This window comes from Phenylobacterium sp. (assembly GCF_035539035.1).
GTDB lineage: Bacteria > Pseudomonadota > Alphaproteobacteria > Caulobacterales > Caulobacteraceae > Phenylobacterium.
This window is the reverse complement of record NZ_DATLJI010000016.1, coordinates 335,647-446,951: the sequence shown is the minus strand read 5'-3', so window position 1 is coordinate 446,951 and position 111,305 is coordinate 335,647. Positions and strand designations below refer to the sequence as shown.

General features: G+C 71.1%; 102 protein-coding genes and 1 tRNA gene (2 of these 103 only partly in view). 67 read left to right on the top strand and 36 right to left on the bottom strand.

All coding sequences use genetic code 11. The features are described from left to right. On the top strand, positions 1-821 hold the 3' portion of the coding sequence (locus tag VM685_RS16100; RefSeq protein ID WP_325461193.1) for a hypothetical protein. It extends 43 nt beyond the left edge of the window; 821 of the gene's 864 nt are visible here — the last part of the coding sequence; its start codon lies off the left edge, out of view; the stop codon is at positions 819-821. A 74-nt stretch (positions 822-895) separates the two neighbouring features. Then, a complete protein-coding gene (locus tag VM685_RS16095; protein WP_325461192.1) occupies positions 896-1,345 on the top strand; it encodes a DUF6152 family protein in 450 nt (149 codons plus the stop codon). Between the two features lie 57 nt (positions 1,346-1,402). On the opposite strand, the gene VM685_RS16090 is transcribed toward VM685_RS16095, so the two are convergent. After that, positions 1,403-1,873 (bottom strand): hypothetical protein, encoded by a 471-nt coding sequence (locus VM685_RS16090; RefSeq protein WP_325461191.1) that lies wholly within the window; start codon positions 1,871-1,873, stop codon positions 1,403-1,405. 80 nt (positions 1,874-1,953) lie between these two features. Continuing rightward, positions 1,954-2,199 carry a flagellar basal body rod C-terminal domain-containing protein gene (locus VM685_RS16085; RefSeq protein WP_325461190.1) on the bottom strand — a complete coding sequence of 82 codons (246 nt, stop codon included), beginning with the start codon at positions 2,197-2,199 and terminating at the stop codon, positions 1,954-1,956. A gap of 92 nt (positions 2,200-2,291) precedes the next feature. Between VM685_RS16085 and VM685_RS16080 the strand changes: the two genes are divergently transcribed. Next, entirely contained in the window at positions 2,292-2,651 is a 360-nt protein-coding gene (locus tag VM685_RS16080) for a hypothetical protein (RefSeq protein WP_325461189.1), read from the top strand. Between the two features lie 7 nt (positions 2,652-2,658). Here VM685_RS16080 and VM685_RS16075 read toward each other — a convergent pair whose 3' ends face one another. Continuing rightward, positions 2,659-3,903 carry a serine hydrolase domain-containing protein gene (locus VM685_RS16075; protein WP_325461188.1) on the bottom strand — a complete coding sequence of 415 codons (1,245 nt, stop codon included), beginning with the start codon at positions 3,901-3,903 and terminating at the stop codon, positions 2,659-2,661. Between the two features lie 86 nt (positions 3,904-3,989). Beyond that, a complete protein-coding gene (locus tag VM685_RS16070) occupies positions 3,990-4,541 on the bottom strand; it encodes a YbhB/YbcL family Raf kinase inhibitor-like protein (RefSeq protein WP_325461187.1) in 552 nt (183 codons plus the stop codon). Between the two features lie 325 nt (positions 4,542-4,866). Here VM685_RS16070 and panD point away from each other — a divergent pair, with 325 nt between their 5' ends. Together panD and VM685_RS16060 are read left to right on the top strand one after the other, a co-directional pair. Then, the gene (gene panD / locus VM685_RS16065) at positions 4,867-5,223 is read left to right on the top strand and encodes an aspartate 1-decarboxylase (protein WP_325461186.1); all 357 of its coding nucleotides are present in this window, start codon (positions 4,867-4,869) and stop codon (positions 5,221-5,223) included. Next, positions 5,195-5,701, top strand: a complete 507-nt coding sequence (locus tag VM685_RS16060) for a hypothetical protein (protein WP_325461185.1) — start codon at positions 5,195-5,197, stop codon at positions 5,699-5,701. Before panD ends, VM685_RS16060 begins: the two co-directional genes overlap by 29 nt. Here VM685_RS16060 and VM685_RS16055 read toward each other — a convergent pair. Beyond that, entirely contained in the window at positions 5,698-6,438 is a 741-nt protein-coding gene (locus VM685_RS16055; protein ID WP_325461184.1) for an SIMPL domain-containing protein, read from the bottom strand. The genes VM685_RS16060 and VM685_RS16055 overlap by 4 nt on opposite strands. A gap of 105 nt (positions 6,439-6,543) precedes the next feature. Between VM685_RS16055 and VM685_RS16050 the strand changes: the two genes are divergently transcribed. Continuing rightward, a tRNA-Ile gene (locus tag VM685_RS16050) sits at positions 6,544-6,619 on the top strand. A gap of 478 nt (positions 6,620-7,097) precedes the next feature. On the opposite strand, the gene VM685_RS16045 is transcribed toward VM685_RS16050, so the two are convergent. Then, entirely contained in the window at positions 7,098-8,090 is a 993-nt protein-coding gene (locus VM685_RS16045) for a hypothetical protein (protein WP_325461183.1), read from the bottom strand. 483 nt (positions 8,091-8,573) lie between these two features. Between VM685_RS16045 and VM685_RS16040 the strand changes: the two genes are divergently transcribed. Beyond that, entirely contained in the window at positions 8,574-11,060 is a 2,487-nt protein-coding gene (locus VM685_RS16040; RefSeq protein ID WP_325461182.1) for a TonB-dependent receptor, read from the top strand. A 48-nt stretch (positions 11,061-11,108) separates the two neighbouring features. On the opposite strand, the gene VM685_RS16035 is transcribed toward VM685_RS16040, so the two are convergent. Beyond that, the gene (locus VM685_RS16035) at positions 11,109-12,524 is read right to left on the bottom strand and encodes a sulfotransferase (protein ID WP_325461181.1); all 1,416 of its coding nucleotides are present in this window, start codon (positions 12,522-12,524) and stop codon (positions 11,109-11,111) included. A gap of 213 nt (positions 12,525-12,737) precedes the next feature. Here VM685_RS16035 and VM685_RS16030 point away from each other — a divergent pair, with 213 nt between their 5' ends. From VM685_RS16030 to VM685_RS15985, 11 genes are all read left to right on the top strand, one after another. Further along, on the top strand, positions 12,738-14,552 hold the full coding sequence (locus VM685_RS16030) for an NAD(P)/FAD-dependent oxidoreductase (protein ID WP_325461180.1): 1,815 nt from the start codon (positions 12,738-12,740) through the stop codon (positions 14,550-14,552). 15 nt (positions 14,553-14,567) lie between these two features. Then, positions 14,568-15,503, top strand: coding sequence for a phytanoyl-CoA dioxygenase family protein (locus VM685_RS16025; RefSeq protein WP_325461179.1), 936 nt, complete (start codon positions 14,568-14,570; stop codon positions 15,501-15,503). 4 nt (positions 15,504-15,507) lie between these two features. Then, positions 15,508-15,882: a hypothetical protein gene (locus tag VM685_RS21045; protein ID WP_414693384.1), complete on the top strand. Its 375-nt coding sequence runs from the start codon at positions 15,508-15,510 to the stop codon at positions 15,880-15,882. Between the two features lie 166 nt (positions 15,883-16,048). After that, the gene (locus VM685_RS16020) at positions 16,049-17,017 is read left to right on the top strand and encodes an aminotransferase class IV (protein WP_325461178.1); all 969 of its coding nucleotides are present in this window, start codon (positions 16,049-16,051) and stop codon (positions 17,015-17,017) included. Further along, positions 17,014-18,228 (top strand): MFS transporter, encoded by a 1,215-nt coding sequence (locus VM685_RS16015; protein ID WP_325461177.1) that lies wholly within the window; start codon positions 17,014-17,016, stop codon positions 18,226-18,228. Before VM685_RS16020 ends, VM685_RS16015 begins: the two co-directional genes overlap by 4 nt. Then, positions 18,218-18,667, top strand: a complete 450-nt coding sequence (locus VM685_RS16010; RefSeq protein ID WP_325461176.1) for a PaaI family thioesterase — start codon at positions 18,218-18,220, stop codon at positions 18,665-18,667. Before VM685_RS16015 ends, VM685_RS16010 begins: the two co-directional genes overlap by 11 nt. A gap of 47 nt (positions 18,668-18,714) precedes the next feature. Further along, complete coding sequence (locus VM685_RS16005) at positions 18,715-19,452, top strand: TetR/AcrR family transcriptional regulator (protein WP_325461175.1); 738 nt, start codon at positions 18,715-18,717, stop codon at positions 19,450-19,452. A 170-nt stretch (positions 19,453-19,622) separates the two neighbouring features. Continuing rightward, positions 19,623-20,897, top strand: a complete 1,275-nt coding sequence (locus VM685_RS16000; protein WP_325461174.1) for an aminotransferase class III-fold pyridoxal phosphate-dependent enzyme — start codon at positions 19,623-19,625, stop codon at positions 20,895-20,897. 3 nt (positions 20,898-20,900) lie between these two features. Then, complete coding sequence (locus VM685_RS15995; protein WP_325461173.1) at positions 20,901-21,674, top strand: SDR family NAD(P)-dependent oxidoreductase; 774 nt, start codon at positions 20,901-20,903, stop codon at positions 21,672-21,674. A 29-nt stretch (positions 21,675-21,703) separates the two neighbouring features. Continuing rightward, complete coding sequence (locus VM685_RS15990) at positions 21,704-22,555, top strand: NAD(P)-dependent oxidoreductase (protein WP_325461172.1); 852 nt, start codon at positions 21,704-21,706, stop codon at positions 22,553-22,555. Between the two features lie 67 nt (positions 22,556-22,622). Beyond that, complete coding sequence (locus VM685_RS15985) at positions 22,623-22,871, top strand: hypothetical protein (protein ID WP_325461171.1); 249 nt, start codon at positions 22,623-22,625, stop codon at positions 22,869-22,871. Positions 22,872-22,955: 84 nt separating this feature from the next. On the opposite strand, the gene VM685_RS15980 is transcribed toward VM685_RS15985, so the two are convergent. After that, complete coding sequence (locus VM685_RS15980) at positions 22,956-23,942, bottom strand: phytanoyl-CoA dioxygenase family protein (RefSeq protein WP_325461170.1); 987 nt, start codon at positions 23,940-23,942, stop codon at positions 22,956-22,958. Between the two features lie 32 nt (positions 23,943-23,974). Further along, a complete protein-coding gene (locus VM685_RS15975) occupies positions 23,975-24,433 on the bottom strand; it encodes an Lrp/AsnC family transcriptional regulator (RefSeq protein ID WP_325461169.1) in 459 nt (152 codons plus the stop codon). Positions 24,434-24,553: 120 nt separating this feature from the next. On the opposite strand from VM685_RS15975, the gene alr reads away from it, so the two are divergent. Next, positions 24,554-25,678: an alanine racemase gene (alr, locus tag VM685_RS15970; RefSeq protein WP_325461168.1), complete on the top strand. Its 1,125-nt coding sequence runs from the start codon at positions 24,554-24,556 to the stop codon at positions 25,676-25,678. 11 nt (positions 25,679-25,689) lie between these two features. Then, the gene (locus tag VM685_RS15965) at positions 25,690-27,060 is read left to right on the top strand and encodes a D-amino acid dehydrogenase (RefSeq protein WP_414693383.1); all 1,371 of its coding nucleotides are present in this window, start codon (positions 25,690-25,692) and stop codon (positions 27,058-27,060) included. 273 nt (positions 27,061-27,333) lie between these two features. Here VM685_RS15965 and mnmH read toward each other — a convergent pair whose 3' ends face one another. Further along, entirely contained in the window at positions 27,334-28,395 is a 1,062-nt protein-coding gene (gene mnmH / locus VM685_RS15960) for a tRNA 2-selenouridine(34) synthase MnmH (protein WP_325461166.1), read from the bottom strand. 107 nt (positions 28,396-28,502) lie between these two features. Here mnmH and selD point away from each other — a divergent pair, with 107 nt between their 5' ends. The 4 genes from selD (at position 28,503) to VM685_RS15940 (ending at position 32,914) form a co-directional block, all read left to right on the top strand. Then, positions 28,503-29,561: a selenide, water dikinase SelD gene (gene selD, locus VM685_RS15955; protein WP_325461165.1), complete on the top strand. Its 1,059-nt coding sequence runs from the start codon at positions 28,503-28,505 to the stop codon at positions 29,559-29,561. Continuing rightward, positions 29,558-30,460, top strand: a complete 903-nt coding sequence (locus VM685_RS15950) for a class I SAM-dependent methyltransferase (protein WP_325461164.1) — start codon at positions 29,558-29,560, stop codon at positions 30,458-30,460. Before selD ends, VM685_RS15950 begins: the two co-directional genes overlap by 4 nt. After that, positions 30,457-31,185, top strand: coding sequence for a 16S rRNA pseudouridine(516) synthase (locus tag VM685_RS15945; RefSeq protein ID WP_325461163.1), 729 nt, complete (start codon positions 30,457-30,459; stop codon positions 31,183-31,185). The genes VM685_RS15950 and VM685_RS15945 overlap by 4 nt, the downstream gene beginning before the upstream one ends. Positions 31,186-31,285: 100 nt before the next feature. Then, positions 31,286-32,914: an ABC-F family ATP-binding cassette domain-containing protein gene (locus VM685_RS15940; RefSeq protein ID WP_325461162.1), complete on the top strand. Its 1,629-nt coding sequence runs from the start codon at positions 31,286-31,288 to the stop codon at positions 32,912-32,914. 25 nt (positions 32,915-32,939) lie between these two features. Here the strand turns inward: VM685_RS15940 and VM685_RS15935 are convergent, their stop codons facing one another. Further along, complete coding sequence (locus tag VM685_RS15935) at positions 32,940-33,356, bottom strand: hypothetical protein (RefSeq protein ID WP_325461161.1); 417 nt, start codon at positions 33,354-33,356, stop codon at positions 32,940-32,942. Further along, the gene (locus VM685_RS15930) at positions 33,353-34,450 is read right to left on the bottom strand and encodes a hypothetical protein (protein WP_325461160.1); all 1,098 of its coding nucleotides are present in this window, start codon (positions 34,448-34,450) and stop codon (positions 33,353-33,355) included. The genes VM685_RS15935 and VM685_RS15930 overlap by 4 nt, the downstream gene beginning before the upstream one ends. 261 nt (positions 34,451-34,711) lie before the next feature. Here VM685_RS15930 and VM685_RS15925 point away from each other — a divergent pair, with 261 nt between their 5' ends. From VM685_RS15925 to VM685_RS15880, 10 genes are all read left to right on the top strand, one after another. Next, positions 34,712-35,380 (top strand): ABC transporter ATP-binding protein, encoded by a 669-nt coding sequence (locus VM685_RS15925; RefSeq protein WP_325461159.1) that lies wholly within the window; start codon positions 34,712-34,714, stop codon positions 35,378-35,380. Beyond that, on the top strand, positions 35,367-37,925 hold the full coding sequence (locus VM685_RS15920; protein WP_325461158.1) for an ABC transporter permease: 2,559 nt from the start codon (positions 35,367-35,369) through the stop codon (positions 37,923-37,925). The genes VM685_RS15925 and VM685_RS15920 overlap by 14 nt, the downstream gene beginning before the upstream one ends. Next, on the top strand, positions 37,925-39,010 hold the full coding sequence (locus VM685_RS15915) for a carotenoid 1,2-hydratase (RefSeq protein WP_325461157.1): 1,086 nt from the start codon (positions 37,925-37,927) through the stop codon (positions 39,008-39,010). Before VM685_RS15920 ends, VM685_RS15915 begins: the two co-directional genes overlap by 1 nt. A 96-nt stretch (positions 39,011-39,106) precedes the next feature. Next, the gene (locus VM685_RS15910; protein ID WP_325461156.1) at positions 39,107-40,147 is read left to right on the top strand and encodes a LacI family DNA-binding transcriptional regulator; all 1,041 of its coding nucleotides are present in this window, start codon (positions 39,107-39,109) and stop codon (positions 40,145-40,147) included. 262 nt (positions 40,148-40,409) lie between these two features. Next, positions 40,410-42,908: an exo 1,3/1,4-beta-D-glucan glucohydrolase gene (locus VM685_RS15905; RefSeq protein WP_325461155.1), complete on the top strand. Its 2,499-nt coding sequence runs from the start codon at positions 40,410-40,412 to the stop codon at positions 42,906-42,908. A gap of 300 nt (positions 42,909-43,208) precedes the next feature. Beyond that, complete coding sequence (locus tag VM685_RS15900) at positions 43,209-46,322, top strand: TonB-dependent receptor (protein WP_325461154.1); 3,114 nt, start codon at positions 43,209-43,211, stop codon at positions 46,320-46,322. A 105-nt stretch (positions 46,323-46,427) separates the two neighbouring features. Continuing rightward, positions 46,428-47,144 (top strand): SapC family protein, encoded by a 717-nt coding sequence (locus tag VM685_RS15895; RefSeq protein ID WP_325461153.1) that lies wholly within the window; start codon positions 46,428-46,430, stop codon positions 47,142-47,144. Next, positions 47,144-48,187, top strand: a complete 1,044-nt coding sequence (locus VM685_RS15890) for a cupin-like domain-containing protein (RefSeq protein ID WP_325461152.1) — start codon at positions 47,144-47,146, stop codon at positions 48,185-48,187. The genes VM685_RS15895 and VM685_RS15890 overlap by 1 nt, the downstream gene beginning before the upstream one ends. Before the next feature lie 23 nt (positions 48,188-48,210). After that, the gene (locus VM685_RS15885; RefSeq protein WP_325461151.1) at positions 48,211-49,713 is read left to right on the top strand and encodes a tryptophan halogenase family protein; all 1,503 of its coding nucleotides are present in this window, start codon (positions 48,211-48,213) and stop codon (positions 49,711-49,713) included. A gap of 135 nt (positions 49,714-49,848) precedes the next feature. After that, on the top strand, positions 49,849-51,120 hold the full coding sequence (locus VM685_RS15880) for a PAS domain-containing protein (RefSeq protein ID WP_325461150.1): 1,272 nt from the start codon (positions 49,849-49,851) through the stop codon (positions 51,118-51,120). On the opposite strand, the gene VM685_RS15875 is transcribed toward VM685_RS15880, so the two are convergent. Continuing rightward, entirely contained in the window at positions 51,117-52,259 is a 1,143-nt protein-coding gene (locus VM685_RS15875) for an aldose epimerase family protein (protein ID WP_325461149.1), read from the bottom strand. The genes VM685_RS15880 and VM685_RS15875 overlap by 4 nt on opposite strands. Positions 52,260-52,447: 188 nt before the next feature. Between VM685_RS15875 and VM685_RS15870 the strand changes: the two genes are divergently transcribed. Together VM685_RS15870 and VM685_RS15865 are read left to right on the top strand one after the other, a co-directional pair. Further along, the gene (locus tag VM685_RS15870; protein ID WP_325461148.1) at positions 52,448-53,635 is read left to right on the top strand and encodes a YncE family protein; all 1,188 of its coding nucleotides are present in this window, start codon (positions 52,448-52,450) and stop codon (positions 53,633-53,635) included. Between the two features lie 10 nt (positions 53,636-53,645). Further along, complete coding sequence (locus VM685_RS15865; RefSeq protein ID WP_325461147.1) at positions 53,646-54,815, top strand: L-lactate dehydrogenase; 1,170 nt, start codon at positions 53,646-53,648, stop codon at positions 54,813-54,815. On the opposite strand, the gene VM685_RS15860 is transcribed toward VM685_RS15865, so the two are convergent. From VM685_RS15860 to VM685_RS15845, 4 genes are all read right to left on the bottom strand, one after another. Further along, positions 54,788-55,159 carry a c-type cytochrome gene (locus tag VM685_RS15860; RefSeq protein WP_325461146.1) on the bottom strand — a complete coding sequence of 124 codons (372 nt, stop codon included), beginning with the start codon at positions 55,157-55,159 and terminating at the stop codon, positions 54,788-54,790. The two genes, VM685_RS15865 and VM685_RS15860, sit on opposite strands and share 28 nt — an antisense overlap. A gap of 69 nt (positions 55,160-55,228) precedes the next feature. After that, positions 55,229-55,759 carry a hypothetical protein gene (locus VM685_RS15855; RefSeq protein ID WP_325461145.1) on the bottom strand — a complete coding sequence of 177 codons (531 nt, stop codon included), beginning with the start codon at positions 55,757-55,759 and terminating at the stop codon, positions 55,229-55,231. A gap of 73 nt (positions 55,760-55,832) precedes the next feature. Then, positions 55,833-56,384 carry an HPF/RaiA family ribosome-associated protein gene (locus tag VM685_RS15850; protein WP_325461144.1) on the bottom strand — a complete coding sequence of 184 codons (552 nt, stop codon included), beginning with the start codon at positions 56,382-56,384 and terminating at the stop codon, positions 55,833-55,835. Between the two features lie 428 nt (positions 56,385-56,812). Further along, positions 56,813-57,451 carry a universal stress protein gene (locus tag VM685_RS15845; RefSeq protein ID WP_325461143.1) on the bottom strand — a complete coding sequence of 213 codons (639 nt, stop codon included), beginning with the start codon at positions 57,449-57,451 and terminating at the stop codon, positions 56,813-56,815. Positions 57,452-57,603: 152 nt separating this feature from the next. On the opposite strand from VM685_RS15845, the gene VM685_RS15840 reads away from it, so the two are divergent. From VM685_RS15840 to VM685_RS15810, 7 genes are all read left to right on the top strand, one after another. After that, the gene (locus tag VM685_RS15840; RefSeq protein ID WP_325461142.1) at positions 57,604-58,323 is read left to right on the top strand and encodes an ABC transporter ATP-binding protein; all 720 of its coding nucleotides are present in this window, start codon (positions 57,604-57,606) and stop codon (positions 58,321-58,323) included. Next, positions 58,320-60,689, top strand: coding sequence for an ABC transporter permease (locus tag VM685_RS15835; protein ID WP_325461141.1), 2,370 nt, complete (start codon positions 58,320-58,322; stop codon positions 60,687-60,689). The genes VM685_RS15840 and VM685_RS15835 overlap by 4 nt, the downstream gene beginning before the upstream one ends. A 2-nt stretch (positions 60,690-60,691) precedes the next feature. Next, the gene (locus tag VM685_RS15830; RefSeq protein ID WP_325461140.1) at positions 60,692-61,897 is read left to right on the top strand and encodes an efflux RND transporter periplasmic adaptor subunit; all 1,206 of its coding nucleotides are present in this window, start codon (positions 60,692-60,694) and stop codon (positions 61,895-61,897) included. A gap of 71 nt (positions 61,898-61,968) precedes the next feature. Beyond that, on the top strand, positions 61,969-64,380 hold the full coding sequence (gene ppsA, locus VM685_RS15825; RefSeq protein WP_325461139.1) for a phosphoenolpyruvate synthase: 2,412 nt from the start codon (positions 61,969-61,971) through the stop codon (positions 64,378-64,380). A gap of 74 nt (positions 64,381-64,454) precedes the next feature. Next, the gene (locus tag VM685_RS15820) at positions 64,455-65,393 is read left to right on the top strand and encodes a Gfo/Idh/MocA family oxidoreductase (RefSeq protein ID WP_325461138.1); all 939 of its coding nucleotides are present in this window, start codon (positions 64,455-64,457) and stop codon (positions 65,391-65,393) included. Positions 65,394-65,486: 93 nt separating this feature from the next. Continuing rightward, positions 65,487-65,738 (top strand): hypothetical protein, encoded by a 252-nt coding sequence (locus tag VM685_RS15815; protein WP_325461137.1) that lies wholly within the window; start codon positions 65,487-65,489, stop codon positions 65,736-65,738. A gap of 18 nt (positions 65,739-65,756) precedes the next feature. Then, positions 65,757-67,337, top strand: a complete 1,581-nt coding sequence (locus tag VM685_RS15810; RefSeq protein ID WP_325461136.1) for a thymidine phosphorylase family protein — start codon at positions 65,757-65,759, stop codon at positions 67,335-67,337. Here VM685_RS15810 and VM685_RS15805 read toward each other — a convergent pair. Beyond that, positions 67,334-69,646 (bottom strand): glycosyltransferase family 9 protein, encoded by a 2,313-nt coding sequence (locus VM685_RS15805; RefSeq protein ID WP_325461135.1) that lies wholly within the window; start codon positions 69,644-69,646, stop codon positions 67,334-67,336. The genes VM685_RS15810 and VM685_RS15805 overlap by 4 nt on opposite strands. Before the next feature lie 127 nt (positions 69,647-69,773). Here VM685_RS15805 and VM685_RS15800 point away from each other — a divergent pair, with 127 nt between their 5' ends. Next, positions 69,774-70,241: an Hsp20/alpha crystallin family protein gene (locus VM685_RS15800; protein ID WP_325461134.1), complete on the top strand. Its 468-nt coding sequence runs from the start codon at positions 69,774-69,776 to the stop codon at positions 70,239-70,241. A 67-nt stretch (positions 70,242-70,308) separates the two neighbouring features. On the opposite strand, the gene VM685_RS15795 is transcribed toward VM685_RS15800, so the two are convergent. After that, a complete protein-coding gene (locus VM685_RS15795) occupies positions 70,309-72,981 on the bottom strand; it encodes a bifunctional acetate--CoA ligase family protein/GNAT family N-acetyltransferase (protein WP_325461133.1) in 2,673 nt (890 codons plus the stop codon). A 101-nt stretch (positions 72,982-73,082) separates the two neighbouring features. Between VM685_RS15795 and VM685_RS15790 the strand changes: the two genes are divergently transcribed. Further along, positions 73,083-74,078, top strand: coding sequence for a zinc-dependent alcohol dehydrogenase family protein (locus VM685_RS15790; protein WP_325462034.1), 996 nt, complete (start codon positions 73,083-73,085; stop codon positions 74,076-74,078). Here VM685_RS15790 and VM685_RS15785 read toward each other — a convergent pair. Together VM685_RS15785 and VM685_RS15780 are read right to left on the bottom strand one after the other, a co-directional pair. Beyond that, entirely contained in the window at positions 74,068-74,943 is an 876-nt protein-coding gene (locus VM685_RS15785) for a universal stress protein (protein WP_325461132.1), read from the bottom strand. The genes VM685_RS15790 and VM685_RS15785 overlap by 11 nt on opposite strands. Before the next feature lie 26 nt (positions 74,944-74,969). Next, a complete protein-coding gene (locus VM685_RS15780) occupies positions 74,970-75,623 on the bottom strand; it encodes a helix-turn-helix domain-containing protein (protein WP_325461131.1) in 654 nt (217 codons plus the stop codon). 161 nt (positions 75,624-75,784) lie between these two features. Here VM685_RS15780 and VM685_RS15775 point away from each other — a divergent pair, with 161 nt between their 5' ends. Both VM685_RS15775 and VM685_RS15770 read left to right on the top strand, forming a co-directional pair. Continuing rightward, on the top strand, positions 75,785-76,240 hold the full coding sequence (locus VM685_RS15775; protein WP_325461130.1) for a host attachment protein: 456 nt from the start codon (positions 75,785-75,787) through the stop codon (positions 76,238-76,240). Positions 76,241-76,246: 6 nt separating this feature from the next. Beyond that, positions 76,247-76,654 carry a c-type cytochrome gene (locus VM685_RS15770; protein ID WP_325461129.1) on the top strand — a complete coding sequence of 136 codons (408 nt, stop codon included), beginning with the start codon at positions 76,247-76,249 and terminating at the stop codon, positions 76,652-76,654. Between the two features lie 4 nt (positions 76,655-76,658). Here VM685_RS15770 and VM685_RS15765 read toward each other — a convergent pair whose 3' ends face one another. After that, on the bottom strand, positions 76,659-76,925 hold the full coding sequence (locus VM685_RS15765) for a hypothetical protein (protein ID WP_325461128.1): 267 nt from the start codon (positions 76,923-76,925) through the stop codon (positions 76,659-76,661). A gap of 310 nt (positions 76,926-77,235) precedes the next feature. Between VM685_RS15765 and ccoN the strand changes: the two genes are divergently transcribed. From ccoN to VM685_RS15715, 10 genes are all read left to right on the top strand, one after another. Continuing rightward, positions 77,236-78,729 (top strand): cytochrome-c oxidase, cbb3-type subunit I, encoded by a 1,494-nt coding sequence (ccoN, locus tag VM685_RS15760; RefSeq protein WP_325462033.1) that lies wholly within the window; start codon positions 77,236-77,238, stop codon positions 78,727-78,729. 11 nt (positions 78,730-78,740) lie between these two features. Then, positions 78,741-79,478 (top strand): cytochrome-c oxidase, cbb3-type subunit II, encoded by a 738-nt coding sequence (gene ccoO / locus VM685_RS15755; RefSeq protein WP_325461127.1) that lies wholly within the window; start codon positions 78,741-78,743, stop codon positions 79,476-79,478. Further along, positions 79,475-79,648, top strand: coding sequence for a cbb3-type cytochrome c oxidase subunit 3 (locus VM685_RS15750; RefSeq protein ID WP_325461126.1), 174 nt, complete (start codon positions 79,475-79,477; stop codon positions 79,646-79,648). The genes ccoO and VM685_RS15750 overlap by 4 nt, the downstream gene beginning before the upstream one ends. Further along, the gene (ccoP, locus tag VM685_RS15745; protein ID WP_325461125.1) at positions 79,641-80,573 is read left to right on the top strand and encodes a cytochrome-c oxidase, cbb3-type subunit III; all 933 of its coding nucleotides are present in this window, start codon (positions 79,641-79,643) and stop codon (positions 80,571-80,573) included. Before VM685_RS15750 ends, ccoP begins: the two co-directional genes overlap by 8 nt. Continuing rightward, positions 80,570-82,066 (top strand): cytochrome c oxidase accessory protein CcoG, encoded by a 1,497-nt coding sequence (gene ccoG / locus VM685_RS15740; protein WP_325461124.1) that lies wholly within the window; start codon positions 80,570-80,572, stop codon positions 82,064-82,066. The genes ccoP and ccoG overlap by 4 nt, the downstream gene beginning before the upstream one ends. After that, positions 82,063-82,554, top strand: a complete 492-nt coding sequence (locus VM685_RS15735; RefSeq protein ID WP_325461123.1) for a FixH family protein — start codon at positions 82,063-82,065, stop codon at positions 82,552-82,554. Before ccoG ends, VM685_RS15735 begins: the two co-directional genes overlap by 4 nt. After that, the gene (locus tag VM685_RS15730; RefSeq protein ID WP_414693400.1) at positions 82,551-84,719 is read left to right on the top strand and encodes a heavy metal translocating P-type ATPase; all 2,169 of its coding nucleotides are present in this window, start codon (positions 82,551-82,553) and stop codon (positions 84,717-84,719) included. Before VM685_RS15735 ends, VM685_RS15730 begins: the two co-directional genes overlap by 4 nt. Continuing rightward, positions 84,716-84,874 (top strand): cbb3-type cytochrome oxidase assembly protein CcoS, encoded by a 159-nt coding sequence (ccoS, locus tag VM685_RS15725; RefSeq protein ID WP_325461121.1) that lies wholly within the window; start codon positions 84,716-84,718, stop codon positions 84,872-84,874. Before VM685_RS15730 ends, ccoS begins: the two co-directional genes overlap by 4 nt. A 61-nt stretch (positions 84,875-84,935) precedes the next feature. Continuing rightward, complete coding sequence (locus VM685_RS15720) at positions 84,936-85,118, top strand: hypothetical protein (protein ID WP_325461120.1); 183 nt, start codon at positions 84,936-84,938, stop codon at positions 85,116-85,118. Between the two features lies 1 nt (position 85,119). Next, a complete protein-coding gene (locus VM685_RS15715; RefSeq protein WP_325461119.1) occupies positions 85,120-85,692 on the top strand; it encodes an NAD(P)H-dependent oxidoreductase in 573 nt (190 codons plus the stop codon). Here VM685_RS15715 and VM685_RS15710 read toward each other — a convergent pair. The 6 genes from VM685_RS15710 to VM685_RS15685 all read right to left on the bottom strand — a co-directional run bounded on the left by VM685_RS15710 (position 85,689) and on the right by VM685_RS15685 (position 90,797). Further along, entirely contained in the window at positions 85,689-86,075 is a 387-nt protein-coding gene (locus tag VM685_RS15710; RefSeq protein WP_325461118.1) for a response regulator, read from the bottom strand. The two genes, VM685_RS15715 and VM685_RS15710, sit on opposite strands and share 4 nt — an antisense overlap. Before the next feature lie 95 nt (positions 86,076-86,170). Beyond that, positions 86,171-86,779: a response regulator FixJ gene (gene fixJ / locus VM685_RS15705; RefSeq protein ID WP_325462032.1), complete on the bottom strand. Its 609-nt coding sequence runs from the start codon at positions 86,777-86,779 to the stop codon at positions 86,171-86,173. Then, a complete protein-coding gene (locus VM685_RS15700; protein WP_325461117.1) occupies positions 86,772-88,256 on the bottom strand; it encodes a PAS domain S-box protein in 1,485 nt (494 codons plus the stop codon). Before VM685_RS15700 ends, fixJ begins: the two co-directional genes overlap by 8 nt. 47 nt (positions 88,257-88,303) lie before the next feature. Next, positions 88,304-88,870 carry an HdeD family acid-resistance protein gene (locus VM685_RS15695; RefSeq protein WP_325461116.1) on the bottom strand — a complete coding sequence of 189 codons (567 nt, stop codon included), beginning with the start codon at positions 88,868-88,870 and terminating at the stop codon, positions 88,304-88,306. Then, positions 88,867-89,952: an AI-2E family transporter gene (locus VM685_RS15690; RefSeq protein WP_325461115.1), complete on the bottom strand. Its 1,086-nt coding sequence runs from the start codon at positions 89,950-89,952 to the stop codon at positions 88,867-88,869. The genes VM685_RS15695 and VM685_RS15690 overlap by 4 nt, the downstream gene beginning before the upstream one ends. Further along, positions 89,949-90,797 carry a universal stress protein gene (locus VM685_RS15685; protein ID WP_325461114.1) on the bottom strand — a complete coding sequence of 283 codons (849 nt, stop codon included), beginning with the start codon at positions 90,795-90,797 and terminating at the stop codon, positions 89,949-89,951. Before VM685_RS15685 ends, VM685_RS15690 begins: the two co-directional genes overlap by 4 nt. A 162-nt stretch (positions 90,798-90,959) precedes the next feature. Here VM685_RS15685 and VM685_RS15680 point away from each other — a divergent pair, with 162 nt between their 5' ends. Next, positions 90,960-91,295 (top strand): c-type cytochrome, encoded by a 336-nt coding sequence (locus VM685_RS15680; protein ID WP_325461113.1) that lies wholly within the window; start codon positions 90,960-90,962, stop codon positions 91,293-91,295. Positions 91,296-91,322: 27 nt separating this feature from the next. Here the strand turns inward: VM685_RS15680 and VM685_RS15675 are convergent, their stop codons facing one another. Both VM685_RS15675 and VM685_RS15670 read right to left on the bottom strand, forming a co-directional pair. Next, positions 91,323-91,976 (bottom strand): helix-turn-helix domain-containing protein, encoded by a 654-nt coding sequence (locus VM685_RS15675; protein ID WP_325461112.1) that lies wholly within the window; start codon positions 91,974-91,976, stop codon positions 91,323-91,325. Positions 91,977-92,054: 78 nt separating this feature from the next. Then, positions 92,055-92,663 (bottom strand): NAD(P)H-dependent oxidoreductase, encoded by a 609-nt coding sequence (locus VM685_RS15670; protein WP_325461111.1) that lies wholly within the window; start codon positions 92,661-92,663, stop codon positions 92,055-92,057. A gap of 93 nt (positions 92,664-92,756) precedes the next feature. Between VM685_RS15670 and VM685_RS15665 the strand changes: the two genes are divergently transcribed. The 3 genes from VM685_RS15665 (at position 92,757) to VM685_RS15655 (ending at position 96,678) form a co-directional block, all read left to right on the top strand. Beyond that, the gene (locus tag VM685_RS15665) at positions 92,757-94,337 is read left to right on the top strand and encodes an MBL fold metallo-hydrolase (protein WP_325461110.1); all 1,581 of its coding nucleotides are present in this window, start codon (positions 92,757-92,759) and stop codon (positions 94,335-94,337) included. A 63-nt stretch (positions 94,338-94,400) separates the two neighbouring features. Beyond that, a complete protein-coding gene (locus VM685_RS15660) occupies positions 94,401-94,709 on the top strand; it encodes a hypothetical protein (RefSeq protein ID WP_325461109.1) in 309 nt (102 codons plus the stop codon). A 166-nt stretch (positions 94,710-94,875) separates the two neighbouring features. Further along, the gene (locus tag VM685_RS15655) at positions 94,876-96,678 is read left to right on the top strand and encodes an ATP-binding protein (protein ID WP_325461108.1); all 1,803 of its coding nucleotides are present in this window, start codon (positions 94,876-94,878) and stop codon (positions 96,676-96,678) included. A 7-nt stretch (positions 96,679-96,685) separates the two neighbouring features. Here the strand turns inward: VM685_RS15655 and VM685_RS15650 are convergent, their stop codons facing one another. Beyond that, a complete protein-coding gene (locus tag VM685_RS15650) occupies positions 96,686-98,737 on the bottom strand; it encodes a S9 family peptidase (RefSeq protein WP_325461107.1) in 2,052 nt (683 codons plus the stop codon). A gap of 95 nt (positions 98,738-98,832) precedes the next feature. Here VM685_RS15650 and VM685_RS15645 point away from each other — a divergent pair, with 95 nt between their 5' ends. Together VM685_RS15645 and VM685_RS15640 are read left to right on the top strand one after the other, a co-directional pair. Beyond that, positions 98,833-99,756 carry a response regulator gene (locus VM685_RS15645; RefSeq protein ID WP_325461106.1) on the top strand — a complete coding sequence of 308 codons (924 nt, stop codon included), beginning with the start codon at positions 98,833-98,835 and terminating at the stop codon, positions 99,754-99,756. A gap of 33 nt (positions 99,757-99,789) precedes the next feature. Beyond that, positions 99,790-100,290 (top strand): GAF domain-containing protein, encoded by a 501-nt coding sequence (locus tag VM685_RS15640; protein WP_325461105.1) that lies wholly within the window; start codon positions 99,790-99,792, stop codon positions 100,288-100,290. On the opposite strand, the gene VM685_RS15635 is transcribed toward VM685_RS15640, so the two are convergent. Further along, positions 100,287-100,829: a DUF4199 domain-containing protein gene (locus tag VM685_RS15635; RefSeq protein ID WP_325461104.1), complete on the bottom strand. Its 543-nt coding sequence runs from the start codon at positions 100,827-100,829 to the stop codon at positions 100,287-100,289. The genes VM685_RS15640 and VM685_RS15635 overlap by 4 nt on opposite strands. A 109-nt stretch (positions 100,830-100,938) precedes the next feature. Then, positions 100,939-101,352: a response regulator transcription factor gene (locus VM685_RS15630; RefSeq protein WP_325461103.1), complete on the bottom strand. Its 414-nt coding sequence runs from the start codon at positions 101,350-101,352 to the stop codon at positions 100,939-100,941. 146 nt (positions 101,353-101,498) lie between these two features. Between VM685_RS15630 and VM685_RS15625 the strand changes: the two genes are divergently transcribed. The 3 genes from VM685_RS15625 to VM685_RS15615 all read left to right on the top strand — a co-directional run bounded on the left by VM685_RS15625 (position 101,499) and on the right by VM685_RS15615 (position 105,692). Beyond that, positions 101,499-102,671, top strand: a complete 1,173-nt coding sequence (locus VM685_RS15625; RefSeq protein ID WP_325461102.1) for an acetyl-CoA C-acetyltransferase — start codon at positions 101,499-101,501, stop codon at positions 102,669-102,671. An 86-nt stretch (positions 102,672-102,757) separates the two neighbouring features. Next, positions 102,758-103,492 (top strand): SDR family NAD(P)-dependent oxidoreductase, encoded by a 735-nt coding sequence (locus VM685_RS15620; RefSeq protein ID WP_325461101.1) that lies wholly within the window; start codon positions 102,758-102,760, stop codon positions 103,490-103,492. A gap of 124 nt (positions 103,493-103,616) precedes the next feature. Continuing rightward, a complete protein-coding gene (locus VM685_RS15615) occupies positions 103,617-105,692 on the top strand; it encodes a TonB-dependent receptor plug domain-containing protein (RefSeq protein ID WP_325461100.1) in 2,076 nt (691 codons plus the stop codon). Here VM685_RS15615 and VM685_RS15610 read toward each other — a convergent pair. Further along, a complete protein-coding gene (locus VM685_RS15610; protein ID WP_325461099.1) occupies positions 105,689-108,058 on the bottom strand; it encodes a penicillin acylase family protein in 2,370 nt (789 codons plus the stop codon). The genes VM685_RS15615 and VM685_RS15610 overlap by 4 nt on opposite strands. 145 nt (positions 108,059-108,203) lie before the next feature. On the opposite strand from VM685_RS15610, the gene VM685_RS15605 reads away from it, so the two are divergent. Then, positions 108,204-108,572 (top strand): VOC family protein, encoded by a 369-nt coding sequence (locus tag VM685_RS15605; protein ID WP_325461098.1) that lies wholly within the window; start codon positions 108,204-108,206, stop codon positions 108,570-108,572. Here VM685_RS15605 and VM685_RS15600 read toward each other — a convergent pair. Both VM685_RS15600 and VM685_RS15595 read right to left on the bottom strand, forming a co-directional pair. After that, positions 108,559-110,379 carry a PAS domain-containing protein gene (locus tag VM685_RS15600; RefSeq protein ID WP_325461097.1) on the bottom strand — a complete coding sequence of 607 codons (1,821 nt, stop codon included), beginning with the start codon at positions 110,377-110,379 and terminating at the stop codon, positions 108,559-108,561. The two genes, VM685_RS15605 and VM685_RS15600, sit on opposite strands and share 14 nt — an antisense overlap. Before the next feature lie 94 nt (positions 110,380-110,473). Beyond that, a protein-coding gene (locus tag VM685_RS15595; protein ID WP_325461096.1) for a sorbosone dehydrogenase family protein crosses the window boundary here: on the bottom strand, positions 110,474-111,305 show its 3' portion. 467 nt of this gene lie beyond the right edge of the window; the window shows 832 of its 1,299 coding nt (coding positions 468-1,299); its start codon lies beyond the right edge, outside the window; it ends in the stop codon at positions 110,474-110,476.

The following is a 111,305-nucleotide window of genomic DNA, read 5'->3' as shown; positions in this document are numbered from 1 at the left end:
TGGCTGGCCAGGCGGAAGCGCAGACGCGGCGTCCGGCCCCGGCGGCGGCGGCCTACAAGGCGCCGCGCGGACCCGACCGCGTCCATCCCGACCTGAACGGCGTGTGGCAGGTGATGAACACCGCCGGCTGGGACGTCGAGCCCCATGCGGCGCGCGCGGCCCTGCAGTTCCGCCCCGGTCCGGTGACGCCGGTGCCGGCCAAGGAGGTGGTGGCGCTGGGCGCGGTGGGCGCGGTGCCGGCCGGCCTCGGCGTCGTCGAGGGCGGCGAGATTCCCTACACGCCGGAAGCGAAGAAGATCCGCGACGAGAACCGCGCCGACTACCTGAAGCGCGACCCGGAGGTGAAGTGCTACCTGCCGGGCGTCCCGCGCGCCAACTACATGCACCTGCCGTTCCAGATCTTCCAGTCCGACAAGTCGATGCTGATCGCCTACGAATACGCGGGGGCGGTGCGCAACATCCTGTTCGACGACCCGGGCCCGCCGCCGGTGGACAGCTGGATGGGCCAGTCGGTGGCCAAGTGGGAGGGCGACACCCTGGTCGTCACCGTCACCGGCCAGATGGACCGCACCTGGTTCGACCGGGCCGGCAACCACCACTCGGCCGAGATGGTCGTCGTGGAGCGCTGGACGCCGACCAGCCCGACCACGATGCGCTACGAGGCGACGATCACCGATCCGTCGACCTTCACCCGGCCGTGGAAGATGAGCATGAACCTCTACAAGCGGGTCGGCGAGGACGCCCGGCTGCAGCAGTTCAAGTGCGTCGAGTTCGTCGAGGAGCTGATGTACGGCCACCTGCGGAAAGAGCCGCTGAAGTGATAGGATCGGCCCGGGATCAGACCCCTGGGCCTGCTTGAGCATTTGAAGTCATCATCCGGCGCTGGAGGCGCACCATGAATTTCCGTCGCTTTATTCTTCCCACCCTGATCGCCGGCGCCGTGGCCGGCGCGGGGATCGTCGGCGTCCAGCAGGCCCAGGCGCACCACGCCTTCGCCGCGGAGTTCGACGGCAAGGCCCCCGTGCTGCTGCGCGGCAAGGTGACGAAGGTGGAGTGGATCAACCCGCACGCCTGGGTCCACCTGGCCGACGCGGGCACCGGCAAGCAGTGGATGGTCGAGGGCGGCACGCCCAACACCCTGCTGCGCTCGGGCATCGACCGCAATTCGCTGAAGCCCGGCACCGAGATCGTGGTCCGCGGCTACCAGTCGAAGGACAAGGCCTGCACGCCGGTCTGCAAGGCCAACGGCCGCGACGTGACCTTCCCGGACGGCCGCAAGCTGTTCATGGGCTCCTCGGGCACCGGCGCGCCGAAGGACGGCTCGGACCCGAACGACAAGCGCTAGGCCCCGCCTGGACGAGACACGAGGCCCCGGAGTTCGCTCCGGGGCCTTTTTCGTGGGCTACTTCTTCGCCGGCTCGGCCGTGGGCTCGATGACGAACTTGGCGTGGCAGGCGACGCAGGTCTGGTAGAGGGCCGCGCCGGTCTCGAAGGCGGCGGCCTTGTCCATCCGCATGGCCGCGTCCTTGGCGGCCAGCGCCTTGACGGTCATGTCGCGGGCGTAGGCGTTCCACTCGGCCACGGGCTCGCGCGGACGGCCGGGCAGCATCAGGAGGTTGCCGGCCTCGGCGACGGTGGCCGCGCCGTCCTCCACCACCTTCCAGCCCTCCGGCGTGGTGGGCGACAGGTCGCGCTCGCCCTGCTCGGTGACCTCCGTGCCGGAGCCGCGCCAGAAAGCGAAGGCGGCCGGGTCGATCACGTGGATCATCAGCTCGGCCATGTCGGTCTGGGTGTTGTAGGCCGGCGCCTCCTCCTTCTTGGAGCAGGCGGCGAGGGCCAGCGCGCAGGCGGCGAGCGGCAGCAGTTGGCGCATGAGATCGGTTCCCCCCGAATACGGGCGCGTGGGCCGCGCTCCTGCGGGGATTTTGCGCCGGCCGGGGCCTGCGGTCCAGCCTAGCGGCGGTCGGAACGTACCTGAATTTCGAGAAGCGAACGCCACATCTCGTCGGCGAACTTCACCACCTGCACATTGGCGGTGAAGGCGTGCTTCGCCTCCACCATCTCCACGGTCTCGCGGACCATGTCGACGGAGGGGTCGGCACCCAGCCGCGCCACCCTGTGGGCCGAGGCGGCGAAGCGGTTCCCGGCGGTCAGCAGGCCCATGCGGGCGGTGGCGAGCACGTCCATGGCCGGCAGCATGGCCCCGACGCGGTTAAGGCATCGCGTGGAGAGATGGTGAACGCCGCCGGCCTGCATCCTGCGTTATGCTGGCGACCAGCAAGGAGGCTCTCATGAGACCCTGGATCATCGGCCTAGCGGCCGCGCTCGCCTGCGGCGCCGCCCAGGCCCAGCCGGCGGGACAGACCCCGCCGCGCACCACCATCCTGTGCCTGGAGCCCAGCGGGCGCAGCGTCCCGCCGATCTGCCACGTGCCGGGCAGCCGGCTCGATCCCTCCGAGTTCATCTGCCAGTGCTTCGGCGGCGGGATGCGCACCGTCACGCCGATCTGTCCGCAGGGCGTCGACCCGCCGCCCGAGAGCGCCGCGCTCGAGCGGGCGCGCCGGGACGCGGTGAAGAGCGGCAGCCTGGTGGGCGCGAGCTTCCAGGGCAGGCCGATCTGCGTCGCCTCGCGCAGTCCGCTGCGCCGCTAGGCGCGGCCTATTTCGCGAGTGCGCCGTAGACCAGCTGCTGGAACATCGGCAGGGCCATTCGGCCGGTGGGCCGGTCCTGGTTGGCCATCTGGGTGACGGCCTCGGGCCCGAGCGGCATGGAGTCCTGGATCAGGTAGATGGCGACGAGCTCGTTGGCGGGGTCGGCCTGCCACCAGGTGCCGAAGGCGCCGGGCCAGCCGAAGGAGCCCGCCGCGCCGGCGCCGAAGAAGCCGAGGTTGGCCGGGTCGAGGATCATCGAGACGCCGAGGCCGAAACCCTGCGCCGTCCAGAACGGCATGCCGAGGAACGGGATCTGCCGCTGGGCCTCGGTGAGCCGGTTCTGCGTCATCAGCTCGACGGTCTCGGGCTTCAGGAGGCGCACCCCGTCCACCTCGCCCCGGCCCAGCAGCATGCGGGCGAACTTCAGGTAGTCGTCTGCCTTGGAGATCAGGCCGCCGCCGCCGGCCTCGAAGGCCTCGGGCGTGTCGGAATGCGGGAAGGAGACGTCCTTCAGCCCGCCCGGATCGAGCCGGTAGAGGCGGGCCAGCCGGTCGCGCTTCTCCGGCGCCAGCCAGAAGCTGGTCTCCGTCATGCCGAGCGGGCCGAAGATACGCTCCTGCAGGACCTGGCCCAGCGGCTTGCCCTCGATGCGGGCCACCAGGAAGCCCAGAACCTCGGTGGCGTGGCTGTAGTGGAAGCGCTCGCCGGGCGGGTAGGAGAGGGGGAGCGAGCCCAGGGCGGCCAGCCAGCCGTCGGGCGTCAGCGGCGTGCCGAGCGGCGGTCCGAGGCGTTCCTCGTGGGCGTGGGCGATCGGCCCCTGGGAGGTGAAGGCGTAGGCCAGGCCCGCGCGGTGGGTGAACAGGTCTTCGACGGTGATGTCGCGCGGCGCGGGGTAGGTGTCCTCCACCGGGCCGGTGGCGTCCTTCAGCACCTGCATGTCCGAGAACTCGGGCATCCACTTGGTGATCGGGTCCTCGAGGCGGAGCTTGCCCTCCTCGATGAGCATGAGGGCCGCGACCGAGGTCACCGGCTTGGTCATGGAGGCGATGCGGAAGAGGGTGTCGCGCTCCATCGGCTTGCCGCCGGCGATGTCGCGCTGGCCCACCGTGTTGACCTGGGCGACCTCGCCCTTGCGCCACAGCAGGGTGACCGCGCCCGAGAGCGAGCCCTGGTCCACGAACCCCTGCAGGGCGGCGGGGATCTGCGCCAGTCCTTCCGGCTTGAATCCGCCCGGAGCCTCGTCGCCGTACATCCGCATCCTCCCTGATCGCTGTTCAGGCGAACATGCGCAGGGGTGACGCGGGGGCGTCAAGCGCCGCCGGGGCGCCTGTCGCGCCCCTACTGCTGGGTCGGCGCCTCGTAGGTGGCCATCATCTCGCCCTTGGCGATGGTCCGGCCCTTCAGCGCGTTGAGCAGCTCGTTCAGCGGGGTGTCGGGACCCATCTCGATGAGGTCGTTGAGGGCGAAGACCTGGAAGTAGTAGCGGTGCACGCCGTGGCCGAGCGGCGGGCGCGGTCCGAACCAGCCGTAGCCGCCCATGTCGTTGCGGCCCTGGATGGTGCCCTGGGGCGTGATCAGCCGCGGGTCGTTGCCCATGCCCTCGGGCACGCCGTTCAGCTCGCCCTGGATGTTCCAGGCCATCCAGTGGACGAACGGCAGCTCGCGCGGGGCGTCCGGGTCCTCCACCACGATCGCCCAGGCCTTCACGTCCGGCACGTGGGTCCACCGCAGGGGCGGGGAGATGTTGTCGTGGTAGGCGCTGTAGCGGTCGCCCAGGCTGCCGTCCGGCTGCTGGGCGGTGGAGGTGACGACGATCCCGGTGTCGAGGATCGGGTCGACCCGCATGATGGTGAGGGATTCACCGGAGTGCTCCGGATGGTGTTCGCTCATGGCCGATCTCCCTGCCGTTCCCGACCAGAACCGGCGTGGGCCCCTCCAGGTTGCCGGCGACGGGCGGGTCCCCCGTGCTGCGGCGCAGCGGGCGCGGGCGGCGGCGAACGCGTCGCAGGCGCAACGGCGGGGCTGCGGTTCGGGCGCAACGCCTTGTGAGCGCAGGGATAGCGTTATCAGGCGAGGATTTCGCTTCCGCAGCGTCAGTGCTGCTGCGTCGCGGCATTGAACCTTCGCCCCAGCATGCGTATATGCGCGGCGTCGGGGGAAGGCTGGGCGTCGCCGCAGCCCCGTCCCGGCAGCCAGAAGAGGACGCTTCGCGCCCATGCTGCTCACCCTGATGAAGGCCAAGCTGCACCGCGCCACGGTGACCCAGGCCGACCTGGACTACGAGGGCTCCATCGCCATCGACCGGGACCTGCTGGACGCCTCCGGCATCCTGCCGCACGAGCAGGTGGACGTGCTGAACATCACCACCGGCGCCCGGTTCACCACCTACGCCATCGAGGCCCCCCGCGGGTCGCGGGTGATCGGCGTGAACGGCGCGGCCGCGCGCCTGGTCCAGAAAGGCGACAAGGTCATCGTCGTGACCTATGGCATGCTGCCGGCCGAGGAGGCCCGCAACTATGCCCCAACTGTCGTGTTGCTGGACGATGGCAACGAGATCAAGAAGGCCGCCTGAGGCCGTCTCCGTCCCGGCCCGGGCCGCCGCCCTGGCGGCCCTCCTGCTCACCGCCGCCTGCGCGCCGGGCGCCCCCGAGGGGACCGACAAGGCCTCGCTGGACGAGGCCGTCTCCCGCGCCGTGGGCGATCCCAACACCTGCGTGATGATCGCCCAGCGCGACGGCGGCAAGCTGGTCTACCGCTACAACACCGCCACCACCTGCGCCCGCACCCTGCCGGCCTGCGACGGCCCGGGGACGCGCACGCTGAAGGACCTGCTGGAGCAGACCGTGGCGGACGGCCAGGCGCGCAACCTCTCCTGCAACACCGCCGCCGACGGCTCGCGCGGGGTCAGCTGGTCGGCGGGACCGATCCCCGGCCGGCCGCTGGTCTACGCCGCGGTCATGGAGGGCAACCGGGTGTTCCCCGGCCTGATGATGACCGACCGGCTCTCGCGCGCCTGGACGAAAGCCGGCCTGTCGCCTGAGACGCCCTAGCGGCCCAGTTCGTAGAGGCCGGTGACGTCCACCCGCACCTTCAGCTCGCCGGCCGAGACGGAGGTGTCGGCCGATTCCTTGCGGAACGAGGCCATGGCGGCGATCGGCATGGGCGGCGGGACCGGGTAGGAGCCCCCGCCTTCCGACAGGGTGACCAGCCGCACGACCCGATGGCCGGTGGCGCGCGCATAGAGATCGGCCTTGGCGGCCAGGGCGCGCACGGCCTTCTCGCGCGCGGCGTTCTCGGCGGCGGTGGGGTCGTCCAGGCCGAAGCTGATGCCGTGCACCTGGTTGGCGCCGGCGTTCACGGTGGCGTCCACCGCCTGGCCCAGCCGCTTCAGGTCGTGGACGGTGACGGTCACCTGGTTGGAGGCCTGGTAGCCGATCAGCTTCGGCGGCAGGTTCTCCACGTACTGGTAGCGCGGCGAGAGGTTGAGGTTCGAGGTCTGGATGTCGCGCTCGGCGATGCCGCCGCGCTTGAGGGCCGCCAGCACGGCGTTCATCCGCGTGGCGTTGGCCTGCATGGCCGCCTGGGCGGTGTCGCCCTCGGTCATGACGCCGAGGCTGATGGTGGCCATGTCGGGGACGACCTCGGTCTCGCCGTAGGCGGCGAGGTTGAGGGTGGTGGCGCGGAACATGCTCTCGGCGGCGGGGGGCGCGGCCTGGGCGAGCGCCGCGGGCGCGGCGGCCGTGGCGAAGAGGGTGGCGAGCGCCGCGGCGCGGATCAGGGTCTTCATCGAAGTCTCCGGCAATGGGACAGGCCCCAGGGTCGCAAGCTCAAGCTGAACGCAGCCTTTAAGCCCCGTGCAGCCCATGGTAACCGCCGGGACACTGCGCTGCAGGGGCCTGTAGCTCAATGGTTAGAGCCGACCGCTCATAACGGTCTGGTTGCAGGTTCGAGTCCTGCCGGGCCCACCATCGCATGTTTCCAAAAGCACCCCGAAAAAACGCATCCTATTCAGTGCGATAATCTGCGACGTTTTTCGAAGCCGGCGGCCAAGCCGCGGAAATATACGGACGGCGACGGGCTCTATCTGCACGTCATGCCTTCCGGCGCGAAGCTCTGGCGCTTCGCCTGCGCGCGGGAGTCCGCCGCCCGCGGTCCTGGCCCTCGGCTGGTCCGCTATCTGGAGACCGCACCGGCGCCTGGATGCCATCGCGGCCCGAGCACAGACACTAAGTCTACGTTCGGGGGCGCCGTCGAGGTTCACCGCTTGGGGGCCTACGAGACGATGGAGTGGGCCAGGCGCCCGGAGGGCTCAGGCGGCCCCTTGATGATAGTGACCCACCTGGGCCGTGGCGCGCCGGTATGAGCAGAACAGGGGCTAACCCGGTCAGTCGCGCTCGAGTTCCTGGCGCAGTGCGACGGCGTCGATGGAGCCAGTGACGATATCCTCTACAGGGCGGCAGCTGTCTCGATTGACACGCCGAACTCCTGGAGGCGCGCCACGGCAGCTTCTGCGTCAATGGCCGCCTCCGCATAGGACAAACCAGGTCTCGGAGGCGGCCGGCCATCGAGCCCGAGCAGGCGTTCCGAACCTAACACGATGCCCAGCGCCGTGAGGTGGGCCTGACCCTTCGGGTCGCTCATGACTGTGCGGGAGGCGTGCTCCTCTCCCGAGCCGAGCGAGCCCCGGAGGTCGATGTAGATCTCGTGTGATGCGGCGGCTCCGGCGAGCGTCCCGCGAGACTCGCCCGTCCCAAGATCAAATCTGACGTTCCGCGCGCCGGTTGCACCGGCGAGCCCCGGAACATCCAGAACAGTCATGGGCCTGGCGCCAAAGGATGGTCCATCTGGTGCACGTCCCACCATGCGGGCTTCCGCCTTGGGATCGACCCTGAGCCATTCGCCGTCGCGCCGGATGAGCGCGCCGTTGTCGAAAAAGCCCGTGGCGTCTTCCTTGGTCATTGGCCCCGATGGATCAGCGTAGTCGTACAGGGCGCCCAACTCGATGCTGTCCACGCGGGCGAACGAGTTGGCGGCCCAAATCGCGACTAGGGACATCACGCCGGCCTGCCAATGTCCCTGTGCCAGCGCCGGGCGGCCCGCCCGTTCGGCCACGACGGCAAGCGCGCTCGCCGTGTCGGCGTAACGGACGACGCTCGTGTAAGCGGCGCCGCGCTGCACTGCCGCCATGGCCAGCTTGTCACCGGGATCCTGGAGCGACGCGATCAGGAGGTCGATGGAGCCCTCCGCGGCGATTGCGGCGTCTGGGTCGCGCACGTCCAGGCGAATGGGCTTGGCGTCGACTTCGGCGGCGAGGGCGGCGCCTGCGTCCGGGTTTCGCCCGGCCAGGAGGAGTTCGACATCGGGGTGCGCCGACTTGAGCTCGCGGGCGATCCAGGAGCCTACGACGCCATAACCGCCGGCGATGAGGATGCGGGGCATTCCATGTCCTTGATGAGGCCGCCCGTCGCTAAGGTCAGGCTTGCCCTGTCCGTCAGCGGGCGCGTCGGTCCTGATCGGCAAGGTCGGATTTATCCCAGAAAAATATCGAGTACACGACATTCGGCAGCTGTCCACAGGAGAGACCGCCTAGGGGGTCGGTCGTACCTACCGCCCTTAGCGCTGTGCTGCATCGGGCGCTCAATCCAGTCTGCCCCCTAACGGAATCGGCTTCGCGCGCCTCACTCGCACTGCTTCCGTTTGTGTGGGTTCGCGACGCATTGGGGAGGCGGCGTCGTGCGCATTCCCAACAATTATCGAAGATGCTGCTTGACCGGCGCGTCGCGCCGCGTTGTGATCGCGCGATCGGGGGACGCTGGATCCGCGCCGTGGAAGAGCTGGCATGGCCGCCCCGAGGCGGCCGGAGCCGGCCGCCAGGCGATGCGTGTGCGACCCCTGCGACAGCACGAGGCAGGGAGGCCACGAATGGTGCAGCCGCTACAGGTGAGGAACGGCGGGACGCGAGTCGGGATGCTCGCGACGGCGAGCTGCGCAGCACTTCTTGCTGCGCTGGGGCCCGCCGCAGCCATCGCACAGACGAATGACGAGGCGTCGCCGGGAACAATTGGCGAGGTCGTCGTGACGGCCAGCCGCCGCTCCGAGAGTGTCGAGAAGCTGCCGTTCAACGTCACGGCCATGGGCAGCGAACAGCTGCAGCGCGCGAACGTCACGGATGTCGCGTCGCTGACCCGTCAGGTGCCGAACTTCACGATCCAGGACAGCGGGGCGCGGACGTCGGCCTCTTCGATCCCGATCATCCGCGGCCTCAATGCTTCGGTGGCCTCGGTGGGTGGCGCGCGGTACTTCCAGTCGCCGGTCGGCTTTTACCTCGGCAACGCGCCGATGACCGGCAGTCATCCTCTCTTCGACATCGAACGCGTGGAAGTGCTGCGCGGACCTCAGGGTACGCTCTATGGCGCAGGCGCGCTGAGCGGTACGCTCCGCGTCATCCCCGTCGCTCCCAAGCTGGAGGTCTCCCGGGGCTTTCTCACGGCCGCTGCCACCGAGGTGGCGCATTCGAGCGACTACGGCTACTCGGCTGGCGGCGCGGTCAACGTCCCGATCGGCTCCACGGCCGCGCTGCGGCTGGGCGTCGATTACCGGCGGGACGCCGGCTTTATCGATGTCCATGACGTCTTCGTCCGGCAGAACGACGACTATGTCCGCGGAGCTCCGATCCTGGCCAACCCAGGCGACGTCGCAAACAGCCGTGGCGTCTATTTCGACGACAAGGATTCGAACTACGCCAAGACGACGACCGGCCGCGCCGCGTTCCTGTGGAAGCCCACGGACGCGTTCTCGGCGACGCTCTCCTACAACTATACCTTCGCAGAAGGGGTCGGCGGCAACTTCGACAACAATACGTTCGGCGGGGGCGCATCGCCGATCGATCCCCGTGTCCAGCTGCGCCCGACCGGCGACTTCGAGCGCTCGTCTCCGACGCTGGAACCCTGGAGCCGCCGCTCCGATCTGGCGTCGCTGGACGCCTCTTACGACCTCGGCTTCGCCACGCTCGCGACCACGCTCACCTACGGGAAGACGAAGGGGAAGGTCGCGCAGGACAACACGGTCGTGCTGCTCGGCAGCGTGGTGGGCTACTACTACACCGGAGCGCCGGCCAACCCGCGCGCCGTGATCCCAACCCTGACGCCCGATACGACCACTTCCTACACACAGGAAGTGCGGCTGGTGTCTGCCTCCGGCGGAGCCTTCGACTATGTGGTCGGCGGCTTCATGCAGCAGGAGAAGCGCTACCTGGGCCTCTTCGTCTTCGATCCGGGCGCCGACACGCAGAGTCAGGCCGCCGGAGGCGGCTCGACGCTGCCGCTGGTGGCGGGCGGAACCTATATCCCGCTCAACCCGGACGGGACGTCCTACGCCCAAAACACGCGCCAGAAGTTCCGCGACTACTCGCTCTATGGCGACCTCACCTGGCATGTGAGCGACGCCTGGCAGGTGACGGCCGGGGCCCGCGTCTTCCACCAGACCTTCTCGCAGAAGATCGATGGGCTGAGCTCGTTCTTCTTCTTCGGCTTCGATGCGGCGAACAAGACGGAGAGCGACGACCAGATCTTCAAGCTCAACACCTCGTACCAGCTGGACTCCCGCAACCAGGTGTACGCGACGTGGTCTCAGGGCTTCCGCCGCGGCGGCGCCAACGCGTTCCAGACGGAAGGGCCGCTGCAGGAACCCGACGTGCTGCTGGCGTACGCGCCGGACAAGACGAGCAACTTCGAAGCCGGCGTGAAGGGGCGGATCGGCGGCATCTTCTATGCGGCGGACGCCTTCTACGTCTCTTGGGACAAGCCGCAGATCGACCTCTACACGCCCTATCTGCTGACGCCCGTGGTCATCAACGCGGAGGAAGCGTCATCGAAGGGCTTTGAGGTCGAAGCCTCCGGTCCGATCGGCGACACGGGCTTCTCCTTCTCGCTCGGGCTTGCCTACGCGAAGGCCCGGCTGACGGAGGACTTCAGCCTGCCAGCGGGTGACGGCCTGGGCGGTGAAGTGCCTGGCGCGCTGCATGGCTCCAAGGGCGACCGGCTGCCGGGCGCACCCGACTGGAGCGGCGCCGCCAACATCCGCTACGAGCAGGACCTGGGCGAAGTTGGCCAGCTCACCTACTCGCTGGGGATGGATTTCCGCAGCTCGACGGTCAATCAGCTGTCCAGCTTCAGCGCCAACGCACCCACCCGAAAAACAGACGGCTACGCCCTGTTCAATGGCAGCGTGTCCCTTGAGCACGGCGACTGGCGCGCGGAAATCTTCGGCACGAACCTGGCCAACGAACGCGTAGAGTACTCGTCCAACTTCCGGACGCTGACCTCGTACTCGCTGCTGGGCGACTGGGGGAATATCCTGCCTGTTGCGCGACCGCGTGAGATCGGCGTGCGGGTCACCCGCAGCTGGTGATCTGCGGTGCGGCCGGCGGCGGGACACACCGCCGGCCGGCTGTGCTCTTCAGGTCTCGTCCGGGTCTATCCCCGCGGCTTTGAGGTCCTCGATCAGTGGCGCCAGGTGCTTGGCGTAGTTGCGCCAGCGGCCGTCCGACTTGCGATAGATGGGTTGGCGAACCTGCGCCGCACTGGCCGTCGCCGTGGCGGTGGTGTTCTTCTCCACCTTCACCATGTCAGTGCGCCAGTCGATGCCGACGTGATCGGCGAGCGCCGCACCGAGGCCGGCCGGATCGGCGGTGAACGCCTCGTAGGAAACGGGGGCCACGAGATCGCCCGCGTGGGCCAGCCAGTATGCGTCGAGGGCCTTGTAGGCCGCGTAGTAGCGGGCGAGCTCACGGAGATCGTAGCTGAACGGGTAGCCGTCGCCGAACAGGGTCGAGAACATGGCGAAAAGGTTGTCGGCCGGACGCCGCTGTACGCGCACGATGCGCGCCCCCGGCAGCGCCAGCCGAATGGCGCCGACGTAGAGGTAGTTGAGCGGCAACTTCTCCAGGACCAGGCCATCTCCCACGGTTGGAGGGCCAGCCAGGGCGGCGTAGGCGGCGCCCACCTGCGCATGATCCGCGCGCGCGGCGCGTTCGAAGACATCTGCGCCATTCGGCGCCAGGGCGGACATCAGGGCCTGCAGGAAATTGTCGGTCTCGCCGTTGGATCGGACGCTCGGGTGTCCGGTCAGGACGCGCTCGATGAGAGTGGTCCCTGAGCGGGGCAAGCCGATGATGAAACCGTAGGGTACGGGTGACCTCGGCCTCGCGCTCGACAGTCGAGCTGGGTCGTAGACTGCCTTGATGCGCTCCAGCTTTCGCACGTCGAGCTCGACATCATAGGCGAGGCTTCGCCGACGCAGCGCCGCGCCGTCGGCGAAGTGGCGAAACGCATCATCAAAGGCGCCGATATCGTCCAACTCCTTGCCAAGGGCGTAGTTGAGGAAAATTTGCGCGGAGAGATCATGCCGCGCACGACCAAGGAGCGCCCTCAGTTCATCGAGGTGATTGGCCTCGGTGCTCTGCGTCTTGAGGTGAGACCGCAGAAGTGCGGCCTGGGCGTAGCTGGAATCCAGGCCGAGGCAGCGCGTGCAGGCGGCTTCGGACTCGCCAAGCCGGCCGATGTTCCGAAGGGTGGTGGCGACATTGTACCAGGCTGTCGCATCGCTCGGCGCTTGGTCGACCACAACGGCGTAGAACTGATGGGCGAGGGCGTGCTCGCCCAGGCCGAAGGCGGTGAAGCCGAGGGCCTCGGCGTCGGCGGCAGAGCCCGGGCGAAGTCCAGCGACACGGCGCAGTTCGTCCAGCGCCTGCTGACGACATCCAATCGAGTGCAGGCGGCGGATGACGTCGGCATGCCGCGCCGATGCGTAGCTATCCAGGCGAGCAGCGGCTTGAGCCTCCTGTAGAGCCTTCGCGGCGTCTGTGTGGGTCATGTCGGCCTGCCTAACACGCTTGGCTGGCGCCATCGACGGCGCATCGCCCGACGGACGTCTCTGTTCGTGTCATTTGTCGATCATTTTCTGCAAGAGGTTCGCCTGCGATTGCCGATTGCACATCATTGTACGATTTTTATCGACAAACCGCCGCTGATCGACAACTCTTCGATCACGCCCGCCAAGCGGGCCTGATCGTCCGGGTGAGTAGAAATGAGCGGCAGCGTGTCGAACCTCAACGAGTGGCTCGCGGAGTTCGCAACGGCACTCGAACGTGGCGAGGTGCAGGGCGTTGCTGAGCTCTTCGCTGAGGGCGGTTTCTGGCGCGACTTGGTGGCGTTCACCTGGAACATCCGCACGTTCGAAGGGCGCGCCGAGATCGCGGAGATGATCGCCGCGACGCCGGAAGTGTTCAGATCCTTCAACTGGAACGTCGAGATCCCCGAGCAGGGCGCGGCGCAGGAAGGGTTCATCCGCTTCGAGACGCCGCTTGGCCGCGGCTCCGGTTTCATTCGGCTGGCGGAAGGCAAGTGCTCCACCCTGCTGACGACGTTGCAGGAGCTCCGCGGCTACGAAGAACGCCGTGGGCGACGCCGGCCGGTCGGGTTCAAGCCGCACCCTGATCGTCCGCTCGAAAACTGGAAGGACGCCCGGGAGGCGGAGGTCGAGAGCTTTGCGCGCGGCGCCGAACCCTACGTCCTGATCGTCGGGGGCGGCCAAGGCGGATTGGCGCTGGCGGCCCGGCTGCGGCAGCTGGACGTGCCCCATCTGATCGTCGAGCGGAACGCCCGCCCCGGCGACCAGTGGCGCTCGCGCTACCATTCCCTGAGCCTGCACGACCCTGTCTGGTACGATCACCTGCCGTACCTGCCGTTCCCGGACACCTGGCCTGTCTATTCGCCGAAGGACAAGATCGCGGATTGGCTAGACGCCTACGCCTCGATCATGGAGCTGAATGTCTGGCCGTCGACCAATTGCGTCGCGGCGCAATACGACGAGGGGCGCGCCGCTTGGAGCGTCAACGTGGTGCGCGAAGGCCAGCAGATCACGCTGCGCCCCAGACACCTCGTGCTTGCGGTCGGCAACGCCGGGCGGCCGAACATGCCGAAGTTCCAAGGCGCCGAGACGTTCGCCGGCCCGCTCATCCATTCGAGCCAGCATGCTGGGGGCGAGGGCTATGGCGGCAAGAAGGTCGCCGTGATCGGCTCGAACAATTCCGCACACGACATCTGCGCTGACCTGATCGATCACGGCGCCGACGTGACGATGATCCAGAAGGACTCCACGCACATCATCCGCTCCGAGACGTCGCAAGAGGTCTTCCTCAAGGGAGCCTACTCGGAGGATGCGCTGGCGGCCGGCATCACGACGGAGCGCGCCGATCTTGTCGCCGCCTCCTTGCCGCTGCGCATCGCCCCGATGGTCTTCAAGGCGCTGAATGACGAGGTCGCGCGGCGTGACGCCGAGTTCTACCGGCGGCTCGAGGCCGCCGGATTCATGCATGACTTTGGCGAGGACGGCACCGGCATGCCGCTCAAGTATCTGCGCCGGGCGTCAGGTTACTACATCGATGTCGGCGCCGCCGAGCTCGTGGCCAACGGAACCATCAAGCTGGTCTCCAATGTCTCGGTTGATCGCCTCGAGCCGGGCGGCGTGGTGGTCTCCGACGGCCGGAAGGTGCAGGCCGACGCCATTATATGCGCCACCGGCTTCGGCTCGATGGACCAGGTCGTCGCCGACCTCATCTCCCCGGAGGTCGCGCAGCGCGTCGGCAAGGCGTGGGGCTACGGCTCCGATACGTTCAATGACCCCGGTCCTTGGGAGGGCGAGATCCGGAACATGTGGAAGCCGACAGCCCAACCGGGCCTGTGGTTCCACGGCGGCAATCTATCCCAGTCGCGGTTCTACTCCCTGTTCCTGGCGCTCCAGCTCAAGGCCCGCCACGTCGGCCTTCCTGTCCGTGTCTACCCTGGCCGCAACGACGCCGGCCGCGCGCCGCAGGCGCCTTCGCTTGCCGAAGCGGTCTGATCAATTTCCGAGGCGATGGCAGAGAACTGGATGATGGCTAAACAGCTGCAGCGCGTGGACCTGAGCGAGGGCTTCGAAAGGATACTGGCGGTCATCGAAGAGGACGGCGGCGTGATCGTGGAGAACTTCATCAGCCAGGAGCTGGTGAACACGATCCGCGCCCAGCTCGGCGAGTTCGCGGAAGGCTTCAAGCCCGGGGTGTCGGAAGGCGCCCTGAAAGCGATCTTCGCCGGCCCCGCCACTAAGCGTTTCAGCGGGCTCATCGCCAAGGCTCCCGCCTTCGCGGAAGTCGTGGATCACGACCTGCTCCACGAATGGGCGACGCGGGCGTTCAAGAACGACTACTGGATCAACACCGCCCAGGCGATGATCGTGGGGCCGGGCTCCGCCGCGCAGGCCCTCCACCGCGATTGGGGCAACTGGCCGATCGCTGCGAGCCAGGGGCCGAAGGGACCCGAAGCCACTGTTGCGCTCATGCTCGCGCTGAGCGATTTCACCGCCGAGAACGGCGCCACGCAGGTCGTGCCCGGCAGCCACAGGTGGGATGATTTCGAGCGGGAGGCCGATCCCGCAAGCGTCGTCCAAGCTGTGATGCCGGCCGGATCCGCGATGCTCTACAGCGGGAAGACGATCCACGCCGCTGGCGCCAACGTGACGGCCGACCAGTGGCGCTTCGGCATCCATCTCAGCTTCTGCCTCGGCCAGTTGACGCCCGAGGAAGCTCTTCCGCTGACGGTTCCCTGGTCGGTGGCGCAGCATTGTTCCGAGCGCGTGATAGCAATGCTCGGCTACTATTCCATCCGCACCTTCGACGGCGGTTGGCCGATTCTTTGGACCAAGGATTACCGCGAGCTGCGGGACCAGCTCGATCCGCCTCCAAAGACGCGGTTCGTGACGGCGGGCGCGGGCCTGAAGTACCGGACCGAGACCGAAGCGGTCGCCGGCGAGTAGGCGCGTGAACGTTGTTGTCTACGCTTCGGAGGGTCACATCCCCCAGCCGGAACCCGGCGCGTCGGGTCTCCATGAGCACATGGGGGCCAGCACTGGCGCCAGGCTGGCAGCGGGTCTCGTCACCTTCCGCGACGGGGATTTCCCGTGGACGCTCTGGTATGACGAGGTGCTCTGCTGCCACCGCGTGGAGGGCGCGTTCGAACTCGAGGTCGATGGCGTGGCCCGGCCCATGAACCCGGGCGACATGGCCTGGATTCCCGCAGGTACCTCCTTGACATATCGGGTTCGTGGCGAAGCCGTGCTGTTCTACGCGGTCACCCCAGCTGACTGGGTGAACGGTCTTCCTGGACCTGCGTCACCCCGCTCGGAGCCGGCATGATCCGCCTCGGAGCTGGTCGGCGTCCGGATGCTCGGCAACTCGAGAGTAATCCAGTTGCGGTGGGCCTCACCTTGTACGCTCGGCAGTGGCCCGATAGCGCCTCCGGGCTTGTGCACTCTATGAACATGATCTCTAGTCGATAATTGTCGATATAAATGGGGGCCGCATGTCTGAACCAGCCTACTCGATGGAGGCCGTGCTAGGTGGCCATGCCAAGCGCCTGGCCACGCTGGCAGCCAACAGCAACCCGTTCGCGGAGGGCGTCGCCTGGGTCGAGGGCCGGCTATATCCTCTGCACGAGGCGCGCATCCCGATCCTCGACCAGGGGTTCCTCAGGTCCGACCTGACGTACGATGTGCCTGCCGTGTGGGACGGACGCTTCTTCCGTCTGGATGATCACCTGAATCGGCTTGAGCAGAGTTGCGAGAAGATGCGGCTTCGCATACCGCTGCCGCGCGAGCAGATCCGCCAGACGCTGCTCGAGATGGTTGCCAAGAGCGGGATCCGCGACGCCTACGTCGAACTGATCATGACGCGTGGGCTGAAATTCGTCCGCGAGTACGAAAGCTACGAGAACAACCTCTATCTACTGGTGATGCCCTACGTCTGGGCGATGCCGCCGGAATATCACCCGCGCGGGGGCCACGCGGTCGTGACGCGAACTGTCCGTCGAACGCCTCCCGGCGCAATGGACCCGACGATCAAGAACCTGCAGTGGGGCGATTTCGTACGCGGCTGGCTGGAGGCCATGGACCGCGGCGCCGTCTACGCGCTGCTGCCGGACGGCGACGGGAACATCACGGAGGGCGGTGGCTACAACATCTTCGTCGTGAAGGACGGCGTCCTTTCGACGCCTTCGCGGGGCGTCCTGCAAGGCGTCACGCGGCGCACGGTTCTGGAGATCTGCGCGGAGAGGGGCTGGCCAACGGTTGTCGATTTCGTGCCCGTGGACAGCCTTTACCAGGCGGACGAGATCTTCATCTGCACCACCGCTGGGGGCGTCATGCCCATCACCCGGCTGGACGATCAGCCGGTGGGCGGCGGACAGGTCGGGCCCATCACCCGCGAAGTCTGGGAGGCCTACTGGAAGGCCCACTATGACCCCCGCTACAGCTTCGCTGTCGACTACGGATGAGCCAGGTGGGGGCGGCGCGCACGGAGAGGTCGGGTGTCGACAGGCCGGCGGCGATCGCCGCCGCCTCCTATCTCATCGCGCTTAACGCACTGATCATCAACGTCCAGCCGCTGATCCTCGGCGCGCTGGCGAAGGGCTACGCCCTGGGCGACCGCCAACTCGGCTACGTCAGCGCCGTCTTTGTAGGCTTCAACACCCTCGCCACCGTGAGTGGACCACTCTGGGTCCGGCGCGTGGACTGGCGGCTGCTGAGCTGGGTTGCCTTGGGAGGCGCCACCGCCTGCCTCGCGGCGGGAGGCTATTTCAGTCAGTTGGCGAGCGTGCTGTTCCTCTTCGCCTTGATCGGGGCGTTCAAGGGGGCTGTGTTCATCCCCTCATTCGCGAGCCTGGGCGACACGTCCAATCCAGACCGCAGCTATGCCGTCTCGACGGTCCTGCAGGGCGTGAGCGCAGCCGCCGTCGCAGCTCCGCTCTCGGCTTGGATCATCCCAAACTTCGGCGTGCATGGTCTCTTCCTGACGCTGGCCGCCGTGATGTCGACGGGCCTGGTCGCAATCTGCTGGCTGCCGCGCGCCGGCGATGTCCAGCGGAAGGAGCGGACCGGCCAGGTCGGAGCGAAGGTCCTGTCCGGCGCCGCCATCGCCCCTGCCATCGGGCTCCTCGCGCTCGGCTGCTTCGGCGGCGGCGCCGCAGCCTTCTGGTACTTCGTTGAGCGGATTGGGGCCGACCGCGGCGTGGCGCCGGCCCTCATTGGAATGACGCTCAGTCTCACGGCCCTGGCCAGCATCGTGACGGCGGCGATTGTCGCCTGGATCGGCGGCCGCCTCCCAAGTCTCGCGATCGCCGTCGGTGGCGTGTGCGTCATGCTCTTCGGCTTCGCGAGCCTGCACCTCAGCCGCGACATCGGCTTCGTAGCCGCCAACCTGCTGTTCTCGCTCGGGTGGGGGCTGTCGACCCCCGGCTTCTGGGCCGTGCTGGCCAAGATCGACGCCACGACCAGGCTGTTCGTCGTCGCCCCCGCCGCGAGCGGTCTGGCGGCCGTGATCGTCGGTCTCGTGGCGGGGGCGGTGATCGAGGCAGGCAGCTATGCCGGCCTGATCGGTTTCAGCAGCACCCTGCTGATGGTGAGCGCCCTGCTGATTGTGGCCGCAAGCCTGGTGTTCGGCCGCCTCCCGATCTCCCCCAAGGCGGCGCCAGCGAATGTCCGCTGATCCCGGCCTTTCCGCGCCGATTTCCACGGGCGAATGGGCGGGTTGGTCGGCCTGGAACTCGCCGGAGCCGTTCGAGGATCATGTCGGGCCCCTCTACGCCCGTCGCGAAGCCGACGGCCGCGTTGTTTGCGGCTTCAGGGTGTCGAACAAGAACCTCAACGGCGCAGGATCCGTCCACGGCGGCGCCTTGCTGACGTTCGCCGATTACGGCCTCTTCCTCGTCGCCATGGACGAAATCGCCGGCAGGCCGGGCGTGACCGTCAGCCTGCACGGCGACTTCATCGCCGGCGCGCCGCTGGGCGCCTTGCTGACCTGTCGGGGAGAGGTCGTGAGGGCGGGGCGTAGCCTCGTGTTCGTCCGAGGCCTCATCGACAACGCCGGCGACACCGTCCTGTCGTTTTCGGGTGTTGTGAAGCTTCTCGGTGGAAAGCCTCGCTGACTATACTCTGTCGGTCGCTGCCGCTGTTCCCCCCATTGCGAGTCCGAATGTCCGTTGAGACCCCCGCCACCAAACGCGAACGCAGCACCGGGTTGCGCCGGCCGTCCCGTGGGCGAGGGATCGCACGCTATCAGGCCTTGCTTGAGGCGACGGAAGCTTTGCTCCAGGACGCCAACCCGGACGAGATCGGGCTTTACCAGATCGCCGAACGGGCGGGCGTGCCCCCGGCGTCGGTCTACCATTTCTTCCCGACCAAAGAGACGGCCTACCAAGCGCTCGCCGAGCGCTATCTGCAGGGGCTTATCCAGGTTCACTCGCAGCCGATCGAGGCGCGGCTGATCAAATCCTGGCAGGACCTGGTCGAACTCGATATGCGCCGAGCCATGGACTACTTCAACGCGCGCCCGGCGATGTTGAAGATCCTCTACGGCGGGTACGGTGGCGTCGAGGCGCGAAACATCGACATCCTGGTCACCGATCACATGGCGCAGACCGCGTCGGACCGCCTGAACCTCATCTTCCACGTCCCCGTCCAACGCGACGCCGCGAAGAAGACGCAGATCTCGCTGGCGCTGCTGGACGCGATCTGGACGATCTCGGTCCGTCTGCATGGCCGTATCACGGAAGAGTATCTGGAAGAGGCGTTTCGCGTGGTCGTCATGTATCGGCGCCTCTACCTGCCGGAGGTGCTCGAACCCCGCGAGATGCTGATCAAGGCAGCCGCGGAGGGGGGCGCCGTGACCCTGCCTTATCCGGACGCGAGCCCGGGTCCGGCTCAAACGTAGGCCACCCCTTCTCCAGCCTTGCCAGAGATCCGGAACCGCTCCGCAGGACGTCCTGTGGCGCGCGACCTGTCGTTGACACGGTTCAGATGTGGGCACATAACAGATAAATATCGAAGATTGCGCAGGCCGACGCGCGGCTGCGGAAACGCTTCGCGCGGAGGAGGATCCCCATGGCTTGGTCCAACGCAAAGAACTCAGCGCTCAAGGAGCGCGCGCTGAAGGTCATCCCCCGCGGGATGTACGGGCACGAGGCCACGACGCTACTACCCGATGAATATCCGCAGTTCTTCCAAAGGGCGAAAGGCAGTCGCCTGTGGGATGTCGACGGCAACGAGTACGTCGACATGATGTGCGCCTACGGGCCGAACCTGCTCGGCTACGGCTACGAGCCCGTCGAGGCGGCGGCGGCGGCACAGCAGGTGCTTGGGGACACCATGACCGGACCGTCCGAAGGCATGGTGACGCTGGCCGAGACGCTGGTGGGCATGATCTCCCACGCTGACTGGGCCATGTTCTGCAAGAACGGCACCGACGCGACGACCATGGCGATCGTCGCGGCTCGCGCCCACACAGGCCGCCGCAAGATCCTCTATGCCACGGGGACGTACCATGGCGCTGCGCCCTGGTGCACACCGCGTCCAGCCGGCACCCTGCCGGAAGACCGCGCCCACATCGTCTACTACCAGTACAACGACCTCGACAGCCTCGAGGCGGCCTTCAAGGCGTGCGGCGGCGACGTCGCCGGCGTGCTCGCGACTCCCTTCGTGCACGAGGTCTTCCGCGACCAGACCCTTGCGGAGCAGGCGTTCGCGCGCGGCGCTCGCGAGCTTTGCGACAAGTACGGCGCGCTATTGATCCTGGATGAGGTTCGCGCCGGTTTCCGCTTGGCGCGGGACTGCAGCTGGGCCCAATACGGTGTGGCCCCCGATTTGTCGGCCTGGGGCAAGTGTCTCGCCAACGGCTACCCGATCTCCGCCTTGCTGGGCTCGGAGGCGGCGCGCCGCGGGGCCGAAGAGATGTTCGTGACCGGGTCGTTCTGGTTCTCGGCGACGCCGATGGCTGCCGCCATCGAGACCCTGCGCCAGATCCGCGACACCGATTACCTCGAACGCACCATCGCGTCGGGGCGGCGCCTGCGTGAAGGGTTGCAGCAACAGGCGGCGAGCCATGGCTTCACGCTCAGGCAGACCGGCCCGGCCCAGATGCCTCAGATCCTCTTCGAGGACGATCCTGATTTCCGCATCGGCTACGCCTGGGCGGCGGAAGCGCTGAAAGGCGGCGCCTACCTGCACCCTTACCACAACATGTTCGTTTCGGGCGCTCACACGCTCGACGATATGGGCCGGATCCTCGAAGCCACCGACCAGGCGTTCGAGGCGGTGAAGAAGCGGCGCGACACCCTGCAGCCGCATCCGATCCTGACCATGATCCTGAACGAGCACTAGGCCGTGGCCGCGGTTAGCCCTACAGGGACCCTGAGTGGCCGACGGGCCCTCGTCACCGGCGCTACCCGAGGGATCGGCCGCGCCATTGCCGAGGCCTTGGCTGCGTCTGGCGCCCACGTGATCGTGACGGGGCGCGACGAGGCGCGCGCGCGGGACGTCGCCAACGCCTTAGAGGCGTCCGGCGCGTCCGGCGCCGACTACCTGGCGGCGGATCTCGAAGACGATGACGCGGTGGGTGAGCTGATCCCGCGCGTTCAGGCCGACTTCGGACCGCTCGACATCCTTGTGAACAACGCCGGCATCGATGCGGACAATCCGCTGATCTCGCATCCGCTGGAGGACTGGAGGCGGATCATGAAGGTCAACCTCGAGGTGCCGTTCCGCCTCGGGCAAGCCGTCGCGCCGCAGTTCATCGAAAAGGGCGCCGGGGTGATCATCAATATCGCCTCCATCTTGGGTTTGTCGCCGACGATGGACGCGGCCGCCTATGTCCCCGCCAAGCACGGGCTCATCGGTCTCACACGTCAGATGGCGCTCGAATGGGCGGGCAGCGGCGTCCGCGTGAACGCCATCGCCCCGGGTCTGATCCAAACCGACATGACCAGCGGAGTCTGGGGGACGCCCGCCGGGGACGCGTACGTGCAGCACAAGATCCCGGCAGGCCGGATCGGCCAGCCTCAAGACATTGGGGCGCTGGCCGCCTTCCTCGCTTCGGACGCCGCGTCGTTCATCCACGGCGAGACCATCGTCGTCGATGGCGGCGGCTTGCTCTCTTGATCGATCGCTCGAGTTAGAAGGGGAAGCGCATGGTGTCCGTCGGCGTCATCGGCACCGGCCTGATGGGGAGCGCCATCGCCCGCCAGCTCCTGGTTCTCGGGCATCGTGTCGTCGTGTGGAATCGGACGCCGTCGCGCTGTCAGCCGCTGCAGGCGGTCGGCGCTTCCGTGGCCGAGACTCCAACGGATCTGGCCCGCGCGGTGGAGGTGGTCATCGCTCTCACGGCCACGACCCCTGAGGTCGAGCTGATGATCCGCGACGGCATGCCGCTCCATGGACGCGATTTCATCAACCTCGTGACGGCGACGCCAAGTCAGGTGAGAACTTTGCGCAGGCAGGTCGCCGACGCTGGCGGCCGCTTCCTCAGCGGTACGATCCAGGCCTATCCCTCAGGGATTGGCAGCTCCGAAGCCACGGTGGTCTACGGCGGCGAGCTCCAGGTCTGGGAAGATCGAAAGGACTTGCTTCGCGGGTTGGCCGGCAGCTCCTTCGCTGTTGGCGAGGATCCGGGGCGTCCGAACGTCCTCGACGCGTCCGTCACCGGAACATTCCTGTTCACCGCCGCCGCGGCCTGCCTCGAGGCGGCCCGCTACGCCACGAAGGATGGCCTTTCGCTCGCCGAATTCCGCGAGCACCTGCAGGGCCATCTCGCCTACTTGCCGACCATGATCGACAACGCGCTCAGCGCCGTTGAGCAGAACGATTTCGCCTCCACGGAGGCGGTGCTCGAAATCTATGCCCGGTCGCTGGAGCTCTATCGCGACGCGTTTGCCGACGTCGGCGCCTCGGATCACCTGCTGACGGCGAACCTTGACCGTATGCGGGCCGCCATAGCTGCAGGTGACGGTAATCAGGGCTTCTCAGCGCTCTTTCGCCACTAGTTTGGGGGCCGCCAAACTAGGGGGCCTGGCGACTCCCGCACCTTCTTGATCCTGGACAGGACTCCCCGTGCTGGCGCTCATCTTGCTCCTTGCGGCTGGCCTGCTCGCCGGCGCAATGAACGCGCTCGCGGGCGGCGGCACCTTCGCGGCTTTCCTCTCGTGGGCCCAAGTCCTGCCGGTGGCGATCGGCGCGGTGGCTGGCGGCTACTTCGGCGCCCGCATTGGCCAGCGGCTCCCGGCGCATACCTTCCGTTGGGCTGTCCTAACGGTCACCTACGGGACGACGGCGGTATCCGTCTGGCGCTTGTATGCCTGAGGGCGCGCAACGTCGGCCGACACGGCCAATAAAGAACAGCGCGCCAGGACTGGCGCGCTGTTGTCGCTGGGAGCCCCTAGACGCTCAGAGCGCGAGGTGTTCCTCGAGGGGCTGAGCTTCGACCCGCCATAGGAAGCCGGGCTCCTCGCCCGCGAAGCTCACCGACCGGAAGCCCAGATAGCCCTGCACCTGTTTGGGATAGGTCCGCACTTCCTCCACCGGGATGACGAACGGCCAAGCCTCTTCACCCATGAAGAAGGAGATGGCGAAGGCGGTCGAGAGCACGCGTCGCGGCCGGTCCTTCGTGACGTTCGCCCCCCCGCCGTGGAGGACGCGTCCGCTGAATAGCAGAAGATCGCCGGCATTGAGCAGCGCCGGGATTGTCTCCGCCTGCGTCGCCTCGCGCCGATAGTCGTCCCAGAGATGGCTGCCGGGGATCACGCGCGTGGCGCCCATCTCCTCGGTCACGTCCGTGAGGCCGAGGAGAGAGTTGATCAGCATCTCAGGGCCGCCGCGCTCGAAGCGCTGCAGGAGCTCGAGCATCGTGTTGGCGTCTCGGTGCAGGGTCTGCGCCTTTTCGCCCGGGTGGATCTCGATGGCTTGGCTCGAGCCCAGGGAGTGGTTCCCAGGCGCGCCGGGAACAAGAGCCGACACGTATTCGGCGAGCACCGGGCTCGCCAACATGACGTCCCGGAGGGTCTTGCTGTAGCGCACGCAGTGGACGACGCGTTTCGTGCGATGTCCCATGAAGTCGGCTAGGAAGTTCTCCTCGCCCTGGCCGAAGTTGCCTTGGCCGATTGCATCGAAATGCGGGTCAAGGTCCTTGTTGACCTCCGCCACCTGCTCGCGTGTGAGGACCCCGGTGAGGATGACGGCGCCATCGCTCGCGATGGCGGCCGCCACCTGTTCGGCCGGAGCGCCAAAGGGGATGCGCTGCAGCGCGGCGTCCGTGCTGTGGGTGGAGGCGAGGGCGGCTTCTGACATCATGCTCTCTCGACTGACGTAGCGGCTGGCTTGATGCTGCGCTCCAATCCAGTCTTGAGCAAGCGAAAACCGATAATAGTCGATCATATGTACGGGGGCGCCGGGACGAGGTCAGGCGTTCACGCTCCGGCGCGCGCCCGCAGCACATTACGCATGGCGATGCTGGATTCGATCCGAGCGACGCCTGGCAGGCGCGACAGGACCTCGGTGTGGATCTTCTCGTAGGCGCTGGCGTTCGGCGCCGACGTCCGCAGCACGTAGTCGGCGTCGCCGGTCATCAGGTAGCATTCCTCGATCTCCGGATGGCGGCGCACAGCCGTTTCGAAGCGGCGCATAAAATCTTCGCTCTGCCGCTCCAGCGTGATCCTGACGATCGCCACGAAGCCATCATCGGGCGCGCCTGACACGATCGCGGTGTACCCAAGGATGAGACCCCGCTCCTCGAGCGCCTTCACCCGGCGAAGGCATGCGGAAGGCGACAGCCCCACCTCGGCGGCCAACTGAGTATTTGGACGACGGGCGTTCAAGCGGAGGAGCTGCAGGATCCTGCGGTCGAAGGCGTCGGCCTCTTCAGCCATGGCGTTGCGTCGCTCCGCACAAACGTGGCGTTTGGAAGCCGATTTTAGTCGACTATTGCGCAGTACGAAAGATCATGGCGGCCATGGTCGGCTAGGCTTCGGCCGGGCAGGGAGCCGATGATGAACGATAGCTGGGGCGCAACGCTTGTCACCGGAGGGCAGATCTCGATCGACCTGGCCGCTGTCGCCGCAAACTACACTGACCTCGTTGCGCGCGCCGCCCCGGCGGAGGTCGCCGCGGTCGTCAAAGCCGATGCGTACGGGTTGGGCCTGGAGCCCGTCTGCACGACGCTGCGGGACGCGGGCTGTCGCCATTTCTTTGTCGCCGACCTCGATGAGGCGCTCGAGTTGCGCCGCGTCCTCTCGGAGTCTGCCATCTATGTTCTCGGCGGGCTCTGGGCCGGCACCGAGGCGACGGCGCTGACCGCGGGCCTTACGCCGGTTCTCAACAGCCTTGGCCAGCTGGAGCGCTGGCGGGACCTCGCCCGCACGCAGCGACGGCGCCTGCCCGCTGTGATTCAGGTGGATACGGGGATGTCACGTCTAGGCCTGTCGCCGGATCAGGTCGACCGCCTGGCGCAGGCGTACGACGTCTTCGATCACCTGGACATCCGCTACGTCATGTCCCACCTCGCCTGCGCAGACAGTCCAAGCTCGCCGGTCAACCACATCCAAGAAGCGGCCTTCACGGCAGCGCTGCGCAAGTTGCCCCCGACGCCTGTCTCATTCGCGAACTCCGCCGCCACCTTGACCCATGGGGCGGCCGCAGGGGACCTCATGCGATGCGGACTCGCGCTGTACGGTGGCGCAGCGGTCGTGGGCGAACAGCCGCTGCGGACCGTCTTCTGCCTCAGCGCCCGCGTGATACAGATGAGGACGATCGCGGCCGGACAGGGGGTCGGCTATGGCCACGACTTCGTCGCTGCGGAGAGGCGGCGCATCGCCACCGTCGCCATCGGCTACGCGGACGGCCTGCCAAGGAGCTTGAGCGGCAAGGGCGCCATGGTCTTCGCCGGGGAGCGTCTCCCGATCGTCGGCCGTGTCTCGATGGACACGGCCATGGTGGATGCGACGGCGTTGCCGCCGGGCGCGCTGCAGCCAGGTGACCTGCTTGAGGTGATCGGTCCTCACCAGAGCCTCGAGGCCCTAGCCGAGGCTGCGGGGACCATTTCCTACGAGATTCTGGCAAGGCTCGGCCGCCGATTCCGACGCTTCTATTCGCCGAGCCGGACCGCCACGGCATGAGTCCGCCCCGTGTGATCGTCCTGGGCGCCGGCGTGATCGGCGTCACGACTGCCTATTACCTGGCAAAAGCCGGTCGCGCCGTGACCGTGGTCGATCGCCAACCTGGTCCAGGCATGGAAACCAGCTTCGCGAACGCGGGCGAGATCTCGCCCGGCTATGCGTCTCCTTGGGCGTCGCCCGATGTCCCGAAGAAGGCGCCGCGCTGGCTGCTGATGGAGCACGCGCCGCTGATCTTTCATCCCAAGGCAGATCCGGCCATGTGGGTCTGGCTGCTCCGGATGCTTCGCAACTGCACCCCGGCCCGCTACGCGCAAAACAAGGAGCGCATGGTCCGCCTGGCGGAGTACAGTCGCGAGAAGCTCATCGATTTACGCGGCAAGACCGGCATCGCCTACGATCATCGGTCTCTCGGGACGCTGCAGGTGTTTCGAACCCAGTCGCAGCTGGATGGCGTGGCAAAGGACATCGAGGTCCTCGCCGCGGGCGGGGTGCCTTATCAACTGCTCGATCAAATGGGGTGCCTCGAGGTCGAGCCCGGGCTCGCGTACGCCCGCGACGAGATTGTAGGCGGGCTGCGGTTGCCGAATGACGAGACGGGGGACTGCTACGCGTTCACGACGGCGCTGGCGGCCTGCGCCGCCGAGCTAGGCGTGGATTTCCAGTATGGCGTACGCGCTGCCCATCTCGAGATCGATAGGGGCCGCGTTGCGCGGGTGCACACCGACGCTGGCCCGTTCGAAGGCGCGGCGTTTGTGGTGGCGATGGGGAGCTATTCGACCGGCTTGCTGCGTGGGCTTGGCCTGCAACTCCCCGTCTATCCCGTAAAGGGGTACTCGATCACGGCGCCCATCGCCGATTACGCGCGGGCCCCGGAATCCACACTGTTGGATGAGACCTTCAAGATCGCGATCACACGGCTGGGCGATCGGATTCGCGTAGGCGGCATGGCGGAGATATCCGGGTTCAGCGCGGAATTGGACCCTCGCCGTCGGCGTACCTTGGAGTATTCGCTCGAGTCCCTGTTCCCGGGCGCTGCCGATACCAAGGCCTCGACATACTGGACGGGGCTGCGACCCATGACGCCGGATGGCACGCCAGTCGTCGGCCCAACGCCGCTGCCGAACCTCTACTTGAACACAGGCCATGGGACGCTCGGCTGGACCATGGCCTGCGGATCTGCTCATCTGATCGCCGACCTCGTCTGCGGCCACGAGCCCGACATCAGGTTCGACGACCTGGGGCTGTCGCGATATCAGCAACCGTTTTCGAGGCGCGCTGCGTCCCGCACCCCACGCTCCCCAAGCGGCGCCGGCCCGGAAGCAGACCTTCCAAATGTCAGCTATGACTCAGCGGCGGACGCGCCGGAGACCACTAGGGCGTGACTGTCCTGTACCGGCGCCGGGCTCTTCCCGGCGATGAAGCGAGCGTCACTGCCGTCGCCTCTTGAAGTTGTCGCGCTAGCGAGAGCTACGTCTTGCGTTGGCGAAGAGCGCCTCCTGTGGCGTGGATGGCACATCGGCCGCTGGTAATCTTTTTGGTATGGTCGGTGGCCGAATTGCTAAGCATTTCAGATGCTTGGTGCAAATCCGAACATTCGAGTCCTGCCGGGCCCACCAGCGCGTCGTCCAATGCCTGAAGTCTCCTGATTGCTCAGGCTAAAGGCTCTGCAGGCGCCGGGCGAGTTCGGCTGCGGCAGCGTCGATGTCTTCCGGCGAGAGGTGGTCCAGAGCGATCACAGCCATCTCCGTGCGCCCTTCACGCCGCCGGGCGCGTGCGTACGCCGGGTCGTAGTGGCCGAGGATCAGCTCGCGGGCGAGCGCCTCGTAGTCCCGCTCGGCCAGCAGCGTCAGCCAGGCCTTCCGCGCGTCTCCCCCGATGTGGACCGGCAGGCGGGTGATGACGTCGGCCAGCCGGGCGTGGTTGTCGGCGACGTCGCGGTAAGCGCGGACCAGATAGCCGACGCGGGCCTCGACCGGCGCCGTCACGCGGATGCGCGGCGCGCCTTGCATGGCGCGCCAGAGGCCGGGCGGGATCATCAGGTCGCCGACCTTGCTGGACTCGGCCTCGACCACGACCGGCCGGGTGGGAACCAGCGCCTGAAGCGCCGACCACAACCGGGTCTCGAAGAGCTTTTGCGACGGCTGCGCCTGGCCGTCCCACGCCCCCAGCAGTGAGCCCCGGTGGTGGGCGAGGCCCTCCAGGTCGATGATCTGGATCTCGTACGCCGGCAGGCGGTTGAGGATCTCGGTCTTGGCCGTCCCGGTGTCGCCGTCCAGCACGACCACCGGCGTAGGCCACGGCGTATCGTAGAGCTGGGCCCGCACCGCCCGGCGGTAGGTGCGGTAGCCGCCTTCGAGCAGCGTGGTGCGCCAGCCAACGCGGGACAGGATCGTGGCCATGGACTCCGAGCGCTGGCCGCCGCGCCAGCAGTAGACCAGCGGCGCGAAATCGGCGCCCATATCCCGCAACGCCCCCTCCAGATGGCCCGCGATGTTGCGGGCCACGTACGCGGCCCCGATGCGGTTGGCCTTCAGGCGCGACTCCTGGACGTAGATCGTCCCGACCTGCGCGCGCTCCGCATTGCTGAGCACGGGCAGGTTGATGGCGCCGGGCACATGGTCCTCGGCGAACTCGGCCGGGCTGCGGACATCGATGATGGTCCCGAACTCGGAAAGCCTGGCCAGCGCATCGGCGCCCAGCACCTGAATCCTCGCCACCGCGGCCCCGAGCTCCCTCGCCGAATGCGCGCCAGCAGTGGAGCGCAACGCGGAAAAAAGCTAGCTCAACGCGCGGCACCGCCGGTGCGCACGCCAGGACCAAGCCGATGACGCCAGACCCCATCCGACTGACCAGCCTGGCCCACGGCGGTGGCTGCGGCTGCAAGCTCTCGCCGGCCGTGCTGCGCCAGATCCTCGCGACCACGCCCGCCGCGGCCGCCTTCCCGAACCTGATGGTGGGGGCCGAGACGTCGGACGATGCGGCCGTCTGGCGCCTGAACGACAGCCAGGCCCTCGTGGCGACCACCGACTTCTTCACGCCCGTCGTGGATGACCCCTTCGACTTCGGTCGCATCGCGGCGACCAATGCGATCTCCGACGTCTACGCCATGGGGGCGACACCGATCCTGGCCCTGGCCCTGGTGGGCATGCCCGTGGACCGACTGCCCATCGAGTCCATCCAGGCCATCCTGGCGGGCGGCGCCTCGGTGTGCGCGGCGGCGGGCATACCTGTGGCGGGCGGTCACTCCATCGACAGCGCCGAACCCATCTATGGGCTGGTGGCGCTGGGGCTGGCGCATCCCGACAAGATCCTGACGAACCGCACGGCGCAGGCGGGCGATCTTCTCGTGCTCACCAAGGCGCTGGGCGTCGGCGTCCTGAGCGCCGGCTTCAAGCAGGATCGGCTGGCGCCCGGCGACTACGAGGCGCTGATCGCCACGACCACCCAGCTCAACCGCTTCGGCGCCGACCTGTCGGACCGGGCCGGCGTGCACGCGGCCACGGACGTCACCGGGTTCGGCCTGGTGGGCCACACCCTCGAAATCTGCCGCGGCTCCGGACTGGCCGCCGACCTGTTCGCGGACGCGCCGGCCTGGGTCCAGGGGGCGCAGGCGCTGGCGCAGGCCGGCGTGCGCACCGGCGCCTCAGGGCGAAACTGGGCCAGCTACGGCGAAGCGGTGGAGACGCCCGTGGGGTTCGCCGAGTGGCGGCGGGACCTGCTGTGTGACCCGCAGACCAGCGGCGGACTGCTTATCGCGGTGGCGCCCGACTGCGCCGAAACCCTGGTCGACCAGGCGCGAGCGGCGGGGTTCGGCGCGACGCGGATCGTCGGCCGCCTGCGCCAGGGCGCGCCCGGCGTCCGGATCCTGGACCAGGCCGCTTGAGCGCCATCGTCTACGGCTCGCCGCCGCCCGCCCTGGCGTCCGCGCCGGCGGGTGCGGTCCAGGTCTCCCCGCTCGTCCCGGGCTCCGCGCCGCTCGAGGACCTCGAAAGGGAGAGCCTGGACGTCGCGGTGATCGCCGCGCCGCCCGGCACCTTGGAGCGGCGCTATGTGCTGGCGCTGGCCTTGCGGGCGCTGCGCCCGGGCGGCGCCCTGACCGCGGTGGCGCCGAAGGACAAGGGCGGATCACGCCTCGGCAAGGAGCTGGAGGCGTTCGGCTGCGAGGTGGTGGAGACGGGCCGTCAGCATCAGCGGATCGTCCAGGCGCGCCAGGCGAATGAGCTTGTCGGCCTGGACGACGCGATTGCGCAGGGCGGCCCGCAGGCGGCGCCGAGGCTCGGCCTCTGGAGCCAGCCTGGCGTCTTCAGCTGGGACCGGCCCGACCCCGGCAGCGGCCTGCTGGTCGCCGGCCTTCCCGCCCTGTCGGGCCGCGGCGGGGACCTCGGATGTGGCGTCGGCGTGCTGGCGAGGGCCGTCCTGACCAGCCCCGCCGTGAGCCAGCTCGACCTCGTGGACATCGATGGCCGGGCCGTGGCGGCGGCGCGGCGCAACGTCGAGGATCCCCGGGCCCGCTTCCACTGGGCGGACGCGCGCAGGGCGCCCGACCTCGCGGACCTGGACTTCGTGGTCATGAACCCGCCGTTCCATGACGCAGGCGCGGAGGACCGCGAGCTTGGGCGCGCCTTCATTCGCCGGGCGCATCAGGTGCTGCGGCGCGGCGGCGCGCTCTGGCTGGTCGCCAACCGCCACCTGCCTTACGAGGCGGTGCTGGCCGAGCTGTTCAGCAAGGTGGCGCTGAAGAGCGAAGCCCAAGGCTTCAAGGTCTACGAGGCGCGGAAATGACGGTGACGGCGCGGCTGGATCGCCTGCTGGCCAACATGGGCTACGGCTCCCGCAAGGAGGTCCAGGCGCTGGCGCGCGCCGGGCAGGTGGTGCTGGACGGCCGGCCCGTGAGCGACGCGAGCCTGAAGCTGCCGGTCACCCCCGACCTCAGCCAGCGAATGCAGATCCGCGGCCAGCCTCTCGACCCGCCGCCGGGCCTGGCGCTGGTCATGCACAAGCCGCTGGGCGTCACCTGCTCGCACAAGGATCCGGGGCGGCTCGTCTACGACCTGCTGCCGCAGCGCTGGCAGGCCCGTGAACCGGCGATCTCGACGGTGGGCCGGCTCGACAAGGACACCTCGGGCCTGTTGCTGCTCACGGACGATGGCGCGCTGCTGCACCGGATCATTTCCCCGAAGCGGCACGTCGCCAAGCGCTATGTGGTGACCCTCGCGCGGCCGCTCGACGGGCGCGAGGCGGCGCAGTTCGCCTCCGGCGAGCTGCTGCTGGAGGGCGAGGACAAGCCCCTGGCCCCCGCCGTCCTCGAGCCCCTGTCCGCCACGTCGGCCCGCCTGACAATCAGCGAAGGCCGCTATCACCAGGTGCGCCGGATGTTCGCCGCGGTGGGCAACCATGTGACGGCGCTGCATCGCGACCGCATCGGTGGCCTGGACCTGCCGCATGACCTGGCGCCCGGCGCGTGGCGAATGATGTCGGACGAGGAGATCGCCCGCATCTTCGCGTGAGGCGGAACAGTTGCTCTGACTATCGCGCGAAGTCGGTGGGACAAGACGCCCCTGGGCCTGGGCTGGCGTTCTCCTCGGACGCGGGCTAGCAGACCGCCCGATGATCCGCCTCGACAACATCTCCAAGCAGAACGGCCACCAGATCCTGTTCATCGAGGCCTCGATGGGCGTCCAGAAGGGCGAGAAGGTCGGGCTCGTCGGCCCGAACGGCGCCGGCAAGACGACGCTGTTCCGCATGATCACCGGGCAGGAACAGCCCGACGACGGCCTGGTGGTGACGGACCCGGGCCTAACCATCGGGTATTTCAGCCAGGACGTCGGCGAGATGTCGGGCCAGAGCGCCGTCGCCGCGGTGATGGACGGCGTCGGCCCCGTCAGCGCGCTGGCCGCCGAGATGGCCAGGCTCGAGGCCGCCATGGTCGATCCCGACCAGGCCGACGAACTCGACGCGATCATCGAACGCTATGGCGAGGTGCAGGAGCGTTTCCAGGAGCTGGACGGCTATGCGCTGGAAGCCCGTGCGCGCGAGGTGCTGGCGGGCCTGAGCTTCAGCCAGGAGCGGATGGACGGCGACGTCGGCCTGCTGTCCGGCGGCTGGAAGATGCGCGTGGCCCTGGCCCGCATCCTGCTGATGCGCCCCGACGCCATGCTGCTCGACGAGCCCAGCAACCACCTCGACCTGGAAAGCCTGATCTGGCTGGAGGCCTTCCTCAAGTCGTACGACGGCGCGCTGCTGATGACCTCGCACGACCGCGCCTTCATGAACCGGATCATCGGCAAGGTGGTGGAGATCGACGCCGGCTCGTTGATCACCTACTCGGGCGACCTCGACTTCTACGACCAGCAGCGCGCACTGAGCGAACAGCAGCGCCAGGCGCAGTACGAGCGCCAGCAGGCCATGCTGGCCAAGGAGATCAAGTTCATCGAGAAGTTCAAGGCGCGCGCCAGCCACGCCGCCCAGGTCCAGAGCCGGGTGAAGAAGCTCGACAAGATCGAGCGGGTCGAGGCGCCGCGCCGCCGCCAGACGGTCCAGTTCGAGTTCCGCAGCCCGCCACGGTCGGGCGACGACGTGATCAGCCTGCGCAACGTCCACAAGGGGTATGGCGACCAGTCGATCTACGATGGCCTCGACTTCCTCGTGCGCCGCAAGGAACGGTGGTGCGTGCTGGGCGCCAACGGCGCGGGCAAGTCGACCCTGCTGAAGCTCGTGGCCGGCGCCACGGCCCCGGACAAGGGCGCGGTGAACATCGGGGCCAGCGTGCGGATGGGCTATTTCGCCCAGCACTCCATGGACCTGCTGGACGGCGAGGAGACGATCTTCGAAACCCTCGACAGCGCCTTCCCCCACGCCGGCCAGGGCGCGCTACGGACGCTGGCCGGCTGCTTCGGCTTCTCCGGCGACGATGTGGAAAAGCCCTGCCGCGTCCTGTCCGGCGGCGAGAAGGCGCGCCTCGTCATGGCCAGGATGCTGTTCGACCCGCCGAACCTGCTGGTCCTCGACGAGCCGACCAACCACCTCGACATGGCGACCAAGGAAATGCTGGTCCAGGCCCTGGCCGACTTCGAGGGCACCATGCTGTTCGTCAGCCACGATCGCCACTTCCTGGCGGCGCTGTCGAACCGGGTGCTGGAGCTGACCCCCGAGGGGGTTCACCAGTACGGCGGCGGCTATACGGAATATGTCGCCCGCACGGGCCAGGAGGCGCCCGGACTGCACCCGGGAGGGTAGCGGCCCTGAGGCCTGCGACCGAGGCTCAGGTCCCCGATCCCGCGCCCGGCTCGGCGGCGCCGGTGGGCTTGCAGTAGACGTAGCCCTCGACCTCATAGGCCGTGGTGGCGCGGCTCGAGACGCCGGCGCCGTTGTAGACGTAGCCGGCCGGAAGCATCGCCTCCTTGCGCTCGGCCCGGAAGACGTTGCGCTTGGCCACGCCGCCCGGGCACAGCTCCTCGGCCCGACGGTCCCAGAAGGCGCGGGCTTCGGTGAGCGCGGCGTGCGGCGGCATGACGACCAGCAAGGTGTGGCCGCCATCCGGGTTGGGCCGGTCCCTGTAGCCGTAGCGGACGGTCTCGCCGATCGGGCCGTAGGCGACGGGCTCCGGCGTGGCGCAGGCCTGCAGGCTCAACGCCGCCCCGATGGCGAACAGCGCCACTCCCGTGTGCAGCGGCCTCATTTGCCCTGCTTGGCCTGCCGCTTCAGGCCGTTGACGTAGGTCACCGTGGATTTGCCGACGGCCACGGCGTTGCCGTAGGTGGCGGGCGCGGTGACGTTCGCGGCCGAGGAGACGTAGGAGCCCGCCTCCGGGCCGGCCCCGATGCGCCGGACGGTCCGGTCATCGGCGGTGGTCTCGAGCAACTCGTCCGTGCCGGTCAGCGAAGGGACGGCGGTGCGGTTGAGGTCCAGGGCCACGTACTTGGCCACGAAGGCGTGCGCCTTCTCGACCTCGCGCGCCAGGGGCGCGCCGTCGTCCTTCAGCCACTCGCGGGTCAGGAAGACGGAGGTCTCGCCGCCGGTCAGCTTGTCGTCCTGGGCGAGTTCGATCTCCCGCTGCAGGGCCTTGAATTCGCGGCTGTCCTCGGCCGGCATGGCGCCGTTCTCGTCGCGGGCGCTCTCGCGCGCCGAGGCGACGAGCCGTTCCTTGAGTTCCGGCGTGAGGTTCGGCACCGGCAAGGGGGTGGAATAGTAGGTGAAGGTGTTGCGGTAGACCGGCCCGGTCTTCTCCGAGGCCGGCGGCTGCTTCTTGAAGGCGTAGGGGGTGCTGTAGGGGATCGCGGCGTTCTTGTAGGTCGCCACCGAGACGACCCGCAGGACGCTGGAGTCCTCGGACAGGGTGTAGTTGGTGACGATCTCCACCGCGTCGTCGAGGTCGCCCGGCGTCACGGCCTTCTGGGTGATGACCACGTCGCTGATGGTGACCGCGTTCGGGCGCGGCGGCGAGACGTGGCCGCGCACGGCGCCGGCCAGGGACTCGTCGAGCTTCGGCGGGGTGACCACCTCGGCGATCTCCGACGCCTGGCGATTGGCGCGTGCGGAGGGGGCGGCGTTGATGATCGCGCCAGCGATGGCGCCGCCGATCGCCCCGGCCAGGCCTGCGCCCGCGCCGTTGACCTCGGTGTAGTACCAGCTCTTGCCGACGCCCATCTGGTTGCCGGTGATGCTCACCCGGGTGGGGCCGAGCGCGTCGATGCTGGCCTGGGTGAGCGGGCGCGCGACGGGAACGGGCTCGACCGTCGCGCAGGCGGCGAGCGCCAGGCAAAGCGAAGACATGACGATAGCGCGCACCGGAACCCCCCAACATCCGCGCCGGCCATGCGGCCGCGCGCCCCGACGCCAAGCTGTCGCCTCGGCGGTGGCGTGTCAACTTCAGGGTGCGGGCCTGCGCCCTGTGCAATCGGCGGCGGCGAAGGGCCCCCGCGCGCGGGGGCCGCAGCGGCCGCCGGCCCGAGCCCCGCGCGGCGGTGAAGCGTCGCGCGAGCGGCCTGCGATGCTCTAGGATGCCGCCGGATGACCGCGCGCCCGAGATCCCCGATGCTGGCCCTTGCGGGGCTGCGCAAGTCCGTGCCCGGCGGGCGGGTCCTGTTCGAGCGGCTGGACCTGGAGGTCGCGCCCGGCGAGATCGTCGCGGTGACGGGCGAGTCCGGCGTGGGCAAGTCGACGCTGCTCAACCTGATCGCCGGCCTGGACGACGCCGACGGCGGCCGCATCGCCGTCGCCGGCCAGCCGCTGGAGACGCTGGACGACGACGGCCGCACCCGGCTGCGGCGCGACCGCGTCGGCTTCGTGTTCCAGGCCTTCCACATCCTGCCGCACCTGAGCCTCGCCCAGAACGTCGCCCTGCCGCTGGTGCTGCAGGGCGCCGGCGGCGCCGAGGGGCTGCGCCGGGCTACGGCCATGCTCGAGGCGGTGGGCCTGGCGGGGCGGGCCGGCAGCCGGCCGTCGGAGCTGTCGGGGGGAGAGCTGCAGCGCGTGGCGCTCGCCCGCGCCCTGGTCCACCGGCCGGCCCTGGTCCTGGCCGACGAGCCGACCGGCAACCTCGATCCGGAGACCGCCGAGCGGATCCTGGACCTCTTCGTGCAGCAGGTCCGCGGGTCCGGCGCGGCCGCCGTCCTGGTCACCCATTCCGAACGCGCCGCGGCCGTGGCCGACCGGCGGCTCCGGCTCACCCGCGACGGCCTGGTCCCGCATGACGGCCGCTGACGCCCGCCGGTTCGGCGCGACGCCGCTCGCCTGGATGATGCTGGGGGAGTGGCGCGCGCACCCCGGGCGCGTGGTGGTGGCCGCGCTGGCGGTGGCGGTGGGCGTGGCGCTCGGCTTCGCGGTGCACCTGGTCAACGGTTCGGCCCAGGCCGAGCTCGCGCGCGCCATGCGGACGGTGAACGCCGACGCCGACCTGCACGTGGCCGCCAGCACGCCGCTGGGGTTCGACGAGCGGCTGTACGCGGTGCTGGCGCGAGCGCCCGGCGTCGTCGCCGCCAGCCCGGTGGTGGCGCTGCAGGCGCGCTTCGGCGCGGGACCCGCGTCGTTCGAGGAGGGCGGCCTGAGCCTTCTGGGCCTGGACCCGCTGCGCGCGATCGAGGTGACGCCGTCGCTGGTGGCGACCGCCGCCGGGCGGGCGGCCTCGGCGCCCGAGCAGGTGTTCGATCCCGACGCCATCTCCCTGTCGCCGGCCGCCCTGGCCGCGAGCGGCGCGCGGCTCGGCGAGCGGGTGACGGTGACCGCGGGCGGGCGCAGCGCCGGGTTCCGCGTCGCCGGCGTCCTGCCGATGGGCGACAGCGGCCAGCAGATCGCGGTGGTGGACATCGCCGCCGCCCAGTGGCGGTTCGGCAGCCTGGGGCGCCTGCAGCGGGTCGACCTGAAGCTCGCCCCGGGCGCCGCCCTGCCGCGCGTCGCGGCCGACCTGCGCTCGCGCCTGCCGCCGGAGGCGCAGGTGGTGACGGACAGCTCGCAAACGCGCCGGGGCGACAACCTGACGAGGGCCTATCGGGTCAATCTTCAGATGCTGGCGCTGGTGGCGCTGCTCACAGGGGGCTTCCTGGTCTTTTCCGCCCAGTCGCTGTCGGTGGCGCGGCGGCGTCCGCAGTTCGCCCTGCTGCGCGTGCTGGGCCTCGAGCGGCGAGGGCTCCTGGCGCAGGTGCTCGCCGAGGGGCTCGTGGTGGGCGCGACGGGGGCCCTGCTCGGCCTGGCGCTGGGCGCCGGACTGGCGGCGGCGATCCTGGGGATCCTGGGCGGGGACCTGGGCAGCGGCTTCTTCCGGGGCGCGACGCCGGACCTGGTGGTGGAGCCGCTGGCTGTCGCGGTGTTCTTCGTCCTCGGCCTGGCCGCAGCCGTGCTGGGCAGCGTCCTGCCGGCGCTGGAGGCCGGCCGGGCGCGTCCGGGCGTCGCGCTCAAGGATCTCGGCGACCTCGGGGAGGGGGACACGCGGCGCTCGGGCCTCTGGGGCCTGGGGCTGCTCGCCGCGGGGGCGCTCGCGGCGCTGGCGCCGGCCGTGGGCGGCGTGTCGCTGTTCGGCTACCTGTCCATCGGGCTGCTGCTGGCGGGCGGGGTGGCGGCGATGCCGTGGCTGGCGCGGGCGCTGCTGTCGCCGCTTCAGGAGGCGGCGCCGCGCGGGGTGGTGCTTGAGCTCGCGCTGAGCCGGTTGTGGGGTGCGCCGTCGCAGGCCGCCGTCGCGCTGTGCGGGATCGTCGCCAGCGTCAGCCTGATGGCGGCCATGGGCGTGATGGTGACCAGCCTGCGCGGCTCGGTCGACGCCTGGCTCGGCGACATCCTGCCCGGCGACTTGCTGTTCCGCGTGGAGGGCGGCGGCTTCGACCCCGACCAGCAGTCCAGGATCGCCGCCGCGCCGGGCGTCGCCGGGGTGCTCTTCCAGAAGACCCTGCCCCTGCAGCTGTCGCCCGACCGCCCGCCGGCGATGCTGGTGGTCCGGCCGGTCGCGCGCGGCGCGCCGGCGGGCACGCTGCCGATCATCGGCCGCACGGCGCGGGCCCCGGCGGCGGCCCTGCCGGTCTGGGTCTCCGAGCCCGCCTCGCGCCTCTACGGCATCGAGGTCGGCGAGCAGCTGCAACTGCCGCTTCCCGGCGCGCCCGAGGTGTTCGTGGCCGGCGTCTGGCGCGACTACGCACGCCAGGCGGGCGCGATCGCCATGGATGACGCCGACTACGCCCGGCTGACCGGCGACCGCCTGCGCAACGAGGCGTCCGTGGACCTGCAGCCGGGCGTCCGACCCGCCGCCGCGGCGAGCGCGATCCGCGCCGCCCTGCCGGGGCCGCTCGCCGCGCAGGCGCAGTTCGTGGAGACGCGCCAGATGCGGGCGATCGCGCTGCAGGTGTTCGATTCCAGCTTCGCGCTCACCTACGCCCTGGAGGCCATCGCCATCGCCGTCGGGCTGGCCGGGGTGGCGGCCACCATGTCGGCCCAGACCCTGGCGCGGACGAAGGAGTTCGGGATGCTGCGCCACGTGGGCGTGCTGCGGCGGCAGATCATCGCCATGCTCGCCTGCGAAGGCGCGGCCCTGGGCGCCGTGGGCCTGGTGGCGGGGCTCGGGCTGGGGCTGGCGATGAGCCAGGTGCTGATCCACGTGGTGAACCCGCAGTCGTTCTACTGGACCATGGACACCCGGGTGCCGCTCGTCCTGTTCGCGAGCCTTGCGGTCAGCCTCATCGGGGCGTGCGCCCTGACCGCGGTGCTGGCCGGGCGCCGCGCGCTGTCGGCCGACGCGGTGCGCGCCGTGCGGGAGGACTGGTGATGCGGCGGCACGCCCGGCGCCTGGTCTTGATGCTGGCCGCAGCGCTGCTGGCCGCGGCCGCGCCCGGCGGACCGGTGCTTCCCACCTATGCGCCGGTGCGGGCCGACCGCCCGCTGGTCTTCCCGCGCGACCACGGCGCGCATCCGGAGTTCCGCACCGAGTGGTGGTACGTCACCGGCTGGCTGGAGACGCCGGACGGCCGCGACCTCGGGTTCCAGGTCACCTTCTTCCGCAGCCGGCTGCCGGTGGACCAGCGCAACCCGAGCGCCTTCGCCCCGAAGCAGATCCTGTTCGCCCACGCGGCCCTGTCGGACCCGAGGCTCGGCCGGCTGCTGCACGAGGGGCGGATCGCGCGCCAGGGGCTGGGCCTGGCCCAGGCGGCGGTCGGCGACGCCGACGTCACCCTGCTGGACTGGCGGCTGGCCCGCGGCCGGGACGACCGGTTCACCGCCCGGGCCGGCGGCAAGGACTTCGCCCTCGACCTGGCGTTCGTTCCCACCCAACCCGTCCTGCTGCAGGGCCAGGCGGGGTTCAGCCGCAAGGGACCGCGGCCGGGGCAGGCGAGCTACTACTACAGCCAGCCACAGCTGAGCGTCTCCGGCTCCATCGTCCACGGCGGCCGGCGCGTCAGGGTGACCGGCCGCGCCTGGCTGGACCACGAGTGGTCGTCCACCCTGCTCGATCCGCGCGCGGTCGGATGGGACTGGGTGGGGCTCAACCTCGAAGACGGCGGGGCGCTGACCGCGTTCCAGGTCCGCGACCGGGCGGGGCGGGCGCTCTGGGCCGGCGGCTCGCTGCGCAGCGGGGACGGGACGCTGACGCGCCTGGGGCCCGAGGACGTCAGGTTCCGCGCCGAGCGACTGTGGCGCTCCCCGGCCACGGGCGGGCGCTATCCCGTCCAGCAGGAGGTCGCCGTCACCACGCGGGCGGGCGTCCGGCGCTTCCGGCTGACGCCGCTGTTCGACAACCAGGAGCTCGACAGCCGGCGGACCGGCGGCCCGGTCTACTGGGAAGGCGCGGTGAGCACGGTCGGCGGCCGGGGATACCTGGAGCTGACGGGCTACGTCTCGCCGCTCAGCCTGTAGCGGGCCGGGCCGGGCCGGGCCGGGGCGCGGGGCTTGCGTGACGCGGCGGACGGCTTAGCCTCGCGCACGCGGAACGCGCCGCTCCATAGGGAAGCCGTGGCCACTGTCACCATCCATCACGTCGCCGAGCGCGCGGGCGTGTCCATCAAGACGGTTTCGCGGGTGCTCAACAAGGAGCCGAACGTGAAGCCGGCGACGCGCGAGCGGGTGCTCGCCGCGGCCGAGACCCTGCGCTACCGGCCGAGCGTCTCGGCGCGCAGCCTGGCGGGGTCACGCTCCTACCTGGTGGCGCTGTTCTCCGACAATCCGAGCCCCAACTACGTGAGCGACGTGCAGCGCGGGGCGGTGAGCCGCTGCCGCAAGGACGGCTACCACCTGGTGGTCGAGCCGCTGGATTCGGCCGCCCCCGGCGCGCCGGAACTGACCCGCAGCACGCTGATGACGCTCAGGCCCGACGGGGCGATCCTGACGCCGCCGGTGTCGGACCGGCCGCAGGTGCTGCAGGCCCTGGACGAGGCGGGCACGCCCTATGTGCGGATCGCGCCGGCCGGCGACCCGGAGCGCGCGGCGTGCGTGCGCATCGACGACCGGCAGGCGGCCTACGAGATGACAGAGCACCTGCTGGGGCTCGGCCACACCGACATCGGCTTCATCGTCGGCCACCCGGACCACGGGGCCAGCCGCCAGCGCCTGGAGGGCTTCCGCGCGGCCATGCGCGACAGCGGCCGGACGGTGCGCGAGGACCGGGTGGTGCAGGGCTATTTCTCGTTCCGCTCCGGCTACGAGGCCGCCGAGGTGCTGCTGGGGAGCGACGACCGGCCGACCGCGATCTTCGCCAGCAACGACGACATGGCCCTGGGCGTGCTGGCGGTGGCCCACCGCTGCCGGCTGGCGGTGCCCACGGACCTGTCGGTGGCGGGCTTCGACGACACGCCGGCGGCCATGACCTCGACCCCGCCGCTGACCACGGTGCGCCAGCCGATCTTCGAGATGGCGGCCGCGGCGGCCGGGATGCTGATCGAGGGGGCGTGGGACCCGAGCGACCCCGGCCCGCCGCCGGCGCGGGAGCTCCCCTTCGACCTGGTGGTGCGCGAATCCACCGCCGCCCCGCGCCGGGAACCCGCCCGCCCCACCTGAAGCCGGGCCGTTCAGACACCTCCGATTAAAACGATTGTTAGCGCTACCGGTTTTTGTTGACAGCGTTGTCAAGGTTCCGCAGAGTTCGATGAACACGGATCGGCCGCGCTGAACGACGGCCGTCCCAGGAGGAGACAAATGAACCCGCCTCGCGCCTTGCGCAGCGCATCCGCGTCCGTCGCTTCCCGGACTTCCCCTGACTGGCGCGGCGCCCCTTCGCCGCGCCGTCCTTTTCCCTTCGCCTAGAGGGGAGCGGGAGACGATGACCGCCCGCCGCCCCGCCCTGCGGACGAGCGCCATGGCCGGCGCCGCCGTGCTCGCGCTCGTCGCCGGGCAGGCGGGGCCGGCGCTGGCCGCCGGGCCGGGCGTGGCGAATCCCCAGGCTTGGCCCGCCGCCCGGAGCCCCGCGGCGCTGAGCGATGCGAAGACCGAGGCCTTCGTCACCGAACTGATGAGCCGGATGACGGTCGAGGAGAAGGTCGGCCAGCTGATCCAGGGCGACGTCGGCAATGTGAAGCCGCAGGACCTGAAGGACTATCCCCTGGGCTCGATCCTGGCGGGCGGCGACAGCCCGCCGCTGGGGGCGCCCGACCGGTCCCCGGCCAAGGCCTGGCTCGACACCGCGCGGGCCTTCCGCGCGGCCCAGCCGTCGCGCGACGGCCGGCCGCCGATCCCGCTGATGTTCGGGCTCGATGCGGTGCACGGCAACAGCAACATCGTGGGCGCCACGGTCTTCCCGCACAACATCGGCCTGGGCGCGGCGCGCAACCCGGCGCTGATCCGCCGGATCGGCGAGGTCACCGCCCGCGAGACCGCGGCGGTCGGCTGGGACTGGGCCTTCGGGCCGACGGTGGCGGTGGTCCGCGACGACCGCTGGGGCCGCACCTACGAGGGCTACGCCGAGGATCCGGAGGTCGCCCGCGCCTATGCCCGAGAGCTGGTGATGGGCCTGCAGGGCGCGCCGGACGCCTGGCCGTCGCTGGCCCAGGGCCGGGTGGCCGGCTCGGCCAAGCACTTCATCGGCGACGGCGGCACCGAGAACGGCAAGGACCAGGGCGACAACAAGGACAGCGAGGCCGATCTCGCCCGCATCCACGCCCCCGGCTACGTCTCGGCGATCGACGCCGGGGTGATGACCGTGATGGCGTCGTTCTCGAGCTGGCAGGGGGTCAAGAACCACGGCAACCGGAGCCTGCTGACCGACGTGCTGAAGGGCCGGATGGGCTTCGACGGCTTCGTGGTCAGCGACTGGAACGCCCACGGCCAGGTCGAGGGCTGCAGCAACGAGAGCTGCCCCCAGGCGATCAACGCCGGGATCGACATGGTCATGGCCCCCGACAGCTGGAAGGGACTCTACCGCAACACCCTGGCGCAGGTGAAATCCGGCGAGATCCCGATGGCCCGGCTCGACGACGCCGTCCGGCGGATTCTGCGGGTGAAGGTCAAGACCGGCCTGTTCGGACCGAAGCCGCTCGAGGGGCGGCTGGACGAGGTCGGCAAGGCCGAGCACCGGGCGATCGCCCGCCAGGCGGTGCGCGAGTCGCTCGTGCTGCTGAAGAACAACGGTAGCGTCCTGCCGATCCGCGGCTCGGCCCGGGTGCTGGTGGCCGGGGCGGGGGCCGACGACTTCGGCAAGCAGACCGGCGGCTGGACGCTGAGCTGGCAGGGGACCGGCAACAAGGCCGAGCACTTCCCGAACGGCCAGACCCTGTGGGCCGGGCTGCGCGAGGCGGTGACGGCGGCCGGCGGCCAGGCTGAGTTCAGTCCCGACGGCAGCTTCACCACCAAGCCCGACGTGGCCGTGGTGGTGTTCGGCGAGGACCCCTACGCCGAGTTCCTTGGCGACCGGCCGAACCTCGACTACCAGCCCGAGGCGGACCTCGCCCTGATGCGCAGGCTGAAGGGGCAGGGGGTGCCGGTGGTGGCGGTCTTCCTGTCCGGCCGGCCGCTGTGGGTGAACCCCGAGCTCAACGCCGCCGACGCCTTCGTGGCCGCCTGGCTGCCGGGGACCGAGGGCGGCGGCGTGGCCGACGTGCTGGTGGGCGACGCCCGCGGCCGGGCGCGCCACGACTTCCGCGGCAAGCTCTCCTATTCCTGGCCCAAGCTCGCCAGCCAGTACCGCCTGAACCGGGGCGAGGCCGGGTACGACCCGCTGTTCGCCTACGGCTACGGCCTGACCTACCGCGACCGGAAGAGCCTCGGTCGGCTGTCGGAGGTCTCCGGCGTGGTCAGCGCCACGGCCAATCCGGACCGCTACCTGGTGGGCGGCAAGGTGCAGGAGCCCTGGCGGCTGGTGCTGCGCGACCCCGGCGGCGAGGCCCAGGTGGGCGCCGCCGCCATCGCCAGCCCGCGCGGGGCGCTGACGCTCAGCCTGGTGGACGCCTCGGGCGTGCAGGGCGCGGCGCGCGGGCTCACCTGGACCGGACCGGCGGAGGCCGCGATCACCGGCCCGGCCGCCGACCTCACCCGCCAGGCCAACGGCGACATGGCGCTTTCCATCACCTACCGCGTCGACCAGGCGCCGGACGGGCCCGTTCGGCTCGGCCTCGGCAAGACCTGGGTGGCGCTGGACGGGGTGCTGAAGGCCGCGCCGGCCGGCGAGTGGCGGACGCTGAAGGTGAAGCTCGCCTGCTTCCGCCGCGACGGCGAGGACCTGGCGGCGGTGACGTCGCCGGTCTCCATCGGATCTGCGGGACGGCTGGGGCTCTCGGTGGCGGAGCTGAAGCTCGCGCCGAACCAGAACGACGCGGTGTGCCCATGACCGTGCGTACGCGCCAGGGGAGGTGGAGTCGCTGAAGGGCCGGGAGGCGCCCCGCGGGGGCGGCCGCAAGGCTCGGGGCCGAGTAGGGCCCGCGTTTTAGACAGTTTCGTCAAAAGCTTATGTCAGCGTTGTCAAAAAACTCAGGAGGCCGTCTTGACTGATTAGACATGCAGATGATACCGCTACCGTAACAACAGCGTCTTAAGTATCGCAGGGGCCGAGAAGTAATCGGACTGCGAGACTGAACCAGTGCGCAATAAGCCAAGTCCATCTTGTGCCCGAACTTAGGGGGGAACAGCCATGAAGCGGCGTAACCGCTTGCATACGTCTGCGTCGTTTGTCGTCCTGTCGGCCGCGCTCTTCGCGGCTGGCCAGGCAAGCGCCCAGCCCACGGAATCCGCCGTCGACGAGGTCGTCGTCACCGGGATCCGCGCATCCATCGAACAAGCCATCGACATCAAGCGCAACAACAGCGGCGTGGTCGAGGCGATCGCCGCCGAGGACATCGGCAAGTTCCCCGACACCAACCTCGCGGAGTCGCTGCAGCGGATCCCAGGCGTGGCCATCGACCGTTCGAACGGCGAAGGCTCGCAGGTGACGGTCCGCGGCTTCGGCGGCGGCTTCAACCTGGTGACGCTGAACGGGCGCTCGATGCCCACGGCCAACGTCCAGACGGTGGGCGGCGACCAGTCGGCCGACTTCGCCGGTGGCACCAGCCGGTCGTTCGACTTCTCGAACCTCGCCTCGGAAGGCGTCAGCACGCTGGAGGTCTACAAGACCGGCCGCGCGGCGATCCCGTCCGGCGGCATCGGCGCCACGATCAACGTCCGCACCCGCCGTCCGCTGGACGCCGAGCCGGGCTTCAGCGGCAGCGTCGGCATCAAGGGCCTCTACGACACCGGCGTCGAGGAGAGCCTCGACGACGCCGACAAGATCACCCCGGAGCTCTCGGGCCTGATCAACTGGGCGGACCCGAACGACATGTTCGGCGTCTCGGTGTTCGGCAGCTACCAGAAGCGGAACTTCACCAGCCGCAGCGCCACGTCCAACGACTGGAACATCCGCCGGCTGTCCAACTTCCTGAACCCGGCCAACGGCTTCGTCCGGAACAACAACTCGACGCAGATCACCAATGCGCCGTCGGATCCGAACACCCTGGTCGCGATCCCCAACGACAGCCGCTACCACTTCGCGGAAGGCGAGCGGGAGCGGGTGAACGCCCAGGCCACCCTGCAGTTCAAGCCGACGGACGCGATCACGCTGACGGCCGACGTGCTCTATGCGCGCAACAAGGCCCACGAGCAGCGGAACGACCAGACCAACTGGTTCAACCGCCCGTTCGACCGGGTGGTCTTCGACGACAACCCCACGGTGGCGACGGCGATCTTCCTCGAGGAGACGCTGAGCGGCACCAAGGACACCGGCTACGAGCAGCAGTACCGGGCCAACACCGACAGCCTGGAGTCCTTCGGGCTCAACGGCGAGTGGCGGGTGACCGAGCGGCTCACCGTCTCGCTGGACGGCCACATGTCGAAGGCCAACTCCAAGCCCGGCGCGCCGAACGGCACGAGCGCCACCCTGGTGGCCATCGGCGCCCCGGTCACCCGGACGCACTCGGTGGACTACTCGGGCGACGTGCCCGTGCAGTCGATGGCCATCAACGACGCGCTGCCGCGCGGCAACGGCAACGGCGTGCTCGACATCGGCGACCTGGGCTCGCAGGTGGCGCGGACCTCGTCCCAGCGCCAGTCTCAGGAGGTCAAGGAGATCCGCGCCGACGCGACGTGGGAGCTCGACGACTGGGGCAGCCGCTTCGACTTCGGCGTGAACTACCGCGACTCCCAGATGCGCCAGTCGAACATCAACACCCAGCAGGACCTCGGCTCCTGGGGCATCTCCAACCCGCGCGACGTGAGCCAGATCGCCGGCAACCTGGTGCGCGAGTTCTGCCTGGCGTGCGCCTTCAACAGCTACGACCTGAACCAGACGGGCCCCGGCCTGATCGCCTTCCGGGCCAATGCCGTCGACCTCTACAACGCCCTGTCGCCGGTCTATGTGCAGCGCGGCAACGCGGTGGGGATCACCGGCCAGAACAACAACCGGGTCGACGAGAACATCCTGGCGGCCTACGGCCAGGTGACCTGGAAAGGCGAGCTGGCGGGCATGGCCACCAGCGTCGTCGCCGGCGTCCGCTACGAGCGCACGGAGGTGGACTCCACCTCCGAGCTCGCGGTGCCGCGGGCGATCATCTGGACGGCGGACAACGACTTCACCGTCGCCACCAGCAGCGAGCGCCAGCCGGTGTCGGGCAAGGGCAAGTACAACAACCTGCTGCCGGCCCTCGACTTCCAGATGGAGGTTCGCGAGGACCTGATCGCCCGGGCCTCGTTCAGCCGCACCATTGCGCGGCCCGACTATGGCCAGCTGTTCGCCTCGGTCACCGCCCAGGCCCCGAACCGCCCGATCGCCAACGGCGCCACGCCGCTCGGCACCTCGGGCAACCCGGACCTGGAGCCGCTGATCTCCGACAACTTCGACGTGTCGCTGGAGTGGTACTACAAGCCCGGCAGCTTCATCTCGGCGGGCTTCTTCGAGAAGCGGGTGAACAACTTCGTGGGCACGGGCACCGTGACGCGGAACCTCTTCGACCTGCGTGACCCGAGCTCCGGCCAGCCCGGCACCCGCTCCGGCCAGGCGCGCGAGCTGCTGACCGGCGTCGGCGCCGACCAGACCGACGTGAACCTGTTCACGGCCACGGCCCTGATCATCACGACGGGCTCGGTGGACGCGGCGCGGGCCCAGTTCCAGGCCAACCGGACGGTGCTTCCGGGCGGCGGCCTGGGCGATCTGAACCAGGCCTTCGTCGACCAGATCCTGGCGGCGGTGAACATCGAGGCCAACGCCACCGATCCCCTGATGAACTTCCAGGTGGCGCAGCCGATCAACAACCGGTCGGCGCGGATCTACGGCTTCGAGATCGCCGGCACCCACTTCTTCGGCGAAACCGGCTTCGGGGTCGCCGGGGCCTACACCCGGGTGGAAGGCGACATCGGCTTCAACATCGGCGCCGACCCCGGGCAGGACCAGTTCGCCCTGCTGGGGCTCAGCGACACCGCCAACGCCACCCTGATCTACGACAAATACGGGGTGTCGGCGCGGCTGGCCTACAACTGGCGGGACAAGTTCCTGGCCCAGACCAACCGCGGCGGCTCGCGCAACCCGGTGTTCGTGGCGCCCTTCGCCCAGGTCGACCTGAACGTCAGCTATGACGTGAACGAGAAGCTGGCGATCTCCTTCGAGGCCATCAACATCTTCGAGGAGAGCCTGCGCACCTACGCTCGTGACGAGAACCAGCTCTGGTTCGCGCAGGAGCTGGACACGCGCTACCTTGTGGGCGCCCGTTACCGGTTCTGACCGGGACGGCCGTCCGGGACGGGAAAGGCCGCTGCCCGCAGCGGCCTTTTTCGCCTCAGGCGCGGGGTGTGGGGGAGCCGGGCGCGTGACGGCCCGGGAGCTTTGATGACCAACAGGGTCCTCTTGAACAATGTCGAGCACGCCGACCTGCGGGTGATCACCCGCCACGGCCCGGAGTTCGGCGACGCGATCAATCAGGCGCTGGTGCTGCCCACCGAGCTGGAGGCGGCGCAGCGGGAGTACCCGATCTTCCTGCGCAGGGACGCCAACGGCGAATACCAGGCCGTGGTGCTGCTGGGACTCGACCGGGACGAGAACCTGTTCCTCGACGATGGCGGCTGGCAGGCGCGCTACGTGCCGGCCGTGCAGCAGCGCGGGCCGTTCTCCATCGCCCTGCAGGAGGGGCGGGACGGGGCGGAGCCGATGATCCACATCGACCTCGACCACCCCCGCGTCAGCCGCACGGAGGGCGAACCCCTGTTCCTGCCGGCCGGCGGCAACGCGCCCTACCTGCAGCACGTCGCCCGGCTGATGGGCGTGATCTACGACGGGCTGGAGATCAGCCGGGCCTTCTACGAGGCGCTGGAGGCGGCCGGGCTGATCGAGCCGATCTCGGTGGAGGTGAAGCTCAACGATCGGGAGGAGTACGTCCTGCCCGACCTCTTCACGATCTCCCAGGACCGGCTGGCGGGGCTGCCGGCCTCCGACCTCGAGCGGCTGAACCAGGCGGGCGTGCTGCGGGCCGCCTACATGGTGATCGCCTCGCTCGGCAACATGAGCCGGCTGATCGACGCCAAGAACCGCAAGCTGGCGGCGCTCTGATGGCGGGCCCCCCGAGCGGCATCGCGCGCAGGACCGAGGCGGTCGGCGGCGTCGCCCCGGCGGACATCCCGTTCGACGAGATCCTCAACGCCCAGCGGCCGATGATCTTCCGCGGCATGGCCCGCGACTGGCCGCTGGTGCAACTGGGGCTGGAGGCGCCGGCGCGCGCCATGGCCTATCTGAAGGGCTTCGACAGCGGCCAGCGCGTGGTGGGCTATACGGGGCCGCCGCAGATCCGTGGCCGCTTCTTCTACAACCCCGACCTGACCAGCCTGAACTTCCGCTCCGAGCGGGTGATGCTGGGCGAGTTCCTGGACCGGATCGCCGAGGGGCTGGAGGCGGCCGAGGGGCCCTCGCTCTATATCGGCTCCACCGACCTCGACACCTACCTGCCGGGCTTCCGGGCGGAGAACGACCTCGGCCTGCCGCCGGAGACCTTCGGCGAGGCGCCGCCGCTGGCCAGCATCTGGATCGGCAACCGCACGACCGCGGCCACCCACTACGACATGTCCAACAACATCGCCTGCTGCCTGGTGGGCCGCCGGCGCTTCACCCTGTTCCCGCCCGAGCAGGTGGAGAACCTCTATCCCGGCCCGCTGGAGCCGACGCCCGGCGGCCAAGTGGTCAGCCTCGTGGACCTGAACGCCCCCGACCACGACCGCTTCCCGCGCTTCCGCGAGGCCCAGGCGGCCGGGCAGGTGGCCGAGCTGGAGCCCGGCGACGTGCTCGTCTACCCGGCGCTCTGGTGGCACCAGGTGGAGGCGCTGGAGCCGTTCAACGTGCTGGTGAACTACTGGTGGAACGCCACGCCGGGCTTCATGGACACGCCCATGAACACCCTGCTGCACGGGCTGCTCAGCCTGCGCGACCGGCCGGAATTCGAGAAGCGCGGCTGGAAGGCCCTGTTCGACTACTACGTCTTCGGTCCCGCCGAGCGGGCCGGGGCGCACATGCCCGAGGCCGCGCGCGGCGCGCTCGGCCCGATGGACGAGATGAAGGCGCGGCGATTGCGCGCCCAGCTGCTCAACCGCCTCAACAGATAGGCATCCGGGTAAGGGGAAACGCCATGCAGCAACAACAGGTCGTCAGGAAGGTGGTGATCGCCGGCGGCGGCTCGGCGGGCTGGATGACCGCCCAGGCCCTGGTCACGCAGCTCGGCCCCCTGGTGGACATCACGCTCGTGGAATCCGACGCCATCGGCACGGTGGGGGTGGGGGAATCCACGATCCCCACGGCGCGGACCTTCGTCCACCTGCTGGGCCTCGACGAGCGCGAGTTCATGCGCGAGACCCAGGCCACCTTCAAGATCGGCATCCTGTTCGACAACTGGGCGCGGATCGGCGACCGCTACATCCACTCCTTCGGCGAGGTCGGCAAATCGACCCTGCTGGCCCACTTCCACCACCTGTGGATGGAGGCCCGCGCCCAGGGCTTCGGCGGGGAGCTCGGCGACTACTGCCTGGAGTACAAGGCCTCCGCGGAGAGCAAGTTCTTCACCAGCGAGAACGCCCCGCTGAACTACGCCTACCACCTGGATGCGACGAAGTTCGGCCAGTACCTGCGCGGGCGCTGCATCAGGCAGGGCGTGCGGCGGATCGAGGGCAAGATCCAGGAGGTGAAGCAGCACCCGGAGACCGGCTTCGTGGAGGCCCTGGTCATGGAGTCCGGCGAGCGGGTCGAGGGCGACCTGTTCATCGACTGCACCGGCTTCCGCGGTCTCCTGATCGAGCAGACCCTGAAGGCGGGCTTCGAGGACTGGGGCCACTGGCTGCCCAACGACCGCGCCGTGGCCATGCAGACCGCCGCCGTGGGCCCCGCCGCGCCGCTGACCCGCGCCACCGCCCACAAGGCCGGCTGGCAGTGGGGCATCCCGCTGCAGAACCGCGAGGGCAACGGCTGGGTCTATTCCTCGGAGCACATGTCGGACGACGAGGCCCACAGCCTGTTCCTCGGCCAGCTGAAGGGCGAGCACCTGACCGATCCCTGGCTGATCCGCTTCCGGCCCGGCCGGCGGCGGAAGAGCTGGGACAAGAACGTCATCGCGCTGGGCCTCGCCAGCGGCTTCATCGAGCCGCTGGAATCGACCTCGCTGCACATGATCATGATCGGGGTGACGCGGCTGCTGCAGCTGTTCCCGTTCGGGGGAGTCAACGAGAGCCTGATCAACCGCTTCAATCACCTGGCCGACCAGGAGATCGTCCGCATCCGCGACTTCGTGGTGATGCACTACAAGCTCACCGAGCGGAACGACACGCCCTACTGGGACCGCTGCCGGACCATGGAGATTCCCGACAGCCTGGCCGAGCGGATCGAGCTCTTCCGGGAGACCGCCCAGATCTACACCATCCCCGGCGAGCTGTTCCAGATCGCCTCCTGGCTGCAGGTGATGACCGGCCAGCGGGTGGAGCCGAAGAGCTACCACTACATGGGCCGGATGATGCCGCCGGCGCAGCTGAAGAAGGCGCTGGAGGACCTGAAGGGCCACATCGCCAGGGCGGTCGACCGGATGCCGAGCCACCAGGACTTCGTGCAGCAGTACGTGGCGCAGCGGACTCCCGAACCCGCCTAGCGGGTGACGCGGCGGCAGCCCCATTCTGGGTAGCGCGCGCCGCAGGCCGCTTGATCGTCATCAACTGAGACGGGCGCAGCCTGCCCTCCTGTGCGGCCGCGGCTTTCCACGCCGCGGCGTCACGGGGATGGGCCCATGTACGAAGACTTTCAGGCCGGCGGCGTCGCCCCGGCGCAGTCCGGCGACGTCCGCCGGTCGTGCCGGAACGAGGAGTCGCCGTTCGAGGACCGCGAGCTGTTCTTCTCGCGCACCGACCCGCACGGGGTGATCCGCCACGGCAATGCGGTGTTCCAGCGGGTGAGCCGCTACGACTGGGACGAGCTGGTCGGCAAGCCGCACAAGATCATCCGCCACCCGGACACGCCGCGGGCGGTGTTCTGGCTGCTGTGGGACACCATCCGGCGGGGCGAGCCGGTGGGCGCCTATGTGAAGAACCGGGCCAAGGACGGCTGCTACTACTGGGTGTTCGCCATCGTCACCCCGATCGAGGACGGCTTCCTGTCGGTGCGGCTGCGGCCGGGCGGGGCCATGTTCGAGGCCGCCCAGGACCTCTACCGCGCCTGCGACGAAGCCGAGCGGGCGGAGGCGCTGACCCCCGAGGCGAGCGCCGGGCGGTTGCTCGGGCGCCTGGGCGAGCTGGGCTTCCGCGACTATCCCGCCTTCCAGGCCGCGGCCCTCAGCGCCGAGCTGCACGAGCGGGGCCGGCGCCTCGCCCGGCCCGCCGACGCGGCGCTGCAGGGCTTCGACCGCATCCTGGAGGCGGCGGGCGCCCTCCTGGAGCCGACGCGAACGGTGACCGAGGCCTGCGGGCTCTACACCCACCTGCCGCTCAACCTCCGCATCCAGGCCGCCCAGCTGGGCCGCGCGGGCGCGGCGATCAGCGCCATCTCGGTGAACTACAGCGCCATCAGCACCGAGTTCGCCCAGGCGGTGGAGCGGTTCGCCGCCTCGGCCGCGGAGGTGAACCGGGCGGTGGCCGACGGCCTCTTCCTGCTCGCCGCCGCCCACGTGCAGCAGGAGATGGCCGAGGTGTTCGGGCGGGAGGTCGGCGCCTCCGGCGTGGACGCCGCCGCCGAGATCGCCCGGCTGGACGGGCAGCAGCGGGCCTACGCGCAGAAGGCGGAGGCCGGCCTGGCGGCGATCGACCGGCGGGTCGCGGCCTTCCGGGACGACTGCGCCCAGATGAGCCGGCTGGCGGCCAGCCTGGAGGTCACCCGGATCATGGGCGAGGTGGAGTGCGCCGCCGCGGCCGGGGCGGCGGACGGCCTGGGCAAGCTGCTGGAGGAGCTCGGCCAGTTCCAACGGACGCTCACCGAGGCGCTGCGCGAGCTCTCCCGCCGCAACGCCGAGATCGCCGGCTTCAGCGGCCGGCTGATCGGCGGCGCGCCGGAGGCCGAGCCGGCCTAGCGGGCGACTGAGAAGCGGAAGACCGTCGTCGAGCGGAAGGTCTCGCCGGGCCGCAGGACCGTGGAGGGGAACTGCGGCTTGTTGGGGCTGTCGGGGACGTGCTGGGTCTCGAGGGCCACGCCGTGGTGCTTGCGCAAAAGGACCCCGGAGGCGGCGCGCAGGGCGCCGTTCCAGTGGTTGGCGGTGTAGACCTGGACGCCGGGCTCGGTGGTCAGCACCTCGAGCTCGCGCCCGCTCGCGGGGTCCTCCAGCCTCGCGGCGAGGACCGGGCGGCCGGGGCGGGCGGGCCTGAGCATGAAGTTGTGGTCGAGGCCGTCGCGGCTGAACCGCATCTCAGGATGACCCTTGCCGACCCGGTCGCCGATCCGCGTCGGCCGGCGCAGGTCGAGCGGGCCGCCGGCAACGGGCGCGACCTCGCCGGTCGGCACCAGCAGCTCGTCGCCGGGCGTGTAGCTCTGGGACGCCACCGTCAGCCGGTGGTCGAGGACGTCGCGCGCGGCGTCCCCGGAGAGGTTGAAGTAGGCGTGGTTGGTGAGGTTCACGACCGTGGGCCGGTCCGTCGTCGCCGCGTAATCGATCCGCAGGGCGCCGTGGTTGTCGAGGGTGTAGGTGACGGCGACGTCCAGGGCGCCCGGGAAGCCGTTCTCGCCGTCGGCGGCGCGGTAGGTCAGGACCACGCCGGCCCTGCCGCGGGCCTGGAAGGCGCGGCCCGTCCAGTTGCGCGTGCAGAAGCCCGTGGGGCCGCCGTGGGAGCTGATCCCCCGGGCGTTGGACGGCAGGTCGTACCTCGTCCCGTCGAGGGTGAAGCCGCCGCCCGATATCCGGTTGGCGTAGCGGCCGATGACGCAGTTGAAGGAGCCGTTGGCCTCGTAGGCGGCGAGATCGGGCAGGCCCAGCACCACATTGGCGAAGCGGCCCCGGCGGTCGGGCGTGCGGATGGCGTCGATGCGCGCGCCGTGGCTGAGGATGCGCACGCTCATGCCGCGGTCGTTGACGAGGGTGTAGGCCTCGACGCGCGCGCCGTCGGCGGCGACGCCGTAGGGCTCGGCGCGGGCCTCCATGGCGCGCCCCGGGGGCGCGGCGGCGAGCACCGCCAGCGCCGCCGCGAACGGCAGGCCGATCCGCAAACCCGAGGTCATCGCTCTCCCCGTCTGGAGCCACATCCTGGCCGCCGGGCGGCCGGGTGGCAACGGCCCGGCCGGCCTCCGCCGCCGGCAGGCGGACGCGTGCGTTGCCACACTGCTGAAACACCACCGTGGCCGAGATCGGCGAAAGGCCGGCTCGCACGAGCCGCGCTCGATCGAAGAGACGGGGGAGGCTCGAGCGAATGGGCAGGATGGGCAGGGCGGGCGTGGGCCTCGCGGCGGTGGCGGCGGGGCTCGCCCTGGCCGGCGCGGCGGCGGCGGAGATCGCGGTCTCGGTGAACGACGGCAAGCAGCTGCGGCCCGGCGACGACCCGCCCGGCCGCACGCCCGACACCCTGGCGGTGCTCGACCTGACCGCGGCGGGGCCGAAGGTGCTGGCGAGCCTGCCGGCGCCGACCAGCATGATCGGGCCGCCGACCAGCGTGGCGGTGACGCCCGACGCGCGGCTGGCCCTCGTCACCGCAGCCCAGACCCTGGACGCCAATGGCCCGGCGACCCTGGTGCTCGACGACACGCTGACGGTGGTGGACCTGTCGAACCCCGCCGCGCCGAGGGTCGTGCAGACCCTTCATGCCGGCGCCGGCGCCACGGGCGTGGCGGTGAACAGGGCCGGGACCCTGGCGCTGGTGGTGAGCACCGGCGACGATTCGGTGTCGGTGTTCGGCATCTCCGGCCGGCGGCTGACGCCGGCGGGGAAGGTCCGGCTGCCCTACCAGGCGCGGCCGACCGACGTGGCCTTCACCCCCGACGGCAAGGGGGCGCTGGTGGTGACGCAGACGGCCGGGAGCATCCTGCGGCTGGCGGTGGACGGGACGAAGGTGACGCGCACCGAGGTGGCCGTGCAGCCCGGCGTCCAGCCCTACGGGATCGTGGTGAGCCCGAAGGGCGACTTCGCCTACAACACCAACCTGGGCGGCCGCCGGCCGACCCCGGGCCAGCCGACGCCTGCGGGCCCGCGGCCGGGGACGATCTCGGCCATCGACCTGACGACCAACCAGGTGGCGACCATCGTCGAGGTGGGCCAGACGCCGGAGCACCTGACGCTGAGCGCCGACGGCGGCGTGTTGGCTGTGGTCGTGGCCAACGGCTCGGGCGGGGCGCCAGGGTCGCCGGGCTACAACGACTTCGGCCTCCTGAAGGTCTACCGGGTGGCGGGCGGCGAACTCACGCCGGTGGCCGAGGCGAAGACCGGCCGCTGGTGCCAGGGCGCCGCCTGGACGAAGGATCGCAGCCGGGTCCTCCTGCAGTGCGCCGGCGGGCGCGAGATCGAGTCCTACCGTTTCGACGGGACGACCCTGACCCGGCAGCCGGCCGAGACGCTGAAGTTCGCCGCCCGCCCGGCCAGCATCGCCACCGCGACGAGCCGCTAGGAGCCCGGCGGTGAGGGCGGCCGACGTCAGCGACCTGAGGATCCTGGCGCGCCGGCGGCTGCCGCGGTTCCTGTTCGAGTACATCGACGGCGGGGCCTTCGCCGAGACGACGCTGAAGCGCAACGTCGAGGACCTGCAGACGCTGTCGGTGCGCCAGCGGGTGCTGCGCGAGGTGGCCGAGATCGACCTGTCGACCGAGCTGTTCGGGCGGCGCGCGGCGCTGCCGGTGGCGCTGGCGCCGGTGGGCCTGGCCGGGCTCTACGCCCGCCGCGGCGAGGTGCAGGCGGCGCGGGCGGCGGAGGCGGCGGGGGCGCCGTTCTGCCTGTCCACCGTCGCCGGCTGTTCGCTGGAGGAGGTCCGGGCGGCGGTGCAGGCGCCGTTCTGGTTCCAGCTCTACATGATCCGCGACCGCGGCTTCATGCGCGACCTGCTGGCCCGGGCCGAGGCGGCGGGGATCGACACCCTGCTGCTCACCGTGGACCTGCCGGTCAGCTCCACCCGCTACCGCGACATCCGCACGGGCCTGGCGGGCGCCAGCGGCGTGGGCGGGCTGGCGTCGCGGATGTGGCAGGTGGCCCAGCGGCCGGGCTGGGCCTGGGACGTGGGCCTGTTCGGCCGGCCGCACCAGCTCGGCAACGTGGCGGGGGTGATGCCGCCCGGCGCCGGGCTGGGCGGCTTCTTCGACTGGGTGGCGGCCAATTACGACCCGAGCGTCACCTGGAAGGAGATCGACTGGCTGCGCGAGCTCTGGAAGGGCCGGCTGGTCCTGAAGGGCGTGCTCGACCCCGACGACGCCCGGGCCTGCGTGGCGGCCGGGGTGGAGGGGATCGTGGTCTCCAACCACGGCGGGCGCCAGCTCGACGGGGCGCCCTCCAGCATCTCGGCCCTGCCGGCGGTGGCCGACGCGGTGGAGCGGCGGATCACGGTCCTGATGGATTCCGGCGTGCGCTCGGGGCTCGACGTGATCCGGGCGATCGCGTCGGGGGCCGACGGGGTGATGGTGGGCCGGGCCTGGGCCTACGCCCTGGCCGCGCAGGGACAGCGCGGCGTGGCGAAGATGCTGGCGACGATCCGCGCCGAGATGCTGGTGGCCATGGCCCTGATCGGCGAGACGCGGATCGCGGGCCTAGACCGCTCCTTGCTGATCCCGGCTCAGCGGCGCTTCTGCGACGCGAGGTAGGCCACGACGGCCGAGCGCTGCCGGGCGTCGGGCAGGCCGATCATCATCTTGGTTCCTGGCACGGTCTGGCCGGGTGACTTGAGGAACCTGTCGAGCTGGGCCGGCGTCCAGACGAAGGCCGCCTTCTTCATCGCCGGGCTGTAGGCGTAGCCGGGCAGCGTGCCGGCCTTGCGACCGGCGACGCCGCGAAGCGGCGGCCCGAGCTTGCCCGGCGCCGCGTCGAGGGCGTGGCAGGCGCCGCAGCGCTGGGTGAACAGGGTTTCCCCCGGATGGGGATCCGCCAGCGCCGGGCCCGCGCTCAGCGCACCCGTGGCGAGGACAAGAAGCATGGCTACGCGGCGCATCGTTCGGTCTCCTGAAGGGAGACGTGTACGGTTGAAATCTGCAGGTCAACTGGCGCCGGGCCCGCCCGGTCAGCGAACCGCCGCGGCTGCGTAAGTCTCCAGCACGAGGCTGAACGGCCGGTCGTCGGCGACCAGGACCGCCTTGTGCTCCAGGACGCCCGAGCCGCCGTCGAGATAACGGACCGAGAGCGTTCGGCGGCGGTAGTCGAGGGAGCGGACGGCCACGCCGAACGGGGTCTGGGTTCCTTCCAGGGTGGCGTTCATCTCCGCCGTCAGGCGGCCGGGCAGGAACCAGTTGTCCGCCACGGACAGCACCTCGGGCCCGCACATCAGCCGCACGCGCCGGTGGCGGATGGCATCGGCCGGGGCGTCCAGGGCCTGGCGCACCCAATCGGGCGCGGCGGCGTCCGGGGGGAGCTGCTCGGCGCGGACCCGCTCGCCGGGCGCGCGGCGGTCGCAGATCTCCTGCAGCACAGCGGTGGCGCTGTGGCTGGCGAGCAGGCGGGCGCTGAGCGCCTCCACCGCGCGCCGGTCCGTCGCCGCCGCCCCGCCGAGGATGGCTATGCTCGCGAGGGCGAGGAGGGTGAGATCCTGGAACATCGCCGCCTTCTAGGCGTCGGCGGCGCGCGACGCCACCCGCTCGCGAGGGCCTCCCGAGCGGGTGGCGGCCGCCCTAGTGGACGTGGACGGTCGAGGCTTGCGGACCCTTCACCCCCTCCGCCTCGGCGAAGCGCACCTCGACGCCGGGCTCCATCCGGGCGAAGCCGCCGTTCAGCACGGCGTTGCGGTGGAAGTAGATCTCCCGGCCGTCGGCCGCCTCGATGAAGCCGTAGCCCTCGTCGGGGAACAGCCGGGCGACCCGGCCCTGCGGCGGCGGTTCGTGGACCTTCACCTTGCCCTGCACCCGCCGGCGGCGGTCGAGCAGGCGGCGGCGGGCGGCGGCGAAGGCGTCGCGGACGGTGACGAACGCGTCCTCATGGGCGTGGTCGGCCGGCGGGTTGCGGTCGACCACCACCTCGCCCTCGCTGGGCGTCGTGATCTGCAGGCGCACCGCATAGAGGTCGCCGTGGCGGCGCTTGCCGGGCCGGCCGATGACCGCCACGCGGCAGGAGGTGATGCGGTCGTTCAGGCGCTCGAGCTTGGCCGCCTCGCGCTCGATGCGCCGCTGCAAGGCCTCGCTCGCGGTGAGGCCGCCTTCGAAGGTGATCTGGAGGGGAATCTGCATGAAGCCTTCCATCGACTGGAGCGGGAAGGCGGCCTGGCCGGTCTGGCCCGGGCCTCCCCGAACTCAACGGACCCATGCTGCGCCGTCCGCGGAGCTCTGCCTTGACGGGGGTCAAGGCGGTGTCCGGACATGAAGACGGCCGGCCCCCGGGGGGAGGGACCGGCCGTCGCCCGTGGCGGGACCTCGGCTCAGTGGCTGAGCAGGAGGTAGCGCTGGGGATTCTGGAGCAGGCGCCAGGTGGCGCCGCCGAGCGCCCATTCGACCGTGCGGCTGTGGCCGTAGGCGCCGGCGACGATCAGGTCGGCGCCGATCGCCTCGGCCTCGGCGTTCAGCTCGTCGACGACGCTGGCGTCGGGCGCGGTGGTGACATTGGCGCGCGCCGGGGCGCCGTGGCGGCGCAGCCAGGCGGCGACGTCCAGGGCGCAGGCCTAGACGGCCTCCACCTCGTCCTCGCCGCAGACCGCCTGGACCACAACTTCCTCCGCGCGGACCAGGAAGGGCATGGCGTCGGCGACGGCGCGGCGGGCCTCGCGGGTCTCCTTCCACGCGACCACGACCTTGCGGGCCTGCAGGTGACCGGCCCCGGCCGGCGCGACCAGCACCGGACGGCCGGCGGTCAGCACGACCTCGGCCGGCGGGGCGGCGTGGTAGACGTCGCTGCCCTTGGCCTCGGTGGCGGTCATGACGATCAGGTCGGCCGCCCGGGCGGTGCGGGCGATGGCGTTCACCGGCGTGGAGGACACCGTGCGCCATTCCACGTCGGCGCCGGCCGCGTCGCGGCGGAAGGCGGCCTCGGCGTTCTTCAGGTCGGCCGCGACCTGGCGCGAGAGCTGCTGGTACATCTCGGCGATCAGCTGGCCGGAATAGGGATCCACCATGGTCACCGGCTCGATCATCTCGGCGCCCAGGCCGATCAGGCGGGCGTCGAACGCGCGGGCCAGGCCGGCGGCGATCTCCACCCGGCGTGAGGCGCCGAGGCCGGGCTCCACATGGACCAGCAGGGTCGAATAGGTCGGCGCGGGGGGCGCGGTGCGGGCGGCGGGCGCGCTCTTTTCCTGGACGGTCATGCGATGGCTCCCTGGTTTCCCGGAAGTTAATGGCCGGAGAAGCTCGGCTGGAAACCTGGGGCGCACCCCTAGGTAGTCGTACGGAGGGACCCCGTGGTCGGGCTTTGACGCGTGTCAGGGCGGCCGCTTCCGTGTCATGGCTTTAGGCGCAGATGTCCGCCGCTCCGCCCACCGTCGCCTTCGACGTGAGCCGCCTCAGCAAGGTCTACGAGACCGGGGCGGGCCAGGTGCACGCCCTGCGCGGGGTGGACCTGCAGATCTTCGCGGGCGAGACGCTGGTGCTGCTGGGGCCCTCCGGCTCGGGCAAGTCGACCCTGCTCAACATCCTGGGCGGCCTCGACCGGGCGACCTCGGGCTCGGCGCGCTTCCACGACTTCGAGTTGATCGGCGCGAGCGACACGGCGCTGACCCGCTACCGCCGCGCCTCGGTGGGCTTCATCTTCCAGTTCTTCAACCTGGTCCCCAGCCTGACGGCGCGGGAGAACGTGGCGCTGATCACCGAGATCGCCCGCGATCCGATGACGCCGGAGGAGGCGCTGGCCCGGGTCGGCCTTGCCGACCGCATGGACCACTTTCCGGCCCAGCTCTCGGGCGGGCAGCAGCAGCGGGTGGCGGTGGCCCGCGCCATCGCCAAGCGGCCCGAGCTGCTGCTCTGCGACGAGCCCACCGGCTCGCTGGACAGCGACAGCGGCGTGCAGGTGCTGGAGGCGATCTCGGAAGTCACCCGCGACGTGGGCGCGACGACCATGATCGTCTCCCACAACACCGGCATCGCGGCCATGGCCGATCGGGTGATCCGCTTCCGCGACGGCCAGATCACCGAGGTGGAGGCCAACCCGCGCAAGCTGGCGCCGAAGGAGATGAGCTGGTGAGGCCCGCGCCGCTCGACCGCAAGCTGCTGCGCGACCTGCTGCGGCTGAAATGGCAGGTGCTGGCCATCGCGCTCCTGGTGGCCTGCGGCGTGTCGGTGGCGGTGATGGCCTTCTCCGCCCAGCGGGCGCTCTCCGAGGCGCGGGCCGCCTTCTACGAGGACACCCGGTTCGCCGACGTCTTCGCCCAGGCGAGGCGCGCGCCGCTGTCCCGGGCCCGGACGCTCGCCCACATCGACGGCGTCACCGCGGTCGACGTCCGCATCCTGGAGGCCGGGCTGATGGACGTGCCGGGCCTCTCCCGCCCGGCCGTGGCGCGGCTGATCTCCCTGCCGCAGGACGAGGACCACGCGCTGAACCGCATCGTCCTCAAGCGCGGCCGGATGCCCGACCCGACGCGCACCGACGAGGTGGTGGCGCTCGACACCTTCCTGCAGGCCGCGAACGTCGACCTCGGCGACCGGCTCACGGCGGTGATCCGCGGGCGGGCGTTCACCTTCACCATCGTCGGCGGGGCCCTGTCGCCGGAGTACGTCTACGTGCCGGCGCCGGAGTCCTTCATGCCGGACGACGCCCACCAGGCGGTGTTCTGGGCGCCGCGTCCGGCGGTGGAGCGCGCGGCCGGGATGAGCGGCGCCTTCAACACCGTGGCCCTGAAGCTCGCGCCGGGCGCCTCGCCGCGGGCGGTGATGCAGGACGTCGACCGGCTGCTCGCGCCCTATGGCGGGCGCGCCGCCTACGTCCGGGAGGACCAGGCCTCCAACGCCTTCCTGGAAGCCGAGCTGAAGGAGCTCTCCACCTCGGCCTCGATCCTGCCGCCGGTGTTCCTGCTGATCGCCGCGGCCCTGGTGCATCTGGTGGTCTCGCGCCTGGTGGACGCCGAGCGCGAGCAGATCGGGCTCTTCAAGGCGTTCGGCTACGGCAACGGCGCCGCGGCGGGGCCATACCTGCGGCTGGCGGCCCTGGTCGGACTGCTGGGGGCCGCCGGCGGCGGCCTGGGCGGGGCGGCCTTCGGCGCGGCGATCGTCGAGCAGTACCGGCAGTACTTCCGCTTCCCCGTGCTCGAGGTGACCTTCCACTGGCCGGCCTTCCTCGGCGCGGCGGGCGTGGCGGCGGCGGCGACCATGCTGGGCTCCATCGCGGCCGTGCGGCGGGCGGCGGCGCTGTCCCCCGCCGTGGCCATGCAGCCGCCGCGGCCGGCCTCCTATCGCGCCGGCCTGCTGGACCGGATCGTCCGCGGCTCCGGGGTCGACCAGGCAACGCGGATGATCGTGCGCAACCTGGAGCGCTTCCCCGTGCGGGCCGCCCTGGCCGCGCTCGGGCTCGCCGCCAGCCTGTCGCTGCTGGTCGGCACGCAGTTCATGTTCGACAGCCTCGATGCGGTGATCGACCAGGCCTACTACCGCACCCAGCGCTGGAACGAGTCCGTGGGCTTCGCCGAGGCGCGCAGCGTGGGCGCCATGGCCGACATCGCGCGGCTGCCGGGCGTGATCGCCGCCGAGCCGGTGCGCGCCGCGGGCGTGCGGCTGCAGGCCGGCGGTCGGGAGGAGCTGGTGCGGATCATCGGTCTGGAGCCGGGCGCGCGGCTGCAGCGGCCGCTGGACGGCGAGGACCGCGTCGTGCCGTTCGAGGGGCGGGGCCTGGTCATGAGCGAGGCGCTGGCCTCGCGGCTGCGGCTGGCGCCGGGCGACCGCGTCCACGTGGAGGTGATCGACGGGGCCGGCGTCTCGGCGGTCCTGCCGGTCACGGCGCTTGCCCGCGACTACAGCGGCTTCGCCGTCTACATGGACCGCCGCGAGCTCAACCGGATGATGCGCGAGGGCGACGTGGCGAGCGGCGCCCAGCTGCTGGTCGCCGCCGACGCCCGGCCGGCCTTCTACCGGGCCATCGAGCGCACGCCGCAGATCATCGGCTCGTCGTCGCGCGACGACACCGTGGCCGCCTGGCGGCAGGCCATGGCCGAGGCCTTCCGGGTGATGATCAGCTTCTATGTGGGGTTCGCGGGCGCCATCGCGTTCGGCGTGGCCTACAACACCAGCCGGATCGCGCTCTCCGAGAGGGCCCGCGACCTCGCCACCCTGCACGTGCTGGGCTTCGGCCACTGGGAGTGCGCCTACATCCTGCTGGGCGAACTGGCGGTCATCACGCTCGTCTCCATCCCGCTCGGCATCGTCGGCGGCCAGGCCCTGGCCGAGGGCATGGGGGCGGCCTATTCGCGTGACGAGCTGCGGCTGCCGGCGGTGATCTCGCCAGACAGCTATGGCCTGGCCCTGGTCGCCTATCTGGCGGCCATCGGCCTGGCGGCGGCGATGGTCGCGCCGCGCATCTGGCGCCTCGACCTCGTGGCCGTCCTGAAGACAAGGGACTAGGAATGCCGAAGATCAAATGGGCCCGGTGGATCCTGATCGGCGCGGCCGTGCTGGCCGTGGCCGTGACGGTGGGGCTGCTCATGGCGCCGCGTCCCGTGCCGGTGGACGCCGCGCAGGTCACCGTCGGCCCCATCGCCGAGACCGTCGCCGACCAGGGGTTCGCGCGGGTGCGGGAGGCCTATGTGGTGGCCGCGCCGGTCTCTGGGCGGCTGGAGCGCGTCGGGCTGCACGTGGGCGACCGGGTGGTGACGGGCTCGACCGTGGTGGCGCGGATCCGCCCGGCCAGCGCCGACCTGCTCGACCCCCGCTCCCGCGCCCAGGCCAACGCCGCCGTGGCCGCCGCCCAGGCCGCCGTGGCCGCCGCGGCCGCCCAGCAGGACCAGCTCGCCGCCGACGCCCGCCAGGCGGACATCGAACTGCGCCGCATCCGGCAGCTGTCGGAGCGGGGGTTCGCCGCCCGCCAGACGCTGGACGCCGCCGACGCCCGCGCCCGGGCCGCCCGCGCCGCCGTGCGCGCCGCCGCCGCCCAGCTCGCCGTGCGCCGCTCCGAGCTCGCCGCGGCGCGCTCGGCGCTGATGGGGCCGGAGGCGGAGGGGGCGGAGACCGTGGCGGTCACCGCGCCGGCCTCCGGTTATGTCACCCGGGTGCTGCAGGAGAGCGAGCGCACCGTGGCCATGGGCGCGCCCCTGGTGGAGATCGGCGATCAGGACGGGCTGGAGGCGGCCATCGAGTTCCTGTCGCAGGACGCCGTGCGCATCCGGGAGGGCATGGCCGCCGAGATCTACGACTGGGGCGGGGAGGGGACGATCCCGGCCGTCGTGCGGCGGGTGGAGCCGCAGGGCTTCACCAAGGTCTCGGCGCTCGGCGTCGAGGAGCAGCGGGCGCTGGTTCTGCTGCAGTTCGCCGGCGCGCCGGAGAAGTGGACCCGGCTCGGGCCCGGCTACCGCGTCTGGGGCCGCGTCTTCCTGCGTCGCGAGCCGAAGGCGCTGAAGGCGCCGCTGGGGGCGCTTGTGCGCGCGCAGGACCGCTGGGCGGTCTACCGCGTCGCCGACGGGCGCGTCCGGCTGGTCCCGGTGACGGTCGGGGCGCTCACCGACGACGAGGCGGAGATCCGCGCCGGCTTGAGGGCAGGCGACCGGGTGGTGGTCTTTCCGTCCGACAAGGTGGCCGACGGGGCGAGGGTGAAGGTCCGCCAGCCGGCGCGCTGAGCCTTTGACGCGCCTCAAGGTCGGCCGGCCGCCCCGCGCCTAGGGTCCGCCGGAAGCTGCGGAGCTGCGTCATGACCACGCCCGACTACATCCGGTCCTTCGACCTCCTGAGCCTGAGCGATATCCCCCTGGTGGGCGGCAAGACCGCGTCTCTGGGCGAGCTGCACCGGCTGCTCGCCGGCGCGCGGGTGAGCGTGCCGCAGGGGTTCGCGATCACCGCCGAGGCCTACCGCGACGCGCTGACCCGGGCCGGCGCCTGGGGCGAGCTGAAGGCGCGGCTGGCGGACCTCGATCCCGACGACGTGGACGACCTCGCCCGGCGCGCGGCGGCGGCCCGCAGGATCGTCTACGAGGCCACCGCCGACGCGGCGCTCTGCGCCCAGATCGCCGAGGCCTTCCGCCGGCTGCGCGAGGCGTGCGGCGGCGGCGAGCTGAGCGTGGCGGTGCGGAGTTCCGCCACGGCCGAGGACCTGCCCACCGCCAGCTTCGCGGGCCAGCACGACAGCTTCCTGCACATCCGCGACGAGGCGGGGCTGATCGAGGCCTGCCGCCGCTGCTTCGCCTCGCTGTTCACCGACCGGGCGATCGTCTACCGGATCAACAACGGCTTCGATCACTTCAAGGTCGCCCTCTCGGTGGCCGTGATGCAGATGGTGCGCTCCGACGAGGCCACGAGCGGGGTGATCTTCACCCTCGACACCGAAAGCGGCTTCCCGGACGTGGTGTTCGTCACCGGCGCCTACGGCCTGGGCGAGAACGTGGTGCAGGGGCGCGTGGACCCCGACGAGTTCTACCTCCACAAGCCGACCTTCCGGCAGGGCTTCCGCGCCGTCCTGAAGCGCAGCCGCGGAGCCAAGCAGACGCGGATCGTCTGGCGCACGGGGCCGCACGGGCCGGCGCTGCGATCGGTCCGCGTGCCGCTGGCCGAGCGGGGACGCTACTGCCTGACCGACGCCGAGGTCATGGACCTGACCGAGGTCGCCATCCGGATCGAGGACCACTACTCCAAGCGCGCCGGGCGGCCGACGCCGATGGACATCGAGTGGGCCAAGGACGCCGGCGATGGCCGGCTGTACATCGTTCAGGCGCGGCCGGAGACCGTGGCCTCCCAGCGGGGCGAGGAGATCGAGACCTTCCGGCTCACCGGCTCCGGCGCTGTGCTCGTCGAGGGCAAGGCCGTCGGCGAGCGGATCGCCGGCGGGCCGGTGCGGGTGGTCCGCACGGCGGCGGCGCTGAAGGCCTTCCAGCCCGGCGATGTGCTGGTCGCCAGCGCCACCAGCCCGGACTGGGAGCCGGTGCTGAAGAAGGCCAGTGCGGTCGTCACCGACCGGGGCGGGCGCACCTGCCACGCGGCCATCGTGGCCCGCGAGCTGGGCATACCGGCCGTGGTCGGCACGGGCGACGCCACGCGCCGGCTGGCGGCGGGCGGGCGGGTCACCGTCTCCTGCGCCGAGGGGGAAGTGGGCAAGGTCTACCAGGGCGACGTGCCGTTCGAGATCCAGCGGCTGAAGGCCGCCGACCTGCAGCAGCCCCGCACCTCGGTGATGCTGAACCTGGCGCACCCGGACCTGGCGTTCCGCGCCGCCCAGCTGCCGAGCGCCGGCGTGGGGCTGGCCCGGCTGGAGTTCATCATCGGCGAGCGGATCCGGCTGCACCCCATGGCGGCCGCCCATCCCGAGCGGGTGACCTCGACCCGCGACCGCACGGCCATCGCCCGGCTGGCGGCGGGCCACGCGTCGGCCCGCGAGTACTTCATCCAGGGACTGGTGGAGGGCGTGGGCGTGATCGCCGCGGCCTTCCATCCACGCCCGGTGGTCGTCCGGCTGTCGGACTTCAAGACCAACGAGTACGCCAGGCTGCTGGGCGGCGCGGACTTCGAGCCGAAGGAAGAAAACCCGATGCTGGGCTTCCGCGGGGCCTCCCGCTACGCCCATCCGCTCTACGCCGAGGGCTTCGCCCTGGAGTGCGAGGCGCTCAGGCGCGTTCGCCAGGACCTGGGGCTGAAGAACCTCCGCGTCATGGTCCCCTTCTGCCGGACCACGGCGGAGGCCGCCCGCGTGCTGGACGCCATGGCCGCCAACGGCCTGAAGCGCGGCCAGGACGGGCTGGAGGTCTATGTGATGTGCGAGATCCCCAACAACGTCATCCAGATCGACGCCTTCGCCAAGCTGTTCGACGGCTTCTCCATCGGCTCCAACGACCTGACCCAGCTGGTGCTGGGCGTGGACCGCGACTCCGAGACGGTGGCCTTCGACTTCGACGAGCGCGACCCGGGCGTGCTGGAGATGCTGCGCCAGGCGGTGGCCGGCGCGCACCGCAACGGCCGCCACGTGGGCATCTGCGGCGAGGCGCCGGCGACCTATCCGGAGATCGCCGCCTTCCTCACGGGGCTGGGCATCGACTCCATGAGCGTCAATCCGCAGAGCCTGCCCAGGACGCTGGCCGTGGTTCGCGAGGCGGAGGCGCGTCCGGCGGCCGCCTGAGTCCGCGCCGGCTGGAACCGGCTGCCCGATGAGGCGATGTTGGGGGACCCGTCCCTGGTGTCCCTGAGGTCCGCATGCCGGTGAAGCTTGGAATTGTCGGCGTCGGCAAGATCGCCCGCGACCAGCACCTGCCGGTGATCGCCGCCAGCGGCGACTTCGAGCTGGTGGCCGCCGCCAGCCGCCACGCCCAGGTGGACGGCGTGCGGAACTTCACCTCTCTCGCCGAAATGCTGGACGCCGCGCCCGAGGTGGAGGCCGTCTCGCTCTGCACGCCGCCGGTGGGCCGCGCCGACGACGCGCGCCGGGCGCTGGCCCGCGGCGTCCATGTGCTGCTGGAGAAACCGCCCACGGCGACGCTCAGCGAGGCCCATGAACTGGTCGCGGCGGCCGAGGCGGCGCAGGTGACGCTCTATGCGAGCTGGCACTCGCGCTTCGCCCCCGCGGTCCCGGCGGCGCGGAGCTGGCTGCGCGACCGGGCGGTGCGCGGCGCCCGGATCACCTGGATGGAGGACGTGCGCGTCTGGCACCCAGGCCAGGACTGGATCTTCGCGCCCGGCGGCCTGGGCGTCTTCGATCCCGGCATCAACGCGCTCTCCATCGTCACCCACATCCTGCCGCAGCCCTTCGCCCTCCGCGCCGCCCGGCTGGCGTTCCCGGCGAACCGCCAGGGTCCCATCGCCGCGGAGCTGAGCTTCCAGGACGTCCTGGGCGCCCCGATCGCCGCCGAGCTCGACTTCCTGCATACCGGCGTCCAGCGCTGGGACATCGAGGTGGAGACGGACGGCGGGCGCCTGACCCTGTCGAAGGGCGGGACCGAAATGGCGATCGACGGCGAGGTCCAGCCCGTGGTGCCCGGGGCGGGGCGGCCGCATGCGGAATACGAGCCGCTCTACGCCCACTTCGCGGCCCTGATCGCGGCCGGGCGGAGCGATGTGGACCTCACCCCGCTCCGGCACGTGGCCGACGCCTTCATGCTGGGCGAACGGGTGGCGGCGCCGGCGTTCGATTTCTAGGGGCCGATCCTCCGTACGATTACCTAAGGACACGACCCGAATGGCTGCGCCGGCGGGCCGCCTCTAAGCCTACTGCAACAACAGGAGGCCCCGATGCTCGGCGCTCAACAGATGGTTCACACGACGCCCGCCCTGGTGGTGAAGGGCGATGGCGGCAAGGCGCCCCACGACCGCTACCTGCTCGTCTCGGCGGCGGGCCAGACGGAATGGGTGGACGACCCCCAGGCGGCGACCGCCTTCCCGTCCATGCGCGAGGCGATGCGGATGGCCATGCGGCTGCCGGCCGGCCTGCGGGCCTTCGGCCTGCCGCGCGAGCCCGAGCTCGCCTTGCACCGCGCCCACTGATCGGGCAAGCCGGCCGCCATGGCCGACGACCTCCCACGATCCGGTCCCGGCGCCGCGACGTCCTCCGACGGGCCGGGTGAGGCGCCCGCCGCGGCCCACTGGGGCCCGGGGGCGCCGCGTAGCGCGCGCCCCGTGGCGCTCAACACCTTCCGCGAAAACGTGATCCTGCTGCCGCGCGGCGACCCGGTGCTTCGGCCCGAACGGCTGGCCGGCCTGCGCAAGGTGGAGATCCGCGCCAACTGCACGACCCTGCTGGCCACGCCGATGATCTGCGACGACCCGGCCCTGGTGGGGCCGGGCGAGGTGGGCCTGCCGGAGCCGACCTTCCGCCGGCTCGGCGCCCGCGCCGGGGACCCCGTGGAGGTGGCGCCGGCCCGCCCCCCGCGCACCCTGGAGGCGGTGAAGGCCAAGATCGCCGGCGAGACCCTCTCGGCCGAGGACTACGCCGCCATCACCCGCGACCTCGCCGGCCACCGCTGGTCGGACATGGAGATCGCCGCCTTCCTGGTGGCCTGCGCCGCCTTCATGACGCCTGAGGAGGTGCAGGGCCTGACCGCCGGCATGATCGCCGCCGGCCGCCGGCTGGAATGGAGCCGGCCGATGGTGGTGGACAAGCACTGCATCGGCGGCATCCCGGGCAACCGCACGACGCTCCTGGTCACGCCCATCGTCGCCGCCCACGGCCTGCTGATGCCGAAGACCTCCTCGCGGGCGATCACCTCGCCGGCCGGCACCGCCGACACCATGGAGGTCCTGGCCCGCGTGGACCTGTCCGAGGACGAGATGCGCGAGGTGGTGGAGACCTGCGGCGCCTGCGTCGTGTGGGGCGGGCGGGTGAACCTGTCGCCGGCCGACGACGTGCTGATCTCGGTGGAGCGGCCGCTGTCCATCGACACGCCCGAGCAGATGGTGGCCTCCATCCTGTCGAAGAAGGTCGCCGCCGGCTCGACCCACCTGATCCTGGACCTGCCGGTGGGCCCCACCGCCAAAGTCCGGGACCGCCGCTCCGCGCAACGGCTGAAGAAGCTGTTCGAGCATGTGGCGGACGGCCTGGGCCTGACGCTGGAGGTCGTGCTGACCGACGCCATCGAGCCGATCGGCCGCGGCGTGGGGCCCATGCTGGAGGCGCGTGACGTGCTGGCCGTCCTGCAGCGGCGGCCGGACGCGCCGAAGGACCTGGAGGAGAAGTCCGTGCGGCTGGCCGGGCGCGTGCTGGAGTTCGATCCGGAGCTGCGCGGCGGCGGCGGCGAGCGGCGCGCCCGCGAGCTGCTGGAGAGCGGAGCCGCCGCGGCCAAGATGGACCAGATCTGCGAGGCGCAGGGGGCCTCGCCGCTATCGGCGACCCTGGGCGGACTGACCCACGAGGTCTGCGCGCCCTCCGCGGGCCACGTGGCCGCCGTGGACTGCCTGCGGATCGCCTCCGTCGCCCGCCTGGCCGGGGCGCCCACCGATCCCGGCGCGGGCGTGGAGATGCTGCGCAAGACCGGCGAGCCGGTGGCCGCGGGCGAGCCGCTCTACCGGATCTACGGCTCGGGCCGTTTCGACTTCGGCTTCGCCGTGGAGGCGGCCCAGGAGGATACCGGCGTACGGATCGCCTAGGCCAGCAGGCGGGCGATGGTGCGGCGCGCGTCCTCGACGTTCTCCGCCACGCGCGCCTTGTAGGCCGCCACCGCCGCGCGATCGACGGACCAGAACTGGCCCTCCGGCTTCTCCACCCCGAAGACGTCGAGCAGGAGCGAGCGGAACTTGCCCGAGGGCTCGCCGCGGGCGCCCGGCGGCCGCTGCTCGCGGTAGGCGACTTCCTCGGCCGAGGTCAGGGCGCACAGCAGGGGGTGGAGCCTGGGCGAGAACACCCGCCGGAAGCTCTGGATGTACTCGATGGTGCGGTCGAGCGCCGGGTCGGGCGGCGGCTGGTCGTCGAGGTTGACCATCTCGTCGCGGCTGGGCTCGGCGAGCTGGAAGGCGTGGATCAGCCAGTCGCCCATGTGCCGCGCCTGCGGCCGGCCGCGGCCGTAGAGCAGCAGGTCCTCCTCGGCGCGGGCGTACCAGGCGTCGCAGCGGTCGATCACCACGTGGAGCCGCTCGGCCGGCAGGGCCTCGCGGTACTGGGTCCCGAAGATGCCCACCCGCGCCTTGGCCCGGTCCATGAGGGCCGGCAGCTCGTCGGTGAGCAGGGCCTGGAACAGGCTGTTGCCGATGCCCACCACCAGGAGGTCGGCCTCGCCTTCGAGCGGCGGGTCCCAGGGCTTGTGGTGGATGTGCCGGACGCGGGCGTTGGGCGGCAGGATGTGGCTGAGCAGGTGCACGCCCAGCCGGTCGCCGAAGTTCTCCACGTTGCGGTAGGTGAGCACCCAGACGGACTTCTCCGGCGCGGCGCGGGCGGGGTCCGGCGCCAGCCGGCGCACCACCTGGCCGCCCTCGGACGGCTGCTCGGCCAGGCTGCGGAAGCCCGCCTGCGCCAGCAGGGCGGGCCAGCGCGGGTCGTCCGCGTGGCTGAGGAGCACCGGGCGGGCGAGGGCGTGGAGCGCCGGGAGCGCGGCCGCCGGGTCGGCCAGTCCCAGCGCGACCACGAGGTCCGCGTCGGTGGTCGCGGGCGGGGCGTCGGCCTTGACGTAGGTCGCGCCCTGCGGGAGCAGGCGCTCGAGGGCGGCGGCGTCCGCGCCCAGGCCGAGCACGCGGGCGCCGCGCGGGACCATCCGCACCGCGGCGCGGGCGAGCGCGTCGGACGCGGGCGCGGGCGCAGGGACGGCGGGCGCAGCCGCGGCGCGCGGGGCGGGCCTCGGCCTGGGCGGCGGCGCCGCGACCTCGAGGCGGCCCGCCTCGACGTCGGCGCGGACGGCGCGCACCACCCTCGTCCAGTCGCCCGGGACCGCCTGCCGGATCAGCCGCGCCGTCGGATACCAGGGGCTGGCCTCGCCCTCGTCCATCCAGCGCCAGTCGGTCATCAGCCGGGGCAGCAGGATCCAGGTGGGCTTGCCCATGGCCGCGGCCAGATGGGCGATGGAGGTGTCGACCGAGATCACCAGGTCGAGGCCGGCCACGAGTGCCGCGGTTTCGGCGAAGTCCTGGGCGCCGGTGTCCTCCGGCAGCAGGCTGATGGCGCCCGGCAGGGCCAGGAGCTCGGCCGCGGCGTCGGCGGGCAGGGAGCGGTTGGCGTCGTTGGCGTGGGCTGGGTTGCCGCGGGTCGCCACGCCGATGCGCGCGCCAGGCGGCGTGGTCGGAACCGGCGCTTCGAGATAGGGGGCGGCGGGCAGGTCCTCGGGTTCCAGGCCGGCGCGGCCGGTGATCGAGCCGGACATCACCCAGACGTCGGGATCGGGGAACTCCACCTGGCCGGCGGCGGCGACCACGCGGACGCCCAGGCTGTCCCGGAAGAGGGTCGCCAGCGTCGGGTGGCAGAGCAGGGTGACGTCGGCGCCGAGGGCTGCGAGCCACGGGGCGAAGCGGGCGAACTGGATCTGGTCGCCCAGCCCCTGTTCCGGGAAGATCAGCAGCTTGCGGCCGGCCAGCGGCTCCCCGCGCCACTCGGGGAAGGGCAGTTGCGGCTTGAAGAGCCGCAGGTCGGGGATGTCGTGGCGGGCGTCGTAGAGCGTCCAGCCCTCGCGGTAGCGGCCCTGGCTGAGCAGGACGATGCCAAGGGCGTGGCGGGTGCGCGCATCGCTCGGGGCCAGGTCGTGCGCGCGCCGGAGGCTCTCCTCCGCCTCTGCGAGGCGTCCGGTCAGCTTGTAGAAGCCGCCGCGGTCGTGGTGGGCCCGCCAGGCGCCGGGCGCGGCCTGCACGGCCGCCGCATAGAGCGCCTCCGCCTCCTCGAACCGGCCGGCGGCCTGGGCGGCGTGCGCCCGGTCGACCAGGACGTCGGCCAGGGCGGGATCGTGAGGGGCCGTTCCGGAGGTCATGGCCGCAGCCATACACGGCTTCGAGGGCGGATGCCGAGTGGGGCGGAGGCGGCGTGTTTCGGATTTGACGAAGCTCAAGGCGGGATCGACGGCGACGTGCTGACCTTCCCCCAAGACCCGGACGGGCGCGGAGGAACGGATGGCCGATTCGGCCGACATCGACGACAGCACCACGACCCTGGAGCGCAGCCCGGCCAGCGGCTTCGCGCCCCTGCAGCGGGAGCTCGCCCGCCTCGTGGGCGAGCCGCGCCAGGGTTGGCGCGCCGTCGCCGACTTCCGCCCCGTTCCGGCGATGGACGTGGTCGACACCGACGCCGGCGTCGACATCTCCGTCGAGCTGCCCGGTCTCACGCGCGATCAAGTGACGATCACCGCCGAGGACGACGTCCTCACCATCAGCGGCGAGAAGACCGCCCACCACGCGGACGAGGGCGACGGCTACCGGATCATCGAGCGCCGGTACGGGGCCTTCTCCCGCGCCATCTACCTGCCGCGCAGCCTGGACGCCGAGAGGATCACGGCCACCATGGCCGACGGCGTGCTGAAGATCTTCGTGCCCAAGCGCCCCGGCGCGGAGACCAAGACCATCGAGATCCAGTCCAAATAGCTCACCCCCGGAGACGCGGACTGGTCTGAGCGCCCCGAGGCCATCGGGGCGCTCTTTCTTTTGCGCCTCAGGCGGCGGGTTGCGGGGCCAGGTCGAGGCGCTTGATGACCTTCACTCGGGCCACGTCCTCGCCGGCCCGGCGGCCGAAGCCGAGGTTCTCGGCCAACTCCAGCATGCGGTCGTTGTGGCGGGCCACGTCGCCCCAGACCTCGCGGATGCCGCGGGTGCGCGCGTGATCGAGGATCGCCCGCAGCAGCAGGCCGCCAAGACCGCGGTGCTGGCTGTCGCTGCGGACCATGAGGGCGAACTCGGCGGTCTCTCCCTCGGGATCGCCGACGATGCGGCTGACGCCCAGGATCTCGCCGGTCCCGTTCTCCGCCACCAGGGCCATCTCCCGGTCGTAGTCGATCTGCGAGAGGCGCGCGGCCCAGCCGGGCGGCAGGTGGCGGAAGCCGGAGGCGAAGCGCAGGCGGACGTCCTCCGGCGAGGAGCGGTCGATCAGGTCCTCGATCCGCGGGGCGTCCTGCGGCCGTATCGGCCGCACGGTCAGGGTCTCCGCGCCGTCCATGGTGACGGTGCGCTCCATCGCCTGGGGATAGGGCAGGATCGCCGGCCGGGCGGCCGTTTCGCCGGGCGCCCGCAGCCGGATGCGGGCGTCGAGACAGAGCACGCCGTCGGCGTCGGCCAGCAGCGGGTTGATGTCCAGCTCGAGGACCTCCGGAAGGTCGTCGGCCAGTTCGCCCAGGCCCACCAGCACGTCGGCGACGCCGGCCAGGTCGACCGGCGGGCGGTCGCGGTAGCCCTCCATCAGGCGGGAGACGGCCGTGCGGGCGATCATGTCGCGCGCCAGCACGTCGTTGAGCGGCGGCAGGCCGAGGCTGCGGTCGGCGAGGACCTCGGTGGCGACGCCGCCGTGGCCGAACAGCACCACGGGTCCGAAGGTGGGGTCGTGGGCCAGGCCGCAGAGCAGCTCCAGCGCCTTGGGGCGCGAGACCATGGGCTGCACCACAAAGCCCTCCAGCTCCGCATCCGGCCGCATGGCCTGGACCCGCGCGCGCATGGACTCCGCCGCCTCCAGCACCTCGGCCGGGTCCTGCAGGTCCAGCGCCACCCCGCCGACGTCGGACTTGTGGCTGATGTCCGGCGACAGGACCTTCAGCGCCACCGGCGTCTTCAGCTCGCGCGCGGCGGCGGCGGCCTCGGCGGGCGTGCGGGCGGTGCGGTCGTCGACGACCGGCAGCCCGTAGGCCTTCAGCACCGCGCGGGCCTCCGGATCGGTGAGGATGCGGCGGCCGTCGGCCAGGGCCGCCTCGACGATGGCGCGGGCCGCCGCGGCGCCGCCGTTCAGCCGCCGCCGATCGCTCGGCGTCTGCATCAGGAGCTCCTGGTTACGCCGGTGGTCGACCAGGTGCATGAAGGCGCGCACGGCCTCGTCGGGGGTTTCGTGCGTCGGGATGCCGGCGGCGGCGAAGGCCCGGCGGCCCTCGGCGACGGCGAAGTCGCCGAGCCAGCAGGTGAACACCGGCCGGCCCCACGGGCCCTGCTTGCCGGCGCTGGCGGCCACCACGGTGCGGGCCGCCTCGGTGCTGTCGGCGACCGCGGTGGGGCAGTTCATCACCAGGATGGCGTCGTTCTGCTTGTCGGCCAGCAGGGCCTCCATGGCCTTGCCGTAGAGGTCGGGGTGGGCGTCGCCCAGGATGTCCACGGGGTTGCCGTGCGACCAGCTCTTCGGGGCGGCGCGGGTGATCGCCTCGATGGTGTCGGGCTGCAGGTCGGCCACCCGGCCGCCGCGGTCGGTGAGCGCGTCCACCGCCATGACGCCGGCGCCGCCGCCGTTGGTCAGGATCGCCAGCCGATCGCCGTGCACCCGCAGGCCGGCGCTCAGCGTGGTGACGGCGTCGAACAGCTCGCGCAGGCCGCCGACGCGCAGCATCCCCGCGCGGCGGAAGGCGGCGTCGTAGACGAGGTCGGAGCCGGCCATGGCGCCGGTGTGGGAGAAGGCGGCCGCAGCCCCGGCGCTGGTGCGTCCGGCCTTGATCACCACCACAGGCTTGGAGCGCGCGGCGATCCGGCCGGCGGTCATGAACTTCCGCGCGTCGGTGATGCTCTCCAGGTAGATCAGGATCGCCTTGGTGTCGGGATCGATGGCGAGGTAGTCGAGCAGGTCGCCGAAATCGACGTCGGCCGCGTCGCCGATGCTGATCACATGGCTGAAGCCGATGCCGCGCGGCTTGGCCCAGTCGAGGGCGGCGGCGGCGATGGCCCCGGACTGGGCCACCAGCGCCAGGCCCCCGGCGGCGGGCGCGATGTGGGCGAAGCTGGCGTTGATGCCCACCCGCGGGGAGATGAAGCCCAGGCAGTTGGGACCGACGATGCGCAGCAGGTGCGGCCGGGAGGCGTCGAGCATCGCCTGCTTGAGTTCTCCGGTGACGCCGGCGCTGACCACGACCGCCGCGCGGCAGCCCTTCGCGCCGAGCTCGGCCACCAGGCCGGGCACGGTGGGGGCGGGGGTGGCGATCACCGCCATGTCCACCGGCCGGGGCAGGGCCTCCACCGACGGATAGGCGAGGGAGGAGCCGATGGAGGCGGCGCGCGGGTTGACGGGCAGCACCGGGCCGGCGAAGCCGCCCTGCGCCAGGTTGTGCGCGATCACCTGGCCCACGGAGCCCGGCGTGTTGCTGGCCCCGATCAGCGCGATGGCCTTGGGATGGAACAGGGCGTCGAGGTTTCGCGTCGTCATGGCGTCTCCTGCCTCGGGGGCGCGCGGGGCTCCTTGACCCCCATCAACGCCGGACCACTGTGGCGCCCTATCGGTTCCGGCGGGAGGCCCCGATGCTGGGAATGGTATTGAAGACGCCGCGTACGCCGCTGCGGCCGGAGGCGCGGCCGGACCCCGAGCCCGGGCCGGGCGAGCTTCGCCTGCGGGTCCGGGCCTGCGGGGTTTGCCGCACGGACCTGCACATCGTCGATGGCGAGCTCGCGCCGCGCTGCGGCAGCATCATCCCCGGCCATGAGATCATCGGGGTGGTGGACGCCGTCGGGCCGGGCGTGGCGGGCGTGGCCCCGGGCGAGCGGCGCGGCGTGCCCTGGCTGGGCGAGACCTGCGGCCGGTGCCGCTACTGCCGCGAAGGCCAGGAGAACCTGTGCGACGCGCCGGGCTTCACCGGCTGGACCCGCGACGGGGGCTATGCGGACACCGTGATCGCCCGCGCCGACTACTGCTTTCCCGTGCCCGAGGGGCTCTCCGACGCAGAGGCCGCGCCGCTGATGTGCGCGGGCCTGATCGGCTACCGCTGCTGGAAGAAGGCCTCGGAGGCGCGGCCGGTGGCGCGGCTGGGCCTCTACGGATTCGGGGCGGCCGCGCACCTGCTGGCCCAGCTCGCCATCCACGAGGGCCAGGCGGTCTACGCCTTCACGCGGGAGGGGGACGGGGCGGCCCAGGACCTCGCCCGGACGCTCGGGTGCGCCTGGGCGGGCGGCTCGGACGAGGCCCCGCCGGAGGCGCTGGACGCGGCGATCATCTTCGCGCCGGTCGGCGGGCTGGTCCCGCGGGCGCTGAGGGCGGTGCGCAAGGGCGGGACCGTGGTCTGCGGCGGGATCCACATGAGCGACATCCCGGCGTTTCCCTACGCCCTGCTCTGGGAGGAGCGGCGGCTGGTGTCGGTGGCCAACCTCACGCGGCAAGATGCGCAGGAATACCTGCCGCTGGCCGCGCGGGCCGGCGTGCGCCCGCACGTGAAGACCTACGCCCTCGAGGAGGCCAACCAGGCGCTGGACGACCTGCGCGCCGGCGCCTTCGCCGGCGCGGCCGTGCTGACGCCCGACCTCAGTGGCTGAGCAGGAGGTAGACCTGCGGATCGGCCAGCGCGGTGCGGGTGACCCCGCCGAACACCCACTCCGCCATGCGGCTGTGGCCATAGGCGCCCATGACGATCAGGTCGGCGCCGCGCGCCGCGGCCTCCGCCAGCAGTTCGTCGGCGACGCTGGCCTCCGGAGCGGTGGTGACGTTCGCCCGGGCCGGCACGCCGCGGCGGCGCAGGGCCTCGGCGACGTCCTGGGTCTGGGCTTCGCACGCCTCGGCGGCGTCCTCCGCGCAGACCGCCTGCACGATCACCTCGTCGGCGCGCAGCAGGAAGGGCAGGGCGTCCGCGACGGCCCGCCGCGACTCGCGGGTGTCCTTCCAGGCGACGATGATCTTCTCGGCCTTCAGGTGCGCGGCGCCGGCGGGGGCGACCAGCACGGGCCGGCCGGCGGTCATCACCACCTCGGCGGCGTCGGCGCTGCGGTAGACGTTGCTGGACCGCTCCGCCTGAGCGCCCATGACGATCAGGTCGGCGGCGCGGGCCTCGGCGGCGAGCGCGCGGTTCGGCGTCGCCTGGGTCACGCGCCACTCGGACTGCACGCCGGCCGCGTCGCGGGCGAAGGCCTGTTCGGCGTTCTTCAGGTCGGCCTCGATCTGCCGGGTCATCTGGACGACCAGCTCGGCCACCAGCTGGCCGGAATAGGGATCCACCGCGGTCGGCGGCTCCAGGGCCTCGGCGCCCAGGCCGATCACCCGGCCGCCGAAGCGGCGGGCGAGCCCGGCGGCGATCTCCACGCGGCGCGACGAGGCGAGCCCCGGCTCCACGTGCACCAGGACGCTGTCGTAGCGGATCGCCGCGGCGGCCCGGCTGACGCTTTCGGTTTCGTGGGTCTGGGACATGCGGACCTCCTTCTGCAGAGCGGCCGCTACTCGGCGAGGCGCTCGAGCGTCTCCCACTTCTTCACCTGGAAGCGGCGGGTGGCGGCGAACTCCACGATAGCCGCATCCTGCAGCTGGGTCAGGGTGCGCGACACGGTTTCGATGGTCAGGCCCAGGTAGTCGGCCATGTCCTGGCGGCCCATGGGCAGCTCCACGTCGATGTCGGCGCCGCGGCCGGCCAGCGACATGAGGAAGGCGGCGACCTTCTCGCGGGCCGACTTGCGGCCGAGCAGCAGGAGGTGGGTCTGGGTGCGCTCGAGCTCGCGGTGGGTCTCGGCGAGGATGGCGCGGTCCAGCTCGGCGTCGCCGGAGAAGGCGCGAACCGCCGAGCGCTTCAGCACCTGCACCACGCAGTCGGTGAGGGCCTCGGCGGAGAAGCGGTGGTCGGGGCCCGGCTCCAGGCCGAACAGCTCGCCCGGATAGTAGAAGTCGCCGAGCTGGCGGCGGCCGTCGGCGGTCAGCCGGATGGTGCGGACCGAGCCGGAGACCACGCGGTAGAGGAACTCCACCTCGTCGTCCTGGCCGTAGATCTCCTCATTGCGGGCGAAGCGCAGGCGGACGCCGAGGCGGTCCATCAGGGCGGAGATGGTGGGAGACGCGGTTTCGACGCCAACATCTTCGATCTGGTAGGCCAAGCCCATCGCGCCGCTCCTTTGCCGATGGCCCAAGGTCTCCCAAAGCGGCGCCAGCCGATATTCGGGTCGTTCCCCTAAGTAGTCTTACGGAACCGCCCGGCTTGACCTGGATCACAGCCGAGCCGGTCAGGCTGTCGGAAACGTCCCAGCGACGAAAAGGAGAGACCATGGAAGACCAAGGAACCACCTGGGTCGTCGTCGCCGACGGGGCCCGGATGCGCGTGTTCGAGGAGCGGACCCGCGCCGGCGAACTGCGCGAGCTGCCGGACGAATCGATGCGGATCGAGGGCGGCGACCGACCGCAGGCGGGTCCGCACTCCGCCACCGTGCACGAGCGCGGCGGCCTGGGGCGTCACGGGGCCCATGAGCACAAGCCCTCCCAGGAGGCCGAGGTCCGGTTCCTGGCGCGCGTCGTCGAGCACCTGCACGCCGCGGCCCAGCGCAAGGCCTTCGACCGCCTCGTGCTGATCGCCCCGCCGACGGCGTTGGGCGCGCTCCGCGCCAAGCTCACGCCCCAGCTCTCCGCGCGGATCGAGGCGTCGGACGCCCACGAGCGGGTCGATGACAACGCCGAGGCCATGCGGGCGCACCTGCGCCAGGTGCGGGCCAAGGCGAAGGCGTAGGCGCCGATGCGCCTCGCGCCGATCCTGATCGCCGGGGCGCTCGTCGCCGCGGCCGGCTGGGCGGTGACCCGGCCGGTCGAGGCGGCGCAGGCCGCGACGCCGCCCGTGGTCGAAGAGGGCCGCAGGCTGGTGTCGCGCAAATGCGCAGGGTGCCACAGCGCGGCGCCGGGCCGGCCCAGCCCCCACCGCGGGGCGCCGGCCTTTTGGCTGATGGCCGGGCTGCACACGCCCGAAAGCCTGCAGCGGAGCGTGGCGAGTTCGGACCGGCACTCCGTATACGGCATGCCGCAGATTGTGCTGACGCGCTCGGAGGCCGCCTCGGTGATCGCCTATATCGACGCGCTGTCGAAAGTCGACGACGGCGCGAGGCGGCAGATGGACATGGTCCCCTGCATCGCCACCGCGCCGTGCTGAGCGGCTAGTTCTTCCGAATCGGTGCGGCTACTCGCCGCGGGCGACCGGCCACGACGAAGCTGGCCAGGCCCGAAGCGGCCAGCGCCACGGTGGCCGCGCACCAGACGCAGTGGCCCACGAAGGCGGAGCCGCCGCAGATCTCCGCCAGGAACACCATGTGCTCGTAGGCGAGGCGGCCCGAGAGGGCGGCGGCCATGAGCAGGGCCAGGCCCGCGAGGCGCAGGGCGGCCTTCTCGAAAGCCTCGCTGGTCTGATCTGGCGAGCGGCGCATGGGGGGACCCTTCTTGACTGTCCGCAGCCAGATGGCCCGGGCGGCCGCCGGGGCGCCTTGATCCACGTCAAGGCGTCCGCCGGCGGGCTCAGGCACTGGGACGGCATCTCTCAAGTCAGCCACGAAAACGGGCTCAATGAAGCAGTTAGCGGCCACGCCGGACGAAGCGCCGTTCAACGTCCTCCTCCTCTACACACTCATGGGCGTATCGGCCCTGGGCGCGCTCCTCATGACCGCGCTCTCGCCCGATCCCCTGTTCCGACTGCACGGCTGGATTCTCACCGGCGCCTTCACCCTGGCGTTCCTGGTGATGTCCGCCGGCCTCGGCCACGACCGCTTCCGCCAGGACGCGACCCGTTATGAAGACGGGGTCGTCCGGGCCGGCGTGATCGCCACCATGTTCTGGGCCGTCGTCGGCCTGCTGGTGGGGGTGGTCATCGCCGCCCAGCTCTCCTGGCCCAACCTGCTCTACTTCCCAGAGCACGGCTGGCTGAACTTCGGACGCCTGCGGCCCCTGCACACCTCGGGGGTCATTTTCGCGTTCGGGGGCAACGCGCTGATCGCCACGTCCTTCTACGTGGTCCAGCGCACCTGCCGGGCGCGCCTGGCGGGCGGCATCTGGCCGTGGTTCGTGTTCTGGGGCTACCAGCTTTTCATCGTGCTGGCCGCCACCGGCTACCTCGCCGGGATCACCCAGAGCCGGGAGTACGCCGAGCCCGAGTGGTACGTGGACCTGTGGCTGACCGTCGTCTGGGTCGCCTACCTGCTGGTCTTCCTGGGCACCATCTGGAAGCGCAAGGAACCCCACATCTACGTGGCCAACTGGTTCTACCTGGCCTTCATCGTGACGATCGCGCTGCTGCACGTCGTCAACAACCTGGCAATGCCGATCGGCCTGCTGGAGACGCGCAGCTACTCCGCCTTCTCCGGCGTGCAGGATGCGCTGACCCAGTGGTGGTACGGCCACAACGCGGTGGGCTTCTTCCTGACCGCCGGCTTCCTGGCGATGATGTACTACTTCGTGCCCAAGCGCGCGGAGCGGCCGGTCTATTCGTACCGCCTGTCCATCGTCCACTTCTGGTCGCTGATCTTCATCTACATCTGGGCGGGCCCGCACCACCTGCACTACACGGCCCTGCCGCAGTGGGCGCAGACGCTGGGCGCCACCTTCTCGATCATGCTGTGGATGCCGTCCTGGGGCGGCATGATCAACGGCCTCATGACGCTCTCGGGCGCCTGGGACAAGATCCGCACCGACCCGGTCATCCGCATGATGACGGTGGCGCTGGCCTTCTACGGCATGTCGACCTTCGAAGGTCCGCTGATGAGCGTCCGCGCGGTGAACTCGCTCAGCCACTACACCGACTGGACGATCGGCCACGTGCACTCCGGCGCGCTGGGCTGGGTCGGCTTCATCACCTTCGGCGCGGTCTACTGCCTCGTGCCGTGGCTGTGGAAGAAGGAGCGGATCTGGTCGAACCGCCTGATCGAGTGGCACTTCTGGATCGCGACGACCGGCATCCTGCTCTACATCGCCGCGATGTGGGTCTCCGGGATCATGGAAGGCCTGATGTGGCGCGAGTACACGCCGGAAGGCTTCCTGGCGAACTCGTTCGTCGAGACCGTCGCCGCCAAGCACATCGAGAACGTCATCCGCACGATCGGGGGCCTCATGTTCCTCGCGGGCGCGGTGATCATGTCCTACAACCTGTGGCGTACGATCCGCATGCCCAGCATCGCCTCCTCGGAGTCGGAGCTGGCCTCGCCTGCGGCGCCCGCCCCGGCCCTCGTGGCCGCTGAGTAAGGGCTCCGCACATGTGGAAGAGTCACAAGAACCTCGAACGCAATTCCATCTGGCTGGTCATCGGGATCCTGATCGTGGTCTCGATCGGGGGCCTGGTGGAGATCTCGCCGCTCTTCTACCTGGAGAGCACGATCGAGAAGGTGAAGGGCGTCCGTCCCTACACCCCGCTCGAACAGGCGGGTCGCGACATCTACGTCCGTGAAGGCTGCTACGTCTGCCACTCGCAGATGGTCCGCCCGCTGCGCGACGAGGTGGAGCGCTACGGCCACTACAGCCTGGCCGCGGAGAGCATGTACGACCACCCGTTCCAGTGGGGATCCAAGCGCACGGGGCCCGACCTGGCCCGGGTGGGCGAGAAGTACTCCGACAGCTGGCACGTGGATCACCTGACCAACCCGCGATCGGTGGTGCCGGAATCGAACATGCCGCCCTACGCCTTCCTAGCGCAGAAGGAGCTCGACTACCGGGCCATCGAAGCCAAGCTGACGTCCCTGCGGCGGGTGGGCGTGCCCTACACCGACGCGCAGATCCAGAACGCCAGGCTCGACCTCGAGACCCAGGTGGATCCGTTCGCCAGCGCCAACTCGGACCTGCGCAAGCGGTACAGCGAGAAGGTCGCCCAGCGGGACTTCGACGGTAACCCCGAGCGGCTGTCCGAGATGGATGCGCTGATCGCCTACCTGCAGGTCCTCGGGACCATGGTCGACTTCAAGACCTACAAGGCGGAGAGCCCGGAGAACCTGCGATGAGCGGCCTCAGCTACGAAACCGTGGCGACCTTCGCCCAGCAGGGCGGGACCCTCTACTTCGCCGCGATCTTCGCCGCGGGCGTGATCTACGCCCTGCTGCCCAGGCACAAGGAGGCGTTCAAGCGCCTCGCCCAGCTGCCGCTCGAGAAGGACGAGAGCGACAATGTCTGACGACAAGCGTGAAACGGACGAACACTCGGGCGTCGAGACGACGGGCCACGAGTGGGACGGCATCAAGGAGCTCGACAACCCGCTGCCGCGCTGGTGGCTGTGGGTCTGGTACGGCTCCATCGCGGTGGCGATCGTCTACTGGGTGCTGATGCCGGCCTGGCCGGGCATCAGCGGCTACACCAAGGGCGTGCTCGGCCAGTCCGACCGCGCCGACGTGAGCCGCCAGCTGGCCGCCCTGAAGGCGCAGCGCGGCGCCGGTGAGGTGAAGCTGCAGACCGCTTCGCTGCAGCAGATCGAACAGGACCCCGAGCTGCAGCAGTACGCGCTGCAGGTCGGCCAGTCGGTGTTCGGCGACAACTGCGCCACCTGCCACGGCACGGGCGGGGCGGGGGCCAAGGGCTATCCCAACCTGCGCGACGACGTGTGGCTGTGGGGCGGCTCGCTGGACGAGATCCGCCACACCATCGAGGTGGGCGTCCGCTCCGGCCATGCGCAGACGCGCGGCGCGACCATGATGCCGGCCTTCGGGCGCGACGGCATGCTGGACGAGCCGGCGGTCCGCGACATGACCGAGTACGTGGTGGCGCTGTCGGGCCGCAAGGCCGACGGGGCGGCCGTGGACCGCGCCCGCCAGGGGTTCGCCGACCAGTGCGCCGCCTGCCACGGCCCGGCCGGGACCGGCGACGTCACCCGCGGCATTCCCAACCTGACCGACGCCGAATGGCTGTTCGGCTCCACGCGGCAGGACATCCACGACCAGATCTGGAACGGCCGCAACGGCGTCATGCCGACCTGGAGCGCGCGCTTCAGCCCCGAGACCATCAAGGCGCTCGCCGTCTACATCCACGCCAACGCCGGCGGGGGTGACGAGGTGGTCGCCGAGACTCCGAAGGCCGCCGCCGCGACCGGGGGCGCCGGCCGATGACCGTCATCATCGACCGCGTCTCGAAGCCGGATCCCGCCAAGCGCGAGGCCCCGGTCTCGGCTGCCGAGCGGCTTCGGAAGAAGGGCGCGGGCGGTGGGCTCTACAAGCCCCGGATGCCGATCTATCCCAAGCTGGTCCACGGCAAGTGGCGCGCCATCAAGTGGGCGCTGCTCGTGGCGATGCTCGGCGTCTACTACGTGACGCCGTGGATCCGCTGGGACCGTCCGGGCAAGCTGCCTGACCAGGCGGTGCTGGTCGATTTCGCCGGCCGCCGGTTCTACTTCTTCGACATCCAGCTCTGGCCCCAGGAAGTCCACTTCATCACGGGCCTGCTGATCATCGCGGCGCTGGGACTGTTCCTGGTGACCGCGCTGTTCGGGCGGCTGTGGTGCGGCTACGCCTGCCCGCAGACCGTCTGGACCGACCTGTTCATCTATGTGGAGCGGCTGTTCGAGGGCGACCGCAACGCGCGCATGCGCCTGGACGCCGCCCCCTGGTCGTTTAACAAGCTGTGGCGCAAGACGGGCAAGCACCTGACCTGGCTGGGCATCGGCTTCGCCACGGGCGGGGCGTGGATCTTCTACTACCACGACGCGCCCACCCTGATCCGGGACTTCTGGGTCGGCGAGGCGCCGGCGACCGCCTACATCTTCGCGGGCCTGCTCACCTTCACCACCTATGTGTTCGCCGGCTTCATGCGCGAGCAGGTCTGCACCTACATGTGCCCCTGGCCGCGCATCCAGGGCGCGATGCTCGACCACCACTCGCTGCAGGTCACCTACCGCTACGACCGCGGCGAGCCGCGCGGACCGCACAAGAAGGGCATGGCCTGGGAAGGCCGCGGCGACTGCATCGACTGCAACGCCTGCGTGGTGGCCTGCCCGATGGGCATCGACATCCGCAACGGCCCGCAGCTGGAGTGCATCAACTGCGGCCTGTGCATCGACGCCTGCGACGACATCATGAAGAAGGTCGGCCGTCCGCACGGCCTGATCGCCTACGACACCGACTCGGCCGTGGCCGAGCGGAAGATGGGCAACACGCCGCGCTACAAGTTCATGCGCCCGCGGACGGTCTACTACGCGGTCGCCCTGGTCTTCGTGTCAGGGCTGATGGTGTGGGGTCTGCTGACCCGGCCGGCGTTCGAGCTGCACGCCCTGCGTGACCGCAACCCCACCTTCGTGCGCCTGCACGACGGGGACATCCGCAACGGCTACACGCTGAAGATCGCCAACCGCACCTTCGCGCCCCAGGTCGTGGAGATCGGCTTCTCCGGCGTGCCGCAGGCGCGGATGAAGAGCCCCGGCCACGCCGCCGGCCAGCCGCTGCGCATCACCGCCCAGCCCAACGAGGTCACCGCCGTGCGCGTGTTCGTCACCGCCGAGCCGGACGATCTCGCCGGGACCAGCACGCCGGCCGCCTTCGAGATCCGCTCCGGCGGCGAGACCGTCCGGACCAAGACCACCTTCCTGTCGGGAGCCGCCAACCCATGAGCGCGACCCATTCCACCGCCCGCGACGGCTTCCGCATCAACGGCTGGCACGTCCTGGGCGGCGTCAGCGCCTTCTTCGCCCTGGTGATCGGCTTCGACGCCTGGTTCACCGTGCTGGCCCTGAAGACCTACCCGGGCGAGGTCTCGGTGACCCCCTACGAGGACGGCCTGCTCTACAACCGCAAGATCGCCCAGATCGAGGCCCAGGCGGCGCTCGGCTGGCGGGCGGCGGCGGAAGCGGCCCCCGGCGTGGTGGTGCTGCAGGTGCAGGACCAGGACGGCCGGCCGGTCGAGGCGCTCGCCGTGCAGGGCAAGCTCGAGCGCCCCGCCACCGAGGCCGGCCGCCGCTCGGTGCGCTTCGTCGAGGCCGCCCCCGGCCGCTACGAGGCCACCACCGGCGCCATCGACGGCGCCTGGGACCTGACCGCCGAGGCGCGCGACGCCAAGGGCCGCCTGTTCACGGCGGAGCGGAGGCTGACGTGGCGGTGACCTACGACGCGGGGTCCGGCGCCGACTTCAGCGCCTTCCTCGCCAGGGGCAAGGACGGCCGCGCCTCCCTCGACCTCCTGGTGCGGGGCGCGCGCTGCGCGGGCTGCCTGGGCAAGATCGAGCGGGCGGTGGGCGAGCTGCCGGGGGTGGACTCCGCGCGGCTGAACCTGACCAGCGGCAAGCTGACCGTGGGTTTCGCCGGCCCCTCCGGCGACCCGGCGGCGGTGATCGCCGCCCTGGACAAGCTCGGCTACCCCGCCACCCCCTACGACCCCGGCCAGGCGCAGATCGCCCATGACCGGGAAGGCCGCCGGCTGATCCTGGCGCTGGCCGTGGCCGCCTTCGGCGCCATGAACACCATGATGTTCTCGGTCCCGCTGTGGGCCGGCCTGTTCGGGCAGGAGCTCGGCCCCGCCACCAAGCAGGTGATGATGTGGCTGTCGGGCGCGGTGGGCGCGCCCTGCGCCATCTACGCCGGCGTGCCCTTCTTCCAGTCGGCCTGGCGCTCGCTCAAGGGCGGCCGGGCGAACATGGACGTGCCGATCTCGATCGGCGTCATCCTGACCCTGGTCATCAGCTTCTCCGAGACCCTGCTGAACGGCCGCGACGCCTATTTCGACGCCGCCGTCTCGCTGCTCTTCCTGCTGCTGATCGGGCGCTGGCTCGACCACCAGCTGCGCGCCAAGGCGCGCAGCGCCGCGGGCGACCTGCTGGCCATGCAGGCGCCGGCCGCCGCCGTCCTGGACGGCCAGGGCCATGAGCACCGCCGCCCGCTGAGCGAGGTGCAGCCCGGCGACATCGTCCTGGTGCGCCCGGGCGAGCGCATCCCCGTCGACGGCCGCATCGAGTCCGGCGCGTCCGAGCTCGACAACGCCCTGCTGACCGGCGAGACGGCCCCGGTCGCCGTCGCCGCTGGCCAGGTCTGCCGGGCCGGCGCCCTGAACCTGTCGGGCGTGCTGCGCCTGCAGGCCGTGGCGCGCTCCGAGGATTCGGCGCTCGCCGCCATCGCCCGCCTGGTGGAGGCCGGCGCCCAGTCGAAGTCGCGCTATGTGCGGCTCGCCGACAAGGCCGCGGCCGTCTACGTGCCCGTCGTCCACACCGTGGCGGCCCTGACCTTCGCCGGCGGCTGGGCCCTGGGCCTCGGCCCGCGCGAGGCGCTGATCCGGGCCGTGGCCGTGCTGATCATCACCTGCCCCTGCGCTCTGGGCCTGGCGGTTCCGGCGGTGCAGATCACGGCCTCGGCCCGCCTGTTCCGCAAGGGGGTGCTGGTGAAGTCCGGGGCGGCGCTGGAGCGCCTGGCCGAGATCGACCACGTGGTGTTCGACAAGACCGGCGTGCTCACAGAGGGCCGTCCGCGCCTGATCGACAACGACCCGGCCGCCGTGGACCTGGCCGCGCCCCTGGCGCGCGCCTCGAGCCACCCCCTGGCGCGCGCCCTGGCCGAAGAGGCTGGCGATGGCCCGCTGGCGGACCAGGTGATCGAGCACGCCGGCCTGGGCGTCGAGGGCGTGATCGGCGGGCGCCCGGCCCGCCTGGGCCGCGCCGCCTTCGTGGGCGCCGACAGCCGCGAGGCCAGCGAGACCGAGCTGTGGTTCGGGTTCGAGGGCGAGGCGGCCGTCCGCTTCCGCTTCTCCGACCAGCTGCGCCGCGACGCCGCGCTCGCCGTGGCGGCCCTGAAGGCCCGCGGCCTGACGGTGGAGGTGCTCTCAGGGGACTTGGCGGCGCCGGTGTGGTCGGCCGCCGAGCGCGCCGGCATCGAGACCTGGCGCGCCGGCCTGACCCCGCAGGAGAAGGCCGCCGCCGTGGACGCCCTGGCCGCACAGGGCAAGAAGGTGCTGATGGTCGGCGACGGGCTCAACGACGCCGCGGCTCTCGCGAAGGCCCATGCGGCCATGGCGCCGGGCACGGCGCTGGAGGCCAGCCAGAACGCGGCGGACCTGGTGTTCTCGGCGCAGGGGCTGATGGCGGTGGCCGACTCCTACGACGTGGCCCTGACCGCGCGCCGGCGCGCGATGGAGAACTTCGGCTTCGCGACCCTCTACAACGTCATCGCCGCGCCCGCGGCCATGCTCGGCCTCGTCAACCCGTTCGTGGCGGCGCTCGCCATGTCGGGCTCGTCGCTGGCGGTGACCCTCAACGCCCTTCGGATGAGGACCCGGCCATGACCATCCTCCTGTTCCTCGCGCCCTTCTCCGTGGGCCTCGGACTCATGGCTGTCGCCGCCTTCTGGTGGACGCTCAGGGCGGGCCAGTACGAGGATCCCGCGGGCGACGCGGCCCGGATCCTGCTAGAGGATCCGGAGGACCGCCCGGCGGCTTGATCCGGGTCAAGGCGGCGATTTCCCGGTCCGGCACACTCTCTGCAAGTTAGGGAGAAGGGCCATGAGCGCCGGGAATATCGCCTACCTCGTCATGGTGCTGGCCGCGTACGCCCTCTTCGTGCTTGTGCTGGGCGTCTACTGGATCCGGGCTTCGTTCGGCCGTCACAAGCCGCAGCAGCGGCCGCAGGTGACGCCGGCGCTGGAGATCGCGCCGCGCGCGGCCGAGCGGAAGACCGCGGCCTGACATGGCCACCCGGAAGGTCCTGATCGTCAACGGCCACCCCGATCCCAGCGATGAGCGGCTCTGCGCCGCGCTCGCCGGCTGCTACGCCAAGGGCGCCAGCGCCGCGGGGCATCATGTCCGCCGCATCGACGTCGGCCGGCTCGACTTCCCGCTGATCCGCAGCGCCGGAGAGTTCGCCAAGGGCGAGCCGCCGCCGGTGATCCGCGACGCGCAGGCGGCGGTCGCCTGGGCCGACCACCTGGTGGTGATCTATCCGCTCTGGCTGGGCGGCGCGCCCGCGCTGCTGAAGGGCTTCTTCGAGCAGGTCTTCCGCTACGGCTTCGCGCTCTCGGCCGAGAAGCCGATGAAGGGGCTGCTGAAGGGCCGCTCGGTGCGCGTGATCGTCACCATGGGCATGCCCGCGCCGGTGTTCCGCTGGATCTTCGGCGCCTATGGCCTGAAGGCCATCGAGCGGGGGATCTTCTGGGTCTCCGGCATGGGGCCGATCCGGCACACCATCCTGGGCGGCATCGACGGCAAGCCCGCGCCGCGGGCGCTGAAGATCGTCGAAGGCCTGGGGTGGGACGCGATCTAGACCGCGGCGAGGGCCGCGCGGATCGAGCCGCTCAGCGCGTCGCACAGCAGGGGCTTCTCGACGATCGGCACGCCGGCCGCCGCCGCCGCCGCGCGCGTGGCGGGCTTCGGATTGCTGGTGATCAGCAGGGCGGGGAGTCCCACCTGGCGGCCCCGAAGCTGCGCCAGGGCCTGCAGGCCGGTGATGCCGGGAAGGCGCTCGTCGATCACCAGGCAGGTGTGCTGGTCGGGCAGCTTGCGCAGCAGCAGCGCCTCGCCGCTCTCGCAGGCGTCCACCTGGAAGCCCTCGAGCTCCAGCGAAAAGGCGAGCGAGCTGCGGACCGCGGGATCGTCATCGACGATCACGACGAGCGGACGGGCGGCCGAGGGGACAACTGGGTACATGCAGCATTGATACACAGCGCGCCGGGGCCCGGCCTTGATCTGCCGCAATCCTACGCGGCTTCAGGTCGTTCCTTGATCCAGATCAAATGCGCCGGTCAGAAGCCGGCCAGCAGGGCCATGCGCACGAGCTCGGACAGGCCCGAGGCGCCGGTCTTGGTCATGACGTTGGCGCGGTAGACCTCCACCGTCCGGGGGCTGATGCCGAGCTCGTAGGCGATCACCTTGTTGGGCTTGCCCTCGATGACCCCGCGCAGCACCTCCTGCTCGCGCGGCGACAGGCCTTCCAGCATGGTCTCGAAGCGCCGCTTCTCGGCCTGCTGCTGGTCGTCGCGCTCGCGGGCGTCCAGGGCCGAGCGGACTGCCTGCAGGAGATGCTCGTCGTCGAAGGGTTTTTCCAGGAAGTCCACGACGCCGGCCTTCATGGCCTCCACCGCCAGCGGAACGTCGCCGTGGCCGGTGATCACGATGACCGGATGGGAGATGCCGCGCTCCTTGAGGCGGCGGACCAGCTCCAGCCCGTTCATCTCGGGCATGCGCACGTCGGTGACGATGCAGCCGGGCGCCACGCCGCCCGCGGCCTGCTCGAGGAAGGCTACGGCAGATTCGTAGGTGCGCGTGGCGAAGCCGGCGGTGTCCAGCAGGAAGCTCAGCGACTCCCGCATCGCCTCGTCGTCGTCAATCACATGGACCAGCACGTCACTCAACTTCGGCAAGCTCCCCTTCAGGCACCGCGCGCAGGGTGAACCGGAAGACCGCTCCGCCCGCGGGGTTTGGCTCGACCCAGATCCGGCCGCCATGGGCCTCGACGATGGTGCGCGAGATGGACAGGCCGACCCCCATCCCGTGCTGCTTGGTTGTGATGAACGGCTGGAACAGCTGGTCGGCCACGTCCGGGCTGATCCCCGGGCCGGTGTCGGTCACCGACACCTCGACCATGTCGTCGGGGGCCGGCCGAGCCGCGACCACGAGGTCGCGCTTGGGCGAGTCCTCCATGGCGTCGATGGAGTTGCGCATCAGGTTGAGGACCACCTGCTGGATCTGCACCTTGTCGGCCAGGACGAGGTCCACCCGCCGGTCGATGGCGAAGCGCAGGCGCACGCCGCGCTCCTTGGCGCCGACCATGGCCAGCGCGCCGGCCTCCTCGAGCAGCTGCGGCAGGCTTTCGATGCGGCGCTCGGCCTCGCCCTTGCCGACGAAGTCGCGTAGGCGGCGGATGATCTGGCCCGCGCGCAACGCCTGCTCGCCCGCGCTGACCAGGGCGGACTTGATCTTCGGCCGATCGACGGGCTCCTGGTCGAGCAGGCGCACGGCGCCCTTCACGTAGTTGGCCACGGCGCTGAGCGGCTGGTTGAGCTCGTGCGCCAGCGCCGAGGCCATTTCGCCCATGGCCGTGAGGCGGGAGACGTGGACCAGCTCCGACTGCAGGTCCTGCAGCCGCCGCTCGGTGTCCTGCCGTTCGGTGAGGTCGCGCACGAAGCCGGTGAAGTAGCGGGTCTCGCCCGAGCGCATCTCGCCGACCGCCAGCTCCATCGGGAAGGTGGAGCCGTCGCGCCGCGCGCCCACCACGACCCGCCCGATGCCGATGATCCGGCGCTCGCCGGTGGTCAGGTAGCGGTGCAGGTAGCCGTCGTGGGCGTCGCGGTAGGGATTGGGCATCAGCATGCTGACGTTGCGCCCGATGGCCTCCGCGGCGGTCAGTCCGAACAGCCGCTCTGCGGCGGCGCTGAAGGACTGCATCACGCCCTGCTCGTCGATGACGATCATCGCGTCGGGCACGGTGTCGAGGATCGACTGCAGGTGCGCCTCGCGCTCCTCGAGGTGGGTCAGGGCGGCGGCGGTCTCACGCGAGCCCCGGGCCAGCCGCGACCCGGCCAGGCCGCTGGCGAGCCCCAGCAGCAGGAAGACGATGGCGCTGACCAGGTTGGCCGGATCGGTGATCAGGCTCTCGCCGCTGAAGACGACGCCGGCCGCCAGACCGAGGACGGTGGCCACCAGGGCCGCGCCCACGCCGCCCACGGCGGCGCTGATCATCAGGGCGGGCACATAGAGGATGAAGCTCGCCCGCTCGTGGAAGAAGGGCTCCAGGGCCAGCCGGACGATCACGCAGCCGGCCGTGGCGAGAATGGCGACGGCGTAGGGCGCGGCGCGTCCGTGGCGGATGGCGCGGAGCAGGGAAGTCATCGCCGGAAGCGGTAGGGTGGATTGCGCTGCGGCGCAACCGCGCGGCGTCAGTCCGTCTCGGCGGGCCGGGTGAAGCCGACCGCCAGCAGGCCGAGGCCGGTGGTCACGAAAGCCAGGCCCAGCAGCAGGCCGATGGAGGCGGTGGAGCGCTCGGGCACGCCGAGCGCGATGAGGCCCGCGGCCACCAGGCTGGCGAAGGCCGAGGCCAGCACCCAGCGCCAGGCCTTCACGGGCCGGAGCTTCAGGGCCAGCACCACCTGCAGGCTGCCGTCCACGATGAACACCGCCGCGAGCAGGATGGCGGTGGCGAGCGCCCCGGTCTCGGGCCGGAAGGTCAGCACGATGCCGACCCCGGTGATGAACAGGCTGGCCACGATGCCCGACAGGTACAGCCAGGAGGGCAGCATCAGCAGCGACAGACCCAGCATCACCGCGCCCGCCAGCCAGACCAGCCAGCCCGCCGCCGCGCCCACGGCCAGAGAGGCCTCGCGCGGGAACATCGGCGCGGCGATCCCCAGCAGCGTCATGGCCAGGCCCGCCGCCAGCAGGTGCTTGCGGCGCGCATGCAGCGGACCGAACGGGTCGTGGGTGTGGGCGGCGGGCGCGGCGGTCATGGCGTGGGCTCCGGGTCCTTCGGCTCGATCTGGTCCCCCAGCACCCCCTCCACATAGATCATGCGCACCAGGACGTAGGCGACCACGGCCAGGGGGGTGGCGAAGAGCACGCCGAGCGGCCCCAGCAGCACGCCCATGGCCAGCACCGCGAAGAGGGTCACGGCCATGGGCAGCTCCACCATCTGGCGCAGCAGGAGCGGGGTGATGACGTTGGCCTCGAGCTGCATGGCGGCCACATAGACCACGCCTGCCCACAGCAGGGTCTCCGGGCTCTGGGCGAGGGCCACCAGCAGGCCGGGGATCATCGCCCCGGCCGGGCCGACCACGGGGATGAACTGGCCCAGACCCGCCAGCACGCCAAGGGCGAGGGGGGAGGGCACGCCGGCGAACCACAGGCCGACGCCCGTGGTCACGCCTACCAGGACCATCGAGGCGAGCTGGCCGAGCAGCCAGCGGTTGAGGGCCTCGCCGCAGCTGGCGACGATCACCGCGGTCCGCGGCCGGGCGTCGAGCGGCACCAGCCGCAGCAGACCGCCGAGGTAGGTCTTGGGGTGGAAGGCCAGGTAGAGTCCGGCGAAGAAGACGATGACCACGGCCGCCAGACCGGCCGCGGCGTCCCGGGCGAGGCCTGGGCCCAGGGCCATCAGGAGGCCGTCCGCGCGGCCCAGCCGCCGCAGGTTCTCCAGGATGTAGGCGCCGAGCGGCGAGCCGGAGAGCCGCAGCTGCAGCTCCTGCCAGGCGTGCGGCACCAGCTCGCCCAGGGCCGCGATCTGGATGGAGGCCTCCCGGCCGAACATCCAGAGCGTGACGCCGACGCAGGCGGTGAGCACGAAGACCGCGGTCGTCAGCGCGCCGGTGCGGCCCAGCCGGGTGCGCTGGACCAGGGGCTGGGCCATGGCGTGCAGCAGGACGGCCACCAAGACCGCGCCGAACGCCAGCAGCAGCACGTCGGCCAGCTTCACCAGGAGCAGGCCGAGACCCACGAGGGCGCCGGTCAGCAGCGCCTTCTGCAGGAAGCTCAGGTCGGACCGCTCCCACAGCCGCGCGCCTGCGGCGCCGGCGCGGGCCACGGCCCGGCTCAATGGGACATCAGGACGGGGCACGGCGGCCTGTCGAGCATGGCGGCCGTGGCGCCGCCGAGGACGAATTCGCGGGCCCGGGAATGGCCGAAGCCGCCCATCACCAAGAGGTCCACCTGCTTCTCGGCGACGAAGCCGCGGATCACCCGGCCGATCGGCTCGCCGCCGGCCGACACCTCGGCGACCTTGGCCTCCACGGCGTGCGCCTGCAGGTGGCGCACCAGGTCCGTGGCGAGGCCGGGCACGGCGGAGGGCTTCTCGTCCGTGACCACCAAGATCCGGACCGAGCGGGCGGCCTGCAGCACGGGCAGGGCGTCGGCCACGGCGCGGGCGGCCGTGCGGCTGCCGTCCCAGGCGATCGCCACCTCCTCGAAATGGCCGGCGTCGCCGATGTCCATCTCTTCCGGGAAGATCACCATCGGCCGGCCGGAGCCGAACAGCACCGCCTCGGCCACGCCGACGTCGGCCAGAACGCTGGGCCCGGACGCCAGCAGGGTCAGGTCGCGGGTGCGGGCGTGCTCGGCGATGCGCTCGCCCTGGAGATGGAGCGGGACCGTCTCGATGATGGCGCTGGCGCGAAGGCCGGCGCGGGCGGCGGCGGCGGTGAAGCGTTCGATGGAGGCCTTGGCCTGGGCGGAGCTGCGGGCCTCCTCCTCGCGGACGAGGTCCTCCAGCCCGATCAGGGCGTTGGCCAGCCGGTTGCGCGGGGCCTTGATGTCGACCCTGAGGGCGAGGGCCGTGACGCCGTCGCCGAACCGGCGGGCGAGCGCCGCGCCGGCGGCCACGGCCCGGTCGGGAGTGGCGTCGGGATAGCTCACCACCGGCAGCAGCAGATCACGGAAGCTCATTGCGGACCTCGTTCGTTTCCGCCCATCATCGCCGCGGTCGCGCCGCCGGCCAGTCGGGTCGCGCCCCTAAGTACTCCTACGGAGCGACGGGCCCGTTGACCACCGTCAAGGCAGAGCCTGGCCGTCCTGACAGGCTGGGGACCACCGAAGGAGAAGGGCTGCATGCGTCGAACCCTGCTGATCATCGGAATGTCTGTGCTCGCGACGGCTTGCGCAACCGGGAGCGGTTCCGGCCGCGCGCCGGGCTCGGCGGCCGAACGCGGCCAGCAGTTCGCCTACCGCGCCTGCGCCGGCTGCCACGCGGTGGGGCAGGAGGCCGAAAGCCGCAGCGCGAACGCGCCGCGTTTCCGCGATCTGAGGATCCGCTTCACCGCGCCGTCCCTGGAGCGCCGGCTGGCGGAAATCTCCCGCCAGGGCCACTACGAGATGCCGCCGGTGTTCATCAGCCAGGACGAGGCGGCGGACATCGCCGCCTACATCGAGAGCCTCGGAGAATAGGAGCCTGGGGGCGGGGAGGCGGGCGAATTAGTCGGCCAGCTCTTCCAGGCGCTCCCACTTGCACACCCGGAAACGGCGGGCGGCAGGGAATTCGACGACCGAGGCGGCCTGCAGCTGGCTCAGCATGCGCGACACCGTCTCGATGGTCAGGCCGAGGTAGTCGGCCATGTCCTGGCGGCCCATGGCCAGCTCGACGGACTCGTCCGGCACGCGCTCGGCCAGCGACAGCAGGAAGGCGGCGACCTTCTCCTGGGCGGTCTTGCGGCCCAGCAGCAGGAGGTGGGACTGGGCCCGGTCCAGCTCGCGGTGGGTGGCGCTCAGGATGGCGCGGTCCAGGGCGGCGTCGCCGGCGGCGGCGCGCACCGACGAGCGCTTCACCACCAGCACGATGCAGTCGGTGAGCGCCTCGGCGGAGAAGCGGTGGTCCGGGCCGGTCTCCAGGCCGAACAGGTCGCCCGGATAGTAGAAGTCGCCCACCTGGCGGCGGCCGTCGCTGGTCAGGCGGATGGTCCGCACCGACCCGGAGACCACGCGATAGAGGAATTCGACGTCGTCACCCTGGCCGTAGATCTCCTCGTTGCGGGCGTAGGTCATCCGCACGCCCACCCGATCCATCAGCTCGGTGATGCCGGCCGCCGGGACTTCGGTGCGGTGGTCGTCGAGGGGGTACGCAAGGGTCATCGGGGCAACTCCGTAGGATGACCATGAGGTACCCTGCGCCCCCTTCGCCCGATATTCGGGTCGTTCCCCTAAGTAGTTCTACGTAAGCGCCGATTCCGCCTCGGCGAAGCAGCGCCGGACGGTGCCGCGGACGTTCTCCAGGATCTGCGACATCCACTCCGGCGTGAGCCCCGGAACGATGCCGCCCACGTGGATGTGGTCGACCACGGTGAGGCCGCAGACTCCGGCCAGGTGGTTGTCGAACAGGGTGTGCAGGGCGGCCATCGCCCCGGTTTCGCGCACCCAGTCCTCCGGAGCCCCCGAGGAGCTGAAGCTGATCATCTTGCGGCCGTCGAGCAGGGCCTGGGTGCCGCCGGCGGCCGGCTCGAAGCCGAAGCCCATGCCGAACACCCGGTCTACATAACCCTTGAGGATGGCGGGCGGGGCGTTGAACCAGAACGGGTAGACGAAGGCGAACACGTCGGCGTCATCCAGCAGGGCGCGCTCGGCGGCGACGTCGGCGGCGACCTTGTAGCCCTCGGCGGTCGGGATCTCCTCGGCCTTGAGGCAGGGGTCGAAGCCCATCCGGTAGAGGTCGCGCACCACGGCCTCGTGCCCCAGTGCGCGCGCCGCCTCCGCGTAGGTTTCGGCCACGGCGGCGGTGAAGCTGTCGGGCTTGGGGTGGGCGAAGATGACGGCGTGCTTCATGACGGTCTCCGGGGCAATAGATGGCGCAGGAGCCCGTCGGGCGCTTTGATCCTGATCAGGGCCGGGCGTCAAGCGGCGCCGCACGGAGGGCTCATGAGCTTCGACCTGACTTTCCACGGCGCGGCGGGCTGCGTCACGGGCTTCTGCGCAAGGCTGCGCACCGACCGGGCCACGGTGCTCGTCGACTGCGGCATGTTCCAGGGCTCCAAGACGCTGAAGGCGTTGAACTACGAGCCGTTCCCGTTCGAGGCGAAGGATGTGGACGCCGTCCTCCTCACCCATGCGCACATCGACCACTCGGGCTTGCTGCCGAAGCTGATGCGGGCCGGGTTCCGCGGTCCGATCTTCGCCACGGCGGGGACGCGCGACCTCTGCGCGGTCATGCTGCCCGACGCGGGCGACATCCAGGAGAGCGAGGTGCGCCAGCTCAACCGCCGCAACGAGCGGCGGGGGCGTGATCCCGTGGAGCCGATCTACACCGCGCGCGACGCGGTGCGCACCCTCGAGCTCTTCAAGCCGGCCAAGCTGGGACGCGAGGTCGAGGTCGCCCCGGGGATCACCGCCGTCTACTGGGAGGCCGGCCACATCCTGGGCGGGGCCTCCATCGAGGTGCGCGTGGCCACGGAAGAGGGGCCGGTGACCCTGCTGTTCTCCGGTGACATCGGCCCGGGCGGCCGCGACTACGCGCCGGATCCGGAAGGACCGGCCGGGGTGGACCACGTGATCCTGGAGTCCACCTACGGCGCGCGGGTGCGGCCGACGCTCGATCCCGCGGCGCGTCGCCGGCTGCTGGCCGAGGAGCTGCGCGAGGCGAGGGCCGCCGGCGGCCCGGTGGTGATCCCGGCCTTCGCGGTGGAGCGCTCGCAGGAGCTGCTGGCGGACCTGCTGACCATGATCGACACGGGCGACGTGGCGCCTGTCGACATCTTCCTGGACTCGCCGCTGGCCATCGAGGCGACCGAGGTGTTCCAGAAGCGCGGCTGGAACCGGCAGGCGGGCCGAAATCCCTTCGAGGGGCTGCGAGAGAGCGGCCGGCTGCAGTTCCTGCGCGAGCCCTGGGAGAGCGACCAGCTCGAGAAGCTGGCGGGCTGGCACATCGTCATGGCGGCCAGCGGCATGTGCGAGGCGGGCCGCATCCGCAAGCACCTGAAGCGCCACCTGTGGGACCGCCGCGCCACCGTGCTGATCCCCGGCTATCAGGCGGTGGGGACGCTCGGACGCCTGCTGGTCGACGGCGCGCGGCGGGTGAAGATCCAGGGCGACGACATCGAGGTCCGCGCCCGCATTCGGCCGATGGACGTCTATTCCGGGCACGCCGACGCGGTCGGGCTGGCCGAGTGGGCGAAGGCCCGCCGCCCCGTGCGCGGCAAGCTGTTCCTGGCGCACGGAGAGCCTGAGGCGCTGGAGGCGCTGCGCGAGCGCCTGGTCGGCGAAGGCTTCCCACCCGAGCAGATCGTCATCCCGGAGCTGGACGGCCGGTTCGGCCTCAGCCGCGAGGACGCCGCCCCGGTGGAGGAGCCGCATCGGCTGTCGGCGTCGGCGGTCTCCAGTCCCGACTGGCACAACCTGCGCGCCCGCCTGCTGCTGGACCTCGACGAGCAGCTGGAGCAGGCCGGCTCGGACGCCGCGCGCGAGGCCCTGCTTCGCCGCCTGGCCGGCGAGCTGGGCCGTTGACCAAGGTCAAGGCGGCGGCCGCGGGGCCGGGGCCAATCTGGCGGAACAACCGCAGGAGCCCCCATGGCCAAGTCGATGACCAAGAAGATCGCCAACGACGTCGAGGACACCCTCGAGGATGTCGCCCACGCGCTGAAGAAGGCCGCCGAGTCCGCGACCAGCGAGACCGAGGACGCGGTCGCCAAGGCCGCCAAGGCGGTCACCCGCGCCGCGGAGCAGCTGGCCGCCGTCGCCAAGCCGCGCGCCAAGGCGCTCGCCGACCGCGCCGTAACCGAGGTGAAGGAGCATCCGATCGCCACCGCGGCCGCGGCGATCACCGCTGCCGCCGCCTTGATCAGCCTGCTCGCCGCCACCCGCCGCAAGGACGACTGACGGCGCCCCGGGGGGCCGGGGCCCGCCCCGGCCCTCTGGCAACTGCAAGCCGAGTCGAATGACGCGGGCTCGACCGATGGTGTCGAGCCCGCGCGCCGTTTGACGTACGGTTAACCTGCTAACGGCATTCTCCCAAAAAAAGACAACAACGTTACGGGAGGGGCGGTTGGAGCGATCCAAGGACGCCGGGCAGCCGATTGCCGAGACGCCGGCGGACCAAGGGTCCAGCGGCCTGAGCCTCTATGCCGCCTCGGCGCGCAACCTGGTGCCGCGCATCCTGTCGAGCGTCGCCGTCATCGCGGTGGCGGCGTTCTACGTCTCCCCGCTGTGGACGGGCCTGTGGGCCCTGGCCGTGTGGGCCGGGCTGTTCGCCAACATCAGCCTCATGGAGGCGCTGGAGCGGACGACCGACGAAACCCGCACGCGCCGCCTCTGGCTGGGCCTGAACGTCAACGCCGCCCTGGGCGTCGCCGTGCAGTGCGTGATGATCATCGCCCTGTGGGAGTCGGGCTACGCGGTGGCCGGCACCTTCGCGCTGTCCATCGCCTTCATCGGCGCCACCTACGTCCTGCTCCAGTACTACGCGAACCTGCCGCTGTTCCGCCTGCTGGTGGCGCCCTACCTGGGCGTCCTGGTCTGGATCGCCGTGGACCTGGTGCTGACCGCCCGCACGCCGATGGCTGCGGTGGCCGCCCTCGCCGCGGCGGTGAGCTGCGCCAACTTCTTCTACCTGTCGCGGCGGATGCTGGACCGCTCCCGCACCGCGCTGCGCCAGGCGCGCGCCCGGGCCGAGGCCGGCGAGCTGGCCGCCGAGGCCGCGAACGCCGCCAAGAGCACCTTCCTCGCCACCATGAGCCACGAGATCCGCACGCCGCTGAACGGCGTGCTCGGCATGGCCCAGGCGATGTCGGCCGACCGGCTCACCGCCATCCAGCGCGAGCGGCTGTCGGTCATCCAGCAGTCGGGGGAGGCGCTGCTCGCCATCCTGAACGACGTGCTGGACCTCTCCAAGATCGAGGCGGGCAAGCTGGAGCTGGAGACCATCGAGTTCGACCTGGGCGAAGTGGTGCGCGGCGCCCACTCGGCGTTCACGGCGCTCGCCAACAAGAAGGGGCTCTCCTTCGCCGTCGACATCGACGCGGCGCGCGGTCGCTACCTGGGCGATCCCACGCGCCTTCGTCAGATCCTCTACAACCTGATCTCCAACGCCCTGAAGTTCACCGAGCACGGCGAGGTGCGGGTGACCGCCGAACGGCGCGGGGACTTGCTGGAGGTCGCCGTCGCCGACACCGGCGTCGGCATCTCGAAGGAGGGCCTGGCCCGGCTGTTCGACAAGTTCGACCAGCTCGACTCCTCCACGACGCGGAAGTTCGGCGGCACGGGCCTCGGCCTCGCCATCTGCCACGAGCTCGCCCACCTCATGGGCGGCGAGATGGCGGTGGAGAGCGAGCTCGGGAAGGGGTCCCGGTTCATCCTGCGCGTGCCCCTGGAGCGGGTGGGGGAGGCGCGGACGGCCACGGAATACGCCCCGCCGCCGCCGAACCAGCGCGCGGCCCTGGCCCTGCGGGTCCTCGCGGCCGAGGACAACACCGTCAACCAGCTGGTTCTGAAGACCCTGCTGCACCAGCTGGGCGTCGAGCCGGTGGTGGTGGAGAGCGGGCAGGCGGCGCTGGCGGCCTGGGAGGGCGCCCACTGGGACGTCATCCTCATGGACATCCAGATGCCCGACATGGACGGCGTCACCGCCACGGCCCGCATCCGCGAGCGGGAGAAGGCCACCGGCCGGGCGCGCACGCCCATCGTTGCGCTCACCGCCAACGCCATGTCGCACCAGGTGGAGCAGTACCTGGCCGCCGGGATGGACGGCCACGTGGCCAAGCCGATCGAGGCCATGGCCCTGTTCCAGGCCCTGGTGGACGCCACCGAGGACGGCGACGGGGCCTGCGACCCCGCCGCCCAGGTGGCCTAGGCGCCGCCTACCTGTACCGCTCGAACCAGGCCAGGATCGCCTGGGCCTTGGCCGCCGACTGCGAGGGCCGCGCGGTCAGGCCGCCGTGGCTCGCGCCGGGCACCCGGACGAGCGCGGTCGGCACGCCGCGCAGCTGCAGGGCCTGGAAGTACTGTTCCGACTCCGAGGGCGGGGTGCGGTAGTCCTCGGCGCCGACCACCACCAGGGTCGGCGTCCTGACATTGCCCACGAGGCTGAGCGGCGAGCGCGCCCAGTAGCCCTGCGGGTCCTCCCACGGCATCTTCCCGAACCAGTACTGGGCCATGAAGGTGTAGCCGTCGACGGTCAGCACCTGGCTCGTCCAGTTGATCACCGGCTTCTGGGTGGCGGCGGCCCGGAAGCGGTCGGTCTTGCCGACGATCCAGGCGGTCAGCGCCCCGCCGCCGGAGCCGCCGGTGACATAGAGCCGCTGCGGGTCCACGTAACCCTTGGCGATGGCCGCATCCACGACGCTCATCAGGTCGTCGTAATCGTGGCTGGGATAGTTGCGGTCGATCTCGTTGGCGAAGGCCTCGCCGTAGGAGGTGGAGCCGCGCGGGTTGGAATAGACCACCACATAGCCCGCCTGGGCGTAGAGCTGGACGTCGGTGGAGAAGCTCGGGCCATAGGCCGCGAACGGCCCGCCGTGGATCTCCAGGATCAGCGGATATTTCTTCGACGGGTCGAAGTTCGGGGGCAGGGCGATCCAGGCGTCGATCGGCTTGCGGTCGTGCGAGCTGACCGTCGGCAGGTGCTCGACGCGGGCCAGGGTCTTGCCGGCGAACAGGTCGTCATTGAGCCGGGTCAGGCGCTGGGTCTTGCCGCCGCGCGCCACGGCCACTTCGGCGGGCTGCTCGGGCGTGCTCTGGGTGAAGGCCACGACGCCCCCTCGGCCGACGGAGAACTGTCCGCCCGAGTACGGCCGGTCGAGGGAGGCGCCGCCGACTCCGGTGGCCACCGTCTCCATCCGGCCGTCCAGCCCCACGCGGGCCACCTTGGTGACGCCCTTGTCGTCGTAGGAGACGTAGACCGCGCGGCCGTCCGGCGACCACTGGGGGTCGCCCACGCTGCGGTCGAGCCCGGCGGTCAGCACCCGCACGTTGCCGCCGTCGCGGTCCATGACGTGGAGCCGCTGGTTCTCGTAACCGCGACGGCGCTGATCGTCGTAGCCGATGTAGGCGATCTTCGAGCCGTCGGGTGAGACGGCCGGGGCGAAGTCCGGCCCCACGCGGTTGGTGAGGCGGGTCAGGGTCCCGTCGGTGATCGAGACCCGGTAGAGCTCGCTCTCCTGCGGGTCGCGCTCCCAGTTGTCGGCGCGGTTGGTGGCGAACAGCACGCTGCGGCCATCGGCGGCGAAGCTGATCGGGCCGCCGTTGTCGAACTTGCCGAAGGTGATCTGGCGGGGCGAGCCGCCGTCGGCGCTGACCACGAAGATGTGCCGGTAGCCCGGCTTCAGGTAGCCCTGGCCGTCCGCCCGGTAGGTGATCCGGTCGATCACCTGCAGGGGCTCGGCCCACTTGGCGCCCTCCGGCTTGCGCAGGGGCGGGCCGAGCGGGCGCGGCTCGTCCGGCGTGAGCATGGTGAAGGCCAGCGTCCGCCCGTCCGGCGACCAGGCGATGTCGTTGGGCGCCTGCTCCAGCGTCGCCACGCGCGCCGAGCGGCCCGACGCCATCCAGCGCACGTGGAGCTGCGGCGGCCCGCCGGGGACGGCCACCACATAGGCCAGGCGCGAACCGTCCGGCGACCACCGGGGCGTCATGCTGGAGCTGTCTTCGGCCACCAGCGGCGACTGCGCGGCGGTGACGGGATCGACCAGCCAGATCGAGCGCCGGCCGGCGTCGGTCATGATGTCGTAGGTGGTGCGCACATAGGCGATGGCGCCGCCGTCCGGCCGCACCTGTGGATCGCCCGCCGTGCGCAGGCCGAAGAGGTCGCGCGCCGTGAAGGTGCGCGAAGGGCCGTCGGCGACCTGCGCTGCGACCGGCGCAGACACGACGGCCGCCGCCGCCAGGGCGGCGGAAATGAACAGTCCGAGACGCATGGAAGACCCCACCTGCGACAAAAAATCCGTGCCCGTATAAACGGCTTCCTAACCGCGATGCGTCAATCTCCGTGGTTGATCTTCGAGAGTGACCCATGCCCCGCCGTTCGTTGCCCAGCGCCAGCCTGCGCCCCGACGATTTGTCGGCGCTCAAGGTGCTGATCGTCGACGACAACGCCAATGTTCAGCGGCTGATCGGCGACGTCCTGCGCGCCGGCGGGGTGGGCGCCGTGGAGATGGCCGAGGACGGCCTGCGCGCGCGCCAGATGCTGGCCCGCTGGGACCCGGACATCATCTTCTCCGACTGGAACATGCCGGTGATGGGGGGGCTGGAGCTGACCCGCTCGATCCGCCGGGCCGCCGTCACGCCCGACCGCCGCGTGCCCAACCCGGAGGTGCCGGTCGTCATCGTCACCGCCCACCGCAGCCAGCGCGAGGTGGAGGAAGCCCGCCGGGCCGGGGTCAACGAGTTCGTCATCAAGCCGTTCACGCCCGCGGCCCTGCTCTCGCGCATCCAGCTGGTGCTCACCAAGCCCAGGCCGTTCATCGTCAGCGAGTCCTACATCGGTCCCGACCGCCGCCGCCGGGTGGAGCTGAGCTACTCGGGCCCGATGCGGCGGATGAGCGATCCCGAGGAGGTGGTGGACGCCGTCGAGCGGTCCTCGACCCGCGAGACCATCAGCGTCGAGCTGGAGGCCCTGCGCCGCCTCATCCAGGTGCGCGGCGGGGTCGACCGCGAGACCCTGAAGATGACCTACCGGGTCATGCAGCACACCAGCTTCCGCGCCCGCCAGGTGCGCGACGCCATGGTGGAGCGGGCCTCGAACCTGCTGATCGAGTACGTGGATGCGCTTGGCGGTCCCGACCAGTGCGACCCGAAGGTGCTGGACATCCATTTCAAGGCGATCGGCACCATCCTGGAGACCCCGCCCGAGGAGTCCAAGGAGGCCGCCAAGCTGGTCAGCCACCTCTCAGCGGTGGTGAAGCAGAAGATCGCCCGGGCCAAGAAGGCGGCGTGACCCGGCCGGCCGCGGCGGCTAAAGACCCCCGCCATGGCCGAAGCCTTCAACGACAAGACCCTCCCCGCAGCGAAGGCCGAGCGCTACGCCGCCGTCGCCGAGGAGATCGCCGCCGTCCTGGACGGCGAGCCCAACCTGACCGCGCGCATGGCGACCGTCGCCTCCATGCTGGCCAACAGCTTCGACGACTACTTCTGGACCGGCTTCTACGTGGTCGATCCCGACAAGCCGGACGAGCTGGTGGTGGGGCCCTACCAGGGGACGCTCGGCTGCCTGCGCATCGCCTTCGGCCGGGGCGTCTGCGGGACGGCGGCGCGGACGCGGCAGACCCAGGTGGTGGAGGACGTCCACGCCTTTCCGGGCCACATCGCCTGCGACAGCCGCTCGGCCAGCGAGATCGTGGTCCCGGTGGTGGACGCCCAGGGCCGGCTGATCGCCGTCTTCGACGTGGATTCGGAGCGCCCCGCCGCCTTCGACGCCGTGGACGCCGAGTGGCTGGAGCGCATCCTCCTCAGGACCTTCGCCGAGGCCTAGGCCGCGGTCGGCCGTGACCGCGCCGGCAGGAAGCGCGGGTTGCGCAGCAGGGCGGCGCTGACAAGGGCGATCAGCAGCCCCACCGGAAAGATCTCGGCGAAGGTGATCGGCACGCGGAACAGCGGGTTGGCGTACTGCCGGCGCATGGTCTCGGCCTCGGCGAGCGCCTGCTGGTAGGCGGCGCCGGTGACGCCGGCGGCGCGCTTCGCCTCCAGGGTGTGGGCGATGTACTGGTCCATGAAGCCGTAGTCGGTGAGCGCAAGGTAGGCCTCCCACACGACGATGTAGGCGAGCGCGGCGATCACGGCGATGCCGAGGCCCACGCCCAGCGCGGTGCGGAACCGGATCACCCCGCCGAGCGCCTGGTCGCGATGCTGCTTCACCCCCACCAGGATCGAGGACAGGGCGACGAGCATGATCAGGTAGCCCAGCCAGACGTTGCCGTGCGGCTCGTCGCCGGCCAGCACGATGGTCCCGATGATGCCGGTGATGATCACGAGGCCCGAGATGAGGCCGTAGGTCAGGATGATGCGGGACATGCGGTTCGTTCCTTGCGATGGCAGGTTGGACAGAGCCCGGAGCCTGGCCCGCGGCCCGCCGCGGCGGTATCGCCCGAAAGGGTGAATTCGTCCGTCTCGCCTGTCCGGCTCAGGCGATCAGGTGCAGGTCGCGCGCCTTGCTGATGGCCTGGGTCCGGCGGCTGACCTCCAGCTTGGCGAACAGGTTGGCGACGTGGGTCTTCACGGTGTTGGGCGAGAGGCCGAGCGTGCGGGCGATCTCCTTGTTGGACTGGCCGGCGGCGAGCCGCTCAAGCACCCGGATCTCCTGCCCGGTGAGGCCGAGCGCCGCCAGGGCCGCGTCGTTGCGCGAAAACGGGGCCGGCGCGCGCCGCGCCGAGAGCCTCCAGCCGACCCAGACCCCGCCCACGGCGAAGGCCGCGCCGATCACCGCCACATAGATCTCCTGCGAGAAGGCGCGGGCTAGGTATTGGTACTCCAGCCACTGCAGGGCGAAGGCGCCGAGGGCGAGCACGAGGGCCCAGAGGACGACGGTGCGGACCATGTCCGGATGGTGCGTGATCCGCCGACGCGGTCAACTCCGCGGAAGGTTGACGTGTCCGTCACCCGCCCCCCTTTTCTTACGCAGCGGCGCCCTCATACAGTTGTTTCGACGCGCTGAACGCGCACGGATTTCGAGGAGCTAGAGACATGGCCGAGGCCTATATCGTTGCTGCGACGCGCACCGCCGGCGGGCGCAAGGGCGGCCGTCTTCGGGAATGGCACCCGGCCGACCTGGGCGCCGTGGTCCTGAACGAGCTGATCGACCGCACGGGCGTCGACCCGGCGGCCGTCGAGGACGTGGTCATGGGCTGCGTCATGCAGGTGGGCGAGCAGTCCACCAACATCGCCCGCAACGCGGTGCTGGCCTCCAAACTGCCGGAAAGCGTCCCGGCCACCTCGGTGGACCGCCAGTGCGGCTCCTCCCAGCAGGCCCTGCAGTTCGCCGCCCAGGCCGTGATGAGCGGCACCATGGACGTGGTGATCGCCTCGGGCGTGGAGAGCATGACGCGCGTGCCCATGGGCCTCTCGGTCGCCCTGCCGGCCAAGGAAGGCTTCGGCGTGCCGAAGAGCCCGCGGATGGAGGAGCGCTATCCGAACATCCAGTTCAGCCAGTTCATGGGCGCCGAGATGGTCGCCGAGAAGTACGGCCTGACCAAGGACCAGCTCGACGAATACGGCTACCTGTCCCACCAGCGCGCCATCGCCGCGACCCAGGGCGGGGCGTTCAAGGAAGAGATCGTCGCCATCGACGGCAAGGACGCCGAGGGCAATTCGCTGCGTCACGACAGTGATGAGGGCATCCGCTACGACGCCAGCCTGGAAGGCATGCGCGGCGTGAAGCTGCTCAAGGAAGGCGGCCGGATCACCGCGGCCACCTCCAGCCAGATCTGCGACGGCGCCTCGGGCGTGATGGTCGTCTCGGAGAAGGCGCTGAAGGAGCACAACCTGACGCCGATGGCCCGCATCCATCACCTGTCGGTGCTGGGCCACGACCCGGTCATCATGCTGGAAGCCCCGCTGCCCGCCACCGAGCGGGCGCTGAAGCGGGCCGGCATGTCGATCGACGACATCGACCTGTTCGAGGTCAACGAGGCCTTCGCCTCGGTGCCGGTCGCCTTCCTGCAGAAGCTGGGCGCCGACCCGGACCGCCTGAACGTCAACGGCGGCGCCATCGCGCTCGGCCACCCGCTCGGCGCCTCCGGCACCAAGCTGATGACCACGCTGCTCTACGCCCTGAAGAACCGGAACAAGAAGTACGGCCTGCAGACGATGTGCGAAGGCGGCGGCCTGGCCAACGTCACCATCGTCGAGCGGCTGTAGTTCCACCTCATGCTCGTCATCCCCGGCCGCGTGCCGGGGATCCATGAACACGGACGCTTGCAGTCCGGTCCCGAAATGCGGTGTTCATGGATGGCCGGGACAAGCCCGGCCATGACGGGGTGAGTATTGTGGCTGGACGGGTTTTCGCGATCACGGGCGCGTTCGGCGTCCTCGGCTCGGCGCTCGCCCGGGCGGCCGCGGCGCAGGGCCATCGCCTGGCGCTGATCGACTATGCGGCGGACGCGCCCGCGGGCCTGCCGTCGGGCGGCGACGTCCTGGTGCAGGCGGGCGTGGACCTCACCGCCGCCAACGCCGCGGGCGCGGCCATCGACGCCGTGGCCGAGCGGTTCGGCGGGCTCGACGCGCTCCTCAACATCGCCGGCGGCTTCAAGTGGGAGACGCTGGCCGGCGGCTCCATGGAGAGCTGGTACGCGCTCTACCGCCTGAATGTGCTGACGGCGTCGAACGCGTCGCGGTCGGCCATCCCGCACCTGAAGCGCAGCGCCGCGGGCCGGATCGTCAACGTCGGCTCCAACGCCGCCCTGAAGGCGGGGCTCGGCATGGGCGCCTACGCCGCCGCCAAGGCCGGCGTGCACAGCCTGACCCAGGCGCTCGCCGACGAACTCAAGGACGACGGCGTGACCGTGAACGCCGTCCTGCCCTCGATCATCGACACGCCGGCCAACCGCGCCGACATGCCCAAGGCCGACGTCTCCACGTGGGTCGCGCCCGATGACCTGGCCGCGGTGATCCTGTTCCTGGCCAGTGAAGAGGCCCGGGCGGTGACGGGCGCCCTGGTCCCGGTGACCGGCCGCGTCTGAACGCGCGGGGCGGACCGTGTTACGCGAAAGCCGCACCGTTTCTTCGAAATCCCGGGATCGACGGAACGACGCTTCCTGAGGCCTGCGAACCCCGCCATATCGGATGTCGGGGAGGGGGCCGTCCATGAGCTCCTGGATCATGATCGCCGCGGCCGCGCAGCCGGCGGCGGCGCAGGAAGCCGTGGCGGTGCAGCCGCCGGCGGCGCCGGAACGCGGGGTCATCGCCTATCCGCCGGCCTTCTTCGCCGAGGCCGCGCCGGTCAACGCCTACGACATGGTCGTGCGCTTGCCGGGCTTCACCTTCGACAAGGGCCAGACGGTGCGCGGGCTGGCGGGCTCGGGGGGCAATGTGCTGATCGACGGCGCGCCGCCGGTCTCCAAGAACGACCCGCTGGACGAGATCCTCAAGCGCATCCCCGCCGGCGCTGTGGAACGGGTGGAGGTGATCCGCGGCGGCGCGCCGGGCATCGACATGGAAGGCCGCACGGTGATGGCCAACGTCGTGCGCAAGCAGACGGGCGGCTTCCGCGGCGCGGTGATGCCGGGCTCCTACTTCGTCTACGACGGCCGCACGCTCACCGGCATCCGCGCCGAGGCCCAGTGGCGCTGGGCAGGCGGCCGCTCGGGCGAGCTTGCCCAGGTGTATGGCCGCGGCCCCAGCGACGACCTCGGGGACGGGATCCGCACCCGCTATGGGCCCGACGGCCGGGTGATCCTCCGCTCCGACGTGGACGCCGACGGCCATGGCCTGCGGCAGTGGACGACCGGCGCCTACGAGACCCCCTTCGCCGGCGGGCGCGCCCGGTTCAACGGCGCCTTCATGCTGACGCCGGCCAGCGTGGAGATCTACGACCGCATCCGCGGCGGCGGGCTGGAATACGAGTACGACAACATCAAGCGCCTGCAGGCGGAGCTCGGCGGCCGCTACAGCCGCACGATCACCGCCGCGTTGTCGGTGGAGGCGGTGGCCTTCCAGCAGTGGAACAACAACCGCACGACGGTGCACTTCGAGGCGCCCGGCCTGGTCCGCGACTTCCGGCTCGAGAAGGAGACCACCGAGACGGTGGGCCGCCTGCATTTCCGGCTGCGGCACAGTCCCGAGCTCTCGCTGGAGGCGGGGATCGAGGGCGCGCTGAACCGCCTCGACAGCGAGACCGATCTCGCCGTCAACGGCCGCGCCGTCTTCATCCCCGCGGCCAACGTCCAGGTGGAGGAGACCCGCGGCGAGGTGTTCGCGCGCGGAACCTGGCGGCCGAACCCGCGCCTGACCCTGGAGGCCGGCGTGCGGCAGGAGGGCTCCACGGTCACCACGGAGGGCGATCTCAGCCTGGAGAAGACGCTCACCTACACCAAGCCGCGCCTGGCCATGACCTGGGCGCCGGACGCCGCCACCCAGGTGCGCGCGCGGATCGAGCGGGAGGTGGGGCAGCTCAACTTCGACGACTTCGTCGCTTCCCAGAGCGTGGGGTCGCTCGGCGTGATCGTGGCCGGCAACCCCAACCTGAAGCCGCAGCAGGCCTGGGTCGCCGAGGCCGCCTACGAGCGCCGCTTCCTGGGTAGCGCCGCGGTCGTGCTGACCGCCCGACACTACGAGATCCGCGACACGGTGGACCGCGGGCCCGCCCGCTTCGACGAGGGCCCGCGGCGCGGCGAGATCATCCTCGACCCGGTGACCGGCCTTCCGGTCGCCGACCGGCCAGAGAACATCGGCAAGGGGACGAAGGACGAGCTGCAGGCCAGCCTCACCCTGCCGCTCGACCGCATCTTCATCCGCGCCGCCCAGTTCAAGGCCCAGGCCACCTGGCGGCGGACCGAGGTCACCGACCCCGTGACCGGAGAAGAGCGCGAGATCAGCCTCGTCCACCCGGTCGACTGGGAGGCGCATTTCAGCCAGGACCTGCCGGCTTGGAAGTCCACCTGGGGAATCGACGCCTCGGGCGGCTTCCGCGAGCGGGCCTACCGCCTCTCCGAGGTGGAGACCAAGAAGCAGTCCACCTGGGTGGTGGTCTACGGCGAGTACAAGCCCAGGCCCGACTGGATCATCCGGCTGGAGGCCCAGGGCGCCTCGATGCGCAACGTGAAGCGCATCCGCGAGGTCTATCGCGGCGTGCGCGATCCCAGCCGCCTGAACTTCATCGACGTCCGCGACCTGGAGTGGGGCGGCAGCCTCTACCTGCGCGTCCGCAAGGTGTTCGGCTAGGGCTCGGGCGTCAGCGTCAGCACCGCCTCGGTGTCGCGCTCCACGGCCGGCCGGGTGAACCGGAGCGGGAAATAGCTCCCGGCCGCCCACAGGGGGAACAGGTCGCGGTAGTGTGGGCTGAACGGGTCGCCCGACTGACCGGGCGCGTTCACGGCCACGGAGTTGTCCCAGGCGCCCACGTCGAGCACGAGCCGCACAGAGGCGCCCGCGGTCTGGCGGAAGTCCGAGGCGCGCCAGGTGGCGGCCCGCGGCGTCGAGGACGAGCCCGGGACCTGCAGCGGCCCGACGCTCATCTGCTCGGCGAGTTGGCGGTCGGCGAGCACCGCCACGGCGGGCTCGAAGCGGGCGTGGTGCAGGCGTCCCCAGCTCCAGGTCGCCATGTCGGGCCCGAGCCGGCCCTTCAGCTCGTCCACCGCGGCGCGCAGGCTGGCCAGGAGGATGGGATCGCGTACGGCGGGCGGCTGGCCCTCCAGCCACAGGAACAGCGGGTCGGGCGCGCCGGCGCCGATCAGCGGTCGGGCGGCTGCCGGGGTGGCCGCTGCGGCCACGGCGGGACCGAGGTGCTTGCCGGCCCAGGTCTCGTAAATCGCCGCAGCGGGGCTATCGAGCGCCTCGTCGGCGTCCCAGGCCTTCAGCAGGGCCAGCGCGCGGGCGACCTCCGGGTCCGTGGACTGCAGCGGCGCGACGAGGGCGATCCCGCGCCGGGCCTGGGCGCTGACGCTGTCGGTCTGCAGGGCCATGGAGTCGGCGAGCGTCGCCTTCGGCGTGGCGGCCAGCACCTCCTTGATGCGGGCCGAGCGGGTGCGGTCCGCCCACTCGAAGCCCAGCTTGCGCTGCGCCCGCGGATAGGCGGGCTCGGCGGGGATGTTCATCTCGTTGGCGGTGCCGAAGACGCCGTCCTTCGGATTGCGCACGGCGGGCAAGCCGCCGTCCGCCAGGAAGCCCGCCCACTCGTAGCGGCCGTCGCCCGGCACCGGCATCAGGCCGTCCCAGTTGGGGCGCACCGGCGTGCGGCCGGCCGCGGACCAGCCGATCTCGCCGGAGGTGTCGGCGTAAACCAGGTTCAGCGGCGGCGCGCCCCAGCGGTTGCGGGCGGTCTGGAAGTCCTCCCACGACTGGGCCCGCCACATGCGCGAGGATCCGAAATAGCCGGCCAGGCCCGGCTCGTTCCAGACCGTGCGCAGCGCGAACGCCCGGCCCTTCGCGGGGTCGTGCCAGAGCACCGGGCCATGGCGGGTGAACCGCAGCGTCACCTCGCGCGGCGCCTCGCCCTTCACCTCGACGGTTTCGCGCACCGTGCGCATCGGCTCCCAGCCGCCCTTGTAGCGGTAGGCGTCGCCGCGGGTCTCGTAGGCGTAGAGGTCCTCCTGGTCGATGTAGAAGATGGTCAGGCCGAAGGCCGTGCGGCCGTTGTGGCCGAAGGAGACGCCGGGCAGGGCGGGCTCCCCCGCCCCGATGATCGACAGCCCCGGCGCGTCCAGGTGGGCGATGTAGCGCAGCGACGGCGCGCCCATCGGCCGGTGAGGGTCGTTGGCCAGGATCGGCCGGCCGGTGGCGGTGCGGGAGGGGGCGATCACCCAGTTGTTCGAGCCCTCGGCCTCGGCCGCCGCCAGGAACTGGGCGAGCTCGGCGTCGCCGTGGGCTCGGGCGGTCTTCGCTCCGGCCAGGGCCTCGAAGCTCACCGGCGCCGTGCCCAGCGTATAGTCCTTCAGCACGTCGGCGGGCACGTCGCAGGGATCGAGGCCCTTGGGGACGACCGGCGTGTGCGCCGGCTCCAGCCGGCGGCGGATGGCGTCGGCGGCGAGCCCGCCCGCGCAGACCGTGCGCGCCCGCGCGGCCTCCGACGGCGCGTTGGAGACCAGGGCGTGGCTGCGGATGCGCAGGATGTCCTCGGCGGCCCAGGCCTCGGGCCGGCTGTCGGTGAGCCGGAACTCCACCGGCATGGGCCGCGCGCCCGCCTGCACCTCGGCCACATAGGCGTTCACGCCGGCGGCGAAGGCCTCCACCGCCTCGCGCCCGGCAGGGTCGTAGGCCGCCCATTCGGCGGCCATGTCGCCGCGGTAGAGGAAGAGGCGGGCGGCGCGGTCCTGTTCCACATAGGCGGGGCCGAAGCTGGCGGCGAGGCGGCCGAGACCGCGCTTGCGCCACAGGTCGATCTGCCAGAGCCGGTCCCGGGCGGCGTTCCAGCCCTGCAGGAAAAAGGCGTCGCGGGCGCTCCTGGCGTAGATGTGCGGCACGCCCCAGCGATCGACGAGGATCTCGGCGGGCTCGCGCAGCCCCGCCACGGCGGCGGCCTCGCGGCGGACGGCGGTGCTCTCCTGGGCCTGCGCCGGCCCGGCCAGCAGGCTCGCGAGGAGGGCGGTCACGCCCAAGGTCCTGCCCAGCATCGCGTTGCTCCCCCGAAACGTCCCCGTCCGGACAGTTGAGGCCCCGCGGCGACGCGGCGCAAGCGTGCTTGGCGCCCCGCACGTCAACCGGCCTACTCTGACGCCAAACCAGGAGGGGACTTCCATGATCGGCTACGCGACCATCGGCGCTAACGACCTCGAGCGCGCCAAGGGCTTCTACGACAAGGTGCTCGCGCCGCTGGGCGGGCGTCGGACCTTCGCCATGGGCGACCGCATGCAGTTCTACGGGGGCGCCGGCCCCGGCATGCTGGCGATCTGCAAGCCTTACGACGAACAGTCGGCCACCGCCGGCAACGGCAGCATGTTCGGCCTGCCGGCCCCGTCCCGCGAGGCGGTGGCCGAGGCCCACGCGGCTGCGCTGGCCAACGGCGGGACCTGCGAGGGCGCGCCCGGCCCGCGCACCGACAACTTCTACGGGGCCTACTTCCGCGACCCAGACGGCAACAAGGTGTGCGTCTTCAAGATGGGCTAGGCTCGGCGGGCGCCGGCAGCGTCTCCGGCGCGAGCGGCAGCTCCAGCTCGCAGACCAGCCCGCCCGGCCGCCAGTCCATGCGGGTCTCGCCCATCAACGGCCCCTCCAGGGCGCGGGCCAGCATGCTGGTGCCGAGGCCGCGACGGGTGGGCTTGCGGACCGGCGGTCCCCCCGTCTCGGTCCACCGGATCAGCAGGCGCCCATCCGGGGATCGGGTCCAGGCGACGCTGACCCGGCCCGTGGCGGTCGAGAGGGCGCCGTACTTGGCGGCGTTGGTGGCCAGTTCGTGCAGGGCCATGGCGATCGACTGCGCCGCGGCGGGGGGCAGGGCGAGCTCATCGCCCTCGATGCTGACCCGCGCGGCCTCGCCCAGGCTGAAGGCCAGCAGCTCCTCCTCCACCAGGCGTCGCAGGTCAGCGCCTTCCCACCGCGCCTCGGCGAGCAGCTGGTGGGCCCGGGCCAGGGCGTTGACCCGGCCCACGATCACCTCCTTCAGCGCCGCCACGTCCTCCGCCTTGCTGAGCGTGACCGTGCCCTGCACCACGGCCAGCAGGTTGTTGGCCCGGTGGTCGACCTCGCGGGCCAGGAGCTTCAGCCGCTCCTCCGCCTGTTTGCGGCTGGTGACGTCCATCAGCACGCCGATGGCGCTGCGGGGCTGGCCGTTGGGGGCCAGCAGGAACTCGGCGCGGATCAAGAGCCAGCGGACCTCGCCGCTCGGCCAGCGGTACTGGTACTCGGCCTCGAAGAACCGTTCCCCGCGGGCCAGCGCCGCCTGGGCGGCGCCGCGCATGCGCTCGAACTCGCCGGGGAGATAGCGGGCGTTGATCTCCTCGACCGTCGGTCGGGCGTCGGGCGGCAGGCCCAGCATCCGGTTGAGCTCCGGGCTGTGGGCGATGGCGCCGGTGGCCGCGTCGATCTGCCAGACGGCCATGCGCCCGGCCTCCACCGCCAGCCGCAGCCGGGCTTCCGATGCCGCCAGGCCCTCCTCGGCCCGCTTGCGCGCCGTGATGTCCTGCAGGGTGCCGACGTAGCGGGTGGCGACCATCCGCCCGTCGCGCTCGTGGAACACGGCCCGGCCGCGGGCCAGCACCCAGCGCTCTTCGCCGCCCGGGGTGATGATCCGGTATTCGTAGGGCGCCTCGTCGCGGCTCGCGGGGTCCAGCGCCCGCTCCCGCTGGGCGGCGGTCCGTGGCGCGTCGTCAGGGTGGATGATGGCCCGGACCTGCTCGAAGGTGACGGGCTGGTCGGGCGGGAAGCCGCAGATCGCCTTGGCCTCCGCGGAATAGATCATCTCGTTGCTGGTCAGCCGCCAGTCCCAGACGCCGACGCCGCCGGCCGAGGTGGCGAGGTCCAGGCGCGCCTGCGACTCGCGCAGCGCCGCCAGCAGGGCCTCGCGCTCCCGCAGCTGCTGCTCGCTCTCCCGGGCGTAGCGCAGCGCCGAGCCCCGATAGGCGTCGGCGAACACCACGACGCTCGCGGCCGCGAAGGCGTAGAGCGCCAGGTTCACCGCGCCGACCGCTGTCAGGGCGAAGCTGAAGCGGGGCTCCATGAACAGGTACCAGGTGGCGATGCCGCCGAAGACCAGGGCGGCGGTCCCGGCCCGCCAGCCGGCCAGCAGGGTGGTGATCAGCACCGCCGGGAAGGAGAGGGCGAAGGGCACGACGCCCGGTGTCCAGCTCTCGATCAGGCCCCGGAGGCTCATCGCCGCGCCGATGGTCAGCGCCGCCACCGTGAGCTCCGTAGCCAGCCGCGGCGCCCAGCTCTCCAGGCGTCGGGGCAGGTCAATCTCGCTAAGGCGACGGATCACGCAGGGAAACCTCGTGCGCGAAACCCGGGAAAGGCCGCGCTCCGGTTGAGGTCATCGCCTGCCTTGCGCCTCGCGGTCAAGGCGCGTCCCGACGTCAGCCTGGCGCGACGCGCCAGACGATGTCGCCCACGTCGTCGGCGACCAGGAGGGCGCCGCCGCTGTCCACCGCCACCCCGACGGGCCGGCCCATGATCTGCTTCTTCTCGTTGAGGAAGCCGGTCAGGAAGAGCTGCGGCGGCATCTGCGGCCGACCGCCGGCGAAGGGGATGAAGACCACCCGGTAGCCGTTGAGCGGCCGCCGGTTCCACGAGCCGTGCTGGCCCACGAAGGCGCCGCCGCGGTAGGCGGGCGGGAAGGCCTGGGCGGTGTAGAAGGTCAGGCCCAGCGAGGCGGTGTGGGGGCCGAGCCCGTAATCGGGTGCGATCGCCTTGGCCACGAGATCCGGCCGCGCCGGCTTAACCCGGGCGTCCACGTTCTGGCCGTAGTAGCTGTAGGGCCAGCCGTAGAAGCCGCCGTCCCTCACCGAGGTCATGTAGTCCGGCACGAGGTCGTTGCCGATCTCGTCGCGCTCGTTGACGGCCGTCCAGAGCTGGCCCGTCACCGGCTCGAAGCCCATCCCGTTGGGGTTGCGCAGGCCGGTGGCGTAGAGGCGCAGGCCGCGGCCGGCGATGTTGTATTCCCAGATGGCGGCGCGGCCTTCCTCCACCTCCATGCCGTTCTCGCCGATGTTCGAGTTGGAGCCGACGGTGGCGTAGAGCCTCGTCCCGTCGGGGCTGGCGATCAGGCTCTTGGTCCAGTGGTGGTTGATGGGCTGGCCGGGCAGGTCAAAAACCTTCTCGCCGGTTCCGGAGGCCTGGGTCTGGCCATCCGTGTAGGGGAAGCGCACCACGGCGTCGTCGTTGGCGACGTAGAGGTGGCCGCCGGCC

Excerpts from the sequence above, each read along its gene's own strand:
- VM685_RS15815 (WP_325461137.1), top strand. The coding sequence starts at position 65,487 with ATGCTCGGCGCTCAACAGATGGTTCACACGACGCCCGCCCTGGTGGTG.
- VM685_RS16025 (WP_325461179.1), top strand. The coding sequence starts at position 14,568 with ATGGCAGAGAACTGGATGATGGCTAAACAGCTGCAGCGCGTGGACCTG.
- VM685_RS15975 (WP_325461169.1), bottom strand. The coding sequence starts at position 24,433 with ATGGCTGAAGAGGCCGACGCCTTCGACCGCAGGATCCTGCAGCTCCTC.
- VM685_RS15895 (WP_325461153.1), top strand. The coding sequence starts at position 46,428 with ATGACCAACAGGGTCCTCTTGAACAATGTCGAGCACGCCGACCTGCGG.
- VM685_RS16095 (WP_325461192.1), top strand. The coding sequence starts at position 896 with ATGAATTTCCGTCGCTTTATTCTTCCCACCCTGATCGCCGGCGCCGTG.
- VM685_RS16070 (WP_325461187.1), bottom strand. The coding sequence starts at position 4,541 with ATGAGCGAACACCATCCGGAGCACTCCGGTGAATCCCTCACCATCATG.
- VM685_RS16075 (WP_325461188.1), bottom strand. The coding sequence starts at position 3,903 with ATGTACGGCGACGAGGCTCCGGGCGGATTCAAGCCGGAAGGACTGGCG.
- VM685_RS15620 (WP_325461101.1), top strand. The coding sequence starts at position 102,758 with ATGGATGGCCGGGACAAGCCCGGCCATGACGGGGTGAGTATTGTGGCT.
- VM685_RS15880 (WP_325461150.1), top strand. The coding sequence starts at position 49,849 with ATGTACGAAGACTTTCAGGCCGGCGGCGTCGCCCCGGCGCAGTCCGGC.
- VM685_RS16035 (WP_325461181.1), bottom strand. The coding sequence starts at position 12,524 with ATGACCCACACAGACGCCGCGAAGGCTCTACAGGAGGCTCAAGCCGCT.
- VM685_RS15710 (WP_325461118.1), bottom strand. The coding sequence starts at position 86,075 with ATGTACCCAGTTGTCCCCTCGGCCGCCCGTCCGCTCGTCGTGATCGTC.
- VM685_RS15645 (WP_325461106.1), top strand. The coding sequence starts at position 98,833 with ATGCCCCGCCGTTCGTTGCCCAGCGCCAGCCTGCGCCCCGACGATTTG.
- VM685_RS15625 (WP_325461102.1), top strand. The coding sequence starts at position 101,499 with ATGGCCGAGGCCTATATCGTTGCTGCGACGCGCACCGCCGGCGGGCGC.
- VM685_RS15650 (WP_325461107.1), bottom strand. The coding sequence starts at position 98,737 with ATGCGTCTCGGACTGTTCATTTCCGCCGCCCTGGCGGCGGCGGCCGTC.
- VM685_RS15700 (WP_325461117.1), bottom strand. The coding sequence starts at position 88,256 with ATGACTTCCCTGCTCCGCGCCATCCGCCACGGACGCGCCGCGCCCTAC.
- VM685_RS16040 (WP_325461182.1), top strand. The coding sequence starts at position 8,574 with ATGGTGCAGCCGCTACAGGTGAGGAACGGCGGGACGCGAGTCGGGATG.
- VM685_RS15660 (WP_325461109.1), top strand. The coding sequence starts at position 94,401 with ATGGCCAAGTCGATGACCAAGAAGATCGCCAACGACGTCGAGGACACC.
- VM685_RS15685 (WP_325461114.1), bottom strand. The coding sequence starts at position 90,797 with ATGAGCTTCCGTGATCTGCTGCTGCCGGTGGTGAGCTATCCCGACGCC.
- VM685_RS15720 (WP_325461120.1), top strand. The coding sequence starts at position 84,936 with ATGAGCGCCGGGAATATCGCCTACCTCGTCATGGTGCTGGCCGCGTAC.
- VM685_RS15845 (WP_325461143.1), bottom strand. The coding sequence starts at position 57,451 with ATGACCGTCCAGGAAAAGAGCGCGCCCGCCGCCCGCACCGCGCCCCCC.
- VM685_RS15840 (WP_325461142.1), top strand. The coding sequence starts at position 57,604 with ATGTCCGCCGCTCCGCCCACCGTCGCCTTCGACGTGAGCCGCCTCAGC.
- VM685_RS15765 (WP_325461128.1), bottom strand. The coding sequence starts at position 76,925 with ATGCGCCGCTCGCCAGATCAGACCAGCGAGGCTTTCGAGAAGGCCGCC.
- VM685_RS16045 (WP_325461183.1), bottom strand. The coding sequence starts at position 8,090 with ATGCCCCGCATCCTCATCGCCGGCGGTTATGGCGTCGTAGGCTCCTGG.
- VM685_RS15775 (WP_325461130.1), top strand. The coding sequence starts at position 75,785 with ATGGAAGACCAAGGAACCACCTGGGTCGTCGTCGCCGACGGGGCCCGG.
- ccoN (WP_325462033.1), top strand. The coding sequence starts at position 77,236 with ATGTCCGCCGGCCTCGGCCACGACCGCTTCCGCCAGGACGCGACCCGT.
- VM685_RS15855 (WP_325461145.1), bottom strand. The coding sequence starts at position 55,759 with ATGTTCCAGGATCTCACCCTCCTCGCCCTCGCGAGCATAGCCATCCTC.
- VM685_RS15630 (WP_325461103.1), bottom strand. The coding sequence starts at position 101,352 with ATGGTCCGCACCGTCGTCCTCTGGGCCCTCGTGCTCGCCCTCGGCGCC.
- VM685_RS15805 (WP_325461135.1), bottom strand. The coding sequence starts at position 69,646 with ATGGCTGCGGCCATGACCTCCGGAACGGCCCCTCACGATCCCGCCCTG.
- VM685_RS16085 (WP_325461190.1), bottom strand. The coding sequence starts at position 2,199 with ATGCTGCCGGCCATGGACGTGCTCGCCACCGCCCGCATGGGCCTGCTG.
- VM685_RS15915 (WP_325461157.1), top strand. The coding sequence starts at position 37,925 with ATGCGGCGGCACGCCCGGCGCCTGGTCTTGATGCTGGCCGCAGCGCTG.
- VM685_RS15935 (WP_325461161.1), bottom strand. The coding sequence starts at position 33,356 with ATGAGGCCGCTGCACACGGGAGTGGCGCTGTTCGCCATCGGGGCGGCG.
- VM685_RS16055 (WP_325461184.1), bottom strand. The coding sequence starts at position 6,438 with ATGAAGACCCTGATCCGCGCCGCGGCGCTCGCCACCCTCTTCGCCACG.
- VM685_RS15790 (WP_325462034.1), top strand. The coding sequence starts at position 73,083 with ATGGTATTGAAGACGCCGCGTACGCCGCTGCGGCCGGAGGCGCGGCCG.
- ccoS (WP_325461121.1), top strand. The coding sequence starts at position 84,716 with ATGACCATCCTCCTGTTCCTCGCGCCCTTCTCCGTGGGCCTCGGACTC.
- VM685_RS16030 (WP_325461180.1), top strand. The coding sequence starts at position 12,738 with ATGAGCGGCAGCGTGTCGAACCTCAACGAGTGGCTCGCGGAGTTCGCA.
- VM685_RS15735 (WP_325461123.1), top strand. The coding sequence starts at position 82,063 with ATGAGCGCGACCCATTCCACCGCCCGCGACGGCTTCCGCATCAACGGC.
- VM685_RS15890 (WP_325461152.1), top strand. The coding sequence starts at position 47,144 with ATGGCGGGCCCCCCGAGCGGCATCGCGCGCAGGACCGAGGCGGTCGGC.
- VM685_RS15925 (WP_325461159.1), top strand. The coding sequence starts at position 34,712 with ATGCTGGCCCTTGCGGGGCTGCGCAAGTCCGTGCCCGGCGGGCGGGTC.
- VM685_RS15980 (WP_325461170.1), bottom strand. The coding sequence starts at position 23,942 with ATGATCGACTATTATCGGTTTTCGCTTGCTCAAGACTGGATTGGAGCG.
- VM685_RS16010 (WP_325461176.1), top strand. The coding sequence starts at position 18,218 with ATGTCCGCTGATCCCGGCCTTTCCGCGCCGATTTCCACGGGCGAATGG.
- VM685_RS16090 (WP_325461191.1), bottom strand. The coding sequence starts at position 1,873 with ATGCGCCAACTGCTGCCGCTCGCCGCCTGCGCGCTGGCCCTCGCCGCC.
- VM685_RS15680 (WP_325461113.1), top strand. The coding sequence starts at position 90,960 with ATGCGTCGAACCCTGCTGATCATCGGAATGTCTGTGCTCGCGACGGCT.
- VM685_RS15715 (WP_325461119.1), top strand. The coding sequence starts at position 85,120 with ATGGCCACCCGGAAGGTCCTGATCGTCAACGGCCACCCCGATCCCAGC.
- ppsA (WP_325461139.1), top strand. The coding sequence starts at position 61,969 with ATGACCACGCCCGACTACATCCGGTCCTTCGACCTCCTGAGCCTGAGC.
- VM685_RS15770 (WP_325461129.1), top strand. The coding sequence starts at position 76,247 with ATGCGCCTCGCGCCGATCCTGATCGCCGGGGCGCTCGTCGCCGCGGCC.
- VM685_RS16000 (WP_325461174.1), top strand. The coding sequence starts at position 19,623 with ATGGCTTGGTCCAACGCAAAGAACTCAGCGCTCAAGGAGCGCGCGCTG.
- VM685_RS15940 (WP_325461162.1), top strand. The coding sequence starts at position 31,286 with ATGATCCGCCTCGACAACATCTCCAAGCAGAACGGCCACCAGATCCTG.
- VM685_RS16020 (WP_325461178.1), top strand. The coding sequence starts at position 16,049 with ATGTCTGAACCAGCCTACTCGATGGAGGCCGTGCTAGGTGGCCATGCC.
- VM685_RS15665 (WP_325461110.1), top strand. The coding sequence starts at position 92,757 with ATGAGCTTCGACCTGACTTTCCACGGCGCGGCGGGCTGCGTCACGGGC.
- VM685_RS15860 (WP_325461146.1), bottom strand. The coding sequence starts at position 55,159 with ATGCGCCGCGTAGCCATGCTTCTTGTCCTCGCCACGGGTGCGCTGAGC.
- VM685_RS15785 (WP_325461132.1), bottom strand. The coding sequence starts at position 74,943 with ATGTCCCAGACCCACGAAACCGAAAGCGTCAGCCGGGCCGCCGCGGCG.
- VM685_RS15990 (WP_325461172.1), top strand. The coding sequence starts at position 21,704 with ATGGTGTCCGTCGGCGTCATCGGCACCGGCCTGATGGGGAGCGCCATC.
- VM685_RS15930 (WP_325461160.1), bottom strand. The coding sequence starts at position 34,450 with ATGTCTTCGCTTTGCCTGGCGCTCGCCGCCTGCGCGACGGTCGAGCCC.
- VM685_RS15670 (WP_325461111.1), bottom strand. The coding sequence starts at position 92,663 with ATGAAGCACGCCGTCATCTTCGCCCACCCCAAGCCCGACAGCTTCACC.
- ccoO (WP_325461127.1), top strand. The coding sequence starts at position 78,741 with ATGTGGAAGAGTCACAAGAACCTCGAACGCAATTCCATCTGGCTGGTC.
- alr (WP_325461168.1), top strand. The coding sequence starts at position 24,554 with ATGAACGATAGCTGGGGCGCAACGCTTGTCACCGGAGGGCAGATCTCG.
- VM685_RS16060 (WP_325461185.1), top strand. The coding sequence starts at position 5,195 with ATGGCAACGAGATCAAGAAGGCCGCCTGAGGCCGTCTCCGTCCCGGCC.
- VM685_RS16080 (WP_325461189.1), top strand. The coding sequence starts at position 2,292 with ATGAGACCCTGGATCATCGGCCTAGCGGCCGCGCTCGCCTGCGGCGCC.
- VM685_RS15900 (WP_325461154.1), top strand. The coding sequence starts at position 43,209 with ATGAAGCGGCGTAACCGCTTGCATACGTCTGCGTCGTTTGTCGTCCTG.
- VM685_RS16015 (WP_325461177.1), top strand. The coding sequence starts at position 17,014 with ATGAGCCAGGTGGGGGCGGCGCGCACGGAGAGGTCGGGTGTCGACAGG.
- VM685_RS15870 (WP_325461148.1), top strand. The coding sequence starts at position 52,448 with ATGGGCAGGATGGGCAGGGCGGGCGTGGGCCTCGCGGCGGTGGCGGCG.
- VM685_RS15675 (WP_325461112.1), bottom strand. The coding sequence starts at position 91,976 with ATGACCCTTGCGTACCCCCTCGACGACCACCGCACCGAAGTCCCGGCG.
- VM685_RS15905 (WP_325461155.1), top strand. The coding sequence starts at position 40,410 with ATGACCGCCCGCCGCCCCGCCCTGCGGACGAGCGCCATGGCCGGCGCC.
- VM685_RS15635 (WP_325461104.1), bottom strand. The coding sequence starts at position 100,829 with ATGTCCCGCATCATCCTGACCTACGGCCTCATCTCGGGCCTCGTGATC.
- VM685_RS15920 (WP_325461158.1), top strand. The coding sequence starts at position 35,367 with ATGACGGCCGCTGACGCCCGCCGGTTCGGCGCGACGCCGCTCGCCTGG.
- VM685_RS15780 (WP_325461131.1), bottom strand. The coding sequence starts at position 75,623 with ATGGGCTTGGCCTACCAGATCGAAGATGTTGGCGTCGAAACCGCGTCT.
- VM685_RS16005 (WP_325461175.1), top strand. The coding sequence starts at position 18,715 with ATGTCCGTTGAGACCCCCGCCACCAAACGCGAACGCAGCACCGGGTTG.
- VM685_RS15945 (WP_325461163.1), top strand. The coding sequence starts at position 30,457 with ATGACGGTGACGGCGCGGCTGGATCGCCTGCTGGCCAACATGGGCTAC.
- ccoG (WP_325461124.1), top strand. The coding sequence starts at position 80,570 with ATGACCGTCATCATCGACCGCGTCTCGAAGCCGGATCCCGCCAAGCGC.
- ccoP (WP_325461125.1), top strand. The coding sequence starts at position 79,641 with ATGTCTGACGACAAGCGTGAAACGGACGAACACTCGGGCGTCGAGACG.
- VM685_RS15830 (WP_325461140.1), top strand. The coding sequence starts at position 60,692 with ATGCCGAAGATCAAATGGGCCCGGTGGATCCTGATCGGCGCGGCCGTG.
- VM685_RS15800 (WP_325461134.1), top strand. The coding sequence starts at position 69,774 with ATGGCCGATTCGGCCGACATCGACGACAGCACCACGACCCTGGAGCGC.
- selD (WP_325461165.1), top strand. The coding sequence starts at position 28,503 with ATGACGCCAGACCCCATCCGACTGACCAGCCTGGCCCACGGCGGTGGC.
- VM685_RS15605 (WP_325461098.1), top strand. The coding sequence starts at position 108,204 with ATGATCGGCTACGCGACCATCGGCGCTAACGACCTCGAGCGCGCCAAG.
- VM685_RS15820 (WP_325461138.1), top strand. The coding sequence starts at position 64,455 with ATGCCGGTGAAGCTTGGAATTGTCGGCGTCGGCAAGATCGCCCGCGAC.
- VM685_RS15640 (WP_325461105.1), top strand. The coding sequence starts at position 99,790 with ATGGCCGAAGCCTTCAACGACAAGACCCTCCCCGCAGCGAAGGCCGAG.
- VM685_RS15850 (WP_325461144.1), bottom strand. The coding sequence starts at position 56,384 with ATGCAGATTCCCCTCCAGATCACCTTCGAAGGCGGCCTCACCGCGAGC.
- VM685_RS15875 (WP_325461149.1), bottom strand. The coding sequence starts at position 52,259 with ATGACCTCGGGTTTGCGGATCGGCCTGCCGTTCGCGGCGGCGCTGGCG.
- panD (WP_325461186.1), top strand. The coding sequence starts at position 4,867 with ATGCTGCTCACCCTGATGAAGGCCAAGCTGCACCGCGCCACGGTGACC.
- VM685_RS15615 (WP_325461100.1), top strand. The coding sequence starts at position 103,617 with ATGAGCTCCTGGATCATGATCGCCGCGGCCGCGCAGCCGGCGGCGGCG.
- VM685_RS15810 (WP_325461136.1), top strand. The coding sequence starts at position 65,757 with ATGGCCGACGACCTCCCACGATCCGGTCCCGGCGCCGCGACGTCCTCC.
- VM685_RS15750 (WP_325461126.1), top strand. The coding sequence starts at position 79,475 with ATGAGCGGCCTCAGCTACGAAACCGTGGCGACCTTCGCCCAGCAGGGC.
- VM685_RS15695 (WP_325461116.1), bottom strand. The coding sequence starts at position 88,870 with ATGACCGCCGCGCCCGCCGCCCACACCCACGACCCGTTCGGTCCGCTG.
- VM685_RS15795 (WP_325461133.1), bottom strand. The coding sequence starts at position 72,981 with ATGACGACGCGAAACCTCGACGCCCTGTTCCATCCCAAGGCCATCGCG.
- VM685_RS15885 (WP_325461151.1), top strand. The coding sequence starts at position 48,211 with ATGCAGCAACAACAGGTCGTCAGGAAGGTGGTGATCGCCGGCGGCGGC.